This window comes from Nocardioides sp. Z30_9 (assembly GCF_058215735.1).
The window spans coordinates 787515-902857 of the sequence record NZ_JBZAJF010000002.1; the positions used below are offsets into that span (position 1 = coordinate 787515).

Here is a 115343-nt window from a genome sequence, read left to right on the forward strand (position 1 = left end):
GCTTCCGCCCCTTAAAGTACGCGCCATGAACGTTGCATTGTTGCTGGCTCTCGCTGCGCTGGTTTGGTTCGCTTTCCGGACATACTTCCGTTTTCTTGACGTTCGACACGACGCCGTCTTCCAGAGTTCGGCTGCACTGCCCCTGGCGGTCTCCCAAGGGCCGCTGGACTCCGTCGCTACGCCGCCCTCGGAGCGACTGACCTCGGTCTGAGTCCTGACCCTATTGGCGCAGGCACGAACCCGTTGGCTTCGACGATCCGGATCCGCGGTGGTCGAACCGGGATGATCCCGTGGATGGCCTCTTGCAGCTAGGTATTGGTTGGTCGGGCTCGATCGCCGAGTGGGGGTCTCGACTGATCGCTCGCTGCGCTCGCTGCTCGACCGCCAAGTGGCTCGGCTCGACCACCTAGGCGGGGACCTAGACTTTCACCCATGCCTTTCGAGATCCCCCAGAACATCCATCCCAACTGCGCCCGGCTGGCGTGGCTGCTCGGGACCTGGGCCGGGAACGGGCACGGGGAGTACCCCACGATCGAGCCGTTCCAGTTCGGGCAGGAGCTGCTCTTCCAGCAGGACGGCCGGCCGTTCATCCACTACATGAGCCGCTCGTGGATCGTCGACGAGCAGGGCAACCACGTCCGCGAGGCCGCCCAGGAGACCGGGTTCATCCGGCCCCAGGAGGACGGGACGCTGGAGTTCCTGCTCGCGCACAACACCGGCTTCGTGGAGACCTGGCACGGCGAGCTCCACCCCGAGCAGCCGCGGTTCGAGATGGCCACCGATGCCGTCGTACGCACCGCCACCGCCAAGGAGTACGTCGGCGGCAAGCGGCTCTACGGCTACGTCAACGGCGACCTGCTCTACGCCTTCGACATGGCCGCGATGGGCCAGGAGCTGCAGCCGCACACACACGCGCAGCTCAAGCGCCAGTAGCCATGGTCTCGACAGGCTCGACCACCGGTGGGGGCGGCTCGACCACCAACGGTGACAAGGGGTGGCAGGAGCTGCTCCGGGAGAAGGGGTATCGGCTCACGCCGCAGCGGGCCCTGGTGCTCGCGGCGGTGGAGACGCTGGGGCACGCCACTCCTGACGAGGTGTACGCCGAGGTGCGGACCCACTCGGAGTCGATCAACCTCTCCACGGTCTACCGGACGCTGGAGCTGCTCGACGAGGTCGGGCTGATCCGGCACGCGCACCTGACCGACCGGGCGCCGACGTACCACGCCGCCCGGGGCCACGAGCACGCCCACTTCGTGTGCCGCAGCTGCGACAACGTGATCAGCGTCGGGCTCGACGAGATCGAGGAGGCCCTCGGCGGGCTGGCCGGGCGGCACGGGTTCTCCCCGGACTACGGACACCTCACCGTGTTCGGCACCTGCTCGGACTGCGCCGACCCGAGCTGAGCCGACCCGGGCTGAGCCGACCCGGGCATGACGAAAGGGCCGGACGAGAACGTCCGGCCCTTCGCTTTGTGGTTCGAGACGTGGATCAGATGTGTGCGGACTCGCCCGTGGCAGCAGCGATGTTGTTGTGCTGGGTGCGCACGTCGTCGCGGGCCTCGTTCAGGGCCGCGCCGAGCTTGTCGAAGTGGGGCTTGAACTCTTCCCACGCCGAGCGGAACTTGTCGGCGTTGGCGCCCTTCCACACGGCCTGGTTGATGTGCCCGTCCAGGGTGGTCTTGAACTCCACTGCCTTCTGTCCGCCGTCGTCGAGCCCCTTGTGCAAGTTGCGCAGGGTCTCGAGATCTCCACCAACTTCTGCCATGTGTGCATCCCCCTCTGAGGTGTGTGTGTGATTCGGTCCGTCCCCGCCGAGCGGGCCCGTGACCACGTCACCGTAGCCATGCCCAGCGCCGACTTCCACCAAACCAGGAAAACGGGCATCGCGGTCAGGCCTATAGTTTCGCGACACCGCTCACCGGGCAGGTTCGCTCCGACATCGCGGCGACGAGGGCGCCTGAGCTGGCCAGGAAACATGGGGGAGACGTCTTGCCACCGAAGATGAAGGACAACCCGCGCAAGGAGGAGCTCCGGCTTGCCCTGGCCGCGGCCCGGACCAAGTCCGGCACCATCCCCGGCATCCTCGAGTCCGCCGCGACCGCGATGACCGCCAACGCCTGGACCGGCGGCACCTCGGGCGACTTCTCCGCCGAGCTCACCGGCCAGCAGACCACGGCGGTCAGCGGTGGCACCGCCTCGGTCGACGAGATCCAGCACGCCTACGACACCTGCCCGGCCGAGATCGTGGACCCCAACGCCGACGACGACCTCCCGGCAGGAGCCCGCTGATGGCGATGGCGGCGATCGACCTCGACGCGATGAAGGCCCTGGTCACGACCATGGGCACCGCTGCCAGCGACCTGCGCGGGGTGAAGACCGACCTCGCCGGGATCCTCGGCGGCGTCTCCCTGGACACCAGCCCGCCGCGACCCCTGGAGACCGCGGCCAGCTGGGTGGAGGGACAGGTCCCCGGGCTCCGGCGCCGGCTCTCGCTCGCCCAGGCGATCGCGGCGGCCACGCCGAACTTCAAGGCCGGCACCCCGGTGTCCATCGACGAGTCCAAGCTCTCCACCCTGAGCCCGACCGAGGCGATGAAGCTCGGCACCGAGGCGGCCAACCGGATCAAGGACGGCGGCGAGGACGGCCCCGACCCCGAGCTGGCGGGGTGGCTCTCGCAGTACGCCAACGACCCCTACTTCGCCGCGTCCCTGGCCAAGGGCACCGACCCCGGGCAGCTGGCCATCTACCTGCGCGACGTCGGCTACATGATGGGCAACACCCGCAGCAACGGCATGAGCGGCTCCGAGGAGGAGTTCCAGGCGCTGCTGGCCGACCACATGCTGATCGTGGACGGGCTGAGCACGGCGCTGAGCACGGCCACCCGCAACGAGTCACCCGACCTCGCCCTGCCCGTCGGCTACGCCCAGGAGTGGGTCGACGCGATCACCGACGAGAACAACATCAACGGTGAGGCCGCCATCCTGGGCGACCTGCTCAAGGGCGGCGCCTGGGGCACGACGTTCCTCGACACCGTCTCCACGAAGGTCTACGACTACGAGACCACGACGATGGCCGACAACAACCAGACCTGGGCGCAGCGCGTGCCCGACAGCTCCTGGTACGCCTACGACAAGAACGGCGAGTACATCGACGTACGGGACCCGCTCGCCGGGGTCCTCGCGGCTCTGGGGCGCAACGCGGAGGCGTCCCAGAAGTTCTTCAGCGAGGGCGGCAACAGGAACGTGGAGATCGACGGCAAGGACGTCTCGGTCAACGCCCGGATGCAGTACCTCCTCCAGGACCGCACCTGGTCGGGCTCCCGGCACAGCGACGAGGGGGACGGCCTGGGCCAGGCACTGCGCGCCGCCTCCACCAGCTTCCGCAACCGCGAGGAGAGCGGGCGGATCTCGGCGATGATCGCCTCCCAGACGATCGCCCTGATCGGGTCGAAGACCAACGACGGCTCCGACGGCGGCATCTTCGGCATCGGCCAGGACGACGGCTGGAAGATGTACAAGGGGATGCGCGACGAGATCGCCGACATCGTCGCCGACTACACGCCCGACCTCTACCGGCACTACAGCACCAACTCGACCGACGACGACCTCTCACAGTGGTTCAGCGACGAGAACTCCCTCGACATCCCCGGCGGCCCCTACGGGATGAGCTTCCTGACCCAGCACATGGACAAGGTCCTGAACACCCTGGGCGAGGACTCCGAGAACATGGACAAGATCTCCGTGTCCACGCTGGCGTTCAACCGGGTCCGGATGACCTACCAGCTCACGCAGGAGTTCGCGGACGACCCCGAGATGAAGTGGCGCATCCTCAGCGGTCAGGACGTGCCCGCCTTCACCAACGCCGCCGGCGCCGGTCCCTCCGTGCTGGCCGCGATCCTCCAGAAGGCCTACGAGGGCAAGAAGAACGAGGAGGAGCTCGAGCAGGCCAAGGCGGATGCGCTGAAGAGCTGGCTCGACCTCGCCGGCAGCATCCCCGCGCTGAAGATCCCCGGCGAGGGCCTGCGAGCGACGTACGCCGGGTGGGGGTTCGACACCCTCAAGGGCGCCGCGATCGACCGGCTCGGGGAGTCGCCGAGCACGGCCGACTCGCTGTACGCCGGCGCGGACACCAGCAACAAGGAGGCACTGCAGCGAGACACGCTCAACGTGCTCCTGCAGAACGGGTTCTTCGACGACGACACGATCGCCGCGGGCAACAGCCAGCTCGGTCCGGGGTCGGTCGCCGGGCCGCCGCGCGAGGCGCTGACCTTCGACGAGGACGGCAACGTGAAGGGCTTCAACTACGGCTCCGAGGCGTTCCAGAACTGGACCGAGGGACTGGGTGGCGAGGGTCGCCCCGGCTGGTACGGCAAGGCGCCCGGCATGAAGGTCCCCGACGAGCTGATCCAGAAGTACGACCAGCAGTTCCCCAACATCGGATGAGGCACGAGATGCGCGCACGGCAGATGGTCGGACTGGCACTGGCGGGCGTGCTCGCCGCGGTCACGGCCGGCTGTGGGGGCGACGACGACGGAGGAAGCATGAAGGTGTCCGGCAACTGCGGCCTGGGGGAGAACAAGCTCGCCGTCGAGAAGGTGCTGCCCACGGCTGTGACCGAGAAGCTCGTCGGCGACGGCGACTACAAGGCGATCGGCGGGCTGATCGTCCGGGACGGCAAGCTGCCTGCGGCCTATGACGGGGAGTGTGCGCTGCAGCAGTCGGACAGTGGCCAGGACGCCATCCGGCTGGGGCTGGTCAACAGCTCCGACCCCCGCTACACCGACGCGAAGGAGACGATCGCCTCCGGCGACCTCGACGGCTTCGTCAAGGTGGACGAGACGACCTACGTGCTCCCGGACGGCTCCGACGGAGCCCGCGGCGTCGCGATCCTGCCTGACCGGATCGTGGTCCTGCGGGTCCTGCGTCCCGCCGAGGGGATCGACGTGGTCAAGGAGACCGGGGCGGCCGTCGCCGAGGTCGCCGACCGCGTCGCCTCCCTCACGCCGCCTCCCGGCGAATAGGGCTCCAGGGCTTTCCCCGTCCGCGCACTGCAGCCGGGGAACCCCCGGTTTGGCCGGGATGGTTGGGTGAACGCGTGCCCAGGATCAAGGACGACCCGACCCTGTTCGGCCGGATCGCCACCGGCCTCGCGGCCTGCCTGCTGCTGACCGGCCTCGCCGGGTGCGGCGGTGACGACGAGGAGAAGAAGCCCCTGACGATCAGCGGTGACTGCGCGCTGGCCGACGCCGAGCTGCCGATCACCCGGCTGGTCCCCGAGTCGCTGCTCCGCAGCCTCGTCGGCCCGGGCAGCTACAGGACCGAGCCCGGCTTCGCCGTGATCGACGGCAACCTGCCGGCGGCGTACGACGGCAACTGCACGCTGGTGCGTGGCGGCGAGGACGCGCTCCGGCTCGCGACGTTCAACGCCACAACTCGCGACTACAAGGAGGCGCAGCAGATGCTGGCCTCCGGGAAGGTCCCCGGCTTCGAGAAGGTGGACGACACCACCTACGTGCTGCCCGACGGCGCGGGCGCGAGGGGAGTATCAATCCTTCCGGAGCGGATCGTCGTGCTGCGGCTCCTCGAGCCGGCCGAGGGGTTCGACGCCGGCAAGGAGGTCGGCGCGGCGATGCCCGAGGTCGTCACCCGCATCCAGGAGGTCAGCGGGCGCTGAGCGCTCTGGCTCTCTCGCGGCTCACTCCGGCCAGATCACCTGCACCCGCTCGGCCGAGCCGGTGCGCATCAGGAAGCCGCCGCCGGGCGGCATCGACTGGCCCAGCGCGGACCGCGCGATCCGGGCGCCGAACATGTCGGCGTCGCTGCTGGTCTGCGGGGAGAGCATCATCCCGGAGCCGGTGCGCTTCAACGCGACCACGGGGCCGCGGTAGATCCCGCCCATCTCGCTGGGCGTCCCGGCCGCGGCCAGCACCGAGCCGGTGTCGCGGAGCTTGTCGAGGTGCTTCTCCAGCAGGGCCGGCACCCAGCCGTCGGCGCCGAACAGCTCCACGTCGTCGACCAGGGTGAGCAGCGGCGCCGGGTCGTCGCGCAGCTTCTCCAGCAGGCTGGTCACTTCGCCCTCGTCGGAGCTGGTGTCGAAGGGACCGTGCACGTCCGCGTGGTCCGCGCACAGGTCGCGCAGCGGGCTCAGCCGCGGGGTGAACACCACGACCTTCCAGCCCTGCTGCAGCGCGAAGGTCGCCATCGTGCGCAGCGTGGTGGACCGGCCGGTGCGCCTGGCGCCGGTCACCAGCAGTGCCGGCCCGTGCTCGAGGGCGTCGAGGGTGCGCAGGCCCAGGGTGTCGCCGCCGACGGCGAGCACCAGCGTCGAGGGGGTCAGCGACTGGCTCTCGAGCTCGAGCGCCTCCTCGAGCCCGATCCGCACCGGGAGCACGTCGAGCCGGAACGGCCGCTGCGCACGAGGTACGTCGGCGTAGCGCTCGGTCGCCTCCCGGCTGATGCTCTGGATCGCGGCCACCTGGGCGGTGCCGAGCGAGTCGTCGGTGAGCAGCGCGACCTGGGTCTCCCGGATGCCCTCGGAGCGGAAGCCGCGCCCGTCGGCGATGGTGCTGGGGATCTGGCGCGAGTGCATCCCGATCGTGGTGAAGTCGCTGGAGTCGACCATCCGCATCAGCAGCTTGTCGTCGAACAGGGTCGACATCCGGCCCAGCAGCAGCGTGCGGTCCCCGGTCATCACGACCCGGATCCCGACAGCGGCACCCTCCTGCATGATCTGCTGCCACGCCTGCACGAGCCGGCCGCCGTCGAGCCCGTCGTACGCCGCGTAGAAGCCCTCCCAGCGGTCGAAGAGCACCACCACGTAGGACATCCGGTCGGGGCCGTGCACGTGCCGGCGCTGCTCGGTGACGTCGGCGAAGCCGGCCACCGCCAGCGCCTGCTGCCGCTCGGAGATCAGCTGGCGGAGCCGTGAGACCAGCCGGTCCATCCGGTCGGTCTGGTCCCGGGTCACCACCGCGCCCACGTGGGGGAGGCCGACCAGGGGGAGCAGGGCGTTGTTGCCGCAGTCGACGCCGTAGAGGTGCACGTCGGCGGGGCTGGTGAACCGGCCCACCGCCCCGGCCAGGGCGCGCAGCGCGGTCGACCGGCCGGCGCGCGGGGCCGCGACGATCCCGAGGTGACCGCCGCCCTCGAGGTCGAACGTGGCCACGTCGCGGCGCTGCTCGGCCGGTACGTCGACCAGCCCGAACGGCAGCACCAGGTTGTCCGCCGACGGTGTCGCGGCGGGGAACTCCCCGAGCACGTCGTCGAGCGTGAGCGACTCGGGCAGCGCCTCGAGCCAGGGCTTGCGCGGAGGCGGCAGCCCGAGGCCGTCGTTGGCCTCGGTGATCGCGGAGACCAGCGCGGCCAGGTCGGTCGGCACGCTGACGTCGTCGTCCTCCGAGCTCTCCTCGACCGGGCCGCGGCCGAGCACCGGCAGGTTGTCCCAGTCGAGGTCCTCGTAGCGGACCGTCCCGCCGCCGGCGCCCAGCGGCCGGCCACCCACTCGGGAGCTCTGGAACGGGATCAGCGAGGAGTGCCCCAGCCGGGCGTAGGCGCGTCCGGGGAAGCTCTTCGCGATCTGGGCCGCGGCGGGCGACTCGATCACGTCGTCGGAGTCGCCGGCGTCGGTGACCCGCAGCGCGATCCGCAGGTTGGTGTTGGACTTGATCTCCGCGCTCACCACGCCCGCGGGCCGCTGCGTCGCCAGGATCAGGTGTACGCCGAGCGACCGGCCCCGTCGCGCCACGTCGACCAGGCCGGTGACGAAGTCGGGCAGCTCGGCCACCAGCGCCGCGAACTCGTCGATCACGATCAGCACCCGCGGCATCGGCTCGTCGTCGGGGCCGCGGCCGGCGAGGTAGTCCTCGATGTCCTTGGCGTCGGCCCGGGCCAGCTGGTGCTCACGGCGACGCAGCTCCGCGCCCAGGGACTCCAGCGCCCGGCTGGTGAGGTGGCCGTCGAGGTCGGTGACCATGCCGACGGTGTGCGGCAGCCGGTTGCAGTCCTTGAACGCCGCCCCGCCCTTGTAGTCGACCAGCACGAAGTTGAACTCGTCGGGACGGTTGCCCACCGCCAGCGAGGCGATGATCGTCTGGAGGAGCTCGGACTTTCCGGAGCCCGTCGTACCCGCGACCAGGCCGTGCGGGCCGTCGGCACGGATGTCGATCGTGAACGGCCCGTCGGTGGACTCACCGATCACCGCCTTGGTGGTGCGCCCGCCGCGCGCCCAGCCCGCGAGCACCGCGCCGCCGTCGGGCTCGCCCATCCGCAGCACGTCGAGCAGCCGGCTCGCGCCGGGCAGGTTGCTGGCCAGGTCCTCGGTGGACACGTCCCGGATCGGCGCGAGCGCGCGCGCGATCCGGTCCAGCCAGAGGCCGTCGACCAGGTCGGGACGGATCGCGTCCACGGTGCGCTCGGTGCTGACCTCGAGGTTGAGCTTGTCGCCGTCCCAGACCGCCACGGTGCTGCACTCCTCGGGGAGCTCGCGCACCGTCTGCTCCAGGCACAGGAAGAACAGGCCGACCGAGGGGCCCTTCTTGAGCAGGGAGATCACCCCGGGGGACATCCGGATCCGGCGCGCGCCGTCGAGCACCACGATCCGGCACTGCAGTCCGGCGCGGGCCGGCTCCTTGAGGCCCTGACGTGCCTCGAGCTCGGCCAGCAGCTGGCTGATCTCCAGCGCCTGGGTCTCCTCGTCGTTGGCCAACCGCACCGGGCGGGGGTGGTCCTCGCTGTTGCGGGCGTGCGGAAGCCACTTCACCCAGTCCCAGTCCGGGGAGGCCTGCTCGCCGGTGAGCACGGTGATCGTCGCGTCCGAGGGGCTGTGCATCGCGGCGACCTGCGCCACGGCCCACATCGCCAGCGTGCGGGCGCGGTCCGGGGGCCCGGCGATGCCGACGACGCCGGTCATCGGCACCGTCACCGGCACGTCCGGCGCGGTCCACAGCAGCGGGCCCTCGTGGCTGGCCCGGGCCGGGTCCTGGATGGTCACCTCGGAGGGGAGGTCGGTGGTGCCGAGCCGCAGGTGCAGGAAGTCGCTGTCCCAGCGGCGGCGCTCCCAGAGCCGGGCCCGCGGGCCGGTCGCGAACAGCAGCACGGTCGCCGGGTCGGGGAAGTTGCGCCGCCGGGTGCCGCGCTCGGAGACCAGTGACTCCAGGGCCGCTTCCTCCACGCGGACACGGCGCTCCTGGTACTCCGCCATCTCGCGGGCGTAGCGCTTCCGGGACTCACGCCGGGAGCCGGTGGTGTTCGCCAGCAGCATCAGCGGGCTGGCCGCGATCATCATCAGGCTGTAGTAGGAACCGGTGATCAGGTAGAGCGTGATGCCCATGCCGACGGGGACCAGCATCATCAGGTAGGGGAACGCCACCTTGTCGGGCCGCCGGGGCTCGTTGGGGACGCTGAACTCCTTGACGCCCGGGGCGGGGTGCAACCGCGGCGGGCGGTTGTAGTCGAGCTCGGGCGTGGCCACGCTCGGGCTCAGCGAGGCGTCGGGCTGGGTGACCTCGACCCGGTCCAACAGCACCGGGCCGATGCCGAGCACCTGGCCGGTGCTCCACGGGGTCGGGCCGGTCAGCGGCCGGCGGTCGAGGTGCACGACGGGTACGGCGGTCGCCGGGTCGATCCGCTCGCCGAGCTGGAACTCCTGCACCGTCCTGCGCCGGCCGATGCCCCACCGGCGCTTCTTCTGCGCCTCGGAGATGGTGCTGGCCGCCAGCACGATCGGAGCGGTCACCGGCTCGCGCCGCAACGGGACCGGCATCGTCTGGTCCACGACGGCCGCGTCGGGGGTGAGCGTGATCGTGCCGTCGGTGGCGACCTCGAGCACGAGAGCCTCCTCGAGGGCCTCGGGCTGCGGCTGCCGGGCGAGCTCGGGGATCCGGATGGTGCAGTGGCGACCGTGCCCGATCGTGGCCCGGCCGATCCCGAGCCGGTGCACGTGCCCGGCGCCGGGGCCCGAGGAGATCCGGATCTCGACCAGGCCCTGCGGCTCCCGCAGCCGTTGGGAGGAGGGCTGCCCCAGGCCGAGGACCACGCCGTGCCGGATCGGGCTCTCGTCGACCCGCTGGTCACCGTCGAGCAGCTCGTCGCCGAGGTAGAGGTCGAGCGAACCGGTCAGCGTGGGCACGCTCGCAGCGCCCGGGAGCGCGATCACGTTGGCCGGCACCGCCGTCGGGGTGCGCGTCAGCGCCGCCGCGAGGTCGCGCACCCGGGTCTCGGGGCTGTAGCTGAGCACGACGTCGTGCGCCGTGGCCGGGTCGTTGCCCGACCCGGCCGCCTCGATCGTCACGAGCAAGCGCATGTGGTGGCTCTCTGCTGCGGGGGTGGTCCGATGTCCGAGGTTAAGGCCAACCGTGACCAACATGGGCAACTTGGTCGGTGAAGGGCCCTATGGCGATTAGAGTCGGTTTCGTCCGCTTGCCTTCAGGGAAGACAAGCGCCGGGGGGCGGAGCGCTGCCGTGCCCAGACGTTCCGATACCGACTGACCGGAGACAGAGCACATGTCCCAGACCACCGACCAGTCCCGAGGGCGCGGGAACGGTTCCGCACCGGGCAAGAAGACCTCGGGCGGGCTCCGCCGTCCCGGTTCCACCGGTGCCTCCTTCACCCCCGCCGCCCCCTCCCCGCCCCGACGCAAGCGTCCCGCGCTCACCGCGCTGGCCGTCCTGCTGATCGTCGGCGGCGCGGCCCTCGCCGGCCTGCTCGCCGTGCGGATGGACTCGCGCGAGTCCGTGCTCGTGGTGAACACCAAGGTCACGGCCGGCCAGCGGATCACCTCGGACATGCTCACCTCGACCAACGTCTCCAGCGAGAGCCTCAAGACGATCTCGGTCGACGCGACCGACGAGGTCGTCGACAAGCTCTTCGCCCGCCAGACCATCTACGAGGGCCAGCTCCTCCAGCCCGAGCTGCTGCGCAAGCAGCCGCCGCTCCAGGTGGACGAGGCCCAGGTCGGCGTACCGCTCATGGCGGGGAAGTTCCCGCCGGACCTGCGCGGCGGCGACGCCGTACGCCTCGTCCGGATCGGTGACGCCCAGGCTCCCTCCCAGGCGCTGGCCAAGGGGCTCGTGATCGAGGTCAGGGGGGCCAAGTCAAGCGGCTTCGGCGGTGAGTCGGGCGCCTCGGTGGCCACGGTGATCGTGCCGCAGAGCGTGGCCGACCAGGTCGTCGGCGCGGCCGGCACCGACCGGCTCGGCATCGCCCTGACCGGCCGCGGGATCGGAATCGACGACGCCGACATCGCCGACCTCTCCGGAGGCAGGAACTGATGTCCCTGATCGCGTTCGCCTCGGCCAAGGGATCACCGGGGGTGAGTGTCACCCTCGCCGGTCTCGCGCACCTGTGGCCGCGGCCCGTGGTGGTGGCCGACCTCGACCCGGCCGGTGGTGACACCGGACTGCGCTACCGCAACGAGAGCGGCGACCCGCTCAACCCGGCGGTCGGGCTGCTCTCCCTCGGCGCCGCGGTGCGGGCCGGGCAGAAGGCCGACCTCGAGGACCACCTGCAGACCACCGCCGGCGGGATGCGCACCCTCGTCGGCGTGAACACCCCGGGCCAGGTGCTCGGGCTCGGGCCGGCGTGGCAGCACATCGCGCTGACCCTGCGCCGCTCCCGGCAGTACGACGTGCTCGCCGACTGCGGCCGGCTCACCCCGGGATCCCCGACGATGGCGATCATCGACAACGCCGACGCCGTGGTGCTGGTCAGCCGTGGCGAGCTCGAGGACGTCGCCCACCTGCGGGAGCGGCTGCGCGGACTGCAGGAGTCGCTGCATCTCGGTGCCATCGACGCCACCCCGACCGGGATCGCGATGGTGACCTCGGCGTCCGACTCCCGCAGCCTGGCCGACGCCGAGCGGCTGATGGCCTCCGCGGGCCTGCCCGTGCGCGGGCTCGGCGTGATCGCCGAGGACTCCAAGGCCGCCACCGTGCTCCGCACCGAGTCCGGCCGCAACATCCGCCGCTCGGTACTGGTGCGCTCGCTGGTCGACCTGACCACACGTATCGACGAGATGACCAACCTGACCGGCCGCGTCCGTCAGAACGCTTCGTAGGGGGATCGATGGACCAGCAGCTGCTGCGCGACCTGCGCACCGAGGTGGCCGAGGCGCTCTCGGTCCAGCGTCGCGAGGACGCCGCCAACGGCCTGCCCACGATGAGCTCGGAGGACGAGCGGCAGTTCGCGCGTGCCGTGATCGCCCGCGTGCTCGAGGGCCACGCCGCCAAGGAGATCGCGGCCGGGCGGACCCCGCCCACGGTCACCGAGGAGCACGAGCTCGCCGAGGGGATCCACGCCGCGCTGTACGGCGTCGGCCGGCTCCAGCCGCTGCTGGACGACCCCGAGGTCGAGAACATCGACATCAACGGCTGCGACAACGTCTTCGTCGGCTACGCCAACGGCGAGGAGCGGCGCTTCCCGCCCGTCGCGGAGAGCGACGAGGAGCTGATCGAGCTGGTGCAGGTGCTCGGCGCCTACTCCTCGATCACCTCCCGCCCCTTCGACACCGCCAACCCGCAGCTCGACCTGCGGCTGCCCGACGGCAGCCGGCTCTCCGCGGTGATGGGGGTCTGCCAGCGGCCCTCGCTGTCGATCCGGCGCTCCCGGATCGGCCGGGCGAGCCTCGACATGCTGGTGGAGAACGGCTCGATGTCGCCGGACCTGGCCGGGTTCCTCTCGGCCGCGGTCAAGGCGCGCAAGAACATCATGATCGCCGGCGCCACGAATGCCGGTAAGACGACGCTGCTGCGCGCCCTGGCCAACGAGATCGACCCGGTGGAGCGACTGGTCACCGTCGAGCGCGCGCTGGAGCTCGGTCTCGGCGAGTTCGAGGACCTGCACCCCAACGTGGTCGCGTTCGAGGAGCGGCTGCCCAACTCCGAGGGCAAGGGCCAGATCCTGATGAGCGAGCTCGTGCGTCGCTCGCTGCGGATGAACCCCAGCCGGGTCATCGTCGGTGAGGTGCTCGGCGACGAGATCGTCACCATGCTCAACGCGATGAGCCAGGGCAACGACGGCTCGCTGTCGACGATCCATGCCAACTCCTCGCTCGAGGTGTTCAACCGGATCTGCACCTACGCGATCCAGTCCGTGGAGCGGCTGCCCGCCGAGGCGACGATGATGCTGATCGCCGGCGCGATCGACTTCGTGGTCTTCGTCGAGCGCCGCAACGAGTACGCCGCCGGCGGCGGCCTGCGCCGGCTGATCACCTCGGTGCGCGAGGTCAACGGCGTCGACGGACGGGTGCTCTCCAGCGAGGTCTTCGCGGAGGGCGAGAACGGCGTGGCCGTGCCGGCGGCGCCGATCCAGTGCATCGAGGAGCTGCTGGCCGTCGGCTACCAGCCGTACCACCACGCCGGAGCCGGTGGATGACCGGCAGTCAGCTCCTCATCGTCTTGTTCGGCGCCGTCGTCGGAGCCGGCATCGCGCTGCTCATCCACTCGCTCCAGCAGGTCGAGGAGGACCCCAATCGCCCGGTGCAGCCCTCCACGCTGGTCCCGCAGCTGAAGAAGCTCGGCGCCCGGCTGCCGCTCGCGATCCTCGCCGGCGTCGTGGTCCTGCTGCTGACCAGGTGGGTGGTGCTCGGCGCCGCCAGCGGGCTGCTGGTGTTCTTCGCCCCGCTGCTCTTCGGTGGCGCCCGCTCCGAGCGGGTGGCGATGGCCCGGCTCGAGGGCCTGGCCGCCTGGACCGAGTCCCTGCGCGACACGATCGCCGGGGCCGTCGGCCTCGAGCAGGCGATCCCGGCCACCGCCACCGCGGCCGCCCCCTCGATCCGCCCCCAGCTGGTGGACCTCTCCGACCGGCTCCGGATGCGTACGCCGCTGCCGACCGCGCTCCAGCACTTCGCCGACGATCTCGACGACTCCAGCGCCGACCTGATCGTGGCGGCCCTGATGCTCAACTCCCAGCTCCGCGGCCCCGGCCTGCGTGAGGTGCTCACCTCGCTGGCTGGCTCGGCGCGCGACGAGCTCGAGATGCGCCGCCGGGTCAACGCCGGCCGGGCCAGCACGCGTCGCAGCGTGCAGATCGTCATGGGCATCACGGTGTTCTTCGTGCTCGGCCTGGCCCTGTTCAACAAGAGCTACGTGGAGCCCTACTCCGGCGCGGTCGGGCAGATGGTGCTGCTGCTGATCCTCCTCCTGTTCGCGGCCGGGTTCCTCTGGATGCGCCGGCTCTCGGCGTTCGCGGTCCCCGAGCGGTTCCTGTTCTCCGCGACCAGCACCGGCAACGCCTCCAGGGCGGCCAAGCGATGACCGCGGTGATGGTGGTCGGCGCGGTCGTCGGTCTCGGCGCGCTGCTGCTCGTGCTCCAGTTCGACACCGGGCGTGCGAGCGGCGCCTCCGAGCTCGCCCGCCTTGACGCGGCCCGGGCCCGGACCCGGCGTACGGCCGTGCTGCACGCCGAGGAGGAGTCCAAGGAGCGCGAGTCGATGCGGGTGCGCAAGCTCGGCGCGCAGATCCGCTCGGTCTTCGAGGCCCGCGGCTGGAACCTGCCTGCCGGCCTGCGCGCCGACCTGGCCGTGATGGGCACCACCGTCGAGGGTCACCTCGGGATGAGCGTCCTCGCCGCGGTCGCCGGGCTGTTCGCGCCGACGGTGATGGTCGCGCCCGCGATCTACTTCTTCGGGGCGAGCATCTCCACGCCGCTGTGGCTGGCCCTGGTCGGCGGAGTCGTCGGCCTGGTGCTGCCCACGTTGCAGCTGCAGGGCAACGCCAAGGAGCGCCGGCGCGACTTCCGGCATGTGGTCAGCTCGTTCCTCGACCTCGTCTCGATGAACCTCGCCGGTGGCCGGGGCGTCCCCGAGGCGCTCCAGTCGGCGGTCAGCCTGAGCAACGGCTGGGGGATGGTGCGGATCCGCGAGACGCTGCAGACCGCGCGCCTCCAGGGCGTGACCCCGTGGTCGGCGCTCGGCGACCTCGGCGAGGAGATGGCGGTGGAGGAGCTGCGCGACCTCGCCGCCGCCCTGGCGCTGGTCGCCGAGGACGGCGCGAAGGTCCGCGAGTCCCTGGCCGCGCGCGCCGTCTCCATGCGCCAGCGCGAGCTCGCCGACGCCGAGGGGCAGGCAGCTCAACGCTCTCAGTCCATGCTGATCGCGCAACTGCTGCTGTGCCTCGGGTTCCTGCTGTTCCTGATCTATCCTCCTGTGTCGCAGATTCTGGGGTTCTGATGCGGTGTGCCCAGACTGCGAGATGGGTATCACCCGTCCGTCCCCTCAACTGGAGGTCCTCCACCCATGACGAACTTCGTTAGCCCGCTGACCCCGATCGGGTTCTGCCTGCTCATGCTCGAGGGCCGCGTGGCCCGCAACCGTCGCGAGGACGGGGCCTCGGCCGTGGAGTGGGTGATCATCGCCGCGATCGTGGTGGGCATCTGCATCGCCGTCGCCGGCATCCTGAGCAACGCGCTCACCGGCAAGGCCACCGACGTCGGCAGCAAGATCAACAGCCAGTGACGTCCCAGTGACTCGCTGCTGATGTCCTCGTGATCCGACGGTGAGCCGCCTCGTCGTACGCGCTCGTTCCTGTCGCCGTTCCCGGCGCCGGGACGAGAGCGGAGCCTCCGCTGTGGAGCTGGTGCTCTACATGCCCATCTTGATGTTCACGATCCTGTTCGCCGTGCAGTTCTCCCTGGTCTACCTCGGCGGGCAGGTCGCGTCCGGTGCTGCCCGCGAGGGGGCCCGCACCGCGCGCGTGACGAGCAACCCCGCGGCCGCCCAAGGGGTCGCCGAGCGGATGGTGGACCAGATCGGCGACGGCGTGCTCAACGAAGCCCAGATCGCGGTGCAGATCGGCGAGGACCAGGCCCGGGTCACCGTCAGCGGCCAGGCCAGCAAGATCATCCCCTTCCTGCCCATCCCGCGAGTCAGCGAGACCGTCCAGGGCCCGGTGGAGCGCTACGTCCAGGACGGTGCCCCGTGAGGCGGCCGTTGGGTGGTCGAGCAGCGAGCGCACGGTCGAGACCCCGCACCGAGCGCGGGTCCATGGCCGTCGAGGTCGTCGTCCTCATCCCGGTGATGTTCATGTTCACGCTCTTCGTGGTCGCGGGCGGCCGCTACGTGAGCGCCCGCGCCGATGCCGACGCCACCGCCCGTGACGCTGCCCGCGCCGCCTCGCAGAGCCACACCCGGGCCGAGGCCGGCGACGCCGTACGCAACGCGATCGCCCAGGGCCTGCGCTCCACGCGCAACTGCCAGCCCACCGGCCTGACCGGCAACTTCGAGTCCGGCGGCACCGCGATCGTGCAGCTGAACTGCCAGGTCAGCTACGCCGACCTGGGGCTCCTCGGCCTCCCCGGCTCCTTGGCCGTCACCGCCGAGGGCCACGCCCCCATCGACACCTACCGGAGCACCCGATGACGGCCCCATCCCGCCTCCGCGTCCCGGGGTTTCGACTGTCCACTCGCGGCGGCGTCCGCCTCACGGGGTCTCGACTGTCCACTCGCTTCGCTCGCTGCTCGACCGCCTATCGCCCTAGGTGGTCGAGCAGCGAACGGAGTGAGCGGTCAGTCGAGACCACTCCGGCGACCCGGAAGCCCCGGCGACCCAGGTCCGAGCGCGGGTCCGCCACCGTCTTCATGATCGGCTTCACGATGGTGATGTTCCTGTGCGCCGGCCTCGTCATCGACGGGGGCCTGGCGATCAACAAGCGGATGCGGATCGCCGACGACGCCGAGCAGGCCGCCCGGATCGGGGCGGACAGCATCGACGTGAACGAGTTCCGGCGTACCGAGAAGCTGGTGATCGACGAGCAGCTGGCGCAGCAGCGGATGGCCGGCTACATGGCCGACCTCGGCTACACCGGCGGCAAGTGGACCGGCAGCGTGCGTAACGGCGAGGTCACCGTGACCGTGAACGACACCAGCAAGACCTTCATCCTCCAGCTGTTCGGAATCCCGTTCCCGGTGCGAGCCGAGGCCGTGGCGGTTCCGGACACTGGCCAGCAGGCACCGGTGCCCTGATGGACTGCTCCAGCTCGGCGAGAGAACCAGGAAACCCATGAGCAACCAGATCACTCCGGACCAGCCGCGTTCGACCGACCCCGCACGGTTCCAGCAGCCCGGCACCGCCGAGGAGAGCTCCGGCGGCAGCCGGGCACTCTCCGCGCTGGCGCTGCTCGCGCTCGTCATCGGGATCCCGGTCGCGCTGTGGCTGCTCGCCGGCGCCGACCCGTTCCCCACCTCGATCCCCGACAAGGAGACGCTGACCGGGCAGCTGAGCTTCACCACGCTGCTCAACGTGCTGCTGTTCGTGGTCTGGGTGGCCTGGGTGTTCTTCGTGGTCTGCGTGGCCGTGGAGGTCGCAGCCGCCCGGCGCGGGGGACTGGCCCAGCCGGTACCGCTCGGCGGGCCGCTGCAGAAGCTCGCCCGAGCGCTGGTGGGTGCGCTCCTGCTGGCCGAGGTGATCTCCGGTGGCGCCGCCTCCGCGACGGTCACCCCCGAGCACTCCGGGCCCGAGGTGGTCGCGGCCGCCGTACAGCAGGAGGCCGCCGACCAGGCGGTCGACCGGGCCGAGCAGACCCGGGCCGAGCGTCGCGCCGCCCACGAGATCACCGACCAGGAGCACCTGCTGGGCCACAAGGTCTACACGGTCAAGGCGCCGAAGGACGGCTACCACGACAACCTCTGGGACATCGCGGAGCGACACCTCGGCGACGGCCGTCGCTACACGGAGATCTACGAGCTCAACAAGTCGCTGAACCAGCCCGACGGGCGCAAGCTCCAGCTGGCGCGGTTGATCCAGCCCGGCTGGAACATGGTGATGCCCGAGGACGCCGTCGGTGTGGACCGGATGGTCGAGGCGCCCCAGGCAGCCCTGCCGCCGGCCGCCCCGACGCAGACGGCTCCGGACCCCGGCGCCGACATGGTCGGCGAGCAGGGCGTCCAGGAGATGCCGGGGGGCCTGATCGGCATCGGCCTGCTGGCGGCGACCGCGCTGGGTGCCCTCGCGTTCGCGCGGCGCCGGCGGATCGGCGCTGCCTCGGGCGCGGAGGACGTCGAGGTCGCGCTGCGTGGCGCGGCCACCCCGACGCGGGCGGCGTTCCTGGACCGGGCGCTGCGCGACCTGATGGCCGCGTGCCGTGAGGGTGGCGCACCGCTGCCCTCGGCGTACGCCGTGACGCTCGACGACTCGACGGTGACGCTGAAGCTCGCCCCGCCCTCGCCGAGCCCGGTCGGGGAGTGGCACACCTCCGACGACGGCGTGACCTGGGTGCGCGACCACTTCGAGGCGGACGCCGAGCTGGACGGCGAGGCGTCGCCGTACCCCGCGCTGGTCAGCCTCGGTGTCGACGACGACGGCCGGGACGTCCTGGTCGACCTCGAGGCCGCCGGGGGACTGGTCGCCATCGACGGCGACCCGAACATCGCCAGCGAGGTCGCAGCCGCGATCGCGCTGCAGAGCGGTACCGCGACCTGGGCCACCGACATCCGCGTCACCGCCACCGGTCTCCCCGCTGGGCTCAGCGGCGTCGGCGACGAGCGGATCCGCGTCGTCACCGACCTCGCCCCCGAGATCGACACCCTGGAGCAGGGCCTGGAGACCCTCCGCGCCGACGTGCTCACCGGGCGGGTCGGCCGCCGCTCCGCGATGACCTCCCAGCTCGTCGTGGTCGGCCACCTCGACGACGACCAGCTCGCCGAGCGGCTGGTGGGCCTGACCGGTCCGGAGCGGCAGTCGCTTTCCGTCGTACTCGCGGGCGGGCACCGGGCCGCACGCTGGACCCTGCGGGTCGACAGCAGCGGTCACCTGCGTCTTGACGAGCTCGGCATCACCGTCACCGCCAACCGCATCGGCCACGAGCAGGTCGAGGGGATCGCAGAGCTGTTCGAGGCCGCCCGCCGGCCCGACAGCCCCGACGACGGAGGACTGGTCAGCATCCCCGCGCCGCTGCGCCAGGTCGACGACGCGGCCTGGACGACCGCTCCCCGCCGGGTCGGGGTGCTCGGCGCGATCGCCGTCACCGGCGTCGACCGGGCCGATTTGGCGCGCGCCGACCAGCTCGTCGAGCTGGTCACCTATCTCGCGCTGCACCCCGAGGGCGTGCACCCCAACGTCCTCGCCGGGGTGCTGTGGCCACGCGGGGTCACCCCCGACGTCAGGAACGCCGCCGTCGAGCGTGCGCGGGCCTGGCTCGGTGACGACGTCAACGGGCACCACTACCTGCGCGAGGACGCCGAGGGCCGCCTTTCGCTGAGCGAGGCCGTGGTGTGCGACTGGGACGCGGTGCGGTCGCTGTTCCTGCGGGCACGTTCGGCCAGCTCGCGTCGCGACGAGGTCGAGCTGCTGCGTCGCGGTCTGCAGCTGATCCGCGGCGAGTCGTTCGCCGGTGTCCCCGACGGCCGTTTCGGCTGGGTCGCCCACGACGACCTCGAGCGCAGCATCCGACGGGTCGTGGTGGCCTCGGCGCACCGGCTCGTCGAGCTGCTCGGCGGCGACGACGACCCGAGCGGCGCCGGTTCCGCGGCTGAGGCGGGTCTGCGGGCCGACCCGGCCAACCAGCTCCTGTGGCGCGACCTGCTGCGTGCCCGTTACGCGAGCGACGGGCAGGCCGGCGTACGCCGCACGCTGGACGCCATGGGCACCCCGCTCGCCGGCATCCCGCTCGAGGCGGAGACCGAGGCCCTGGTGCAGGAGTACCTGCCGGAGCAGAGCTCGACCGGCTGAGCCCCACCCTGTGGGGTGGATCGCACGCACCAGGTGGCTGCGATCAACCCCACAGCCGGCACATCGGGCCGCACCGGGCCGCAGAGCCGGTCCACCCCCGCTGGCGCAGGAGCAGTCCGACCTGTGCCGCCGTCCAGCAGGGGCGCTCGAAGACCTGCCCGTAGGAGATCCGCGCCGTGACCTCGCCGCCGGCCAGCGCCTCGAGGTCGCGGTCGAGGTCGCGGTCCCTCGCGCCGGTGGAGTCGTGGAACAGCCGCCCGTCGAGCTCGACGTGCATCGGCTGGGCGTAGGAGACGTCGCGGTAGATGCGGCCGGTCCGCCCCAGGCCCGCCGACTGCCGTCGACCGCGGGGCAGGCGGTGCGGCCGCTCGACCCGGTTGAGATAGCCGTGCTCGAGCACCGAGCAGGTGCCCTCGTCCACGTCGCGCAGCACCCCGGCCAGCCAGTCGCGACGGGGCACCCGCTGTCGAGTGGCGAGCGCGGCGAGCACGCGGGCGGCCGTCGTACGCCGCGACGAGACGACCTGGGCCAGCGCCGCGATCGCAGCCAGCTCGTCACCGGCCCCTGCAGCGACGTCGATGACGGCGTGCTCGCAGCGTACCGGTGGCGGGTTGAGGTTCCACTGCACCTGATGGCCGAACCCGCGCCGGCGATGGATCCGAACTCCCGCAGGTTCGACCAGGCGTCGACCGTGCTCCACCACGACGTGGATCGGCGAGTCGCTGTCGCGCACACCGTGTCTTCCCGGGCCGTCACCGGCTCGCAGCGAGGTGGAGCCGCTCAGCGCGGCCGGCCAGGAGAACGGCACCGCCGCCCAGGCCCGCTGCAACCAGGTCAGCTCGCCGGTGTGGTCGACGTAGACGCCCTCGAACACCGCCACCCACTCCCGCCGGCGCAGCATCCGCGCGATCTGGTGGTCGGCCCAGCCGCGGGCGACCAGCTGCCGGCGCGCGACCACGCCTGCCTGCAGGTCGAGCAGCTCGTCCACGGTGGGGCCCATCGCAGGATCGTGACCGCCCGGACTCCGCTCGGCCACCACCTCCACCGCGGCTGTGGAGAACCCTGTGGGGTGGTTCTCGCGTACCCAGCGGAGGCGATCCACCCCATTGCCGCCAAGCGGGGATTGGCCCGATGAGAGACACTGGGGCAGTGACTGACCCGACTGCCCCGACCCCCGGCCCGCTTCCCAGCCCCCTGCTCGACCTGCCCGGAGCGGTCAGCGGCGACGGGATCGATGCACCGGTGGCCGCGCACTACGGATCGTTCAACCGCGAGCAGCGCGCCCTGGTCAGCGGCGAGGGGTTCGTGGACCTCTCGCACCGCGGCGTGATCCGGGTCAGTGGCCCCGACCGGCTCACCTACCTGCACTCACTGACCACCCAGCACCTCGAGCACCTCCAGCCCGGCGTGCCGACCGCCGCGCTGGTGCTCTCGCCCAACGGGCACGTGGAGCACGCGATGTACGGCGTCGACGACGGCGAGGCGTTCACCGCCCACGTCGAGCCGGGCGAGGCCGGCCCGCTCGCGGCGTTCCTGGACCGGATGCGGTTCATGATGCGCGTCGAGGTCGCCGACGTCACCGAGGACCTCGCCGTCGCCTGGCGTCCCGTGGCATCGGCAGGCTCGACGGGCGCCGCGGAGCCCGCCGGACCCTCCGGCAAGTACGACGTCTTCGCGCGCTCGGAGCTCAAGGCGTACGCCGAGGCGGCCGGCCCCGCCGCAGGGATGTGGGCGTTCGAGGCACTGCGGATCGCCCGCGGCGAACCCCGCTTCGGCCAGGACACCGACCACCGCACCATCCCCAACGAGGTGGGCTGGATCCCGTCCGCCGTACACCTCGACAAGGGTTGCTACCGCGGGCAGGAGACCGTCGCCCGGGTGCACACCCTGGGACGCCCGCCCCGCCGGCTGACCCTGCTGCACCTCGACGGCTCCGACAACCGCCTCCCCAAGCGCGGTGCTCCCGTGCGGCTCTCGACCGGCTCGGCCGACGGCGTCGGCAAGGAGGTCGGCTTCGTCGGCAGCTCCGCCCGCCACCACGAGCTCGGCCCGATCGCCCTGGCAATGATCAAGCGCAACGTCCCCGTCGACGCCGAGCTCGACGCCGACGGCCTCCCGGCCATGCAGGAGGTCGTGGTCGACCCCGAGGTGGGCCTGCACGTCCGTCCGCTGCGCTAGGTGTACCTCGTGCTTGCCATGGGCCGACGCTTCAGCCATGAGCGGTCGGTCGCTGGTAGCTGGTCCGCCGGATCCACAGCAGGTCGGGCGTATCGACGCCACGATTTGGCGGGCATGACGTTCGTGAATGGGGCCCGCCTATTGGAACCTCGATGACGCGCAAGGTTCCCCACCGCCTAGAAGGAACACGTCGCACCTCATTATCTGATCAATCACAAGTATGCTCCTGGCGTGTCAGTGATTCTGGGAGTGCACCCCAACGTTGAGATGTATGGCAGCGACCGCATGTTCGTGCAGAGCATGCGTGTCTTGCAGGCAGCTGGTTCTGCCAAAGCCGTCTTGCCTGGCCAGGGACCAATTTGTGAGGCCCTTTCCGCAGAGGGTATCGAATTCGCGACTCTGCCCTTTCCTGTCCTCAGAAAGGTCGAACTCAGAGGAATTCGTAAGGTTACCTTTCTCCTCCGTTTGGTCAAGTACCTCCTTCTGTGTTCCCGTCTTCTTGTGCGAACGAGAGCGGACCTCGTCTACGTCAGCACGATTGTGTGTCCCGTCTGGATAGTGGCGGCGCGCCTGGTGCGCAAAAAGACGGTATGCCATGTTCATGAGAATGAGCCCGAACTAGGAATTGGAAAGCGTCGTATTCTCTTGTTCCAACTGTGCCTCGCTCATAGAATCCTGGTCAACTCCGAGGCAACCCGCGATTGGGTTGTGCAGGCATTTCCCGCAGTTTCTACGAAGACCTACGTTCTCCACAATGGCGTGCAGTCCCCCGATGGAGGGGATATCGATAGGCCGGATTGCCGCTACCACCTTGTGGTCGTTGGTAGGTTGGCTGAACGAAAAGGGCAAGACATCGCCCTACGCGCTGTTGCACCGTTGGTCCGTAACGGATTCGATATACACCTGACATTTGTGGGCGAGGTCTACCCTGGCTACGAGGATTTCTATCGCAAATTGCTTGACATAGCACAGGGAGAGGGCCTGAGCCAGCGAGTCCTATTTGCAGGTTTTCAAAACCCAGCTGGTTACTTGCGCTCAGCTGACTTGGTCCTCGTTCCGTCACGGATTGAGCCCTTCGGAAATGTCGCCGTCGAGGCGCAACTCTTGCAGCGAGCCGTGATAGCCAGCAGTGCTCAGGGCCTGCGAGAGATAATCCATGACGGCGTTACGGGTCTGCTTGTCGAGCCCGGGAACGCCCAAGCCCTTGGAAAGGCGATTCAGAGATGCCTAGCAGATGGGGAGTTCACGGCTGGACTTGCTGCCAAGGCGTATGAGTCAGCAAGCTCGCTGTTCTCGTTGAATTCCTACGAGCGCCGGCTAACTGCGCTCACTGTGGACCTGCTTTAGACCCGACCGTCTAATGGACAGTCGCGGTACGCGTCCTGATGATTGCACTGCAGAGTCAGACAGACCCAAGGCCATGCCAGTTAATAGCCGCTCGTAGTCATCGGTGACCTGATTCCAATTATAGGCATCGGATACGTGGTCCTTACCCCGAGTCCCCCGCTCGACTGCCTTGATTGGATCTAGCTCGTCGGCCTCAATCGCCGCAGCGACCGCTGAAGGACCGCTGAAGAACCGTGCATGTCCAGCAGTGACTTCACGGTTGAAGTCCACGTCGAAGGCCGTTACCGGGGCAGATGATCCCATGGCGCGGAGAAGGGAAGGGTTAGTTCCGCCAACCGAGTGGCCGTGAAGATAACTCAATGGATTGCCGTAAAGTTGATTTAGAAGATCTTGGTCCCAGACCGAACCGATGAAACGGACGTCTCTTGCCCCAGCGAGGGATTTGACCCGCTCGAAGTGAGCGCCGCCATATGGCGTAGATCCGACCACTACGAGCGGAAGCTTAGCGGCACTCCTGGCGTAACCCTCGACTATGACGTCTACGTGATTCTCCGGCTCTATTCTGGCCACGACCAAGTGATATCCCAAAGGCTCGACGCCAAGCTCGGTCAACCTGTCAGAGTTGGGCCTTATTAGCGGCGCGCCGTACGGAATGAAGACACTCTGCCGATCGTAGGTTCGGTACAGGTAATTTGCGATCCCCTGAGCGTCCGCGATGAGCGGGAGGCCCGACCGCACCGCAGAGCGTTCGGCCCTGCGATAGTACCGAGCTCCGGCGCCAGCCCACTTGGCCCGTTTCCATTCCAGGCCGTCCATGTGAACAGCAGTGGGCACACCAGCCATCTTGAGCACCCGAATCAACGGAGCATTCCCAGCATTGAACAAGACGGCTGCGTCCGGCCTGTCCTTGGCGGCGTGGGCAACGGACAGTGCAGTGTGCGAGAGGGTCTCCAGCGAACGCCGTCGCAATGCCGGAAGGTTGACCAAGCGCATTCCCAGATGCTCAGTCAACTCCTGGTCTAGGTTGCGACAGTACACAGTCACCCGGTGCCCGCGCTGCACCAACCGAGCCCCGACCTCTTCAATCGCGGTCTCGAAGCCCCCGTACTGAGCCGGCACACCTCTCGTTCCGATCATGGAAAAATGCACCGCGGTTCCCCAATCGCCATTGGCGGCTCAGTTAATCGCACGATGCTAACCAACGATGTCCAGTATCATGAACTGATACGACCAAGGGGTGAGAACAGGCTGAGTAATGAGACTGCCCACACCTATCCGTTCTCGATAAATGGACGTAGTAGCGTCCGTTACGAGAGGGTTGCCCGCTTCTGATTATTCCCCTTTGCCGTATCGCAACCCTCGCCCTTAAGTAAAATTCCCTACCACTCCGCGGAAAAGAAAATCTTTCAAATGTCCAGCAGAAGAGCTTCACGGCGAATCGCGCACCTTTCGGGGGCCGCTGCGGCGCAAGGGATAAGTTCAGCCGCGAACTTGTTCGTTTCCCTGATCGTGGCCTCTTCGCTCGGCGCCGGGTCGTTCGGACAGTTCTCGTTCGCTCTGACCGTCCTTTTCCTCCTGGTCGCCATGCAAACGGCATGGGTAGGAGACTCGCTCACGGTGCTGGACATGCAGGACAAGGACGTGCGCGCCGGCGTGCATGCCAGTCATTGGTTGCACTGCGTCCTGGGCCTGGCCGTGGCGCCAATTCTGGCGCTCCTCATGGGGCGCATGACCCTTTCATCAGCCCTCATGCTGGGCCTTCTGGTCGTTTGTTGGAATTGCGAAGAGTATGGGCGACGTGCCTTCATGGCCAGGCGACAGTTTGGTCGCCAAGGGGTCAATGATTTGCTCTTCTTGATCGCCAGTTGTAGTTTTCTCGTGGCGTGGAGGACTTTCGGAAGTCTGAGCCTGGACATTGTTTTTGGGGCCCTTTCGCTTGCGGCGATGCTGTCCTTTCTTTCTGCTCAACTCCAACTGGAGGTTGTGCTGCGACTAGGCTTCGGGAAGTCTCTCCTCAACCCTGCTGGTCTGCGTTGCGTAATGACGTTTGGTATTTGGCGATCTCTGCAGGCTGGGGCCGGATACGCTAGCCAGGTTGGGTTCCGATTCGTGGTAATCGCACTGGAGACGCTGTCGGCTCTGGGCTTCCTCGAGATGGCGAGGCTTGCCTCGGCCCCGATCTTTACGATCATCGCTGCCAGCTCGAACCTCCTTCTCCCTACCTTTGTGGCAAACAGGAGGGATGCTTATCCGGCCATCAGGTTGAGAGCGACAAGAGCCACACAGGCGCTTGTGGCTCTCTGGTTGATCTTTGCCGTCGCGACCGTTCTTGCTGCCCGGCCCATCTCGGATCGCGTGGGAGGCGCGCTTCACATTGATGAGAAATCCTTGTGTGCTTGGCTCGCTATCGCGTTGGTGATGGCGTTGACTGGGCCTTGGGGCGTGGCGGCGATCTTGGTCGTACCCAGTCGAACCATTTTTATGGTGAAGTTGTGGGGATCTCTGCTGGGCTTGGGGGTCGCTTCAGCTATCGTCTTCTTTGTGGGGTCCGAGTTGGCCCCAGTCGGGATCGCAGTGGGACTGGCAATTTCCGGTGCGGTGATTGCTCGGATGGCTCGTAAGGAGTCCCGATGGAAAGTGACACCCGACCAGGCGAGGGCCTCTTGAAACCGGTGTACACAACGGCACGTTGCCTGGTTACAGGGATTGCATGCGGGTGTCGAGCGGACCGCTTGCTTCCTGCTCGGAACAGGGAGTAGGGCCGTTCCATGCGCAAGAGATTTCGTTTGACCCCAAGGCGCGCCCCCTATGTGTGGCTCGTTGGTCCGGATGGCTGCGGTAAATCCGCAATCGCCGAGCACTTCCGCGACTCAGGCGACAGAGTCAATTATTGGCGCCCTTCGGTTCTACCGCTCCCTCGACAGCTGTTGGGGCGTGGCCGGCCGAAAGATGTGAACTCGGCACCTCACGATCGCATCGCGGACGCGAACTGGAAAGCGTTGGCACGACTGGCGTACTACGCGCTTGACTATCTGCTTGGGCATCTGCTGGTGATTATGCCTACGACTTTAGGAGGACGTCGCTACGTAATGGATCGATGTTGGGCGGACATGGCTGTCGATCCCACCAGATACGGGTTCCGAACCCCGGAGGCGGCTCTCAGGATGATGCGGATTGTGCCGCGACCTGACGTGTTGGTGGTTGTGGCGGTGAAGCCCGAAACTGCTCACGCACGAAAGCCCGAGTTGACCGTGGCAGAAATCTCTCGCCAGTATCGGGCTTGGGAGTCCCTGAATATTCCTAGAATAGAGAAGGTTTATGTGAGCAATGAGGGAAGTCTCGAGGAAACGTGCGATCAATTGGAACGAGTTCTGGCCCAGGTGGTCGCGAGATGACACCTCACGTCGTGATTTCGTGTTACGCCGCCGCACCGGGACAAGGTTCAGAGGAGGGGAGCGGATACAACTACTTGAGCTCCTTGGTGAGCCTGAAGCAATTCAAAATAACTGTCTTCACACGCCACAACAATATCCCCGACCTTCTCGACGACCCGCGTCTGGACGGGGTCGAGTTCGTTGGGTACGACGTGCCAAGGTGGATCTCTTTTTGGAAGCGCGGGTCCCGCGGCGTAATTCCGTACTACTACATGTGGCAGAGGGGAGTCGGAAAACGTATCGATCAGTATTGCGAGAAAAATAGGAACGTCGCGTCGGTCCATAACTACAACTTTCACACTGACTGGGCCCCGCATTTTATAAGAACAAAGCAGGCGCGGGTGCTCTGGGGTCCGATCTGCCATCAGCCGAGGTTGCCGGGCTTCTTTACCAGACCTTTCGGGTATCGCTCCACAGCCAAGGATCTGAGCAAATGGCTGGCCAAGCAGGTTTTCTGGAAGTTCGACCCGAATCTCAGGCGCGCGATTCGCGCTACCGACATCGTGTTTTACGCCAACGGGGATGTTGCTCCCCCCTTTCTGCGCTCAAGGCGCCTTGAGCAGCAAACGTTCGGTGGTGCAGGTTTCGCTGAGCCATCTGAGGGTCTCGCAGTGCGACGCTCTGGGCCGCTTCGCGCACTTCATCTCGGCCGCGTGGTGGAGATAAAGGGCGCTCATCTTGCGATCTCTGCATTTGAAGAATACTTGGCGGGCGGAGGCGACGGCGAACTCATCTTGGTAGGTGACGGTCCCTTGAGGGAGAACATGATGGCCTTTGCGGAAAGCGTGTGCGGCACAGAACGTATTAGCTTCGTGCGCCGGGTCGACTATACCGAGCTGAAGAACGTCTACGATGATGCGGACGTATTTCTTTACCCGAGTTTGGGAAATCAGGACACGGTCGTCGGTGAGGCGTTGGCCTCCGGCCTGCCGATCGCGTGCTTGGCAGGATCGGGCACCGCAACCATGGCCGGGGAGGCTGCACTAGCCGTCTCAAGTGGCTCGAGGGAGGAAGTCGTTCGTGGTCTCGCGCAGAAGCTCAGGCATGTGTCTTTGGCCCTGGACGGGGGCGGCTACGACGCCCTACGCAGTAGCGCGCTTGCCCGCTCCCAAGTCATCAGCTGGTCGAACACCGCGAGATCTATTGCAGGGTTCTATTCGGGTGAGCACCGGTGACCTTCCGCTGGGTTCGCTCGGCCAAGGGGGGAGCTAGGTACATTCATTGGGGTGATGCCCCCCCGTACGCTCTCTACACCTATCTTGACTACCTACCCGGAGCGCGCGGAACCGTCGAGCGTGCTTGGCTCCGCCGAGTTCCTAGGAGGCTTCTTAGGGCGCGTGGGCCGGGAGGTTCTAGTGAAGTGGGCGCTGTGGTCGCAAGTTTGCAAGAACTTGTGCGCGGCCCTTCGTCCGCCATGCTCCTTTGGACCGGTTACTACAAAAGCACCGTTCTGGTTGGCCCCGTCTTTAGTGCCGTATCTGGCCCGATGTTCGTCAAGTCATTCCGCTTGGAGGAACAGGCCGGAAGGGAGAGATCTAAAGCCGAGCGCGCGACGAAACTGCGAATCGAAGGTCGGCTGGACACGTTGGGCGCCACCGTGCTATCGAATCAAGTCGTTTGGTACCCCGTCGTCGCTGGCGGCAAGCCTCCCGGTCAGCGACTGGCGATGGACCTGGCGAGGCACATAGGCGTCAAGCAGCTAGACCAGCCGCATGACCTGGATGGGCATGAATGGGAGGTTCGAAGCGATGGCGCTGCCCCTGAGCTAGCTCGTCTGCGTGGTCAACCGGAGGGTTTTTGGCGTTCGCTGCTCTCCAGCGTGAGGCCCAGCGCCCTGCACCTCGCTCATGGTGATTTTACGTCGTATAACTTGCTTGCCGGGAATGCTGGTCGCCCACCGACCCTTATCGATTATGACGAGGTGGGCACTTACCCCCCATACTTCGACTTGGTCTACTGTGCGACCCACATTGCCAGCATGGCGGGCCGCCCCCCTAGTGTTGCAAAGTTGCGAGGTTTGCTGGCAGGCCCACTCGGTTCTTCTAAAGGTTTCGAGGAGATCACGGCCTCCGCAATTGCGTCAGCAGTGATTCGAGACACCGAAGCGCGCTTGCGCTACCCCGCGAACTCGTCCCGTTTGGAACGCACGATAGGCGCAAAGGCGAAAATACTGGAGGAACTGTGGGGAAGGTAGCGCGCACGTTCGCGAAAGCCCGGGAACTGACGGGCCGTGAGGCGATTTACGTCGACGAAGAGATACCGCCTTGGTGGTTTGTTGACAATGTGGCGCATCGGGCCATTCCACTTTTGCGCGGGGGGATCCGGACCCGCACAGCGCCCGTGTTCATTGGCCGCGGCACGAAGATTTCCGGGGCGTCACACATCTCTTGGGGCAAAGGCGTCAGCATCGGAAGGTGGAGCCGCATAGATGGCTACGCAAAGCAGTCGATCAGCTTCGGTGCCGGAAGTCGTCTGGGTGACTTCAGTAGCGTTATTGCGACCGGGCACGCCAGTCGCTTAGGTACGGGGTTCTGTTTGGGCGCGAACAGCGGCTTTGGAGATTACTGTCATGTTGGGGCCTCGGGGGGAGTCGTGGTCGGTGATGATGTCCTTGGTGGTAGCTATGTTTCATTCCACTCTCAGAACCATAATTTCGAAAATCCCGAAGTGCTCATCAGAGATCAAGGAGTGACAGAAAATGGAATCTCAGTTGGGGACAACTGCTGGATCGGTGCGAAAGTAACGTTCCTTGATGACACCGTAGTTGGTGCAGGATCCGTTGTGGCTGCGGGAGCTGTAGTCAAAGGCCATTTCCCGGCGGGAGTGGTCATAGGTGGGGTGCCAGCAAGGATCATCAAAGCGGTGCAGGCTTGACCGCTGCATCTCTGACTCGCACCCGACACTCAGCCAGGTAGAAGCGCGCCGTACTCACGGCGAAGCCTGTTGGCTGAGTACGCACGTGCTGGCGTAGAATCATTCTACGGAGAGTACGTTGGTGGCTTGCCGCGATTTCCAATGTGTCGAACAGGGGAATGCAGGCGCTGCTGAAGCTTTCCACGAGCACCCGGTGAAGTTCCTTGGCATCCTCTGACCGCGCCGTCTGCCAGACCAAGTCGTAACGCGGATTGTAGCTACCGTGAGCCAGTATGGGGTAGACGCAGCTAGCGGTGGCTTGGTGCGCCGGACATGTCTCAGGCAAGGGCCACCCCGTGTCAACAGAGAAGTCGGCCATTTGTTGGTAGTTCACCAGCGTGTTGCCTCGCCATTGCAGGTTTGGCAACAAGTCAATGGCTCCCCATCCATAGCGAAATGAAGTCACGTATGACCGCCGCGTGACGTGCGCAGGTCTGCCCATGTGCCGGACGAGCGATCTCTCTGCTGTCACCGGATCTGGGACTGCGAGGTCCCAGTCGCCGCCGCGCGCCAAATTGGCCCACAAGTCGGGGTTCTTGACCACGATGGCACCGAGGTTGCGCAGCTCCCCCAGGAGCGCCTGCAATCGGGAGTGATCATCCATTCGGATCGCAGGCCTCTTCATATAGGGTCCGGTACCGTGGCGCCAGTTCTCGGGCCGAGAAGCTTTGCGAAAAGGTCCTCAGGCGCTCTCCCATGGCAACCCGGTCGCATTCGTTCATGCTTAGGGCCGTAGTTAGGGCGCCGACTATGCCGGCAACGTCACTTCCAGCAGAAACTCCACCTGCACTTTCGTGTATTAGTGGAAGCAAGTTTGTTCCTCTAGTGGCAATGAGGGGCACACCCAATTGTGCAGCTTCTAACATGGCAAGCGGCAGTCCCTCGCGCCTAGACGTGTGGATAAACCAGGATGCGTCTGCCAAGAGGGCTCGCTTGCCCGCACCCCAAGCAGGTCCAGCGAGGTGAGTTCGATCACCGATCCCTAGGCTTTTCGCCATGCTCTCCAGTTCCCGATGTGAACCACCCTGATCCGGCCCAGCTAGGACAAGCGTTCGACTCGGGAAAATGTGACTTACCTCTGCCCACGCACGCAACAGCAGATCGAGCCCCTTGTGTGGGATATCGAGTCGCCCAAGGAAAACGATTGGGGCGTCGGGACGTCGCCCGATTTGGGGCGCGGCGTAAGCCAGGTCGGGCAATGGAACGGGCAGGACGCGTGTGCGCGCTGCTGGCTCAAGTCGGTTCACCTGTAGCGCCTCTTCCGAGGTGAGCGCTTGGACACTTGCGGCGGCCGCTAATAGATCCCGTTCATGAAATCGAATCCAGAGGTTCTTGAAGATCGCTCGGTTTCCTTGCAGGACGAGTTCGTGGTAGCCGCCATGAGGCGTACAGACAAAGGGGGTGTTCAGACGGGGGACCCATACGTGCTCCGGTTGGAACACCGAGTGAAGGTGTATGACGTCGACCTTGGAGGCAAGGTCAGTCAACAAACTCCAAGATGCCTTGGTGGGCCACCTGAGGTGCGACGAAAGCCTGCCGGGGACTGAGTGAACTGGGAGGCGAAATACGGGAGTGTCGTCAACGGCATACTCGGTTACTGCGGTGGCCGTAGCCGAGGTATGCCACACCTCGACGCTTGCTCCCCATGAGCGCGCAAGCGATGACATTCGCGTGACTGCTTGGTGCACGCCGTTCGGACTGTCAGCCCCAATATTGCCTACGTGTGCGATGCGCATAGCGTGTACGGGGATTAGGCCCCTCAGCCTCTCTCGAATCGCGGGCAAGATTTCCTCTGAGAAGTATGTCCTTGTTCGCGTCCTAGAGGAAATCCGCTCCTGGTCGCTGGACCAAGCCAAAGATCTGCCGTTCGCCCGATCACAAGCCGCCGTGCTCGAGGGGAGCCTCCGATGCCCTGTGCGTAGGTGCGACTTTTCCCCGACCTGCGACGGGCGGGGTGGTTCGCGACTCTGCGACATGGTCCGCTGGCACGGCTAGGCCTCAAAGACGCCTGAAATCGGGGTTTGTCCCCACAAGTGCCGCGTAACAGTCATAATGGACACGTAACCGCCCGATCCTGAGGACCTCCGCGATGGCAATCATCAGCCTTAAGAGACGTAAGCGCCGTAAGGCGCGCAAGCGGCGCCGGCGTTTCCTCGTCAGAAAGCGACGGGTTGTCCGGCGGAAGGCCGTGAAGGCAGCGAAGGCAGTGAAGGTGCGTCCCGCGCCGGTTGCCGCGCCCAAACCAAGAGTTCCGACTCCGAAGCCAACCGCGACGAAACCTCCGGCACCTGCCGGGGGCAAACCATCCCCGACCAGTGGGGGTGTCCCCCTGAGGGCCACGTCGAGGGAGTTGCTGTTCCTAAATAGGTTCGGGACTGGTTTTACCCAACCTGCTCTCGCTGAGATGCGCGCCCTTGGCTCTCCGGAGGCATGGTTTGAGAAGCAGTTGCGTCCCGACTCAGTCATGGAAACCTCCAAGATCGCCGCTGTCGACTCCTGGTTTGCGTCTCTGCGCGAAACGCCCGCCGAGAAATTCTCGAAGAACCGGGCAGGGATCAAATCGGGCGGGGCGTATGCGAATGACTTGGCAAACTGGAGCATCTTGAGGCGGGTCTATTCGAAGCGAAGCGTCTTGGAGACTATGGTTGACTTCTGGTCAACTAATCTCCACATCCTCGGTGGTCACGATAAGGCGTTTGTTTACCGGTTCGATTATGATGCCACGATTCGCCGGTTAGCCTTCGGGCGGTTCGAAGATATTCTCACGTCGTGCTCGCTCCACCCGGCGATGCGGGTCTACCTTGATAACTGGCTGTCAGCGGTGGGCAGGCCCAACCAGAATCAGGGGCGCGAGCTCCTTGAGGTTCACTCGGTTGGTGTGGGAGCAAATTTCACCGAAGACATGGTTAAGGCGTCCGCGATTGCCCTCTCTGGGTATACGGTCGATTGGGGCGCAAGTTTCGCTGCGAAATATGACCCCGGGAGGCACACGACGGGGCCCCTCCGGATCCTGGACTTCACCCATGCAAATTCGTCGCGAGACGGTCAAGAGGTTGCGCTAGCGTATTTGGGGTACCTAGCAAAGCATCCATCGACAGCGCGGAATTTGGCGACTAAGTTCGCTCAATACTTTGTTTCGGATAACCCCTCGGAGGCTCTTGTAGCCCGCTTGGCCGCGGTGTATCTCAAGTCTGGGACTGACGTAAGCGCCGTTCTGCGGGCAATAGCAGCGGATCCGGAGTTCCTGACGTCGTCTGGCCAAAAGGTGCGAACCCCAATCGACGACCTTGTGGCCACGGCCAGAGTGCTCAATGTTGATGTCGAGCCCCCAGGTTCGAAGCCAGCCGGCATGTATGCAGCCACGGCCAACTATGTCCACGGGGGTGTACCACTGTTCTCTTGGCCGCGCCCTGATGGCCCGCCCGTCACAGGAAGGCCATGGTCATCGGCTTCAAGGGTCTTCACGTCATACAAGATGCACTCGGATCAGGCGGGGGGGTGGTGGCCCAAGGGGGCGACTTACATGCCTCCGCAGGCTTGGTTCCCGGCAGCGACCGTGAGTTTTGGCGCGTTGGTTGACCACATGTCCCTGATGCTGCTCGGGCGTTCAAGTGACAGCCGTCTGCTCGCGAGCGCCTCTCAGTCCATCGGGATTGCTCCGGCCGCCGTGATCAATGCCCAGCATCAACTTGCATGGTCACCGTGGTTGATGGCGAAGCTGCTTGTGACGTTCCTGGACTCGCCGGAACACATGGTGACCTGAGGTCACGCCATGTCGCGAGCTGGCGTGACGAGTTACGAATGTGAAAAAACCTGGTTCCCCTAACCCATTGATTCTCGTCGGAGGTCGTTTCTGATGTACCCAAGGTCTTCCAGCGCCGCCCCTGAAGAGAATACGTGTTGTGAGGGGCCAGTTGGGACGAGGTTGTCCCGACGTTCTCTGTTGCAAGGTGCCGCGGGAATCGGGGGTGCCGCCGCTGTATCTCAGCTCTTTGGTGAGTCAGTAATGCAGGCATCATTTGCGGGCGAGGTTGGGGGGAACACGCTGGTGGTGGTCTCACTACGCGGAGGCATTGATGGGATGGGAGTGGTGGTGCCGCACGGGGATCCGGTGTACTACAAGGCGCGACCCACAACGGCTGTTCCGGCCGCATCGCTTGTTTGCTCGGATCCGACGTTCGGTCTCCACCCTGCCTTATCCCCGTTGGAAAAGTTATGGAAAGCTGGCGAATTGGCTGCCGTTCAGGCAACCGGCTTGCCTATGCCTAATCGTTCGCACTTCTCAGCGATGGAGGAAGTCGAGGACGCTAACCCGGGATCCTCGGTCCGCCAAGGCTGGATCAACCGAATGGTTGGGATGGGGACATCCCGAGGCATCTTAGAGGCGGTCCAGCTCGGCGTAAGCACCCCTAGCACGGCAATGATGGGGGACAAGCCGTTGCTGGCCACCACCGATCTATCCGGATTGCAAGTTGCTGGGCTCGATAGTTACGCGACCCATCGGTACGCGTCGCTCCAAAACTTGTGGCGGAATGCCACAGGGCCACTGTCCGATGGCGCGGCGGAGGCGCTCGCCATCTCACAGGGGCCAGGCACATATTTGAACACCCTGCCCGCAGCGAAGGGTTACCCAGACTCGTGGAACGCCGGGCCATTTGCCAAGCCGCTCCAAGCTGCCGCGCGCTTGATCAAGGGGGGCTTCGGCACAGACGTTGTGGCAATAGACGCTGGTTCATGGGATCTTCACGTTGGGTATGGCACGGTGAAATCGGGCCCGATGCAAAGCGGGCTTGACGGCATGGCCGCCGCCATCGCGGCGTTCATGGACGATTTAGGCGAGTTCAGGAATCGGGTTACTTTGGTCACCATCTCTGAGTTCGGGCGACAGGTCGCCGAGAATGGGAGTCAAGGCTTCGACCATGGGTGGGGGAACATGATGCTTGTGGCGGGTGCAGGGGTCAAGGGTGGAAAGTACTACGGATCATGGCCAGGACTGACACTTGATTCGGGAAACTCGGGCGAACTGGCGGTAACGACCGATTACAGGAATGTGCTCGGTGAGATAGTGAGCAGGCGATTTACTGATAGGCCGGTTTCGGAACTTTTCCCTGGCTTGCGATACCAGCCACTGGGGTTCATGCGGTAGGTGAAAGGTTAGTCGTGTACTCCTTGGTGCACGCCATCGCCATGCACGTCATAAGGGCGTACCACCCAATTCCAAAGCCGGACATGTTTCCCAGTGTGATCGAAAAGATTCCGATTGCGACGAAAAGGGAGACCGTGAGTGGCCTTCTGGGGCTGCTCAAATGAAGTGATGAACGGAGTAGGGCCGTCATTGCGACGAGCCAGAGGATGGCTCCTGGCCAGCCACTGTTGAGGAGTGCCTCAAAGAATGAGTTGTGCGCTTGACCAAGTTCAAGCATCGGTCCGAGGTGCCCGCGAAGGGACTCTGAGCCGAAGCGCATTGCCCCTGGGCCGTAGCCGAAGATCGGAGATCCGACGGCCGCTTCAACAATCCGGCCCCAAAGGTCGGTGCGCCCAGTCAGCGTCATCAAGTCAGTATTCCCAGTTTCGAACCAGGTTGAAGTTGCGGACGATTGCGATGCCACGATTGCTGTGGGGGCGAGCAGGCAAGCGAGAAGGAGTGTTCTCCGCAGCGGTGGAGCAGTGGTGTGATGGATCTTCCGTGCGTACGCCAGTGTTCCGGCCACGACGCCAGCGGGGACCGCTAAAGCCGCGGTCCTACCTACGGAAAGATACAGTGCGTAGGCTCCCAGAAGGACTAACGGGAGGACGGCCCAGCGCCCGAGTCGAGGAAGTGTCCCCCCCTGCCAAAGTCCTACCGCGAGCACAACCAGTAGGCCTGCGGACAATGCAAATGAATTGGCGATCAGCAGCCCTACGAGCCGTTGCTCTCCTTCGAAACCGACGTACGTTGGATTTCGAACTGCATACAACACGTGGGCCAGGCACGCCGCGACGAGGCCGCCGACCAACGCTATGGGATTCAGTCGTCGGCGAATACAAAGAACTGCTGCGAAAAAGGGAATCCCAGCTTGGATGACTCGCAGAACGGCCTGGATGGGGCTTTCGGAAACAAGCGTGCATACCAACTGCCAAGCGAGGTACGTGGCAAAGAGTCTGACCGGCAACTCCCAACCATCATCCACAACCGGGCGGGCAAGTGCGAACAGCATTCCCAGTAGCAGCACGCTCAGTGGCACTAATTTCATTGGCGAAAACGCACCGTCAGCACTGATCCCGGCTACGCGACCGGATTCTGCAGTGAATATGACCAGTGTCCAGCCGACTGCCATGACGGGGAGGCTCAGGCTGATATTTTGGTGCGCTGCGATAGCGCAGCCCAGTACCCCCCCAAGCAAAGCCATAGCAGCCACACCCGAGGATCCGAACCACTGGTTTGCCCAGAAGATTCCTGCCAGGGCAAGAAGGCCCGCGACTGCCATGTGCACCTGTCGCCCCATCGTGGCGACTTTACCTCAATCGGGTTGAGGGCTGGTCAGCCTTGTTCAAAGAGATTGGCGTGATTTCCGCGGACTGGAGGGATGATCACCGCCCTCATGCCACGAGGTTGGAAGCGGGACGCGAACCCTCAGAGGGCATTAGGGCTTACCTATCGACGTGTAGGTCGGTATGTCAAGCGGCGTCACGGAGCAGCGAACGCGAATGTTTTGTGCACGTGGATCAGGGGTTGAGGTGAGCCTTGTGGCTCCTCCGTTCAGTAGGCGCCGCGGGAGGTGAAGACGGCGCCGAAGGTGCGGGCGAGGATGAAGAGGTCTTGGAGCATGGACCAGTTGTCGACGTAGTAGAGGTCGAGGCGGATGGCTTCGGACCAGGAGAGCTCGGAGCGTCCGGAGACCTGCCACAGGCCGGTCATGCCGGGGCGCACTCGCAGGCGGCGGGCCATGTCGTCGTCGTACTGGGCGACTTCGTGGCGCAGCGGGGGTCGGGGTCCGACCAGGGACATGTCGCCGGTCAGGACGTTGATCAGCTGGGGGAGCTCGTCGAGGGAGAACCGGCGCAGCCATTTGCCCGGGGTGGTGATCCGGGGGTCGTGTTCCATCTTGAACAGTCCACCGGCGTAGCCCTGTTCTTGGTGGAGCTTGGCGAGGAGCTCTTCGGCGTTGGTGACCATGGTACGGAACTTCCAGCACTGGAACGCCGCGCCGTCGCGGCCCACGCGGGTCTGGCGGAACAGCACCGGGCCGTGGTCGTGGGCCCAGATCCGGTAGGCCGCGAACGCGAAGACCGGGGAGAACAGGGCGAGCAGGACCAAGGTGGCGGTGATGTCGAAGGTGCGCTTGGCGCGGCGGACCGCGGCCTGGGAGCGGGGCTTCTCCAGGTGGATCAACGGCAGGCCCCCGACCGGGCGCATGCTGATCCGCTCGGCCGAGACGTCGGTGACGCTGGGGGCCAGCACCACCGCGATGTCCTCGTGTTCGAGATCCCAGGCCAGGCGCCGCATCTGCGCGGAGGACCCGAACGCGCCACCGGCGAGGAAGACCACGTCGGCCTCGGCCTCGACCGCGACCTGCGCGATCGAGCGTGAGGTCCCCAGCAGCGGGATCCCCGAGTGGGTGCAGGCCCGCTCGCCGGGCTCGGGGGTCAGGGCGCCGATGACCTGGTAGCCCAGCCACTTCTCCCGGGCCAGGACCGCGGCGATCTCATCGACATGGCCCTCGGCGCCGGCGATCACCACCCGGTGCTGCAACGACCCCAGCACCCGGGCACGCTGCACGCTGCGGCGCAGCAGCAACCGGCCCGCCACCAGGACCGGGACCCCCAGGGCGAAGGCGAGCACGAAGAACCCGCGCGAGAGCTGGAACTGGACCAGGAAGCAGCCGATCCCGACCAGGGCCGCGGTGATCAGCGAGGCGTTGACCACCGCCTTGTACTCATCAAGACCCGCACCGAAGAACTGCGGGCGGTACCCGCCCAGGGCGAAGATCGCACCGACCCAGCCCACGATCATCAACGGACCCACCACCGCGAGGTCCTGGCCCATCACGACCTCATCGACCACGCTGGAGAACCGCAACGCCCCCCGGCCCACGATCGCGGCCAGCACACACAACGTGATCAGGACCAGGTCCATCCCGAACGCCAGCACCGGGATGTAGCGCAGCCCACCACGGACCCGCGACGCGACCCGCGTCGACTCAACGACAGAAATAACGGCCACTTCGAATCCCCCGATTTACACCGATAACTGGTGTGTTATCGGGAACAAACTTAAAGGGGATCGATCGTCTTGAAAGAATGCACTGTCCAGATCGGCCCAGCTGGGCTAGTCCACGGCGGCAGGGTCGATCGCCCGTGACGTGCCTCTGCTACGAGTCCGCACGACCCACGTTGGGGTGAGTCCGTCGTTGAGTCAGATCCCGGCCGTCTGTCGCTCGGCCTTCGGGTCGGCTGCGTAGCCATAGCCATAGCCGTAGCCGTAGCGCCCGGACCGCCCCGGCGGGATCATGTTGAAGATGACGCCGAGGGGGGCCGAACCCACCGAGGCGAGCCGGTCCACCGCACCGTTGAGCTGGTCCTTGGTGGTCTCGCCGTGACGGACGACGAGCACGGCTCCGTCGGTCTGGGAAGCGAGCACCGCGGCGTCGGTCACCGGCAGCAGCGGCGGGGCGTCGATGATGATCACCTCGTAGTGCTGCCGGGCCGATTCCAGCAGGTCCCGCATCGCGTTGGACTGCAGCATCTCGGCCGGGTTGGGTGGCAGCCGCCCGGCGGTGAGCACGTCGAGCCCCGTGGGAGCGTGCTTCTGGACGGTCTCCTCGAGGCTGCCCTTCCCGACGAGCGCCGTGGTCAGGCCCACGGTGGGCACCAGGCCGAGCATCGCGGCGACCTGCGGGCGCCTCAGGTCGCCGTCGACGAGCAGCACCCGCTGGCCACCGAGGGCCATCGCGATGGCCGCGTTGACCGCCGTCGTCGACTTGCCCTCGGCGGGCACCGAGCTGGTCACCACGAACGCCTTGCTGGGGTGGTCCACGTCGATGAAGGACAGGTTGGTGCGCAGCACCCGGAAGGCCTCGGCGCGCGGTGCGCTGGGGGGCAGGCTGCTGATCAGGGGGTGCTTCTGCACGTCGCTGTCGTAGGCGAGCGCCGAGAGCACCGGCGTCTGGCCGAGCGAGGGAACGTCCTCGATGCGCTTGACCGAGGTGTCGAGGATCTCGCGCAGGACGGCGAGGCCGAAGCCCAGCAGGAGCCCGAGGACCAGGCCCAGCCCCAGGTTGCGGACCGGGGAGGGGTAGACCGGCGAGTCGGGGAGCCGGGGGGTGTCCACCACGGTCGCCTTCAGCAGTGCGACCTTGCGGCCCGGCGGGGTCTCCAGCTCCTGGACGAACCCCTGGAGCTGCTCGACCACGCTGGCGTTGATGCTCTGCGCGCGCTCGGGGCTCGGGTCCTGCACGTCGATCTTGAGTACGACGGTCTCCGGCACCACCGAGGCGTTGATCTTGCCGGCGAGCGTCTCGGCGGACATCTTCAGGTCGAGGTCGTCGATCACCCTCTGGGAGAGCTCGAGACCGCTGACGAGGTCGGCGTACGAGCTCACCCGCTGCTCGGAGAACAGGCCGCCCTGGTAGGCGTCGTTCGAGTTGTTCGGCACCGTGGAGATGAACACCCGGGCCGTGGAGGAGTACTGGGGAGTGACCTGCGAGGTGACCAGTGCGGCCACCGCGACCGTTGCCACGAGGGAGCCGAGGATGAGCAGCCATCGGCGGCGCGCTACTCGGAGGTAGTCACGAAGTTCCATGGATGTGCTCCCGGTTGCAGGGGATGAGCATTACTCGTGGTCGGACAGCCGGATGAATCGCGCCAAGGCTAGAGCAAGCCCACCGGCCGCGGGCGAACTCGGATCAGTATGCCCCCGAGGAGCCGAACACTGCCTTGAACGTCCGCGCGAGGATGGTGAGGTCCTGGATCATCGACCAGTTGTCTACGTAGTAGAGGTCCAGCCTGATCGCCTCCTCCAGGGAGAGGTCAGACCTTCCGGAGACCTGCCACAAACCGGTCATGCCGGGACGGACGTGGAGGCGACGGGCCATCTTGTCGTCGTAGAGGTTGACCTCGTCCTGCACCTGGGGCCGGGGTCCGACCAGGCTCATGTCACCGCACAGCACGTTGACCAGCTGCGGCAGCTCGTCGATGGAGTAGCGGCGCAGCCAGCGCCCGGGGCCGGTGATCCGGGGATCGCCCTTGATCTTGGCGAACACGCCCTTCTCCGAGCCCTGTGCCGCGTGGATCTCGGCCAGCCGTGCCTCGGCGTCGATCACCATCGTGCGGAACTTCCAGCAGGGGAACGTGGTCTCGTCACGCCCGATCCGCGGCTGCTTGAACAGGATCGGCCCGCGGTCGTAGCGCCAGATCTCGAAGGCGGCGAACGCGATCACGGGGCAGAGCAGCACCAGTAGCGCCAGGGACCCGAGGACGTCGAAGGACCGCTTGGCCTTGCGGGCAGCAGCTTCGGCCCGCGGCTTCTCGAGGTGGAGCAGGGGCAGCCCGCCGACCGGGCGCACCTGCACCCGCTCCGGGGACACGTCGGTCAGGCTCGGGGCGACGACCACCTGGCAGTGCGAGTGCTCCAGGTCCCACGCCATCTGACGCAGCTCGGCTGCGGACTCGACGGCGCCTCCGGCGAAGAACACGACGTCGGCGTGCACCTCGTGGGCCAGGTCCGCGACTCCGGTGGGTGTTCCCAGGACGGGAACGCCGGCGGGGGTGTCGATGCTCGCGTTCGCCCCGGGGGTGAGGGCGCCGATCACGTCGTACCCGAGCCAGGTCTCCCGCCGCAGTACGGCAGCCACCTCGTCGACGTGGGCCTCGGACCCGACGATCAGCACACGGTGCAGCAGGCTGCCGCGGGTGCGGGCCCGCCTGATCAGGTTCCGCAGGAGGACACGACCGAGCAGTACCAGCGGGGGGCCGAGGAGTAGCGCCAGGACGTAGAAACCGCGCGAGAAGTCGATCCGCAGCACGAAGCAGATGATCGCGACCACCGCCCCGGTCAGGAAGCTCGCGTTCACGACTCGGCGGTACTCGTCGGTGCCCGCGCCGAGGACCTTGCTCTGGTAGCCACCCAGCAGCGCGATCATGCCGATCCACCCGATCGCGGCGAGCGGAGCACCCAGGCCGAGGTGATTGTGGAGCTGTACGGAGGAGGGGTCGGTCAGGGCGTCCAGGCTGCCCCTGCCGATTCCGGCGATGCCCAGGGTGACGGCGACGGCGACGAGGTCGATGCCGAAGGCCGCGTAGGGGAGCATCGCGACCGAGGAGGACGAGGACTGCTGCCCGAGCCGGCGCAGGTAGGTCTGCCGCGCGAACTCCTCGTCGGCGACGGTCATGCGCCGGCGGGGGAGGCGTAGTGCTGCGTTCACACCGGAACGTGCGGCAGACATGTCGAACAGCCCCCCTGGAGATGCACCGGTTGCCGGTAACCCTTGTTTGCTTCTCTTCGACTGGGACAACGCAGTGAACCTCCCGAGGTTATGGTGCATCCGCATGGTGGTCGTGGGCCGCTGTGAGGGTCGGTGGGTCCGAACTGCCCGATCCCGGTAGAGTCCCCGACGTGCATGGAAGTACCCATGCTCGGGACCTTCGCGAAGCCCACGACTCTATCGGCCGACAGTGCGGGTGTCACTGGTCGCGACCAAGGGTCCTCGCGACAAGCGTGTGATCTTCCTTACATGGCGAGCCCGTGGCGACGAGGAACGGGTAGGCCGCCGCCGCATGAGATGTCCGGTTCGGAGCCCGGAGCCCCGGGGCCCGGTGATACGTTCCTGCTCGCTGTGGGAGGGACCGCCATCCGCGCCGACGAGACGAGTGGAGCCGAACGATGACAGTCGAGTCCGAGGAGCGCCCGTGGGGCTCCTGGCACGTCATCGAGGTGGCCGACGGCTACAAGATCAAGCGCATCCACGTGAACCCGGGTTCCCGGCTGTCGCTGCAGAGCCACGAGCACCGTTCGGAGCACTGGGTGGTGATCCAGGGCGAGGCCACCTGCGAGGTCGACGGTGCCATCTCGAAGGTGCTCCACGACCAGTCGATCAGCATCCCGCTCGGCGCCCGCCACCGGCTGGGCAATGAGTCCGACGTCGAGCTCGTGATCGTTGAGGTGCAGCTCGGCAGCTACACCGGTGAGGACGACATCTGCCGCTACGAAGACGATTACGGCCGTAGCGACTGAGGGGAACCGCGTCCGGACCCTGTCGGTCACGGGCAGCTCGGTGGCCAGGGCGTCGCGAGCGGTGGTCCCCGGCGCCAGGCCGGGGCGTCCCAGGGTGGCGGCGACCGGGGTGGCCCGCGGCAAGGTCTCGGTGCGGTGGTCGGTGAGCGCCGCCGGGGGCCGGATCACCGCCTACCAGGTCAGGGCCGGCAAGAAGGTGGTCCGGGTCCCCGCTGGAAGGGGCCAGGCCGTCCTGGCGGGCCTGGGCAGGAAGAAGGTCCGCGTCGGGGTGCGGGCACTCAACCCGCTGGGATGGAGTCCCGAGGGCTACTCGGCGATGGTCACGCGAAGAAGCCCCCGAAGGGTCGCCGCTGAGGCAGGTCAGCTGCTGCTGTTGATCATCCCCGCGCCCACGGTCACACCGGTGGCCTCGTCGATGAGGATGAACGAGCCCGTGGTGCGGTTCTTCGCGTAGGGGTCGCACAGCAGCGGCACCGTGGTGCGCAGCTGCACCCGGCCGATCTCGTTGAGGCCCAGGTCCTTGGTCTCCTGGTCGCGGTGCAGGGAGTTGATGTCCAGGCGGTACTGGATGTCCTTGATCAGCGCGCGACCGGTGCGGGTCGTGTGCTTGATCGCGAGCTTCTGGCCCTTGCGCAGGGGCTCGTTGGTCATCCAGCAGATCATCGCGTCGATGTCCTGGCTGGGCTTCGGCGCGTTCTTGACCCGGGCGATCATGTCGCCGCGGCTGACGTCGACGTCGTCCTCGAGCCGCACGGTGACCGACATCGGGGGGAACGCCTCGGCGATCTCCTTGTCGAACAGGTCGATCCCCGCGATCTTGCTCGTCATGCCGCTGGGCAGCACGACGACCTCGTCGCCCGGCTTCAGGACACCGCCGGCGACCATGCCGGCGTACCCGCGGTAGTCGTGGAACTGGTCGGACTTGGGGCGTACGACGTACTGCACCGGCAGCCGCGTGTCGACCAGGTCGCGGTCGGAGGCGACGTGGATGTTCTCGAGGTGGTGCATCAGCGAGGAGCCGTTGTACCAGGGCATGTTCTCGGAGCGGTTGACGACGTTGTCGCCGTTCAGCGCCGAGATCGGGATGACCTCGAGGTCGGGGATGTTCAGCTTGGTGGCGAAGGAGGTGAACTCCTTCTGGATGCGGTTGTAGACCTCCTGGTCGTAGCCGACCAGGTCCATCTTGTTGACCGCGAGCACCAGGTGCGGGACCCGGAGCAGGGACAGGATCACCGCGTGCCGGCGGGACTGCTCGGTGAGGCCCTGGCGGGCGTCGACCAGCACCAGGCCGAGGTCGGCGGTGGAGGCGCCGGTGACCATGTTGCGGGTGTACTGCACGTGCCCGGGGGTGTCGGCGATGATGAACTTGCGCTTCGGGGTCGCGAAGTAGCGGTAGGCGACATCGATGGTGATGCCCTGCTCGCGCTCGGAACGCAGGCCGTCGGTGAGCAGCGCCAGGTCGGTGTAGTCGTAGCCCTTGGAGGCGCTGGTGGCCTCGACGGCCTCCAGCTGGTCCTCGAAGATGGCCTTGGAGTCCAGCAGCAGCCGCCCGATCAGGGTGGACTTGCCGTCGTCGACGGAGCCTGCGGTGGCGAAGCGGAGCAGGTCCATCTCCCCGATCGCGGCTGAGGCGGGGGTGCTCATCAGAAGTAGCCTTCCTTCTTGCGGTCCTCCATGGCGGCCTCGGAGAACCGGTCGTCACCACGGGTGGCGCCGCGCTCGGTGACCCGGGCGATGGCGACCTCGTCGATGATCTTCTCGTAGGTGTCGGCCTCCGACTCCACGCAGCCGGTGAGGGTGAGGTCGCCGACCGTGCGGAAGCGCACGGTCTTCTCCTCCACCGTCTCGCCGGGCTTGGTCGGGTTGAAGTCGCTCTCGGAGAGCCACATGCCGTCCCGCTTGAAGACGCGACGCTGGTGGGAGAAGTAGATCGAGGGGATCTCGACCTCCTCCTGGGCCAGGTAGTGCCAGATGTCGAGCTCGGTCCAGTTCGAGAGCGGGAAGATCCGCATGTGCTCGCCGCCGTGGATGCGGCCGTTGTAGAGGCTCCACAGCTCGGGGCGCTGCATCTTGGGGTCCCACTGTCCGAAGTCGTCGCGGTGGGAGTAGACGCGCTCCTTGGCGCGGGCCTTCTCCTCGTCGCGTCGGCCGCCACCGAAGGCGGCGGTGAAACCGTGCTCCTCGATGGCGTGCAGCAGGGTGCCGATCTGGTGGCGGTTGCGGCTGGTCTTGCCGTCGTCGACGACGATGCCGTTCGCGAGCGCCTCCTCGACGCTGGCGACGATCAGCTTCAGGCCGAGGCGGTTGACCCAGCTGTCACGGGTCTCGAGGACCTCGGGGAAGTCGTAGCCGGTGTCGACCTGGAGCACCGGGAACGGGATCTTCGCCGGGTAGAACGCCTTCTCGGCCAGCCGGAGCATGACAATGGAGTCCTTGCCGCCGGAGAACATCAGCACGGGCTTCTCGAACTCGGCCGCGACTTCGCGGAAGATGTGGATCGACTCGGCTTCCAGCTGGTCGAGCTGGCTGAGCCGGTAGTCGGAATGGGTCTGCGTCATCGCTTTGGGTTGGCCTCTCATCTGAAGACAGCGGCGCCATCGTATCGACAGGTGAGCACTCCGGCCGCCCGGAGCCTCAGGCCGAGACGGGGTGGCGGCCGGGCCCTACTCGTGCATCGGCTTGGCAGGCACGCCTGCGACCGTCTGCCCGGGCGTGATGTCGCGGGTGACCACCGCCCTGGCACCGACGACGCGTCTGTGCCGAGAGTCACTCCCGGCTTGATCCGGGCGCCAGTGCCCACGAAGACCCTGGCGCCGATCGAGACGTTGCCTGCGACCGTGGCCGCGACCGCAGCCTGGGGCGTCAGCGTGGTGTGGTCACCCAGCCCTGACGGCCACGAGCCGCTGAGTCACCCCACCCATCTATGGCAGGGACCCGCTAGGGGGAGCCAAGAGAACTCGCCGGAATCGGGGAAGGAAGGGGTGGGGAACCAGAGGTCGGTTGTCGGGTGCCGCAGCGTTCGAGCGTCATACACTCCGCCGGATGAGAATCTCTGTGATCGGTTGCGGCTACCTCGGCGCGGTTCATGCGGCCTGCATGGCTCACCTTGGACATGAGGTCGTCGGGGTCGATGTCAATGCCGAGGCGATCGGCATGCTCGCCAGCGGTCGGTCCCCGTTCTTCGAGCCCGGGCTGCCCGAGCTGCTCGCATCAGCGCTCGACTCCGGGCGGCTGAAGTTCACCGAGGACATCGCCGACGCCCGGGGCGCGACGGTCCACTTCGTGTGTGTCGGAACCCCGCAGCGGGTGGGGGAGTACGCCGCAGACCTCACCTACGTCGATGCAGCCATCGAGTCGCTGCTCCCTCACCTCGAGGCCGGGGACCTGGTCGTCGGGAAGTCCACCGTGCCGGTGGGGACCGCGGAGCGACTGGCGCTCCGGGTCCACGAGGCCGCGCCCGGGGCCGACCTGATCTGGAACCCCGAGTTCCTCCGCGAGGGCAAGGCAGTCCAGGACACCCTGACACCGGACCGTCTCGTCTACGGGGTCCCCGACGGCGATGCGGGCGCCCGGGCCGTCGACGTGCTCGACGAGGTCTACGCGACCGCGATCGAGAACGGCACCCCCCGACTGGTCGGAGACCTCGCCACCGCCCAGTTGGTCAAGGTGGCCGCGAACTCGTTCCTGGCCACCAAGATCTCCTTCATCAACGCCATGGCCGAGCTGTGCGAGGCCTCGGGCGGAGACGTCACCTTCCTGGCGGACGCGATCGGGCTCGACGACCGGATCGGACGTCAGTTCCTCAACGCCGGCCTCGGGTTCGGTGGGGGCTGTCTGCCCAAGGATATCCGGGCGTTCATGGCCCGGGCCGGTGAGCTCGGCGCCGACCAGACCCTCACCTTCCTCAAGGAGGTGGACGCCATCAACATGCGACGTCGCGTGCGCATGGTGGACCTCGCGCGAGAGGAGTGCGGAGGGTCGATCGGCGGCCGCCGGATCGTGGTGCTCGGGGCAGCGTTCAAGCCCGACAGCGACGACGTACGCGACTCCCCGGCGCTGAGCGTGGCCGCCCAGATGTCGCTCCAGGGCGCCGACGTCGTGGTCTCCGACCCCAAGGCGATCGCCAACGCGCAGCGCAAGTGGCCCGACCTCGTCTTCGAGCAGGACGTGGACGTGGCGCTGCGTGGCGCCGAGCTGGTCCTGGTGCTCACCGAGTGGCCGGAGTTCGTGGACCTCGACCCCGAGCGGGTCGGCAAGCTGGTGCGCGACCGGCGGGTCCTGGACGGCCGCAACTGCCTGGACCCCGACCAGTGGCGCGCTGCCGGCTGGACCTACCGCGCTCTCGGCCGCCGCTAGTCGTTCAGTAGGCGCCGCGGGAGGTGAAGACGGCGCCGAAGGTGCGGGCGAGGATGGAGAGGTCTTGGAGCATGGACCAGTTGTCGACGTAGTAGAGGTCGAGGCGGATGGCTTCGGACCAGGAGAGCTCGGAGCGTCCGGAGACCTGCCACAGGCCGGTCATGCCGGGGCGCACTCGCAGGCGGCGGGCCATGTCGTCGTCGTACTGGGCGACTTCGTGGCGCAGCGGGGGTCGGGGTCCGACCAGGGACATGTCGCCGGTCAGGACGTTGATCAGCTGGGGGAGCTCGTCGAGGGAGAACCGGCGCAGCCATTTGCCCGGGGTGGTGATCCGGGGGTCGTGTTCCATCTTGAACAGTCCACCGGCGTAGCCCTGTTCTTGGTGGAGCTTGGCGAGGAGCTCTTCGGCGTTGGTGACCATGGTACGGAACTTCCAGCACTGGAACGCCGCGCCGTCGCGGCCCACGCGGGTCTGGCGGAACAGCACCGGGCCGTGGTCGTGGGCCCAGATCCGGTAGGCCGCGAACGCGAAGACCGGGGAGAACAGGGCGAGCAGGACCAAGGTGGCGGTGATGTCGAAGGTGCGCTTGGCGCGGCGGACCGCGGCCTGGGAGCGGGGCTTCTCCAGGTGGATCAACGGCAGGCCCCCGACCGGGCGCATGCTGATCCGCTCGGCCGAGACGTCGGTGACGCTGGGGGCCAGCACCACCGCGATGTCCTCGTGTTCGAGATCCCAGGCCAGGCGCCGCATCTGCGCGGAGGACCCGAACGCGCCACCGGCGAGGAAGACCACGTCGGCCTCGGCCTCGACCGCGACCTGCGCGATCGAGCGTGAGGTCCCCAGCAGCGGGATCCCCGAGTGGGTGCAGGCCCGCTCGCCGGGCTCGGGGGTCAGGGCGCCGATGACCTGGTAGCCCAGCCACTTCTCCCGGGCCAGGACCGCGGCGATCTCATCGACATGGCCCTCGGCGCCGGCGATCACCACCCGGTGCTGCAACGACCCCAGCACCCGGGCACGCTGCACGCTGCGGCGCAGCAGCAACCGGCCCGCCACCAGGACCGGGACCCCCAGGGCGAAGGCGAGCACGAAGAACCCGCGCGAGAGCTGGAACTGGACCAGGAAGCAGCCGATCCCGACCAGGGCCGCGGTGATCAGCGAGGCGTTGACCACCGCCTTGTACTCATCAAGACCCGCACCGAAGAACTGCGGGCGGTACCCGCCCAGGGCGAAGATCGCACCGACCCAGCCCACGATCATCAACGGACCCACCACCGCGAGGTCCTGGCCCATCACGACCTCATCGACCACGCTGGAGAACCGCAACGCCCCCCGGCCCACGATCGCGGCCAGCACACACAACGTGATCAGGACCAGGTCCATCCCGAACGCCAGCACCGGGATGTAGCGCAGCCCACCACGGACCCGCGACGCGACCCGCGTCGACTCAACGACAGAAGTAGTACTCATGAAACCCCCCGATTTCGGTCGATATCCCTCAGCGGTCTATCGGGTGCCTACTTTAGGTACGAATAGGCCGATCGGGGGTTACGCGCTGTCTCGACAGGTGTCAGCGGTCTAGTCCGGAAGTCGCCACGCAGCGGAGTTGTTGTCGAAGGCCGGAAGGCCTCTCCGCTGCCGGAGATAGCCCCACGCCAGGGGCCCCAGGAGCAGCAGTCCGGCGCCGATGATCCCGACCCAGACCGGGGGCACGCCGAGCATCTTGAGCCCGGTCAGGGTGAGCACGATGACGATGCCGCGGCGGATCACCGACTGCGAGACCCAGGCGGCCATCCGGGCACCCAGGAAGGTGCCCGGCGTACCGCCGAGCACGAGCGGGATCAGCACCGACCAGGTCACCCCTTCCACGAACACGTGACCGATCGCGGCCGCCAGCACCAGCGGCACCGCCTGGACCAGGTCGGTCCCGACGAGCTTGACGGCCGACAGGGTCGGGTAGATCAGCAGCAGCGCCACCATGATCAGCGAGCCCGAGCCGACCGAGGTGATCCCGACGAGGAGGCCGCCGACGGCGCCGACCAGCACGGTCGGGACCACACGGACGTGCGGGTCGTCCTCGCTGATCACGTTGCCGGAGGTGACGTGCCGCAGCTGGAGGTACATCCGCAGCGCGTAGGTCAGTGCGGTGAACAACAGGGCGTAGCCGATGGCGGTGAGCAGGAACTCCTGCTGCTCCTCGGCGGCCCCCACGCTCTTGACGATGAAGCCGCCCGCGAGCGCGAACGGGATCGAGCCGGCCATCAGCAGGCCGGCCAGCCGCAGGTTGGGGGAGCCCCGCCGCCAGTGGACGCCCGCGCCCACCGACTTGTTGATGCTGGCGGCGACCAGGTCGTTGGCCACCGCTGCGGTGGGGTTGACCCCCAGGAAGATCAGCGCCGGCGTCATCAGGGCGCCGCCGCCCATGCCGGTCAGGCCGACCACGATGCCAACGCCGAAGCTGACGACCAGGACCGAGAGGGCGGAGAGGGTGAGCAGGTCGCTCACAGGGCCGCCTCTCGGGACTCGTCCTCGGAGACGTGGAAGGGCAGGTGGGGCATCAGGCCCGCGAGCGCGTCCTCGATGGTGCGCCCGGTGGTGTCGATGTGCACGGCTGCGTCCTCGGGGACCTCGTAGGGGCTGGAGATGCCCGTGAACTCGGGGATCTCCCCGGCCCTCGCCTTGGCGTAGAGGCCCTTGCGGTCACGCCGCTCGCACTCCTCCAGGGGGGTGGCCACGTGCACCAGCACGAACTCGCCGCCGGCGTCCTCGACCATCTGACGAACCTGCTTGCGGGTCTCGTCGTACGGCGCGATCGGGGAGCAGATCGCGATCCCGCGGTGCCGGGCGATCTCCGCCGCCACCCAGCCGATCCGCCGGATGTTGGTCTCACGGTCGGCCTTGGAGAAGGTGAGGCCCGCGCTGAGGTTCCGGCGTACGACGTCGCCGTCGAGGCTGGTGACCGTGCGCCGGCCGTCCTCGAGGACCAGGTCGCGCAGCGCCTGGGCGAGCGTGGACTTCCCGCTGCCGGAGAGGCCGGTGAAGAACACCACGAACCCGCGCTCGTCGGGGCCGGGCTGGTCCTGGTCGACGACGGCCGCGATCTCCTCGGGCCACTCGCCCTCGCCGGTGACCCCGAGCACGTCCGAGCTCGCGTAGTTCTCCACCACCCGGGCGCCGAGCCGGTGGTCGAGCTCCGGGTCGCCGTGGGCGGGGACGGGGACGACCACGACGTGCGCCGCGAGCCCACGTTCGTGCAGCAGGGTGGCGGCGGCCAGGGTGGCGCGCACCAGACCCACCGGGGAGACGCCCTGGGGCGTTCCGGTTCCGGCGAGGGCGAGCAGCACCACGTCGCGGTCCCGGGCGTTCGCCTCGACCAGCTCGAGGTCCTCGACCGTCAGCGGCGCAGCGACGGGAACGGTCAGCGACCCGGCGTACTGCTCCCGCGCCTGGGCGGGGGTCAGGTGCAGCCGGCGGAACGGGCCGTAGGAAGGGGTGTTCAGCGGGGTCAGCGCCGAGACGCTCGCTGACGCCTGCCCCTCGGCCACCGGGGGCCGGTAGCGGGCCAGCGGCAGCCCCTCGGGGTCGACCAGGTCGACCTCCGGGGCGTCCGCGAGCTCGGGTGGCAGCGCGAGGGTCACGCTGCCGGGAGCGCCGGTGGGGTCGAAGGTGGTCTGCGGTGCCAGGGCCCCGGAGACGAGGAGCTCGAGGTCGTCCAGCTCGCGTGGGCTCGGGCAGTACTGCGGTGCGGGCACCGCACGATCCTGCCAGACCGTGCCTGCGGATAGCGTCGCAGCATGGTCGCTCCCGTAGTCATCGCTGAGATCGTCCGTTCGGGGTTCGTGGAGGGGCAGCACCACGGGTCCTGGGTCGCGCTGGACCCCGACGGGTCCGTGCGGGCCTCGGCCGGCGAGGTCGCGGCCCCGATGCTGCCGCGGTCGTGCAACAAGCCGCTGCAGGCGCTGGCGATGGTCCGGGCCGGCCTCCCCCTCGAGGACGAGCTGCTCGCGCTGGCGTGCGCCTCGCACTCTGGGGAGGACTTCCACGTCGACGGCGTACGACGCATCCTGGCCTCCGCCGGCCTCGCCGAGGACGCCCTGCAGACCCCTGCGGACTACCCGCTCGACGACGAGGCCCGCGAGCAGCTGATCCGCTCCGGCGGCGTCAAGGAGCCGGTGCTGATGAACTGCTCCGGCAAGCACGCGGCGATGCTCGCCACCTGTGTGGTCAACGGCTGGCCGACCGGGAGCTACCTCGACCCCGAGCACCCGCTCCAGCAGCAGATCCTCGCCACCTTCCAGGAGATGACCGGGGAGCCGGCCCAGGTCGCCGTGGACGGGTGCGGTGCGCCGCTGCTCTCCACCTCGCTGACCGGCCTGGCGCGGGCGTTCTCGCGGCTCGCGACCGGGGCCTCGCCGGAGGCGACGCGGATCGCGGAGGCCATCCGGGCGCACCCGGAGTACGTCTCCGGGACCCGTCGCGACGAGCTCACCCTGCTGCGCGCGATCCCCGGTGCGATCGGCAAGGCGGGTGCCGAGTCCTGCTACGTGGTGGCGCTGCGGGACGGTCGCGCGTTCGCCACGAAGACCTCCGACGGGGCGGCTCGCGTCCGCCCGGTGGTGATGGCCTCGCTGCTCGACCAGGCCGGTGTCACCGAGGAGCCCGGCGTCGACGGGGAGGCCGTTCGGCGTACCGGGGAGTCGGTGCTGCTCGGTGGTGGCCGGCCGGTCGGTGAGGTCCGGCCGGTGGTCCGGATCTGAACCGGATCAGTTGTCGGACCCGCTGTGGTCTAGACGTTTGCTGTCTGGCGGCTAGCACCGCTCAACAGCGTCTTTCATCGTGAGACCAGGGGTTTTTCTGTCCACGGATGCCGTTCGTGGGTTGCTTTTGCTAGCAAGAGTTAGCACTATGTGGGGCATGGCAAAGATCCAGGTCGGCAAGACCGTCTCGTCGCTCGGGGAGTACCTCCACGAGCAACGAGTCGCTGCCGAGCTCTCGCTGAGGCAGCTGGCGGAGCAGACGGGTGTGTCCAACCCGTACCTGAGCCAGATCGAACGTGGTCTGCGCAAGCCATCCGCCGAAGTGCTGCAGCAGCTGGCCAAGGCACTCCGGATCTCTGCCGAGCAGCTCTACGTGCAGGCCGGGATCTTGAACCCCGACGACGGACAGGTTCGCTCGGTAGAGCTCGCCATTCTCGGGGATCCGATGCTCAGTGAGCGGCAGAAGCAGTCCCTGCTGGACGTCTACCAGTCCTTCAGGGCGGTCGCGCAGCACGCCCAACCCACAGATGTGCTCGAGTCCCTACCGGTCGACGAAGTCATCGGTCTCGAGACTGACAAGCAAGGAGAATGACATGGCCAAGACCCAGTTGAAGCCGCTGTACGCCGTTGCCGGCGCCACCGAGGTTGCCTACGAGTTCGCTCGTGGCTACACCACCGAGGCGCTGAACGACGTGCAGACCCGCGTCAGCAAGATCGAGCGTGAGCCCAAGGCCCTGCAGAACCAGGCCCTGGCTGCGGTGAACGCCCGCGTCACGGAGATCCAGAAGGACGCCAAGGACGCGCAGGCGAAGTTCGAGGCCCGCGTCGCCGAGCTCCAGAAGGACGCGCTCGCGCTGCCGAAGAAGGTGCAGAACGAGATCGACGACACCGTCACCGAGCTCGCCCGCACCTACGCCGACCTCGTCGACCGCGGCGAGAAGATCGTCGCCGCCATCCGCAAGGACGGCGTCAAGGCCGTGACCGCGGTGCGCACGTCCCCGAACAAGTCCTCGGTCGTACGCCGCGAGCGGGCCAAGGTCGCTGCTGACAAGCCCAAGAACAGCAGCCGTCCGGTCAAGAAGTCGGCCACCAAGAAGGCGGTCGCCAAGAAGACCCCGGCCAAGACCACCGCCAAGAAGGCCACGGCCACCAAGAAGGCCGCGACCAAGGGCGCGCAGTCCACGGCCAAGTCGGCCCAGACGACTGCCAAGAAGGCCACCAAGACGGCGTCGAACACGGCCGCCGCGGCCACGTCCTGACCCAGACACTCGGCGTCGACGGGCGCTGAGGAGCTCGTCCTCTGGTGATCCCTCCCTTCCCCAGAGACGAGCCGGCGGGCCCCTGGATCTGATCCGGGGGCCCGTTGCTCTGTCCGTAGCCGGAACTCGTGGGGTTGTGTCTGGGGCGTATCAGCCAGTTGCCCGATATCCTCGTGACGTGTCCCAACTGTTCGAGCTCCAGTACCTGATCACGAGCCTGGCCTTCCTCGCGCTGATCGCGGTGAAGATCTGGGCGCTGGTCGACGCCCTGATGCGCCCGGCGGAGGCGTACGTCGCCACCGGGAAGCTCACCAAGCAGGCCTGGACGCTGATCCTGGGACTGACGGTGGTCAGCTCGCTGCTGTGGCGCTCCCCACTCGGACTGTTCTCGATCATCGGAACCGTCGCTGCGTTCGTCTACATCCTCGACGTGAAGCCTGCACTCGCGTCGATCACCCGCCGCCGCTGAGGCCCGACCCCGGTTCGGTCCGCTGGGATCGGGGTAAGGGACGGGGACATATCTTCCCCATCAGCTAGGAGCAGTGAATGCAGGCAGTGACTTGGCACGGCCGCCGCGACATCCGCGTCGAGGAAGTCCCGGACCCCCGGATCGAGGCCCCGTCCGACGCGATCGTCCGGATCACCTCGAGCGGGCTGTGCGGCTCGGACCTCCACCTCTACGAGACGCTCGGGCCCTTCATGGGCGAGGGCGACATCCTCGGCCACGAGCCGATGGGCATCGTCGAGGAGGTGGGCCCCGAGGCCGGCGACCTCAAGGTCGGGGACCGGGTCGTGATGCCTTTCCAGATCTGCTGCGGGCACTGCTGGATGTGCAACCAGGGGCTGTACACGCAGTGCGAGACCACGCAGGTCCGCGACCAGGGCATGGGTGCCGCGTTGTTCGGGTTCAGCAAGCTCTACGGGGAGGTCCCCGGGGCCCAGGCTGAGTTCCTGCGGGTGCCGCAGGCGCAGTTCATGCCGATCAAGGTGCCCGAGGGACCTGTCGACGAGCGGTTCCTCTACCTCTCCGACGTGCTCCCCACCGCCTGGCAGTCGGTCGTCTACGCCGATGTCCCCGAGGGCGGCACCCTGCTCGTGCTCGGGCTGGGGCCGATCGGTGACATGGCCACCCGGATCGCCCTGTTCCAGGGCAAGCGCGTGATCGCCGTCGACCGCGTTCCGGAGCGGATGGCCCGGGCCGCGGCGCGAGGCGCCGAGGTGATCAACCTCGACGAGGTCGACGACATCGGCGAGGAGGTCCGTTCTCGGACCCAGGGCCGTGGCGCGGACGCCGTCGTCGATGCGGTCGGCATGGAGGCCCACGGGTCGCCTGTCGCGGAGATCGGCCAGCGCCTGTTCAGCGCGATGCCCAAGCGACTGAGCGCCAAGATCATGAACGTGGCCGGGCTCGACCGGATGTCGGCGATCTACACCGCCATCGACGCCGTACGCCGCGGCGGGACAGTGTCCCTGATCGGGGTGTACGGCGGGCAGAGCGACCCGATGCCGCTGATGACGATGTTCGACAAGCAGCTGCAGTTCCGGATGGGCCAGGCGAACATCAAGCGCTGGGTCGACGACATCATGCCGCTGCTGGTCGACGACGCGGACCCGCTCGGCACCGAGACCTTCGCGACGCACCAGCTTCCGCTGGCGCAGGCCCCCGAGGCCTACGAGAACTTCCAGAAGAAGTCCGACGACACCGTGAAGGTCGTCTTCAAGCCCGGCACCAAGGCCTGAAGCTCGACCCGGCCGTCCGACGTACCGCCCCCTTCACCAGAGACGGGGGGTGCGCCGGACGTCGCCGGGGTGAACAGGCGTGGGGCAGACTGCGAGCATGCCCATCGACCCAGAGATCGCCGGCCTGCTCAGCATCGTCGAGGCAGGCGTGCCCATGTCCCAGCTCTCCCCGGACGAGGCCCGGGAGTCGTTCCGCCGACTGGCCGTCGACTTCCGCAGGCCCGAGGACGTCGTCCCGATCCGTGCCACCGAGGACCTCATCGTGCGCGGCGCGCAGGGGCCGCTCGGGGCGCGGCTCTACCGCCCGGAGGGGCCGGGGCCGTTCCCCCTCGTCGCGCTGTTCCACGGCGGCGGGTTCGTCATCGGTGACCTCGAGACCCACGACAACCTGGCCCGCGCGATCTGCCGCGGTGCCGAGGCGATCGTGGTCTCGGTGGACTACCGCCTCGCGCCGGAGCACGCGTTCCCGGCTGCCGTCGACGACGCGATCGCGGCCACCCGCGACCTGATGGGGCGGGTCGGGGAGCTCGGCGGCGACGGCAGGGTCGCGGTGGCCGGGGACAGCGCCGGCGGCAACCTGTCCGCCGTGGTCACCCAGCACGTGCCGGGGCTGGCAGCGCAGTTCCTGATCTACCCGGCGGTCGACGGAGCGGGGGAGTACCCCTCGCGCACCGAGAACGCGACTGGCTACTTCCTCGACCTCGACACGATGGTCTGGTTCATGAAGCAGTACGCGCCCGACGACGCCGACGTCCGGTTCTCGCCGATCCGCGCCGACTCCTTCGCCGGGCTCCCGCCCGCCGTGGTCGTCACGGCCGAGTACGACCCGCTCCGCGACGAGGGCGAGGCCTACGCCGCCAAGCTCGAGGCCGCCGGCGTCCCCGTGGTCGTGCGCCGCTACGACGGCCTCATCCACGGCTTCACCGAGATGGGCGCGTTCTGCGCCGCGGCGAGGACCGCCCTCTCCGACTCCATCGACCTGTTCGCGCAATTGCTGGCAAAAGTACCTGTGGACGACGCCTGAGCGTCCCCTCCCGCCGGGGCATGCTGCTGGCTCGTGGAGATCGACGAGCTGCTGCTGCGCCTGGGAGGCGTGGCCTCGTGGCGCCAGCTCGTCGCGGAGTCCTCCCCGTCCCGGCTGAGAACGGCAGTCGCGAACGGTGACGTCGTCCGCATCGGACGTGGCATCTACGGCCTCCCCGGCCTCGAGGAGGCGACGCGGGCGGCCCGCCGGCTGAACGGGGTGCTGTCGCTGACGAGTGCCGCGCTCCACCACGGCTGGGCGGTGAAGGCTCCGCCTGCGCGCCCGCACGTCACCGTCCCGCGCAACCGCAAGGTCTCGGTGCCACGACGTCGTGGCGTGCTCCTGCACTACGGGGAGGTGGCCGCCGACGGCATCGCGACCACGCCCGTCCAGACGGTCGTCGACTGTGCCCGGGCGCTGCCGTTCGACGAGGCGCTTTGTGTCGCCGACTCAGCACTGAGGTCGAGGCTGGTCGGACACGGCGAGCTGATCGCCGCCGCCGAGACGTCACCGCGGACAGGTCGCGCCGCCGCGGTGCGGGTCGCGGAGGCAGCCGACGGCCGAGCGGACAACCCGTTCGAATCGGTGGTCCGCGCGATCTCCAAGGAGTTCGCCGAGCTGGCACTCGTGCCGCAGGTCGTCGTCCCGGGCGTCGGCCGACCCGACCTCGTCGACGAGAGCCTGGGCCTGATCGTCGAGTGCGACTCGTTCGCCTTCCACGCAGCCCGTCCCCAGCTGGTGCGCGACGTGGAGCGCTACAACGCGTGCGCTGTCGAGGGGCGCTGGTTGCTCCGGTTCGCCTGGGAGCACGCGATGCTGCGCCAGGACTACGTCCGCGACACCTTCCGCACGTGGCTCGAGGCCAGGGCAGCATCACAAGGACGTGCAGTTCGGCCGGGACGCGGCCAACGGCCCGCCTGAGCGGTGCCGGATGACCCCGAACTGCCCGTCCTTGTGGCGCTCACCCCCCTTGCTAGGCCGGGAGGGGTGGGGAAGGAGGGCGTGGTCGACCTCGACTCCGACGACCCCCGCGTGCCGCAGGTGCGGCAGCTGGTGCAGCGGATCGACTTCGCGCAGCTCGCGGACGAGGCGCCGCAACCGGACCGGTTCAGCTACTCGTTCCGCTACCGGACGACCGAGGCCCAGGTCCCCGAGCAGGGCCTGACCCCCGGACCTCCAACAGCTGGCCCGGATCGTCCTCGACGAGTGAGGACGATCCGGCCCGGCGTCAGCCCCTGCGGGCGCGCGAGGCGGTTCGACCGCGCTCGCCGGCGTCGAGGACGACCTTGCGGATCCGCACGTTGTCGGGGGTGACCTCGACGCACTCGTCCTCGCGGCAGAACTCCAGGGACTGCTCCAGGGAGAGGTTCTTCGGCGGGATCAGCTTCTCGAAGTTGTCCGAGGAGGAGGCGCGGACGTTGGTCTGCTTCTTCTCCTTGGTGATGTTCACGTCCATGTCGTCGGCGCGGGAGTTCTCGCCGACGATCATGCCCTCGTAGACCTCCGTGGTGGGCTCGACGAACATCACGCCGCGCTCCTGGAGGTTCGTCATGGCGTACGCCGTGGCCGCACCGGCGCGGTCGGCGACGAGCGAACCGTTCGAGCGGGAGCGGATCTCCCCGGCCCACGGCTCGTAGCCCTCGAAGACCTGGTGGGCGATGCCGGTGCCGCGGGTCTCGGTGAGGAACTCGGTGCGGAACCCGATCAGCCCACGCGCGGGGACCAGGAACTCCATCCGCACCCAGCCGGTGCCGTGGTTGGTCATCTGCTCCATCCGGCCCTTGCGGACCGCCAGCAGCTGGGTGATCGCGCCGAGGTACTCCTCGGGGGCGTCGATGGTCAGGCGCTCCATCGGCTCGTGCAGCTTGCCGTTGATCTCGCGGGTGACCACCTGCGGCTTGCCGACGGTGAGCTCGAAGCCCTCGCGCCGCATCTGCTCCACGAGGATCGCCAGCGCCAGCTCGCCACGGCCCTGGACCTCCCAAGCGTCGGGACGCTCGGTGGGGAGCACACGCAGCGACACGTTGCCGACGAGCTCGGCGTCGAGTCGGTCCTTGACCAGGCGGGCGGTCACCTTGGTGTTCTTGGTGGGTCCGCGCCCGGCCAGCGGCGAGGTGTTCGTGCCGATCGTCATCGAGATCGCCGGCTCGTCGACCTTGATCAGGGGCAGAGCGACCGGGTTCTCCGCGTCGGCCAGGGTCTCGCCGATCATGATGTCGGGGATGCCGGCGATCGCGACGATGTCGCCGGGGCCGGCTTCCTCGCCGGGCTTGCGCTCGAGGCCCTCGGTGATGAGCAGCTCGGTGATCTTGACGTTCTTCACCGTGCCGTCGGTGCGCATCCACGCGACGGTCTGGTTCTTCTTCAGGGTGCCCTCGTGCACGCGCACCAGGGCGAGCCGGCCCAGGAACGGGCTGGCGTCGAGGTTGGTGACGTGGGCCTGCAGCGGCGCGCCCTCGGTGTAGACGGGGGCGGGGATCGTCTCGAGGATCGTCTTGAACAGCGGCTCGAGGTCCGGGGAGTCCGGGACGTCGCCGTTCTCGGGAGCGACCAGGGAGGCCTTGCCCGCGCGGGCGCTCGCGTAGACGACCGGGAAGTCGAGGGCGTCCTGGCTGTGCGAGTCGTCGAGCAGGTCCATGAAGAGCTCGTAGGTCTCGTCGACGACCTCGGCGATCCGCGCGTCACCACGGTCGGTCTTGTTCACCACGAGCACGACGGGCATGTCGGCGTTGAGCGCCTTGCGGAGCACGAACCGGGTCTGGGGGAGGGGGCCCTCGCTGGCGTCGACGAGCAGCACGATGCCGTCGACCATGGACAGTCCGCGCTCGACCTCGCCACCGAAGTCGGCGTGGCCGGGGGTGTCGATGATGTTGATCGTCATCGGCTTGCCGTCCGCGGAAGGGCCGGCGTAGTGGATCGCGGTGTTCTTCGCGAGGATGGTGATGCCCTTCTCGCGCTCGAGGTCACCGGAGTCCATCGCCCGCTCGTCGACGTGCTGGTGCTCACCGAAGGCACCGCCCTGCCAGAGCATCTTGTCGACGAGAGTGGTCTTGCCGTGGTCGACGTGCGCGACGATCGCGACGTTGCGGAGATCGATACGGGACTGCTGAGTCATCTGTGCCTTCAGCCGGTCGCGGCCCGCTACCGCCCGGAGGAGGCAGATCGCGGGCGCGCGGAGCGGCAGGATCGGGGATCTGGGATGTGTGCGTCGAGGACGCGACCCCTGAGTCTATCGTGGTCCGGGTGACTTTCCGGACCAGGCAGCAGGCGGCAGCCTCGGACGCACGAGGTGTTCGATGACGTTCCGGATCCTGTTCGTGTGCATCGGCAACATCTGCCGCTCCCCGCTGGGAGCGCGCCTGCTGGCCACGAAGCTGCCCGAGGGGGAGTTCGAGGTCACCAGTGCCGGCGTCGGCGCGATGGTCGGCTCCCCGATGGCGCCGGAGTCAGCGGCGCTGCTCGAGACGTACGGCGGCTCCGGGGCCGGTTTCGCAGCCCGTCAGCTGACCCCGGCGATCGTGCGCGAGAGCGACCTGGTGCTCGCCGCCACGACGGCGATCCGCTCGCGGATCCTCGAGGACAACCCGTCTGCCCTGCGGCGTACGTTCACCGTGCTGGAGTTCGCCGCGCTCCTCGACGCCGTACCCGTCCGCGAGGACCCGTCCGTGGTGGTGCGCACCGCAGCCGAGCAGCGGTCGCGGGCGGTGCTGGACGACTACGACATCCCCGATCCCTACGGGCGCGGCGACGAGGCCCACCTGGTCGCTGCCCGTGCCATGGCCGCGGCCGTGGACCGGATCGCCAAGGGCCTGGCCGGGTGAGGAGCCCGGCGCCGTGACGCCGCCGCGCTGGGTGGTGGTCGTGCTCACGGTGATCTTCCTCGCGGCCGCCGGGGTGGTGCTGTGGACCCTCGTCGCCTCACCTGAGCCGAGCACGCCCCCGGCTGCGAAACGTCCGGTGCCCACGGCGCGCGCGACCCAGCCGTCACCCCTGGGATCGCCCCAGCCGTCCGCCCAGTCGTCCGCCCAGTCATCCGCCCGGCCGTCGGCTCCGGCCCCGTCGGTCCCGCCCTCGGCCGCGCCGGCCACCGCGCCCCCGGCGCCACTGCGATCGGTCACGATCGCGCTGGACCCGGGCCACCAGCTCGGCAACGCCGCCCACCCCGCCGAGACGAACGCGCTCGTGCCGGCCGGAGGCTCCTCGAAGCCGTGCAACACGACCGGGACCGCGACCGACGCCGGCGTGGCCGAGGCGACGGTCAACTTCCACCTCGCCCAGGCCGTCGCGCAGCGGCTGCGAGCACTCGGCGCTGTGGTGAAGATGACACGCACCGCCGACTCCCGGCACCAGTGGGGTCCGTGCATCGACGAGCGCGGCAGCTTCGGCCAGCGGGTCGGCGCGCAGCTGATGGTCTCGCTGCACGCCGACGGTGCCGGCCCCTCTGATCAGGGCTTTCACGTGATCGCGCCGGTGGCGCGGGCGCCGTGGACCGATGACATCGCGGACCCGTCCCTGCGCCTGGCCACCGCTCTGCGCGACTCGCTGACGGCCTCCGGCGTACCCCGCTCCAACTACACAGCCGGCGGCTCCGGGTTGAATCTGCGCAGCGATCTGGGCACTCTGAACCTGTCCGACGTCCCGGTCGCGATGATCGAGATCGGCAACATGCGCAACTCGGGGGATGCGCAGCGGATGACCTCCAGCAGCGGGCAGGCGACTCACGCCACCGCGATCGTGCGGGGCGTCCGGGCCTACCTCGGAAAGTGAACCTTGACTTGACCACGCACGTCAGGGGCTCCTCGAGCTCCCGAACGACCTCGCGCCCGGGGATCAGGGCCCCGCTTGGCCTCGCCCTCGCCCTGATTCTCTTCGTGCTCGCCGGCTGCAACAGCGCCGACATCGCCTCGGAGAAGGACGCGAAGCCGAAGGTCTCGCCCGAGCGGGAGCTGGCTCCGGGGACCTGCTGGGACGATCAGCAGCTGCTCGGCGTGCTCGGTGACAAGGAGTTCGGCGACTGGGTGGAGAAGTACGCCCGAGGCGAGTCGGCGCTGGCGGACTCGATGCGCGACGACGCCGCGTTCACCCAGCAGATCGACTGTGCGAAGCCGCACTCCCTGGAGCTGTACAACGTGGTTGAGCTGGCGCCGGAGACGGCGGCCCGGGTCGAGGAGTACGCCGACCTGCTCGACCAGGGGTCGCCGCTGTTCCAGCAGGTCAGCGACCAGGTCAACGAGCGCTGTCTGGCGGGCTCGCCGTACGCCGTGCCTGCGGGCGTCGCCGGCGGGCTCTCGGTGCAGCTGAGCCCCTTCCTGAACACCGAGGGCGGAGTGCACGTCGCCTGGGACCCCTTCCCCGCCGACCTGTGGGAGCGGGGCCAGCGCAAGTTCGTGTGCACGTTGGAGCAGGAGCAGCCGGGCGCGCTGCGGTTCGCCGACCTCACCACCGCCAAGGTCCCGCTCGCGGCGCGGGTCTGCCTGAACACCCCGGGGACCTACGTGCCCTGCCGCGGCAAGCACCAGGCCGAGAACATCGCGGAGCTGGTGGTCAACGACGCGGTGGCCAAGGGGCAGCTGCGCGGCCGGCAGGCGGTCCGGCAGGGGCCGAAGGGTCGCTACGTCGCGCTCAGCGAGGCGAGCTTCGCCCGTCTGGACAAGGTGTGCCAGAACTTCCTGTCCCGGGTCTCCCGGGTCAAGGGCGGCGTCGAGGGGCGGGCCTACCTGGGATCGGCGGAGCAGTGGCCGACCAAGGAGGGCAAGTACGTCGCGAGCTGCTTCGCGCTGAAGCCGTTCGAGCCGCCGCCGCCGATCACCGGGACGGTGTTCAACCGGGGGTAGCGGGGTGGGGCCGTGCGCCGTCCCGGTCAGCGCCGGCGTCCCCACAAATGTTGGGAAATGACGTCTGGATCGCGGGATCGGACGTCATTTCCCAGCATTTGTGGAGTTGCGGTCACGCCTCGGTGCGGTGCACCTTGTGCTGCGCCGCCTGAGCGCGCGGGCGTACGACGAGCTCGTCGATGTCCACGTGTGAGGGGAGCGAGGCGACCCAGCGCACCATCTCGGCGATGTCCTCGGCCACCAGGGGCTGGGCGACGCCCCGGTAGACCTGGTCGTAGCGCTCCTGGTCGCCCGCGACCCGGTTCAGCGTGAACTCCTCGGTCTTCACCATGCCCGGGGCGATCTCGGTGAACCGGAGCGGCTCGGCGACCAGCTCCAGCCGCAGGGTCTGGGTGATCACGCGGACCGCGTGCTTGGCGGCCGTGTAGCCGCCGCCGCCCTCGTAGGCCACCCGACCGGCGGTCGAGCCCATGTTGATCACGAGCCCGCCCTCGCCGGCCCGCAGCGCGGGCAGCAGTGCCTGGGTGACCCGGACGATGCTCAGGGCGTTCAGGTCGAACATCCGCGCCCACACCTCCGGATCGGCGTCCTCCACGGTGGCCTGGTCGAAGGCCCCACCGGCGTTGTTGACCAGCACCTCCACCCCGGCGTCCCCGACGAGCTCGCCGACCGACTGCGCGAGCGCGGCGACCGACTCCGGGTCGGTGACGTCGCAGACCACGGCGTGACCGCCGATCTCCTCGGCCAGTGCCTTGATCCGGTCCTCGCGGCGGGCCACGCAGATGACCTGGAACCCGTCGCCGGCCAGGGCGCGGGCGCTGGCGGCGCCGATGCCGCTGCTGGCGCCGGTGACGACTGCGGTACGGGTCATGGGGTCTCCTCGACAGGTCGCGGGCGGGTCCGCCGGAGCGGCGCAGGTCCGGTGTCGTCCCACCGTGGCCGCCCCGCAATGATAGGAGCGAGACTCGGCGGAATGGAGCGGGCCCGGTCGCGGTTACCGATGGGGAGGTTCATCAATTGCGGCACCACTCATCGGCGTACGACGCGAACACGGCACCGGCTCCCCGCCTGGGCCGGGTCGCGATGATCAGCCTGCACACCTCGCCCCTGGACCAGCCGGGCACGGGTGATGCGGGCGGGATGAACGTCTACGTGCTCGAGCTCGCGCGCCGGCTCGCCCAGCGCCAGGTCGAGGTCGACGTGTTCACCCGTGCGGTGGGCAGCGAGCTGCCCCCGGTGGTCGACGTCAGCGACGGCATCCGGGTGCACCACGTCTCCGCGGGGCCCTACGAGGGGCTGACCAAGCACGAGCTGCCCGCGCAGCTGTGCGTCTTCGCCCGTGAGGTGCTGCGCGCGGAGGCCTACAACGCGCCCGGCTACTACGACATCGTGCACAGCCACTACTGGCTCAGCGGCCAGGTGGGCGCGCTCGCCCGCGACCGCTGGGGCGTGCCGCTGGTGCACACGATGCACACGATGGCCAAGGTGAAGAACGCCGCGCTGGCGACCGGGGACAGCCCCGAGCCGATGGCCCGGCTGATCGGCGAGGAGCAGGTCGTCAGCGCCGCGGACATGCTCGTGGCCAACACCGACGACGAGGCCAAGCAGCTGATCGACCTCTACGACGCCGACCCCGGGCGGGTCGAGGTGGTCCACCCCGGCGTCGACCTCGCCACCTTCTGTCCCGCCGATCCCGCCGCGGCGCGTGCTCGGCTGGGCCTGCCCCCCTCGGGACCGGTGATCACCTTCGTGGGCCGGATCCAGCCGCTCAAGGCTCCCGACGTGATGCTGCGGGCCGTCGCGGTGCTCCTCGAGCGCCGTCCCGAGCTGCGCTCCTCGCTCACCGTCGCGGTCGTGGGCGGACCGTCGGGCTCCGGGCTGGCCCGGCCCGACTCCCTGGTCCGGCTGGCCGACGACCTCGGCATCACCGGCTCGGTGCGCTTCGTCCCGCCGGTGCGGCAGGACGGGCTCGTCGACTGGTACGCCGCCTCCACGCTGGTGTGCGTGCCGTCGTACAACGAGAGCTTCGGGCTCGTCGCCGTCGAGGCCCAGGCCGCCGGCACCCCCGTGGTCGCGGCAGCCGTCGGCGGCCTCACCACCGCGGTCCGCGACGGCCGCTCCGGCCTGCTCATCGAGGGCCACGAGCCCGCGTCGTACGCCTCCGCCTTCGAACGCGTCCTGCTCGAGCCCGGCCTCCGCGACACCCTCGCCGCCGGCGCCCGGACCCACGCCCAGCAGTTCGGCTGGGACCGCACCGCCGACACCATGCTCAAGGTCTACGCCGAGGCCCAGGCGAAGATGCGCGGGGACCTCAGCGGGATCGCGCTGTAGTTCCCGCTTCGACCGTCCCCCGCGGCGCAATTGCTGGGAAATGACAGTCGGATCGTCCTGGGACAGGGGAATTTCCCAGCATTTGCGGGGCGGGTGCCATCATCGGACACGTGACCGATGTCGATGAAGCCGTGACCGACGAGCCCATCTCCGCCGAGCGCCAGCAGGTGCTGGACGCGCTGAAGCAGATCTTCGCCGAGGGCGACCTGGAGTGGTCGCAGCTCTCGCCGACCTCGCTGAACGTGGTGCTGCCGGGGGAGAAGAAGCAGCAGACCCCGTGTCGCTTCGACGTGGGCCGGCACGCCCTGGAGGTGCACGCGTTCGTGTGCCGCAAGCCCGACGAGAACTTCGAGGGCGTCTACCGCTGGCTGCTGGAACGCAACATGAAGATGTACGCCGTGGCCTTCGCCCTCGACGGGGTCGGCGACATCTACCTCGACGCCCGGCTCTCGCTCCAGGGCGTGACGCCCGCCGAGATCGACCGACTGCTGGGCGCCGTCCTGGAGTACGCCGACGGCTCGTTCAACACCATCCTCGAGCTGGGCTTCGCCTCCTCGATCCGCAAGGAGTGGGACTGGCGCGTCTCGCGAGGGGAGTCGATCCGCAACCTGGAGGCGTTCCGCGGCCCGCTCGACCTGGACACCCGCGGGACCCCGGAGTCGGCTGGCTGACCGCGACGCTCAGCGGGCCGGGCTCGACTCGGGGTGGGCCGAGTCCACCGGGTCGACGGGCCGCGCGCGCGGCTTGCGCCGGGTGACCGCGACCCCGACCAGGGCGAGCACCCCGCCGATGTACGCCATCAGCGGCGGCGCCTCGCTGAGGAAGAGCACGCCGAGCACGATCGTGATCGGCGGGACCAGGTAGGTGGTCACCCCCAGGTTGCTCGCGCTCATGTGCTTGAGAGCGAACGCGTAGGTGGTGAACGCGATCGCGGTGGGGAAGACCCCGAGGTAGACCAGCCACCACGTCGAGGAGGCAGGCGCCTCCCGGACCTGGGTGAGCAGCTGGCCCGCGAACGGCAGGCAGCTGATCGCCCCCACGGTGCACGCCAGCCAGGTCACCTGCACGGCGGGCAGCCGCACCATCAGCGGCTTCTGCAGGATCAGGCTGATCGAGTACGCCACCGCGCTGACCAGGCACAGCAGCACGCCGAGCACGTAGTCGTGACCGTCCACCGACCCGGGCGGGCTGGTGGCGAACGCGATCAGCGCCACCCCGGCGAACGCGAGGGTGAGCCCGATCGCGAGCGGGGTGGTGAACCTCTCGCCGAGGAACAGCGCGGCGAGCAGCGCGATCAGCACCGGCGAGACCTGGATCAGCATCGCGGCCGTGCCGGCGTCGACCATCCGCTCGCCGGCGTTCAGCGCGACGTTGTAGAGCCCGAACCAGAGCAGGCCGATGGCGGCGATGGACGCGAGCTCGCGCCGGGTGGGCCGCGGGACGCCGCGCGAGAGCGCGACCACGGCGAGGCACAGTGAGCCGACGAGCAGCCGCCCCAGGGACAGCGCGCCGGGGCCGAAGTCGTGCCCGAGGTGCCGGATCGCGACGAAGGCGGAGGCCCAGAACACCAGCGTGCACCCGACCGCGGCCAGCGGGAGCCAGGCAGGCGTTCGCGTCGTCTCGGTCACTCCCGAGAGCCTAGGTGCGAGCACCGACAACCCGGCAGGTGAACCACGGCCGTCGTACGTCGAGATCCGGCCAGTTCGCGCCCCGAGCTCAGGAGTCCGCCGACTCCCGGGTGCGGTCCAGCACGTCCTGGACCACTGCCGGCAGGGACCCGCCACTCGCCTCGTAGCGGCGCCGCTGCCGGATCGCGCCGTTGCCGGTCGCCAGCAGTCGCTCGACGTGCGCGCGCACGGTCTCGAGGTCACCGGCGTCCTCCAGGGCCGGGCGCACGTGCTCGACGAACGACTCGATCACCTCCCGGGCCGGGGTGAGCTCGCGTCGGCGCGGGTCGACCAGCCGGTCCCCGATGCCGTAGCGCGAGGCCCGCCACGACGCCGCACGCAGCAGGTCGCTGCGCCACCGCCGGGGTTCCTGCGCGGCCGCGGTGGTCACGAGCGCGCGGGTCAGGGCCGCGACGAGGAGGGTGTCGTCGAGGTCGGTGCACACGTCGGCCACCCGCACCTCGACCGTCGGGTAGTTGCTCGCCAGCCGCGCGTCGAGGTAGACCATGCCGTCGTCGAGCGCGGCGCCCCACTCCACGAGATGGTGGGTGACCTCGTCGTACGTCCTCACGTCACCGAACGGCTCGCCGCTGCCCTGGGAGGGCCACCGGCCCCACACCCGGGCGCGCCAGCTCGCGTGACCGGTGTCGCGCCCGTGGAAGTACGGCGAGTTCGCACTGATCGCGAGCAGCACCGGCAGCCACGGGGCGATCCCGTCGAGGACCCGGACACCTTCGTCGGGGTCCTCGATGTCGACGTGCACGTGCATGGCGCAGGCCAGCGCCGAGCGCGCGACCTCCCCGAACTCCTCGTGGATGCGGCGGTACCGCGGGTCCGGGGTGACGTGCACGTCGCCGGGCAGCATCGGTACGGCGACCGCGGCCGCCGCAGCGCCGGCGTTCTCGGCCGCCTCCACCAGGACCCTGCGGCCGCGCCGCAGCTCCACCGCGAGGTCCTCGAGCTTCTCGCACGGCGGGGTCTGGGTCTCGAACTGCTCGAGGAACAGCTCCTTCTCCACCGGCGGATCGTCCTCGGACGTCTCCTGGTCGCGCCAGGTCTGGTCGCGTACGGCGCGACGGCCCACGGCGCTGAGGAGACCGGTCGCCGGGTCGAGGAGCAGCATCTCCTCCTCGACCCCGATCTTGCGTATGCCCACGTCGGGCCCAGTGCCCAGCGTCCCGCGGTCGAATCGATGCCGGGCGACTCCTCGTGTCAGAGGTCGAGCTTGTAGCCCAGCCCGCGCACGGTGGTGAGCATCTTCGGCTCCGCCGGGTTGGCCTCGAGCTTGGACCGGAGCCGCTTGACGTGCACGTCGAGGGTCTTGGTGTCGCCGACGTAGTCGGAGCCCCAGACCCGGTCGATCAGCTGGCCGCGGGTCAGCACCCGCCCGGGGTTGCGCAGGAACATCTCGAGGAGCTCGAACTCCTTGAGCGGCAGCCGCACCTCGGCCCCCGAGACCGTGACGACGTGGCGCTCGGTGTCCATCCGCACGGGCCCGACCTCCAGGGTGGCCGGTGCGGGGTCGGGCTCGGCGCCCCGGCGCAGTACGGCGCGCAGCCGCGCCACCAGCTCGCGCGAGGAGTACGGCTTGGTGACGTAGTCGTCGGCGCCGAGCTCGAGGCCGACCACCTTGTCGACCTCCTCGTCCTTGGCGCTGACCATGATGATCGGAACGTTGGAGGACTGCCGCAGCTGGCGGCACACCTCGGTGCCCGGCAGGCCGGGCAGCATCAGGTCGAGCAGGACGATGTCGGCGCCGGCCCGGTCGAACTCCGCGATCGCCTCGGGACCGGTGGCGGCGATGGCCACCTCGAACCCTTCCTTGCGGAGCATGTAGGCCAATGGGTCGCTGTAGCTCTCCTCGTCCTCCACGACGAGGACGCGGGTCACGCGGGCGTCCCGGCTGGTCGGGGGCCGGTCGATCGAGCTCGGTCTCGGGGCGTGCTCACGCGTTCTCCTTGGTGCGGTCGGTGCGATCGGTGTGCGGGGTCGTGCCTGTGGTGCTGGGGTCGGTCGCGGTGGGACTGGTCGTGGGGCCAGGTGCCGGGTCCGACAGCTGGCCGGGCTTGCGCGGCAGGGTGAGCGTGAAGGTCGACCCCTCGCCCTCGACCGACCAGACCCGCACCTCCCCGCCGTGGGAGGCGGCGACGTGCTTGACGACCGATAGGCCCAGGCCGGTACCGCCGGTGGAGCGGTGCCGTGCCGGGTCGACGCGGTAGAAGCGCTCGAAGATGCGGTCGAGCTCGTGGGAGGGGATCCCGATGCCGCGGTCGGTCACGCTGAGGTCGACCGCGCCCTCGTGGGCGGTGGCGGTGACCACGACGGAGGAGCCCTCGGGGGAGTACGCCACCGCGTTCGCGACCAGGTTGCTCAGTGCGACGGCGATCTGCTCGCGGTTGCCGAGGAGGACCAGGCCCTCGGTGCCGTCGCGGACCAGGTGGATGCGACGGGCTGCTGCGTCGGTGAGGTTCTCGTCCAGGGCCCGGGCGATGATGTGGTCGGCCTCGACGGGCACGGGCTGCTCCAGCGGGTCGTCGCCCTGGAGCCGGGAGAGCTCGATGATCTGCTGCACCAGTCGGGTCAGGCGCTCGCTCTCGGTGTGCATCCGGCCGGCGAAGCGCTGTACGGCGTCGGGGTCGTCGGCCGCGTCGAGGACTGCGTCGGCGAGCAGCTTGATCGCGCCCACGGGGGTCTTCAGCTCGTGGCTCACGTTGGCCACGAAGTCGCGCCGGATCGACTCGACCCGACGCTCGCGGGTGCGGTCCTCGATCAGCGCCAGCACCAGCTGGGAGCTCAGCGGGGCGACCCGGGCGGTGACGTGGCGCGGAGGCATCCCGGGCCGCTGCATGGTCAGCTCGGTCTCGCGGATCTGCCCGTCCCGGCGTACCTGGCGAACGAGGTCGGCGAGCTCGCGCTCGGTGATCTCCCCGTCACGCACGATGCCCATGGCGGTCGCGGGGGCCGACGCCTTCAGCACGGTGTCGCTGGCATCGACGACGAGGGCGCTGCTGCGGAGCACGGAGAGCACGGCGGCCACGCCGGGAGGCAGCTCGGGCTCGACCGGGACCGTCGGGCGGAGCTGGCGCTCGCTGACCCAGAACGCGAGCACGGCGCCGCCACCGAGCACTGCTCCGAGCAGCGCGAAGAGGAGGGCCTGCAGAGTCGGGCTCACGCGGTCGATGGTACGCAGCCACCCCGCGTGCTCGTGGCCTCTGGACCACACCTTCGGTCGCTGTTCACCTCCGGTTCACGCAACGACGCCAGTCCTTCACCTCGCGCCCCTAGGTTCCCTGTCATGCGTGATGCCTACAACGACCAGCTCGACTCCATCCGGGACGACCTCGTGACGATGGCCCGCCTCGTGCGCGAGGCCGTCTCCGAGGCGACCTCCGCGTTGCTCGAGGGCGACGCCCAGCAGGCCGAGCGGGTGATCAGCGGTGACGCCACGATCGACGCCTTGCGCAGCAAGCTGGAGGAGCACAGCTTCGAGTTGCTCTCCCTGCAGAACCCTGTCGCCGGGGACCTGCGGATGCTGGTCGCCTCGCTGCGGATGGTCAGCGAGCTCGAGCGGATGGGCGACCTCGCCGTACACATCGCCAAGATCGCCCGCCTCCGCGTGCCCGACGTCGCCGTGCCCGACCAGGTGGTGCCGATGGTGGCCCGGATGGCCGCGGTCGCCGAGGTGATGATCGGCAAGGTCGAGCACGTGATCGCCCACTCCGACGTCGCCGCGGCCGAGGAGCTCGAGGAGGCCGACCAGGAGATGGACAAGCTGCGCCGCAACTCCTTCCGCGAGCTCCTCGGCTCCGACTGGACCCACGGCGTGGAGCCCGCGGTCGACATCGCCCTCCTCGGCCGCTACTACGAGCGCATCGCCGACCACGCCGTCTCGGTCGCGCGCCGCGTCGTCTTCCTGGTCACGGGGGAGCACCCGCAGTACGTGTGAGTGGGGGCGGGGTTTGGGCTTTGGGCGGCCGGGGGACGCAATTGCTGGCAAAAGTCAGTCGTTCGCCCGATGCGGATGACATCTGCCAGCAATTGCGCGGAAAGGGTCGGCCGGGAGCGGCCTCAGCGATGCACCCGCTGAGAGCCCACCCGGTCACCGGATCGGGAAGTGAGCCGTCCACTCGTCGTCGAAGTGAGCCGGCACTCCGGGGTATCCCCGTTGGACCAGCGCCGTCCGCACGCGCTGCAGCGTGCGGAGCGGCGACTGGTAGATGCCCTTGCTCCTGACCACGAGCAACGACCATCCCTCGGCCGCGAGGTCGGCCAGCCGCTCGTTGTCGATCTCCCACTGCTCGGTGTCGAGGGCGTGGTGGCGGCCGTCGTACTCCACGATCAGCTTGATCCCCGGGTAGCTGAGGTCCAGGCGACGCCGTACGGCGCCGTCGGCCCACCGGAGCTTGTAGTTGATCTGCGGCTCGGGCAGGCCGGCGAGCACGAGCAGCAGCCGCAGCCGTGTCTCCATCGGCGAGTCCACGCCCGCGCGGACCAGGTCGGCGGCGCGGATGGCCTGGCGGCGGCAGTACCCCTTCCAGCGGGCGGCGTGGTCGCGCAGCTCCTCGACGGTGCACAGCCCTTTCGCCACCAACCGGTCGCCGAGCACGACGAGATCCACCAGGGTCAACGACCGCGCCAGCTCGCAGAACGTGCGATGGGGCGAGGAGACGCGAACCCCGTGCCAGTCGATGACGTCGACGTCGTCGTGCGCGAGGTGGGGTTTCAGCCCCGCTGAGAAGCGGCGGTCCCCGATGCGAACCACGCTGACGTCGACGTCGGCGTGCTTGGGGGCGGGTACGCCGTAGATCGCGGCTGCCCAGCGATGACTGATGAAGGCGCCCGGGGGATGGAGCAGGAGCGCGGCGCTGCCCCAGATCTCGGGGGTGAGCGGAACGTCGCGGGAGACGCGGACGCCGTGGAGCAGCGGGCGATAGCGCTTGCCCCTGAACGCGCGCGACGGGATGCCCAGCCTCGCCGCGTCACGCCGGAGGAACGGTCGTCTCGGCCCGGATCGGCCCTCGTCCATTGCCATGGCCCGAGGATGTGCCGCCGTACGACGGCACGCTCGCGGACGTCACGCTGCTGTGGAGAGCCGGCCGGCTCGTGGGTGCTGTGGACGCGGAGCGGTCATGGGGCGTCCACGGCCGCGCAATTGCTGGGAAAAGTCAGCCGTTCGCGCCAGGAGACTGCAATTCGCCAGCAATTGCTGGCAAACGGTCACCCGCTCAGCGGCCCTGGTTCGCGACAGCCTCAGCCGCAGCAGCGGCGGCCTCGGGGTCGAGGTAGCGGCCGCCCGGGACGGTGGGGCGGAGGTCGGCGTCGAGCTCGTAGACCAGGGGCATGCCGGTGGGGATGTTCAGGCCGGCGATGTCCTCGTCGCTGATCGCGTCGAGGTGCTTCACGATCGCGCGGAGGCTGTTGCCGTGGGCAGCGATCAGCACGGTGTTGCCGGCCCGGAGGTCCGGGACGATCGAGGCGTCCCAGTAGGGCAGCATCCGCTCGATCACGTCCTTGAGGCACTCCGTGCGGGGCATCTCCTCGCCGAGGTCGGCGTAGCGGACGTCGCCGGCCTGCGACCACTCGTCGGCGTCGTCGATGGGCGGCGGGGGGACGTCGAAGGAGCGGCGCCAGGTCATGAACTGCTCCTCGCCGTACTCCTCGAGGGTCTGCTTCTTGTCCTTGCCCTGGAGCGCGCCGTAGTGGCGTTCGTTGAGCCGCCACGAGCGGCGTACCGGGATCCAGTGCCGATCCGCGACGTCGAGGGACAGGTGCGCGGTGGTGATGGCGCGGCGCAGCAGCGAGGTGTGCACGACGTCGGGCAGCAGGCCCGCCTCGACGAGCTGCTCACCGCCCGCGATCGCCTCCGCACGACCCTGGTCGGTCAGCGCCACGTCGACCCACCCGGTGAACAGGTTCTTGGCGTTCCAGTCGCTCTGGCCGTGGCGCAGCAGGATCAGGGTGTGGGTCGACTCGCTCATCGCACGGTCCTCAGCTGGTGGGGGAGGCGCTCGGGGTGGCGGCGGGGGTGGCCGGGGTGATGTCCTCGAACTCCTCGGCGGCGGCCACGACCGGGGTGTTGACCGTCGTCTTCTGGCCGGTGCTGAAGACCATGGTCAGCCGGACGTACTTGCCGGGGGTGACGTCGTCACCGGTGATCCGGATGGTGCCGGTGTCGGCCATCGCGACCAGGCTCTCGGGCTTGATGCTCACCGGGGTGGCGATCTCGGCCTTGACCCCGTCGCCGGTCAGCTGGTCGAGCGTGGCGGTCTCGGTGCGGTCCTGGTTGACGAACGAGCCCACGAACGTGCCCTCGCCGTCGTCGGAGCTGACGATCGCGGCGTTGAGCACCTTGACCGTGCCGGAGGTCTCGTTGGCGCCGACCGAGGGCTGGTAGACCTGATCGGTCTGGTACTCGGACCCGGCGAAGCCCGGGATCCCGCACCCGCCCAGGACGGGCACGAGCGCGAGTGCGGCCAGCGGGGCCAGACGGCGGCGGACGGGCGTCAACATGGCGATGCGGTTCCTCTCGGAGCGCCGCCGGGCGCTCGGTCCGGGGCAGTGTCCAGGCTCGTTGATCATAGAACGTGTCACGAACGGGTTCGTCGTCCGGCGAGCCTATCGCTCAGTGAGCGATGGAGGAGTTCAGGGCTGTGGTCCACACGATCGCGACCAGGACCAGCGCCGTCGCGACCAGCGTCAGGAGCCGCAACCGGGGGGCTCCGGTGCGCAGCGCGACCCGCAGCGGCAGGTGCCGGACCTTGGCCACGTGGTCGAGCACCAGGTCGGGCAGGGCGGTGAGGAAGTGGACCGCGACACCGAGCAGTGCGCACAGCACCACGAAGCTGGTGAACGGTGCCGATCCCTCGGTCTCCCGGCCCCAGCCGCCGTAGGTCACGAAGCAGGCGAGCAGCGCGAAGGTGACCGCCCAGCCCAGCCAGGACAGTGCGGTGCCCTTGAGCCAGCGGTTGTGCACGAACCCCACGACCAGCGTGGAGAGCAGGAACAGCCCTGCGGTGGGGCCGTTCTGCAGCGACAGGGGCAGGACCAGCAGCAGGAGTACGGCGATGCCGAAGCTGGCGTTCCCCGGCGGGATCAGCCCCTCGGCGATCGGCTTGCCGGGAGCGCCGGAGTTGCGGTCCACGTCGTGGTCGATCAGGTCGTTGAGCAGGCCCAGGAGCAGCTGCGCGACCAGCACCGCCCCGGCAGCGGCCAGCACCTCGCGCGCGGGCCGGCCGATCAGTGCGGAGAGCAGCCCGACGACCGCGGCGAAGGCGACGGCCTGACGGGGGTGGGCGGCACGGGTGAAGGACCGCAGCTGTCCCGTCGTGCTCGAGGCTGTCTGTGTGCTCATGGGTCGCAGTATTGAGCATCACCACACGGTTGGCGACGTTTCGCAGGCCCTGACCGGCTTGTCACCCGAACCCAATCTGCCCATGTCCGACTGGTCGCACCACATGGATCCGGATCCTGTCAACCCCCAACAGGCCCTCTGACCTGCGAATACGTGTGATTGGGGCCACCTCCGGGCGTGTTAGACTAGACCCCTCGAAAGGGGTTCACTACATATGTCATTCACTGTCGGCGAAACGGTCGTATATCCCAATCACGGGGCCGCGGTCATCGAAAACATCGAGATGCGCACCATCAAGGGTGAAGAAAAGCAGTACCTGGTACTCCGAATCGTCGCGCAGCAGGACCTCGTGGTCCGAGTGCCGGCGTGCAACCTCGACCTCGTGGGTGTCCGCGACGTCGTCGACAAGGCCGGCCTCGATCGCGTCTTCGACGTGCTCCGGGCAGTGGTCCCCGATGAGCCGACCAACTGGTCGCGCCGTTACAAGGCCAACCTCGAGAAGCTGCACTCCGGTGACGTGATGAAGGTGTCCGAGGTCGTCCGCGACCTGTGGCGCCGCGAGCGTGACCGGGGCCTGTCCGCCGGTGAGAAGCGGATGCTGGCCAAGGCACGCCAGATCCTCGTCTCCGAGCTGGCCCTGGCCGAGCACACCAACGAGGACAAGGCCGAGTCGATCCTCGACGAGGTTCTCGCTTCCTGAACAACTGACTTATCGACAGTCTCCGTCGAGCCTCCGTGACCTTGAGTCCGGGGGCTCGATGTATGTCCGGGCGAGGTGCAGGGAAACTAATCAGCCATGGAGATCTACGAGGGGCTCGCCTCCCCGCTCGGCGTGGTGCCGCTGGAGGGCCGGGGGACGCTGCCGTTCCTGCTGGTCCACGGCGAGTCGCTGGTCGCCGCGGCCTCCTGGGCGCTGGGTGCCGCCGAGGTCGAGCTGTTCGACCAGGGGGTCCCGTTCGCGGCGGTGAGCGAGTCGGGGCGGATGCTGGTCGTCCACGACCCGCTGTGCCCGCTGACCCCTGCGTGGTTCATCGAGCAGGCGGTCGCGGAGGCGCGGCGCACCGGCGCGGTCGTGGCCGGCGTACGACCGGTCACCGACACGGTCAAGGAGTACGACGCCGCGGCTGCCTCGCTCGGCGCCACCGTCGACCGGGACGAACTCGTCTGCGTGGCCTCCCCGGTCGTGCTGCCCGCGGCCGTGCTGGCGGCGCTGGCCGCCGAGGTGGGGGACAGCGGCAGGGACCCCGTTGCGGAGCTGGCCCGCGGGGACCTCGCTGCGCTGGTGGACGCGCTCGCCCGGCGGTACCCGCTGCGGACCCTCGAGGCCCCGGCGCAGGGGCGACGGATCCAGGACGAGGCCGACCTCGAGGTCCTGGCCGCCCTCAGCGAGAGCCGGTGAGCAGCTCCTCGGCCAGGGCGACGTCCTCGGGGAAGGTGACCTTGAGGTTCCCGGCGGTGCTCGGCACGCCGCGCACCACGAGGTCGGCGTAGCGCTCCAGGCACGCCGCCGTGTCGGTGGCAACGAAGCCGTCCTGCGCCGCGCGGCGGTGCGCGGAGAGCAGGTCGCGCGCCCGGAACGCCTGCGGGGTCTGCACGCCGCCCAGGCCAGCGGGGGCCAGGGTGCCGTTGCGGTGGGAGAGCCGGGGCATCGCGACGACCGGGATCGCGGCCCCGTGCTCGGCAGCGGTGTCGATCACCTCGCGCCACAGCGCCGCCGGTGCGAGCGGACGAGCCGCGTCGTGGATCGCGACAACGTCGAGCTCGTCGTCCTCGATCTCGTCGGCCAGGGTGCGCAGCGCCTGCCACTCGGAGTCGTGGCGCTGGGTGCCGCCGTCGACGACCCACAGGTCGTGGGCGCCGAGGTGCGGGGCGACCGCGTCGCGCACCGCGGCTCGGTCTTCGGGACGTACGACGAGCACGACCCGGTGCACGCCGTCGACCTCGAGGACCGTGCGGACCGACCGCGCCAGGATCGGGATCCCGGCCAGCGGCAGCAGCACCTTGTTCACCGAGGACCCGACCCGGGTGCCGGACCCCGCGGCCAGCAGCACCGCAGCCGTGCGGATGCTCGCCGGTGCGCTCACAGGTGTGGCCGGATCAGCCGGATGAGCACGCCGGAGACGAGCTGGTCGCGCTCGAGCGGCAGCATGTGGCCGGCCTCCGGGACCACGGTGAGCACCGCCCCCTCGATGTTCTCGGCGAGCCGGCGCGCGTGGGCGGTGGGGGTGAGCACGTCGCGGCTGCCGACCAGGACCTGGGTGGGGATCCCCGAGAGCACCTTGAGGGCGTGCAGCCGGTCGTGGCGCATGCAGTCCTCGTAGAACCCGACGACGGTGTCGCTGGGGCAGTTGATCAGCCCGTCCACGGCCAGGGCCGCGTCCGCCAGCCGCAGCGGCCGCCCGAAGACGTAGCGGCGCATCACCAGCCGCTCCACCACCGGGGCGCGGCGCCGCGCCCGCCGCGAGAGGGTGCGGGAGCGGAACGCGAGCAGTCGGGGGATCTGGGCGCGCATCCGCTCGCCCATCTCCGGGAGCCCCAGGGTCACGGTGTCGAGCTCGCCCGCCGAGGTGGAGACGAACGCCATCCCCACCACCCGCTCGAAGAGGTCGGGCCGCAGATCGGCGAGCTGCATCAGGGTCATCCCGCCGATGGAGTGCCCGGCGAGGACGAGGGGACCGGTCGGCGCGAGCTCGTCGACCAGGTCGGCCCAGTCGCGGGCGAGGTTCTCGATGGTGGCCTGCGCCCGGGTCACGGGGTCGGAGTCGCCGTGCCCGCGATGGTCCCAGGTGACGATCCGGATGCCGTGGCCGAACTCCCGCTGCAGGTCGCGCACCTGGTAGTGCCAGTCCTGCTGGTTCAGCGTCCAGCAGTGCGCCAGGAAGACCGTGAGCGGGGCGTCCACCGGGCCGTAGGTGGTCACGGCCAGGTTCAGCCCGTCGTAGGTGCGCATCCGTGTCCTCCGACTCGGGGGAAACTCAAGGTCGCCCCGGATGTTACGACCCCGCCGCCGCGAGGCCGCGGCGCCGTCAGTTCAGGTTCGCGTCCTCGGGGAGCGTGGCCAGCATCGACAGCGGCGGCGGCTGGCGCCGGAGGACGTCGCGCCACAGCTGGTCGGGGGTGTGGCTGAACAGGTCGGAGGTCAGCGCAGGTACGACGTGCCAGCTGCCCTCCTCGATCTCGTCCTCGAGCTGGCCCGGCGACCAGCCGGTGTAGCCGGCGTACACACGCAGGCCGGTCAGGCGGCCCAGGAACTCCTCCGGCGGGGTGTCGAGGTCCACGATCCCGAGCGCACCGCCCAGCGACTGCCAGCCGTGGGGCTCGAGGTCGCCGTTCGCGGTCTCGGCGATCGAGCCCACGGCGAGCGCCGCGTTGAGCTCGACCGGCCCGCCGCGGAAGAACACCCCGGGCTCGGTGGTGACGTCCTGCCACGGGGTGAGTACCTCGCCGACGGGGATCTTCGAGGGTCGGTTGAGGATCACGGCCAGGCTGCCCTCGTCGTTGCAGTCCAGGATCAGGGCCACGCAGCGCGCGAAGTTCGGATCGACCAGGGTCGCCGAGGCGATCAGCAGGGATCCAGCGGCCGGCTGCATGATTCCATCGTGGCACCCGCCCCAAGGCGGGCTCGCGGTCGAGGGCCGCCGGCTCAGCCCTGCGGGCCCTGCGCCTGGAGCAGCGCGGTCGCGACGGCCGCCAGCCCCTCGCCCCGACCGGTCAGTCCGAGGCCGTCGGTGGTGGTGGCGCTGATCGAGACGCTGATGCCGTGCCGGTGGGCGATCCCGCGCTCGGCCTCCTCGCGCCGGGCCGAGAATCGCGGCCGGTTGCCGATCAGCTGGCACGCGACGTTGGTGACCTCCCACCCGGCGGCGCGCACACGGTTCAGCGTCTCGGCGAGGAGGTCGTCGCTGGCGGCGCCGGCCCACTGCGGCTCCGCCGTACCGAAGTTGCTGCCGAGGTCGCCGAGGGCGGCGGCCGAGAGCAGCGCGTCGCAGACCGCGTGCAGCACGACGTCGCCGTCGGAGTGGCCCTCGAGGCCCAGCTCCTCCTCGGGCCAATCCAGGCCGGCCACCCGCATCGAACGACCTCGAGCGAGGCGGTGGACGTCGGTTCCGATGCCGATGCGCAGGTTCACGGGAGTGATCATGCCTCGGATCGGCTGCACGCGCGGTGAGGGGACTACGCGGCGGCCACCACGATGGGCGACGATGGGAAGGTGAGCATGTCCCCCGGTTTTCCCAGCCCCACCGGACACGCCCCTCCCGACGCACCGGCTCCCGACCGGGGCGAGGCCAGGGGCGAGGTGTCGCGACGGATGTTCGCGCTCGCCGGGGTGGTCGCGGGTGCCGCCGGGCTCGTGCTGAGCGAGGCGGCGGCGACCGCGCTGCGTTCCGGGTCCAGCCCGGTCGAGGCCGTGGCCGGGGCCGTTCGCGACCTGACCCCGGGACCGGTCGCCCTGTTCCTGATCCACCTCGTCGGCGCGGCCGACAAGCCCCTGCTGCTGGCCGGCACGGTGCTGGCGGTCCTGGGCATCTGCGCGTACGCCGCCTCCTGGGTCCGGCGCTACCCGCTGGTGCCCGACGTCGTGTTCTTCGTGCTCGCGGGCATCGGCCTGGTGGCCGTGCTGCGCGAGCCGCAGGCCGGGATCGGGTCCTCCCTGGCGCTGATGATCGGGTTCGTCACCTGGATCGTCACGCTGCGCCTGCTCACCGCACCCCTGCTCGGCGAGACGCCGGTCCCGGCGGGCGCGGGCCAGGAGAGCGACCCCGGGGCCGGCTCACCGCGTCGCGACTTCCTCAAGCGGACGGCCTGGGTCGTCGCCGGGGTCGCGGTGCTGGGCGCCGCGGGCCGGTTCGCCGGCAGCGGGCGCCGCAACGTGGAGCGCGCACGCCGGCTGCTGCGGCTGCCGGTCCACGGTGGCGAGGTGCCGGCCGGGGCCTCGCTCGGGGTCCCGGGGATCGAGCCGTGGCGCACGGCCAACGAGGACTTTTACATCATCCACACGGCGCTCGCGCCGCCGTCGATCTCGCCGCGGGACTGGGAGCTGCGCATCCACGGCATGGTCGACCGCGAGCTGACCTTCAGCTACCAGGACCTGGTGGACCGCGAGCTGACCGAGGCGTGGGTGACGCTGTGCTGCGTGTCGAACGAGGTCGGGGGAGACCTCGTCGGCAACGCGTGGTGGTCCGGCGTGCTGGTCAGGGACCTGCTCGCCGAGGCGGGCGTGCAGCCCGGCGCCGACGCGGTGCTGCAGACCTCGCGCGACGGCTGGAACTGCGGCACCCCGCTGGCGGCCCTCACCGACCCCGAGCGCAGCTCGATGCTCGCGCTGGCGATGAACGGCCAGCCGCTGGCGGTCGAGCACGGGTTCCCGGTCCGGATGGTGGTGCCCGGGCTCTACGGCTACGTCTCGGCGACCAAGTGGCTGGTGGACCTCGAGGTGACCACCTTCGACCGGTTCTCGGCGTTCTGGACCGAACGGGGCTGGGGCGAGAAGGGCCCGGTGAAGACCCAGTCGCGGATCGACGTACCGGCCGGTGGCGCCTCGGTGGAGGCAGGAGTGCTCCGCATCGGTGGCAGCGCGTGGGCGCAGCACACCGGGGTCGAGAAGGTGGAGTACCAGCTCGACGGCGCCGACTGGGCGAAGGCCGAGCTCGGCCGGGTCCCCGGCGCCGACACCTGGGTGCAGTGGGCGGCCACGGTGCGGGTCGATCCCGGGGAGCACCGGGTGGTGGTGCGCGCGACCGACTCCAGCGGCTACACCCAGACCTCGGTGCGCACCGACGTCGTCCCGGACGGTGCCACCGGATGGCACTCGGTCGCGTTCAAGGCGCTCTGAGTCGCTCGATTCGCCCCGGCCGCGTGGACCGGGTGCCTAGCCTTGACCCATGGACGACTTCGCCGAGGCCGCCGGTGCGGCCCTCGTGGTGGGGGGCAGTGGGGGAATCGGTCGCGCCGTCGTACGGCTGCTGGCGCAGCGGTCCAGCGACGTCGCGCTGACCTGGCGCTCCGGTGAAGAGGCGGCGCAGCGCCTGGCCGAGGAGCTGGCGTCGTACGGCGTCCGGGTCACCCTCCACCAGCTCGACGCCACCGACGCCTCAGCCTGCGCGCGGGTCGTCGAGGAGGCGGTGGAGCACCACGGCGCCCTGCACACCCTGGTGCACGCCGCGGGCCCGCACGTCCCGATGGTCCACCTGAGCAAGGTGGAGCCCGGTGACCTGGCCGAGCAGCTCCGGCTCGACGCCGGCTCGTTCTTCAACGTCGTCTCCGCGGCCCTGCCGCACCTGCGCGAGAGCCAGGGGAGCATCGTCGCCGTGACCACTGCGGCCACGACGCGGTTCCCCGTGCGCGACGGGCTCTCCTCGGCGCCCAAGGCCGCGGTCGAGGCACTGGTGCGGGCCCTCGCGGTGGAGGAGGGGCGCTTCGGCGTACGCGCGAACTGCGTCGGCCCGGGCATGCTCACCGACGGGATGGCCGAGCGGCTGATCGCCGACGGCGACCTCGACGAACGTGCCCTGGACGCGGCACGCGCCAACATCCCGCTGCGCCGGTTCGGGCTCGCGCACGACGTCGCCGAGGTGGTGTGCTTCCTGGCCTCCTACCGGGCCGCGTTCATCAGCGGCCAGAAGGTGGACGTGGACGGGGGATACGGGGCCTGAGCGGCACCCGAGCCCCTGCGGTCACCAGTTGCGGTTGGCGGCCCGGGCCGGCAGCGGGTGGGCGGCGTCGCGGACGACGTAGACGGTGCCGTTCGACTTGCGCAGCCAGGCCTTCTCGAACTGGCCGCGGTTGTAGACCCTGCGGACGCTGGCGTTCGTCGGGGCCGCGGGGTCGTTGACCACCACGTCCCCGTTGCTGGTGAAGCCGGCGATCACGACGAGGTGACCGGCCGTGGCGCTGATCGGGGCGCCGCTGAGCTGGCCGCGGGAGAACGTGATCGAGGCTGCCAGCGGGATCCCGGCGGCGATGAACCGCTCGGCCTCGCGCAGGTCGCCGAGCCTGGTGACGAAGGCGTCCCCGGTGAGGTTGGCGGCGTAGGCGGTGTTGAACGCCCAGTTGCCCGCGCCGCGGTAGCCGTAGTCGTAGACGACCCGGGCGACGTGGTCGACCCACGGGTCGGCGTACTTCTTGTTCACCCAGGAGTAGTTCGCCGCGGACGGCAGCCGGCGGTAGTAGCCCAGCAGCATCGACACAGAGGTCGGCGAGCACCAGGCCTGGCCGCCGCCGCCGTACTTCGGGTACTGGCCGCGGTGGGTCATCTGGGAGTAGCGCGGCACGTTGAGGGTCTTGGGGGGCAGTAGCCGCCGGCTCGTCGCCGGGAGGGCGGCGGCGGGCCGGCTGGCTACTGCCTGGAGGGATCGCACCGACGGGGTCGCGGTGCTGGCGGGTCGCTTGAGGAGGGCGACCCGAAGCTGGTAGGCGGTGAGGTTCCCCGCGCTGGAGAGCAGGGTGTCGGTGCTGACGCGGGCCACCGGGTCCTTCTGGGCGCCCGCGCTGGTGCGGCGCAGGCCTGCGTCGCGGGTGCTCCAGTAGGCCATCGTCTTCCACGTGCTGAACCGGCCGGCGGAGTTGCGGGCGCGGGCCTGGACGAGGACGAGGGTCTTGGCCGGGGTGACGATGTTCCAGGTCGGCACCACCTCGGTGAACGGGTGGCCCGGGTTGATCAGCGGGGAGGTCCACCGCGACCACGCCCAGCGCTTGCCGGCGTATCTCACCTTGCCGCGGGGCTTGCCCATGCTGACCGCGCCGTTCGCGACCCGGACGCCCTCGTTGGTGCCGGACCGGAACTGGGCGTCGGTGGTGAACATGCTGAACCGGTGCTGGGCAGCGGTCCCGCTCGCGACCAGGCGAGCCTGGTCGAGGGCCCCGGCCTCGCTCGCCGGCTCGCCCAGCAGGGTGCCCGCGAGCGCCAGGCTCACGGCGGCGACCGCTGCGGATCGGAGCCGCAGGGAGGCGGGGATCTTGGAAGTCACGACAGCCACGATAATGCTCTCCAGTCACATCGGTAAGGTTTTGTCACATTTTGTGGAAGCCCGGCGTCGGGTATCGCCCTGTTCACCGCCGTCCGTGGGCAGCCCGTGCGGCCTCTAGGATTGCCCGGTGCCCCTCCGTATCTACGACACCGCCGCCCGCGCAGTCCGCGACTTCGTCCCGCTCGAGGACGGCTCGGTCGGGATCTACGTCTGCGGGCTGACGGTGCAGTCCGAACCCCACGTCGGGCACGTCCGGTCGGCGGTCAACTTCGACGTGCTCCGCCGGTGGCTGAGCGCGAGCGGGTACGCCGTCACGTTCATCCGCAACATCACCGACATCGACGACAAGATCCTGGTCAAGGCGGCCGAGCAGGACCGCCCCTGGTACAACCTCGCCTACGACATGAAGCGCGAGCTCGACCGGGCCTACGACGCGCTGCACGTGCTGCCGCCGACCTACGAGCCGGCCGCGACCGGCCACGTCCCGGAGATGCTGGAGCTGATCGCGAGGCTGATCGAGCGGGGTCACGCCTACGCCGCCGAGGACGGCTCGGGGGACGTCTACTTCGACGTGCAGTCGTGGCCGGCGTACGGCGAGCTGACCCGGCAGAACGTCGAGGAGATGGAGGCGGCGCCCGACGCCGACCCCCGCGGCAAGCGGGACCCGCGCGACTTCGCCCTGTGGAAGGGGCACAAGGCCTCCGAGCCCGAGACCGCCTCCTGGGCCTCCCCGTGGGGACGCGGCCGCCCCGGCTGGCACATCGAGTGCTCCGCGATGGCCGGCAAGTACCTCGGCCCGGCCTTCGACATCCACGGCGGCGGCGTAGACCTGCGCTTCCCCCACCACGAGAACGAGCAGGCCCAGTCCCGCGCGGCCGGCCACCGGTTCGCGTCGTACTGGATGCACAACGCGTGGATCACCACCAGCGGCGAGAAGATGAGCAAGTCGCTGGGCAACTCTCTGCTGGTGCCGCACGTGCTCGAGCGCGTCCGCGGCATCGAGCTGCGCTACTACATGGTCGCCGCGCACTACCGCTCGACCGTGGAGTTCAGCTTCGAGGCCCTCGACGAGGCCGCCGCGGGGTTCCAGCGGATCGAGGGATTCCTGGAGCGGGTCGACAGCTCCTCGGGGGCCGCCGCCACGCAATTGCTGGCAAATGACAGTGCGATCAACGATCAGACTGACTTTTCCCAGCAATTGCAGGGAGATGGCCCCTCCGCGAGGCGGGACCTGCCCGAATCCTTCGTCACGGCGATGGACGACGACCTCGGCACTCCGGCCGCGGTCGGGGTGATCCACGACGTGGTCCGAGCGGGGAACAGGTCGCTCGGCGAGGGGGACCAGGCCGCCGCGGAGGAGTACGCCGCCCAGGTGCGTGCCATGCTGGATGTGCTCGGGCTCGACCCGGGGCACCAGCACTGGGCCGGCGGGGGCTCCGACGACCTCACGGCGGTGGTCGACGCCCTGGTGATGGGAATGCTCGAGCAACGAGCACAGGCCCGGGCCGACAAGGACTTCGCCACCGCGGACGCGATCCGGGACCGGATCAAGGCGGCCGGCGTGACCATCGAGGACACCCCCACGGGGCCGAAGTGGAGCCTGTGATGTCGGGGGTCTCGACTGTCCACTCGCTTCGCTCGCTGCTCGACCACCGAAAAGGACACTGACGTGCCAGGGGTCTCGACTGACCACTCGTCTCGACTGACCGCTCGCTGGCGCTCCCTGCTCGACGCAAGGCTTCGCTCGCTGCTCGACCACCGAAAAGGACACTGACGTGCCTGGTAATTCAAAGCGCAAGGGCGCCATCAAGAAGACTGGCAAGGGGAACCCCACTGCCGGGTCCGGAGGGCGGGTGCGGCGCGGGCTGGAGGGCAAGGGACCGACGCCGAAGGCCAAGGACCGGCCGTACCACAAGACCTACGTCAAGCCGGCCAAGGACGACAAGGCACCCACCGGGCGCCCGCGTCGGGCCGGTGTCAAGACCGGCAAGGGCTCCGGGGACCACGAGTGGATCGCCGGGCGCAACTCGGTCGTGGAGGCGCTGCGCGCCGGGCTGCCCGTGATCTCGGTGTACGTCGCCGAGGGGGCCGAGCGCGACAGCCGCCTGCGCGAGGTGTTCTCGATCGCCGCCGAGAAGGGCATCTCCCTGCTCGAGGTGCCCAAGGCCGAGCTCGACAAGATGACGGCCGGCGCGGTGCACCAGGGCCTGGCCGCCCGCATCCCCACCTACGAGTACGCCGACCCGGCCGAGCTGCTCGACCGGGCCGCCGCCAACCACGAGCCGCCGCTGATCGTCGCGCTCGACTCGGTGACCGACCCGCGCAACCTCGGCGCCGTCGTACGCTCCGCCGCCGGCTTCGGCGCGCACGGTGTGGTGATCCCGGAGCGTCGGGCAGCAGGGATGACCGCGAGCGCCTGGAAGACCTCGGCCGGAGCAGCGGCACGGGTCCCGGTGGCGCAGGTGGTCAACCTGACCCGGCAGCTGAAGGCCTACCAGCAGGCCGGCTGCATGGTGATCGGGCTCGCGGCCGACGGTGACGTCTCCCTGACCGACCTCGACCTCGCGACCGGCCCCCTGGTGATCGTGGTCGGCTCCGAGGGCAAGGGGCTCTCCCGGCTCGTGGCCGAGACCTGCGACCAGCTCGTCTCGATCCCGATGGCCAGCTCGCTGGAGTCGCTCAACGCGGGCGTCGCCGCGAGCGTGGCCCTCTACGCCGTGGCCCAGGAACGGGCCGCCGCTCACCAGAAGTAGTGGCCCCGCGACGACGCGTGGTCCGGCTCGTCGGCTACCTGTTGGCCTGGGTGGTGGTGGCCGTCCCCGCTTGGGCACTGATCTTCGCCAGCTCCAGCACCGAGCTCGTGCTGGGCAGCCACGACGCGGTGGTGCGGCCGACCTTCGACGGGGAGGTCCACCTCGACATGGGTCCCTACCTGCCCGACCTGCGCACCTCGGCGGGTCAGCGGATCGGGGTCCAGGTGAAGATGGGGAAGACCACCGCGACCACCACCCCCGAGCTCGCGCAGCGGTATGCCGCGATCGCGGCTCGCCCCAGCGCGGAGATCGACCGGGTGCAGGAAGCCGTCCTCGACCTCGCCGGGGACGCGGCCCTGCGGGCGGCGGTGATCGCCGTGGTGCCGATCGCCGTGTGGCTCCTGGTCGGCGCCCGTCGCAGGGGTGAGCTGTGGCACCGGCTGCGCGGCCTGAGCTGGTCCCGCGACTGGCGGACCGGGTCCGCCGTGGTGGTGCTCGGCGCGCTCGTCGTGGTCCTGGTCGCCCAGCCGTGGCGCGAGGATCCCGAGCGGGTCCAGGCCACCGTGTGGATGCCGGTGCAGCAGGCGGTCCCCGAGGTGACCGTGCCCTCCGAGCTGGCTAGCTGGCAGGTCCAGGGTGGGCTGCTCACCCAGGGCACCCGGCGGCTGCTGAGCAGCCTGTTCGACACCTACGAGAAGAGCACGGTGTTCTACGAGGCCGTCGCCGACCGCGTCGACCAGATCGCCACCGAGCTGCGCCAGCCGAGCGAGGACGAGACCGTCGCCGTGCTGGTCAGCGACCGTCACGACAACATCGGGATGGACGAGGTGGTCCGCCGGGCCGCGGACGCGGCAGGTGCCACGGTCGTGCTGGACGCCGGCGACGACACGTCGACGGGCCAGCCCTGGGAGGAGTTCAGCCTGGGCTCCCTCGACAAGGCGTTCGAGGGGTACTCCGCGAAGGTCGCCATCGCGGGCAACCACGACAACGGCACCTTCGTGAACCGACACCTGAAGTCGCTCGGGTGGACCCACCTGGACGGGGAGGCCGTCGAGCCGTTCGCCGGGGTCCGGATCACCGGTGTCGACGACCCGCGCTCGAGCGGCCTGGGCAACTGGCGCGACGAGAACGGGCTCAGCTTCGCCGAGGTCAGGGAGCGCATCGCCGACGACGTGTGCGAGCTCGACGAGAAGGACGAGCGGATCGCGACCCTGCTGGTCCACGACGCGAAGCTCGGCGCCACCGCGCTCGAACGCGGGTGCACCGACCTGGTCCTCGGCGGCCACCTGCACGTGCAGGTGGGCCCGGACCGCGTCGTCGGCAGCAACGGCAAGGCGGGCTACAGCTACACCAACGGGACGACCGGCGGGGCGGCGTACGCCATCGCGATCGGGAGCAAGCTGCGCCGCGACGCCCAGTTCACCTTCGTGACCTACAGCGACGGCAGGCCGGTCGGGATCCAGCCGGTCACCGTGCGTACGACGGGCGACCTGGTCGTGGCCGACTACGTGGAGCTGGACCTCCAGGGAGCTACTTGATCCCGGTCTGAGCGACGCCCTGCACGATCTGGCGCTGGAGGACCAGGAACACCGCGAACAGCGGCAGGATGCCGAGCACCGAGGAGGCCATCGTCTCGGCGTACTGGATCGTGGATCCGCCGATCAGGCTGCTCAGGCCCACCGGGATGGTCTGGGACTTGGTCTGGGTGAGCGCCAGGAGCGGCCACAAGAAGGCGTTCCAGCTGGTGATGAAGGTGAGGATGGCCACCGCCGAGATCGCGGGACGGCACAGCGGCATGCAGATCTGGCGGTAGATGCGCCACCAGCCCGCACCGTCGAGCCGGGCCGCCTCGATCAGTGACGTCGGGACCTGGCGCAGGAAGGCGTGGAAGATGAACACAGCCACCGGAGCGGCCACCGCGGGCAGGATCAGCGCCCAGTAGGTGCCGAGCAGGCCGAGGGCGCGGAACTCCATGAACTGCGGCAGCACCAGCGCCTCCATCGGCAGCATGATCCCGGCGAGGATCACGGCCATCAGGACGTACTTGCCCCGGAACTGCAGGTGCGCCATCGCGAACCCGATCATCGAGCACACCAGCACCGTGAAGATCGCGGCGAGCGTGGAGATCAGGAAGCTGTTGACGTACCACCAGCCGATCGGGTTGTTGCTCCACGCGTTGCTGTAGGCGTCGAAGGTCCAGCTGCTTCCCCAGAAGTTCACCGGTTCGGCGGTGATCTCGTCGTTGGGACGCAGGGAGGTGATCACCGCCCACGCGAACGGCACCAGCCAGATCAGCGCGAACAGCACCACACAGGTCGCCGCGAGCCGGTTGAAGGCCCGGCTGCTCGACTCGGCCGAGCTGCCCCGCAGGGTGTGCGCTCCGTCGCTCATGCGCGGGCCTCCCGTCGCCGGCGCAGCAACGCCCACGTCGCGGCCACGATCACCAGCGTCAGGAAGTAGACCATCGTGGCGGCCGCGGCGTACCCGCCCCGGTAGGAGGTGAACCCGGTGTCGAAGATGTACTGGATCGCCGGCCGGGTGGCCTGGTCGGGGCCACCCCGGAGCAGCAGGTAGATCTGGTCGAACACCTTCAACGAGGCCAGCACCTGGAGGATCAGCACCAGGCTGATCGTGGGACGCAGCAGCGGCACGACGATGTGCCAGATCTGCTGCAGGGGAGAGGCGCCGTCCAGCGTGGCCGCCTCGTAGACCTCCTCGGGGATGTCTTGGAGGGCAGCGGTGTAGAGGATGAAGTTGAAGCCGAACGTCCACCACACGGTCAGCAGCACGACCGCGAACCAGCCGCCGGACTCGGTGCCCAGGAAGTCCGGCGCGGTGAGGCCGAACCAGCCGAACGCGTTGCTGATCAGGCCGGTCTCGGGGGTGTACATGAAAGCGAAGATCAGGCAGACGATCGCCGACGGCACGACGTACGGCGCGAAGAACGCCAGTCGGAAGAACCACTGCTGGCTGGCCATCCGGGACGCCAGGATCGCGAACACCAGCGGCAGCAGCACCAGGATCGGCGTGGTCAGCAGCGTGAACAGTGCGGAGTGCCACATCGAGGCCCAGAAGTCGCTACTGGTGAGCACATCGGCGTAGTTCTGGGTCCCCACCCAGTCCCCGAGCCCGGGGGCCACCGTCGCGGTGTTGAAGAAGCTGACCACCAGCCCGATCACGACCGGGCCGATCAGGAAGAGCGCGTAGAGCACGAGGAACGGCGCGGCGAACAGCCAACCTGCGCGGTTGTCGGCACTGCGCGACTCGCGGGCCGGTGTGGTCTCGGTGTCCTCGGACACGGGGATCGCGCGACCGATGGCGGTGGTGGTCATGACGCTCCTTCGCTCATCGGACCGTGCTCATCGGACCGGGGGGATGGCTGTGGAGAAGGTGCGCAGGCCATCGCGCATGTTCCGCACCGCTGCCCGGGGACTGGTGCGCCCGGCGAGGACGCCGGAGATCACCCCGCCCATCACGGTCTGGAAGTCCGATCCGGCGCCGGTGTACCAGCCTGCGGGGTCGTAGACCGCCTCGAAGGCGGCCTGCACGTAGTTGCTCTGCGGCTCCATCTCGCGGAACGCGGCGCTCTCCTGGCTCGGGAGCCAGGCCGGCACGTGACCACCACCGGCCCAGGTGTCGCCACTCTCGAGCAGCGCCTTGACGAACTCGGCGGCGTCCTGAGAGCGCCGCGCCGAGCGCTCGGGGTTCTGGGGGATGACCAGCGCGTGCGAGTCGGCGTACGAGACGGCCTCGTCGCCGAGGATCGCCGGGAACGGCACCACGTTGAACGCGAGCGGCTCCCCCGACTCGAGCTTGACCCCGGAGTACGTAGGGATCTGCCAGACACCGTCGAAGAGGAAACCGGCCTGGCCCTGCCCGAACAGGGTGGAGGTGGTGGTGATCGTGGCGCTCCCCGGCATCAGCTCCCGCTCACCGGTCAGGGTCTGCATGAACCCGAACGCCTCCTGCGCTGCGTCCTCGTCCAGGGTGATCCGGGTGCCGGCGTCGGAGACGATCGGATCCCGGTTGAGGCCGGAGTACAGCATCAGGAAGAACCGCCAGGTCGTCGACGGGTCGCCGGTGTTGGAGCTGATCGCGCCGTACCGAGCACCCGCCTCCTTCATCGCGGTGAGCGCGTCCACGAACTCCTTGCTGCCCGAGATCGCCTTCAGCTTGTCGCCCTCGCCGAGCAGCCCGGCCTTGCGGGCGAGGTCGACGTTGTAGAACATCACGAACGGGTGCGTGTCGAGCGGGACGGCGTACGTCGCCCCGGACACCGTGGCCTTCTTCCAGGCCGCGGGAGTGAACTTGTCCTCGGTGATGCCGACGTCGGTCAGCCCCGCGTCGTCGACGGTCTCCAGCAGGCCGGCCTGGGCCAGCAGGGGGAGCCGGGACAGGTGCGCGATCGCGACGTCGGGCGGTCGTCCGCTCGAGGCGGCGAGCGCGAGCTTGGTGTAGTAGGGGTTGCCCCAGGAGAGCAGCGTCGACTCCACCGAGGTGCCGCTCGACTTCTCGAAGTCCCCGACCATCGTGACCATGTTCTCGCCGTCGCCGCCCCCGAACAGGTGCCAGTAGATGACGTCGGCGGTCGCCGGCTGGGTCCCGAAGAGGCTGGTGGCGATCGGGGAGGAGCACCCGGACGCGAGCCCGGCCACGGCCAGCCCGCCCCCGGCTCTGAGCAGTTGTCGACGTGACAGACCTCTGGACACGTTGACTCCGTCCCGACATGGTGTGACGTGCGTTACATCGGACTGTGGCACACACCCTGCCGAGCGGCAAGGATCGGCAAGCCGCGGACGCAGCCGTCACGACGAAGGGACATCGCGTGAGAGCGACGACGCAGGATGGGAGCTATCCCCGCCCCTTGATGTGCCGCGAGCAGTGGCTGAGCCTCGACGGCACCTGGGACTTCGCGTACGACGACGAGGATGCCGGTCTCGGCGCCCACTGGTTCGACCCGGACGGCGATGCACCCTTCACCGGGACCATCGAGGTGCCGTTCCCGCCGGAGTCGCCCGCCTCGGGGATCGGTCGCCGGGAGTTCCACCCCGTGGTCTGGTACCGGCGCTCGGTGCGGCTCGAGGAGCTCGCCCCCGATGGCCTGGCGGGCAATCGCGTGCTGCTCCACCTCGGAGCCGTGGACCACCTGGCCCGCGTGTGGTGCGACGGGCAGCTCGTCGCCGTGCACGAGGGCGGGCAGACCCCGTTCACCGCGGACCTCACCGATGCGCTGGTCCCCGGGTGCGAGGAGCACGTGCTCGTCGTACGCGCCGAGGACGACCCGACCGACCCCGACCAGCCCCGGGGCAAGCAGGACTGGCGCGAACGTACCCGCGGCATCTGGTACGAGCGGACGACCGGCATCTGGCAGCCGGTCTGGGCCGAGTGCGTCCCGGACCAGCACGTCGTCGAGGTGGCCTGGACCCCTGAGATCACCTCCGGCCTGCGCGGGGAGGTGCGGCTCGCGCGGCGACCCGAGGCCGACACCGTGGTCGAGGTGACGGTCCGGCTCGACGAGGAGGTGCTGGCCGCGCAGTCGACCCTGGCGCGGGACCGGGTCGTCGGCATGGACGTGCTGATCGACGCCCTGCGCAACGGGCAGGACCGGGCGCGGCTGCTGTGGGCGCCGGAGCACCCGACCCTCCTCGACGTGGAGGTCGTGGTCCGCGACCAGGCCTCGGGACGGGTGCTGGACACCGTGGCCGGCTACACCGGCCTGCGCTCGGTCTCGGTGGCCGACGGCGCCTTCCGGCTCAACGACCAGCCCTACCACCTGCGCTCGGTCCTCAACCAGGGCTACCGGCCGCAGACCCACCTGGCCTCGCGCGGCAGCGAGGAGCTGCGCGCCGAGGTCGAGACCATCAAGGAGATGGGCTTCAACGGCGCCCGGCTCCACCAGAAGGCCGAGGACCCCCGGTGGCTGTACTGGGCAGACCGGCTCGGGCTGCTGGTGTGGGGGGAGGCGGCAGCGGCGTACGGGTTCTCGCCCGCCGCGGTGGCGTCGTACGTCCCGACCTGGATGGACCTGGTGAGACGGGACCGCTCGCATCCCTCGGTGGTGGTGTGGGTGCCGGTGAACGAGAGCTGGGGCGTCCAGGACATCGCCTCCGACCCGGCGCAGCAGAGCTATGCCCGCGCGCTGGCCGAGGTCACGCGGGCCCTTGACCCGAGCCGGCCGGTGCTGTCCAACGAGGGCTGGGAGCACGTGGCCAGCGACATCCTCGGCCTGCACGACTACAGCGACCCCGAGGAGCTGCGGCAGCGCTACGCGAGCAGGGAGGCGGTCGCCGAGGTCGTCCTCGAGGCGCGCACCCCGCACGGGCGCCGGCCCCTGGCGAGCGGGGCGCAGGAACGCGCGTTCCTGGCAGGGGAGACCCCGCTGATGATCACCGAGTTCGGCGGGATCTCGCTGGTCGCCGACCACCTGCGCGAGCAGCAGGCGGACGCCTGGGGCTACAGCAACGCGGCCTCGGAGGAGGAGTACGACGAGATGCTGTTCGCCCAGTTCGAGGCGCTGCGATCCTGCCGCGAAGTGCAGGGGTTCTGCTACACGCAGTACCTGGACACCGGGCAGGAGACCAACGGCCTGCTGTACGCCGACGGCACCCCGAAGCTCCCGCTGGAGCGGATCCGGGAGATCGTCACCGGCCAGGAGGTCGGCGGATCGCCCGCGACCTCGACGGTGGGGTGGATCGAGGACTGACCGCCCGGGGCCGTCGCCTACGATGGCGGCTCGGTCGCCCACAGCGTGGGAGGCCGTAGGCCGGTGTAGCTCAGTTGGTAGAGCGCCTCACTTGTAATGAGGATGTCGCGGGTTCGACTCCTGTCACCGGCCCTCAGGCAACCGCAGGTCACCGTTCCCAGACAGCTCGGGCTCCGGCGTCCCCAGTCAGCACGACTACTGCGACGACCGCCAGCGCGGAGACAACGACGAGCACCGGAAGCAGCCTGTCAGCCCAAGGCACCGCGGAGGCCCTGATCCCGCGACCGCTCGGGAGCGGCGAGGTGCTGCCCAACATCAAGACCGCGGCGGCCACGATCACAAAGAACCCGATCGCGAACCAGGCCAACAGGTCGCCTCGCTCCTCGTGAACCTTCACCAGCGGCGCGAGCTCCGGACGCTGCTCCAGAAGGCTCCTCCCGGAGAACTTGGCCCCCAGCACCGCCCCGAGCGCAGCCAGCGCCGCGAGCCCGGCGGGCCATCGGGTCAGCCACCGCCACCGTGGCACCACGGCGAAAACAACCGCCAGGGTCGCCGCCAGCGGCGTGAACACGACGGCGGCGTGCACGACGAGGGGGTGTAGGGGCAGTCCACCTAGCTCCATGAGAGCACCACCCACGAGCCAATCACTGACCACGGCACCCACCGACCGGCCAACCGACCGGACGGCGCTTCCCTGGACGGCGCTGCGTTGACTGCCATCACTAGCCTCCTACATACGGGTTACATCGCCTATCTGACGCCGACTTCCTACCGAGCGAATCTGAGGTAACTGTTAGAGCGATGCTCAGGCCGGTTGGTCGAACCACTCACCGGGAGTGGCGGAGGACGAGGCGGTCTCAGCGCGGACGATCTCGCGGTACTCCTCGACGACCTCCATCGTCTGCCGCGGCCGGAAGGTCGACCCGAAGCAGCGCGCCACCGCGTGCGGAGCCGGCGACGGTGGCCCGGCCGCCGTGGGCGTCGACGACCCGTTGCACGATCGAGAGCCCCAGACCGGATCCCGGCAACGCCCGGGCGCTGTCGGCACGGTAGAACCGGTCGAACACCCGCGGTACGTCGTCGGCGTCGATGCCCGGCCCGGCGTCGTCGACCTCGAGCACCGCCGACGCGCCCTCGGCACGGAGCCGGACCTGGACCGGCTGGTCCGCGGGGGACCACTTGCCGGCGTTGTCGATGAGGTTGAGCACCGCCCGCTGGAGCGCAGCGGGACGCCCGCTCACCCACACGGAGGTCACGTCGAGCGTGATCTCGATGTCGGGCACGCGGGAACGCGCCCGGGTCGCGGCGGCCACCACCACGTCGGCGAGGTCGAGCAGCTCGGCGCTCTCGTCGCTGACGTCACCCCGCGCCAGGTCGGTCAGCTCGGCGGCAAGGGTGCTCAGCTCGGCCACCTGGGCGCCGAGATCGTTGAGCAGCCGGGTCCGGCTCTCCGCCGGCAGTGCGCTGTCCAGGGTGCCGCGCCGATCGAGCCGGATCAGCAGCTCGACGTTGAGGCGCAGGCTGGTGAGCGGGGTCTTGAGCTCGTGGGCGGCGTCCTCGGCGAGCAGCCGCTGGGCCCGACGGGAGTCCCGGAGCGCGGCGAGCATGTCGTTGATCGACTGGATCAGCCGCCGGATCTCCCCACCGCCCTCATCCGGGATGTCGGCGTCGAGATCCTGGGTGTGCGCGACACGTACCGCGGCGGCGGTCAACCGGTCGATCGGTGCCAGCCCGGTCCGGGCCACGGTCCGCCCGACAAGGGCGCCGCCGACCACGCAGAGCAGACCGATCAGCAGCATGCCGAACCCGAACTGGTTGACCGGGCTGTCGTCGGCGGCGCGGGCCACCTGGACCGCGCCGCCGCCTGCCCGCAGCGTGTAGATGAAGTAGCCCTCTTCGCTGTCCTTCGACTCCATCAGGTCGGCCGACGCGCCCTGAGCCACGCGCGCGGCGCGCTCGCTGACCCCGGGCAGCGCGGGTTGGCCGGCCGGCGTCCGGGTCGAGCCGTCGGGCAGGAGGACCCGCACCAGCGGACCGGATCCGGGATACGGCGGTAGCTGCACCTGCCTCAGACCGGCGCGCTCCGCGTTCGTCGCCAGGACGCGGGAGTCGGCGCGTAGCTGATCCTCGGCGGCGTCCTGTAGCTCCCAGTCCAGCAGCTCGCTGGCCAGCTGGAAGGCCACGAACACGCTGACCGCGATGGCCGTCGCCGCGATCACCGTCAGCCTGGTTCGCAGGGACTGCCGGCGCCACCCACGGGTCAGCCGGTGCGGTTCCCGGGGGGTGGGCCTGCTCACGGAGGAGTCTCCCGCAAGGTGTACCCCAGGCCGCGCAGCGTGTAGATCAATCGCGGCTCACCCTCGGCCTCCATCTTGCGGCGCAGGTAGCTCACGTACACCTGGAGGTTGTTGGCGGTGGCGCTCATGTCGAAGCCCCAGATCGCCTCGAACAGCACGTCGCGGGTCAAGACCCGGGTCGCGTTGCCCATGAGGACCTCCAGGAGGGAGAACTCGGTCCGGGTGAGGCGCAGCGGTCGCCCGCCCCGCCACGCCTCGAACCTGTCGGGATCGAGCCGGAGGTCGGCGAACGACAGGATCTGCGACTCCTCGTCCGTCGGCGTACGCCGACGCAGCAGGGCCCGCACTCGGGCCAGCAGCTCCTCGGTGGCGAACGGCTTGGGCAGGTAGTCGTCGGCGCCCGCGTCGAGTCCCGCGACCCGGTCGGAGACCTGGTCACGGGCGGTCAGCATCAGCACCGGCAGATCCCGATCCGCGGCGCGCAACCGCCGGCAGGTCTCCAACCCGCCGAGGCGGGGCATCATCACGTCGAGGATCAGCAGGTCCAGCGTGTCACCGCCGGCCCCACCGACCTCGTCGAGCACGGCGAGGCCGTTGGCGACGGTGCTGGTGTCGTAGCCCTCGACCTGGAGCACCCGCTCCAGCGACTCACGGATGGCCGCGTCATCGTCCGCGATCATGATTCGCACGCCGGCCCGCCCCCTTCCAGTCGATGCTTTGCCGCTCAGCGTCCCCGGTCAACCTGAGGCCAGCATTAGCGTCGCTGAGGACCGCGATCATCCGGAGACCTACGACCGTCGGCTGATGAGCAGGGGGAGGACCAGGCGACCAGCATCGCACCCGGCGGCCAGACAGTAGATCCTCCGCGCCGGTCACGGCGCTCGCCGACGGATGTGCACCGACGTGACCGCCCAGGGGCACCTACTGGCCGCTCGAGATCGTCGCTCTAACAGGTGTCTAAGTTTCGCTCGGTAGGACGAAGGCCTCAGACAAGCGATGTAACCCGCATAGGAGGCTCGTAATGGCAGTCAACGCAGCGCCGTCCGGTTCTTTATGGAAGCTCGGGGCGGCCACGATGGCGATGGCGATGGCGTTCGCTGTCGCCGCCTGTGGTTCGGACGCCGACAACAGTGCGGAGCCCTCCGCGGCCGGCTCGCACAGCGCACACGCGGGGGCGTCGTCGGCTCCACCGCAGCCGCTGCGCGCCGGCGAGCGGTTCGTCGACCTGAGGATGGCCGAGGCCTACACGCCCGCGCCGCCGGAGGGCGCCGTGGACGAGTACCGGTGCCAGGTGCTCGATCCGGGCCTGACCAAGGAGGCGTTCCTGACCGGGACCCAGGTGATGCCGGAGAACGTCGACATCGCGCACCACGGCATCGTGTACGCGGTGCCGCCGGGCGACGCTGCCGCGGTGCGCGAGCAGGACGCGAAGACTCCGGGCCTCGGCTGGCAGTGTTTCGGCGGGACCGGCGTGGAGGGCGCCGACGTGGAGGACGACGACGAGGGCGCCGACCCGGGCGCGGCGTGGGTGGACACCTGGGCGCCGGGCGCCACGGAGACGTTGCTCGACCAGGACGCCGGCTTCAAGCTGGAGCCGGGCAGCCTGATCGTCTTCCAGATGCACTACAACCTGCTCGCGACCGACGGCAAGCCGGGCGGGTCGGACCGCTCGGCGGTGCGGCTGCGGCTGAAGGACGGCACGCCGCAGACCCGGGAGCTCGAGACGTGGTCGCTCGACGCGCCGACCGACCTGCCCTGTGCCGCCGACGAGTCGGGTCCGCTCTGTGACCGGGCGGCCTCGATCGCGGACGTGACGAAGCGGTTCGGGCCGGAGGTCGGCGAGTTCGCGGACGAGCAGGTGGAGGAGTGCAGCGAGGGCGGCGTGCCGAAGCCCGGTGACACCCAGTCCTGCGACCACGAGGTGGAGGAGCCGGTGACGGTGTTCGCCGGTTTTGGTCACATGCACATGCTCGGGCGGTCCTTGAAGGTCGAACTGAACCCGGGCACGCCGAAGGCCAAGGTCCTGCTGGACGTGCCGCAGTTCGACTTCGACAACCAGCGGATGGTGAAGCTGCCGTCGCCGGTGGAGGTCGATCCGGGGGACACGCTGCGGGTGACGTGTACGCACGACGTGGGGCTGCGCAAACGGGTGCCGCAGCTGAGCAAGGCGCCGCCGCGCTACGTGGTGTGGGGCGATGGCACCGGCGACGAGATGTGCATCGGCATCATGACGGTCGCCCCGCGCAAGCCCTGAGGAAGCGTCGAACGTGTGGGGGCTCACTGAGGTCAACAGGCCCGAAAATCAGCTCTGAGCTCACACACGTCCGCACTGAACGCACACCCGTGCGGCGTCGCGGGGGCATCCGCACGCGCACCCTCTCCCAACCTTGAACCAGAAGGACACCCATGAGGACACGCACTGCTGCACGCCTGCTCGCCGCTCCCGCGGCCGCCGGACTGTTGACCCTCTCGCTGGCAGCCCCGGCCAGCGCCCACATCACCGTCACACCCGAGGGGACGGCGGCCGGCTCGTACACCGTGCTCACACTCAGCGTCCCGCACGGCTGCGACGGGTCGCCCACCACCAAGGTGGCGATCCAGATCCCCGAAGACATCCTCGCGATCACCCCGACCCGCAACGCCTACTACGACGTCGCCAAGAGGATCGAGAAGCTCGCCACCCCGGTGAAGGACTCCCACGGCAACGAGGTGACCGAGCGGGTGGCCAGCGTCGAGTACACCGCCAAGACGCCGCTGCCCGACGGTCAGCGAGATGCCTTCGAGCTCTCCCTGCAGCTGCCCGAGAAGGCCGGTGAGACGATCAGCTTCCCGGCGATCCAGACCTGCGTGAAGGGTGAGACCGCCTGGACCGAGGTGCCCGCCCAGGGGCAGGACGGCGAGGAGCTCGAGCACCCGGCGCCGGCGTTCGAGATCACCGAAGCCGAGGGCGACGGGCACGACAGTGCCGCCAGTGACACCCAGGCGCAGCGGTCCGAGGACGAGGCTGCCGCGGCCGAGACCCAGAACGCCTCGGCCGAGACCGGCGGCGGTGAGGACGGCGGTGCGGTCACCACGCTGGGCGCCATCGGGCTGGTGCTGGGCGCACTCGGCCTGGCGGCCAGCGGCACCGCGCTGGTGCAGGTACGGCGATGCGCCTGATCCGGCAGCGGTAGGGGAGAGGAACACGTGACCGGCACGGCGTCCCGGGGACGCTGGCGAGGACGGGCCCACCCGGCGGCTCTCCTCACCAGCGTGCTGGTGGGCGTCATGCTGGTGCTCCTGCCGGCGTCACCGGCCACCGCACATGCCAGTCTGCTCGAAACCGACCCGACCGAGGCCACGGTCCTTCCGGCATCCCCGGGCGAGGCGCGACTCACTTTTGATGAGACGGTCTCGGTCGCGGCCGACGGGGTGCAGGTGTTCCACGCGCGCGGCGAGTCGGTGAGCTCGGAGGCGGCTGCCCGTGACGCGGTGCTGACCGTGGACCTGCCGGACACGCTGGACCAGGGCACCTACGTCGTCTCGTGGCGCGTGGTGTCGGCCGATGGTCACCCGGTCGCCGGCGCCCTCACGTTCTCGGTCGGAGAGCCCAGCGCCGTCGTGAAGAGCCCACCGACCACCCAGGCGAGTGCGGACGGAACGGTCCGTGGCGTGCTCAGTGCCGTCCAGGGCGTCGGCTACCTCGGACTGTTCGTGGCCGCCGGCCTGGCGCTGTTCCTCGGATGGTTGCTGCCGGGGGTCGCGCGTCTGGAGGCGCTGCGCGGGCGGGTGCGTCGGGTCGCCCGGGTGGCGGCAGCCGTGGCGGCACTTGCCGGGCTGCTGCAGGTGCCACTGAGCGGCGCCAACCGGCAAGGGCTCGGGCTCCTCGGCGTCGCGGGAGGGGGTGGGTGGTCGTCTGAGGGCGGACGGGAACTGCTGGCGTTGCTGCTCCTGGTCGGTGGGCTGGGGGCCGCGGTCGGGGCGCTCCCTGCCGGTCCTCTGGGGCGCGCGCGGCGTGCGACGGCCACGGCTGGGGCGGCACTGGCCATCGTGTCGCCGGCCGTCGTCGGGCACTCCCGGGCGTTCCCGCCGCAGTGGTTGCTGCTCGCCACGGACGTGCTGCACGTCGCCGCGGGCACGGTGTGGCTCGGTGGCCTGGTGGGTCTCGTGCTCTGCCTGGCCGTGCTCGCAGGCCGGCCCAGTGCGGCGGCGGCGACCCTGGCTCGGTTCTCGTCCGTCGCGGCGGGACTGCTGGTCGCGCTGATGGCCAGCGGGTCGCTGCTGGCCTGGCGCATGATCGGCTCCTGGGAGGACCTGTTCGGCACCACCTACGGCCGGTTGCTGATCATCAAGGTGATGGTCGCCGCCCTCGCGGTGGGCATCGCGGGGTTCAACTGGTTCGCGCTGCTGCCCCGCGTGCACCGGGCAGGGAACAACGCGGAGCGAGGTGACGCCGCGGCCGCGATTCGCCGGACCGTGGCCGCAGAGGCCGTGGTCCTGGTCGCGGTCCTGCTGGTCACCGGGTTCCTGGTCAACCAGTCACCCCGTCAGGCGCCGCCGGTCATCGCGCCGAACCGGACCGGTGTCTCCACCGGGCAGCTCGGCGAGGACGTGAAGGTGCTGGGCACTCTCTCGCCCGGCGCACGGGGGACCAACACGGTCACGATCCAGCTGCAGGACCCGACCGGTGCGCCCTACGAGCCCGCGCGACCACCGACGGTGCGAGTGCGCTCGGAGAGCCTCGACCTCGGTGAACTCGAGCTGAGGCCAAGCGACGCCGGCACGTTCCGCGCCGAGGTGGTCATCCCCACCGACGGCACCTACCGGGTGCAGGTGAGCCTACGGCTGGGCGAGTTCGAGAACCCGGTGGCCTCGCTCAGGTTCCGGGTGCCCGCTCCCGGACGGTGACCGGATTCTGTGGAGGCGCGTGGTGCCGGACGGGATCACTTGTCACGGACCTGGTCTTGCCGAGGTTTTGCCCACGCCTCGAGCGTCGCCCGTGACCCCACGGAGTGCAGCGACTCCAGCGCCGCGAGGTAGTGCTCGGTGAAGGCGGGCTGGTCGTGCAGGTCGGCGAACAGGTCCCGGTCCTCGAGGAACGCCAGCGGCTCCCCGGCCTGTCGGCTCGCCCGCTCGGTCACCTGTTCGCGGCGCCGGTCCACGACCTCGATCGGGTCGCCGGACTCATCGACGCCCTCGGCATAGCGAGCCCAGGCGGCCACGATCAGGGCCGAGCGGCGTACCTCACCGCCCTCGGCGAGCTGCTGCCTGATCACGGGGACCAGCCACTTGGGGATCCGGTCGGAGCTGAACGCGCACAACCGGGCCAGGGTGTCCCTGATCTCGGGGCTGGAGAACCGCTCGAGCAGGCTGTCCTTGTAGTCGTCGAGGTCGACGCCGGGAACCGGTTGCAGCGTGGGCGTCGCCTCCTCGTCCATGTAGCCGCGCAGGAACCCCTTGAGCAGGGGGTCGCCGGCCGCCTCGTGGACGTAGCGGTGGCCGGCCAGGTAGCCGAGATAGCCGAGGGCCTGGTGGCCGGCGTTGAGCAGCCGCAGCTTCATCAGCTCGTAGGGCGCCACGTCGTCGACCACCTGCACCCCGACACGTTCGAGCTCAGGACGACCGAGCGGGAAGCGGTCCTCCAGCGCCCACTGCGCGAACGACTCGCACACGACCGGCCACCGGTCGTCGATCTGGTACTCCGCGGCGACGAACGCCCGGTCGGCGTCGGTGGTGGCTGGGGTGATCCGGTCGACCATCGAGTTGGGGAAGGCGACGTGCTCGCCGATCCAGGCTCCGAGCTCCGCGTCGCGACTGGTCGCGAACGCGGTGACCATGGCCCTGGTCAGGTCGCCGTTGCCCTGGAGGTTGTCGCACGACATCACCGTGAACGGCTCGGTGCCCGCCGCGCGGCGGCGGGCGAGCGCCTCGGTGAGGAACCCGAACGCCGTGGTCGGTGGACCCTCCTGGCGGAGGTCGGCCTGGATCGCGGGGTCGCTGTCGTCGAAGGCCCCATCGGTCTCGCTGACGTGGTAGCCGCCCTCGGTGACCGTCAGGGAGACGATGCGGGTGGTCGGGTCGCTCATCCGGTCCAGCACCGCCTCGGGCTGCTCGGGGGCGAACAGGTAGTCGACCATCGAGCCGATGACGCGGGGTTCCGTGGTCCCGTCGGTGTTCTTGACGACCAGGGTGTAGAGGCAGTCCTGGGCCAGCATCGCCTCGCGCATCGCCGCGTCGGGCCCGAGCAGCCCGACCCCGGTGATCCCCCAGTCGTGGGCCAGTCCCTGGTTCATCAGGGCGTCGAGGTACATCGCCTGGTGCGCGCGGTGGAACCCGCCGACGCTGAGGTGGACGATGCCGCCGGTCACGGCCGAGCGGTCGTACGCCGGGCCGGCGACTCGCGGGCCGAGCTGTCCCAGGGTCTGCGCGTTCAGGTCGGTCATCGCCTCACCGTAGCCGCGAACACCCGGCAAGAACGCGGTCAGGCCGGGTTCTACGACTCGGTCTTCCCGGGACGGACGTGGTGGCTGGGCCAACCCCACAAGTGTTGGGTTGTGACAGCCGGATCGTCGATTCAGACGTCACAATCCAACATTTGCGCGGCCCGGCCGCCCGCAGCAGTGGCCCGGCCGCCGGCAGCAGCGGGCCACCACCACCCCAGCTCACCGCAGCCGGGTGGGCTGGAACCTTTCGGGTGGAGTCGCGATCACGTCCTGGGAGGCGACCAGCTGGATCTCGCGGGTGCCGGCCTCGATGGTCTTCTCCAGGATGCCGAAGACCGTGGAGGTGACCCGCTGCAGCGCTGTCTCGGCGGAGCCGGTGCGCAGGAGGTGGGCGAGGAAGACCGCGGCGGTCACGTCGCCGCACCCGTTGGGGGTGATCGGCAGCAGGGGGGTGCGGCACGACCAGGCGCCCTCGTCGGAGACCGCGACGACGTCGACCGAGTTCTCGGGGGTCTCGTCGGTGAGCACACTGGTGACCAGGACGGTGGAGGGGCCGGTGGCCCGGACCGCGTCGACGGCCTCGAGCACGTCGTCGACCGTCCGCGTCTGCTTGCCGGAGAGGAAGTCGAGCTCGAAGTGGTTCGGCGTGATCACGTCCGCGGTGGGGACGACGCGGTCGCGCAGGAACTCCGGGATCCCGGGCCGCACGAACATGCCCCGGCCCACGTCGCCCATGACCGGGTCGCAGCAGTAGACGGCTGCGGGATTGAGCTCCCTGACCCGTGCCACCGTGTCGAGGATGACGCCGCCGACCTCCTCGGCACCCTGGTAGCCGCTGAGGACCGCGGCCACCCGGGCCAGCGCGCCCCGCTCCTCGACCCCGAGGATCACGGCCCGCAGATCGTCGGCGGAGAGCAGCGGCCCGCGCCACTCGCCGTACCCGGTGTGGTTGGAGAAGTGCACGGTGTTCACCGCCCAGGCCTCGATCCCGAGGCGCTGCAGCGGGAAGACCGCAGCGCTGTTGCCGACGTGGCCGAACGCCACCGATGACTGGATCGAGAGGAGCTCCATGAGGCACATCTTGACGGGTCGACGGCCTAGGCGCACAAACTAGAACAGGTTATAGTTGTGGCCTGTGTGCTCCAGGGCACATTCCCGCGGTATGTCAACGAGTTCGAAGAGGTTGAGCATGGCGAAGCAGGCGCCCTACAAGAACGAGGCCGACTACGTGGTGGTCGGGTCCGGGAGTGCAGGGGCGGCCGTCGCGGGCCGGCTCGCCCAGTCCGGGGCAAGCGTGATCGTGCTGGAGGCGGGCAAGAGTGACAAGCAGTTCCTGACCAGCAAGCCCGGGATGATCGGGCCGATGCACGCCGAGCCCAAGATCAAGCGGATCAACGACTGGGGCTACTACTCCACGCCGCAGGAGCACATCCTCAACCGGCGGATGCCGGTGCCGCGCGGCAAGGTCGTGGGCGGATCCAGCTCGATCAACGGGATGGTCTACGTGCGCGGCAACCGCGCCAACTACGATTCCTGGGCCGCCGAGGGCAACACCGGGTGGGACGCCGACTCCGTCAACGCGGCGTACAAGCGGATGGAGGACTTCGAGGACGGCGCGAACGAGTACCGCGGCGCCGGCGGGCCGATCAAGATCACCCGCAACAAGATCCCCCAGGAGGGCACCCTCCAGTTCATCCAGGCGACCTCCGACGAGCTCGGCGTCAAGGTGCTCGACGACTACAACGCCGACGCCCAGGAGGGCATCGCGCGGATGCAGCAGAACGCCGCCAACGGCACGCGCTACAGCGCCGCGCGCGGCTACCTCCACGACCTCGACGTCCCCACCCTGCAGGTGCAGACCCAGGTCGTGGTCACCAAGATCATCATCGAGAACGGCCGGGCCGTCGGAGTCGCGGTAGTCGACCACAGCGGGGCCGCCCGGATCATCCGCGCGGGCAAGGAGGTCATCCTCTCGGCCGGCGTCGTGGGCTCACCGCAGCTGCTGATGCTCTCGGGCGTCGGGCACGCCGACCACCTGCGCGAGCACGGGATCACCCCGATCGCCGACCTGCCGGTGGGTGACAACCTGCACGACCACATGTTCCACGCACTGACCTTCCACGTGACGACCTCGACGCTGAAGGGCACGCCGTTCTTCTTCGCCAAGGGCGTGGCCAAGGAGGTGCTGCGTCCCGGTACGACGTTCCTGGCCAACTCGGTCTTCGAGTCGGTGGGCTTCGTGCGTACGTCGCAGGCGACCGACGTACCGGACCTGCAGCTGCACCTGCTGCCCTGGGCCTACGTCTCGCCCAACCAGGACGCACCCGTGCGGCACAACGTCGACCTGCGCCCGGCCCTGACCGTGCTGGCGACGCTGATCTACCCCAAGAGCCGCGGCACCCTGCGGCTGGCGTCCGGCGACCCGATGCAGGCGCCGCTCATCGACCCGCGCTACCTCTCCGACCCGGCCGACCTCGAGTTGCTGGCCGAGGGGTCGGAGATGACCCGCGCGATCATGGCCGGCGCCGCCTTCGGCGGGACGGTCAAGGACGAGATCCACCCCGGCGCCCAGCTCACGGGCAAGGACCTGCGCCGGGAGATCCTCAACCGGGCCACGTCGGTCTACCACGGTGTCGGCACCTGCCGGATGGGCGTGGACGAGCGCGCCGTGGTCGGGCCGGACCTCAAGGTCCACGGCATCGAGGGCCTGCGGGTGGCCGACGCCTCGATCATGCCGTCCATCACCGGTGGCAACACCAACGCGCCCGCGATCATGATCGGCGAGAAGGCCGCCGAGCTGATCCTGGGCTCCTGACGGCCCGCCGTCACGCGCCCGCCGTACCCCTGCTCCAGGAACTGCCGAGGAAGTGGACATGACCAGCGACACCCTGACCAGTCAGCCCCTGACCAGGCCGGCCACGATCACCGACGCCCTGCTCGACCGGATCACCTCCCGGGTCGCCTCCAGCGGCGGCGCCACCTGGAAGCTCACCGAGGTCTACACGGGCGAGGTGATCACCGCGCTGCCGCAGTCGACGCCGGAGGACATCGAGGCGGCGTACGCCCGGTCGCGGCAGGCGCAGCGCGCCTGGTCGCAGTGGCCGGTCCGCAAGCGGCTCGCGGTCTTCAAGCGGTTCCACAAGCTGCTGATCGAGAACAACACCACGATCGTGGACCTGATCCAGGCCGAGTCGGGCAAGGCCCGGCGGATGGCGTTCGACGAGACCTGCGACCCCGCGATGGTCACCTCGCACTACCTCAAGCGCGCCGCGAAGCTGCTCACCCCGGTCAAGCGCGGGGGGCCGGTGCCGGTGATGAGCACCTCCACTGAGATCCGCCAGCCCAAGGGCGTCGTCGCGATCATCGCCCCGTGGAACTTCCCGTTCGCCACCGGCCTCTCCGACGCGATCCCCGCCCTGATGGCCGGCAACGGCGTCGTCCTGAAGCCGGACAACAAGACGGCGCTCTCGCCTCTCTTCGGTGTCTCCCTGCTCTACGAGGCCGGCCTGCCGGAGGGGCTGTTCCAGGTGGTGTGCGGCGAGGGCCCCGACGTCGGCCCGACCCTGATCGACAACGCCAACTACGTGATGTTCACCGGGTCCACCCAGACCGGTCGCTACATCGGCCAGCGGGCGGGGCAGAACCTCATCGGCGCCTGCCTCGAGCTCGGTGGCAAGAACCCGATGATCGTGCTCCCCGACGCAAACCTCGACGAGACCGTCGAGGGCGCCCTGTTCGGCGTCTTCGGCAACACCGGGCAGATCTGCATGCACATCGAGCGGATGTACATCCACGACTCGATCTACGACGCCTTCAAGCAGCGCTTCGTCCAGGCGACCAAGGCGCTCAAGATCGGCGCGGCCTACGACTACACCCCCGAGCTGGGGTCGCTCATCTCCGTCGACCACAAGGACAGGGTCGCCGAGCACGTCGCCGACGCGGTGGCCAAGGGCGCGACCGTCCTCACCGGCGGGCGTGAGCGTCCCGACCTCGGCCCGGCGTTCTACGAGCCCACGGTCCTCGAGGGCGTCACCACCGAGATGCTCACCGGGTCCTGCGAGACCTTCGGTCCGGTGGTGGCCCTGCACCGCTACTCCTCGGTGGACGAGGCGGTGGAACTGGCGAACGACACCGACTACGGCCTGAACGCCAGCGTCTGGGGCACCGACCTCGAGGCCGCCGAGGCAGTCGCGCGACGCATCCACGCCGGCAACGTGAACGTCAACGACGCCCTGGCAGCGGCGTACGCCTCCAAGGGCACGCCTTCGGGCGGCGTCAAGCAGTCCGGCGTCGGCGCCCGCCACGGCGACCAGGGGCTGCTGAAGTACACCGACGCGATCAACCTCGCCGTGCTGAAGAAGCAGGTCCTCTCCGCCCCGCGGGACGAGCCGTTCGAGAAGCACGTGGACCAGACCCTCAAGGGGCTCACGATGATGCGGCGGCTCGGGATCCGGTAGACCTCTTGTGGGGCTCCGCTCCGGGGCCGTCCGCGGTGCGCCGTCCGGTCACGTGACGAGTCGCTTGGCGGCCCGCGTCGCTCGGACTTCCCTGCCGCGCACGGCCTGGTCTTCTCGCGCCGCGCGTCGCTCTCACGCGACCTCGTCCCGCGCCCACCCGTCGCACCGCGGCCGGGTGCAGACGCCGGCTCAGGCCACGAGCAGGGAGCGCTTGGAGAGGCCCATCCAGTAGCCGTCGATGACCTGCTTGCCAGGTGCCTCGGCGTCCGTGGCCGCGCCGAGTGTCACGAACAGCGGGGTGAAGTGCTCCACGGTGGGGTGGGCGTAGGGCATCCCCGGGGCCTGCGAGCGGTACGCCGCCAGCTCGGCCACGTCGCCGCGGGAGAGGGCGTCGGCGGCCCAGGAGTCGAAGTCGACCGACCAGCCCGGGGCCTGCGCCTCGATGCGGAACTCCTTGAGGAACGGCAGCCCGTGGGTCAGGAAGCCCGACCCGATCACGAGCACGCCCTCGTGGCGCAGCTCGCGCAGCCGGCTGCCGAGGACGAGCAGCCTGTGGGGGTCGTGGGTCGGCAGCGACATCTGCAGCACCGGGATGTCCCCGTCGGGGTACATGATCTTCAGCGGCACCCAGGCGCCGTGGTCGAGGCCGCGGCTGGCGTGCTGGTGCACCGGCTCGGTGTCGGGCATCATCGCGGCCACCCGCGCGGCGAGTGCCGTGGCGTCGGGGGTCCGGTAGGTCATCTCGTAGTAGCGCTGCGGGAAGCCGCCGAAGTCGTAGACCAGGTCGACGCCCGGGCCCGAGGCCGACAGCGACAGCGGCGCCGACTCCCAGTGGGCGCTGACGATCAGGATCGCCTTGGGGTGGGGGAGGTCGGCGGCCAGGGAGCGCAGCTCACCCGACCACACCGGGTCGTCGAGCAGCGGGGGAGCGCCGTGGCCGATGTAGAGCGCAGGCATTGCGGGGGAGGTGTCCATGACTTCCCTAACTAGTTTATGCGACAACTATATTCCTGGGGTCAGGGAAGGCGCCAGTCCACCGGCGTACCGCCCTGCTCCTCCAGCATCCGGTTGACCCGGCTGAACGGGCGCGACCCGAAGAACCCCCGGTGGGCCGAGAGCGGGCTGGGGTGCGTGGACTCCACCCACGGCATCGGGGAGAGCTCGGGCTTGAGGGACTGCGCGTCGCGGCCCCACAGCACCGCGGCGAGCGGGTCCCCGCCCGCGGCCCGGCGTGCCAGGGTCCGGATCGCCTGGTCGGTCACGGCCTCCCAGCCACGGCCGCGGTGGGAGGCCGGCTCACCCGCCCGCACCGTCAGGCACCGGTTCAGCAGCATCACGCCGTGGTCGGCCCACGGGGTCAGGTCACCACTGGTGGGCGCAGGCACCCCGAGGTCGTCGACGAGCTCCTTGAAGATGTTCACCAGGCTCCGGGGAGGTGCGACGCCGGGGGCCACGGAGAAGCTCAGCCCGACGGGGTGGCCCGGCGTGGGGTAGGGGTCCTGGCCGACGATGAGCACCTTGACCTCGGCGAGCGGCCGGCTGAACGCGCGCAGGACGTGCTCGCCCGCAGGCAGGTAGCCCCGACCCGCGGCGATCTCCTCCCGCAGGAAGCGGCCCATGGCCGCGATCCGGTCCTCGACCGGGGCCAGGGCCTCGGCCCAGTCGGGGGCGACGAGGCCCTTGTCCACGAGTCCGGCCAGCGCGCTCACGCCCGCAGCGTAGGCGCGCCCGGGTCATCGTTGCCACCGGGACGCCACTAGGTTTGGCGCGAGGACCCGAGCTGAAGGGACGTGGGATGGACACCGTGCGGGAACGCCGGCCGTGGAGTCTCGAGCGGCGCGCGTGGATGGTGGCCTTCCTGATCTCCGCGTTCAGCTCCCTGCTGATGCACGTCTCGCCGACGGATGGCAGCTACTGGCCGAAGGCGATCGGTGACCTGTTCGTCGGGCTGGCGCTGGTGATGGTGTTCGCCGGCGGCCGGGAGAGCGGGTACGGCGAGCGCGGCACCCTCCCGGTGGCCGTCGCCGTCGGGCTGCTCGCGCCGGTGATCGGCTACGCCTTCGACCCGGGCGGTCCGCTCGGCCGCGTCTTCGCGGCGCTGGAGTTCTTCGTCGTGGGGATGGCGCTCGCCGGCTCCCTGCTCGCGCTGAACCGCCGGGCTCCCCGCCGGGACCTCGACCCGGAGACCGCGCCGCTCGACTGAGCGCCCGCGTCACAAGCGACGAACAACCGACTCAGGCGGGGTGGGCGGGGCGCAGCAGCCGGTCCAGGAACGCGGTGAGCAGGGCCTCGCGCAGGGCGGGGGCGGCGAGGTCGAGGAGGGCGTTGATCTCGGCCATCGAGTCGGGCAGGCCCACGGCACCGTCGTCGGATCCGCCGGCCATCCCGACCGCGGCCAGCAGGCCGTCGAAGTCCTCGTCACTGAGCCCGGCGGGGTCCAGGGACTTCACGAACTCCACGACGCCGGGGTCGACGGCGATCGGGCCGGCCGCGACCGCGTCCGAGACGGCCGCCGCGAGCGCGGTGAGGAACTCCTCGGTGTGCTCGGCGGTCGCCGCGCTCAGCGACAGGTGGATCGTCGGCTCCTGGCCCTCGAAGGACATCTGGGGCTGGACGTACCAACCGGCTCGCGTCATCGCGTCGGTGATCGTGAAGACGTCGCAGCTGGCGTCGGTCGCGAAGGCCACCAGCGTCGACTCCGGGGGTACGACGACCCGCAGGCCCTCGATCCGGGCGATCCCCTCGACCAGCCGGTCCACGCCGTCGAGCACCTTCCGGGTGAGCGCGAGGTAGCCCTCGTCGCCGATGGTGTTCACCACCGCCCACGCGCCTGCGAGCGGCCCGCCGGACTTCGTGGACTGCATCGTGGGGTTGAGCATCGTGTAGCCGGGCCACTTCGCGCTGGCGAAGAACTGCGGCCGCCGCAGCGCGGCGCTGCGGTGCAGCAGGATCGAGGTGCCCTTGGGGGCGTAGGCGTACTTGTGCAGGTCCACCGAGATGCTGGTGACGCCCTCCACGGCGAAGGTCCACGGCCGGACGGGACGGCCCAGCCGGGCGGCGTACGGCAGCACCCAGCCGCCGATGCAGGCGTCGACGTGGCAGCGGACCCCGCGCGCGGCGGCCGCGGCGGCGATCTCGGTGACCGGGTCCACCACCCCGTGGGCGTACGACGGGGCGCTGGCCACCACGAGCACTGTGCGGTCGTCGATCGCGGCCTCCATCGCACCGGGACGGGCCCGGAACTCCTCGTCCACGTCGACCATCACCGCCTCGACGCCGAAGTAGTGGGCCGCCTTGTGGAACGCCGCGTGCGCGGTCACCGGCAGCACCATCCGGGGACGCTCGATGTCGGGGCGGGAGTCGCGCGCGCCCTGCACCGCCAGCAGCACCGACTCCGTGCCACCGGAGGTCACCGTGCCGACCGCACCGTCGGGGCCGTCGAGCAGCCGTGCGGCGAAGCCGACCAGCTCGTTCTCCATCGCCAGCAGGCTCGGGAACGCCGTCGGGTCGAGCCCGTTGGACCCGGCGTACGCCGCCACCGCCGACCGGCCGACCTCGTCGGCCTCGACCAGGCCGGAGTCGTAGACGTAGGCCAGCGTGCGGCCGCCCGTCACCGGGACGTCGGCGGACTGCATCTCGCGCAGCCGGGCCAGGATGTCGTTCACTGCTGGTCTCCTCGGTCGGCCGGGTCGGGGGCGCCCTCGTCGACCGCGGTGTGGTCCAGCGAGTAGCGCGAGAGCGTCCACAGGCTGAGCAGGATGAGCAGGGCCGGGATGAGCGAGAAGCCCAGGACGATGGCGGTCAGCGCCGAGTCGGGCTGGGTCTGGTTGGTCCAGTCGGCGTTGAGGTCCGAGGAGCGATAGCTGCCCAGGGCCAGCACCACGGCGTACAGCGAGGGGCCGAACGCGAGTCCGAGGGTCTCCCCGGCGGTCCACACCCCGGTGTAGACGCCGATGCGGTTCTCGCCGGTCCGGCGGGCGTCCACCGCGGCGGCGTCGGGGAGCATCGCCATCGGGAAGACCTGCGCGCCGGCGTACCCGACGCCGACCAGGGCCGTGGCCGCGTAGACCCACCACGACGGCGCCGAGCGTGACCAGAAGAGCAGCAGCGCCGCGAGGGCGAGCACCAGCGAGGAGGCGAGGTAGCCCCGCTTCTTGCCGATCCGCTGTCCCAGGGCGCTCCAGGCCGGGGTCAGCAGCAGGGCCGGCCCCACGAAGCAGACGAACAGGATCGTCGCGGCGCCCTTGTCGACCAGGACCCAGCGGGCCACGTAGGCGACACCGGCGAGCATGGCGCCGGTCGCGAGGGCCTGGATGACGAACGTGGTCAGCAGCAGCCGGAAGTCGCGCGCCCGGGCCACCACCCGCAGCTGGTCACGCAGGCTTCCCGGGCTCGAGGCCACCTGGCCGATCGGCGCCGAGCGGGTGCCCACGTAGGCCCCGACCACGCCGATCACCAGCAGCCCGGCGATCACCAGTCCCATCACCCGGTAGCCGGTGCGGCCGTCGAACGCGTCCCGGATGGCGGGGGCCGTGGCACCGCTGAGCATGATCGCGAGCGCGAGGATCGCGACCCGCCAGGTCATCAGCCGGGTGCGCTCGTCGTAGGAGTCGGTGATCTCGGCCGGCATCGCGACGTAGGGCACCTGGAAGAAGGCGTACGCCGTGGCGCAGGCGACGAACATGACCAGCACCCACGCCGCGTCGAACACCTTCGAGTCCAGGTCAGGGGCCGCGAACAGGAGTGCGAAGAAGAACGCGAGCAGGAGCCCGGCCTTGAGCAGGAACGGCCGACGAGGTCCCCGCGGGTCCGTGGACCGGTCGCTGATCCGCCCGGCGATCGGGTTCAGCACCACGTCCCACGCCTTGGGGAGGAACACGATCAGCCCCGCGAGAACGGCGGCGATCCCGACGGTGTCGGTCAGGTAGGGCAGCAGCATCAGTCCGGGAACCGTCCCGAACGTCCCGGTGGCCACCGAGCCGAAGCCGTAGCCGGCACGGACCTTGCGCGGGAGCGCGTCAGCAGTCGGGGGTCGGGACCGGTCATCGAGGTGGGTCACGCGGGTCAACCTAGTGGCTGGAGGCCGCTGTGTCCGCGACTCGAGGCCGTGCCGATCCTGGCTCGCCGCCCGGTGGTCACTGCCTCCTTGATCGCGTCGAGCGCGTCCGCAGACTAGGCGGGGGGCTGGGGCCGCGAGGCGACCTGAGAGACCATCCAGGTTGCAACCGACGCGGTGATGGCACCCACGGTGCCGATCCCGATGACCATCAGACCGACTGCGATCAGTCGCCCCTGGAGCGTGACTGGAAAGTGGTCGCCGTAGCCCACAGTCGTCACCGTGGTTGCTGCCCACCACAGCGCGTCGCCAAAGGTAGTGATGTTGGCGTCTTGCGCCTTCTGTTCTGCGTCGAGGACGGCCAGTGATCCGAGGCCCACAGCCATGACGGCGGTTCCCACGACATAAGTGGATACCTGTCCGGCGAGCGACCCGGCGGCGGAGCGATTGAGCACGCGGGCAAGCGCCAGCAGTCGAAGCAGCCGTAGGGGCCGCAGCATCGGCAGGCCAACCAGGGCGACGTCGTACCAGTGGCGGACAAGATAGGTCTTGCGGTCCTCCGCCAGCACGACCCGGGCGGCAAAGTCGACTGCGAAGGCACCCCAGACTGCCCACGAGATCGCTGCCAAGGTGACTTGCAGCCGGGAGTCGATCCCCGGGTGTACGACGGGCCAGGCGTAGGCAACGAGGAATGCGGCTGCAAGCAGTAGGAGCGGGACCTCGCTGCGCCGTTCCCAGCGTTGCACTCGGGTCATGGCCGCAGGCTAGCCGTGCCAGCTGCTCCAAACTGGAAGTCTCAGGTCTTCACCGTCGAGAAGGGCGATCGGCTGATCGTGCTCGCCGAGGACTGAGCCCCTACCCAGCGGGCGCGGGCTGCCGCAGCGTCCGCTCGACCAGCCGGGCCAACGCGGCCTGGCCGGCCGGCAGCGGGTGCAGGGCGGCGCCGAGCCGGACGTTGGTCACCCGCCCCTGGACCCACGGCTGCCGTGAGCAGACGTGGTGGCGCAGGGACGCGGCGTAGAAGTCCACGAACTCGACCCCGGCGTCAGCGGCGGCCGCACGCATCTGGTTGCGCAGCCCCAGGTTGACCTCGCGGAACGTCTCCCGGTCCTTCTCGCGCATCCTGGGGATGAGGCTGCAGCTCCCCGATGGCGGGTAGAGCCGCGGGTAGCCGATCAGCAGCACCCGGGCGTTCGGCGCGCGCTCGCGCACCTGCCCGAGGGTGGCGACCAGCGCGGGGCGCAGGCGCGCCACGATCGAGCCCAGCTCGGCGCGCTGGTCGAAGAGCGGGCATCCGTGGGTGGAGCGGCGGCACACGGTCGCGATCCGGCCGTAGAGGCGGTAGTCGTTGGCGCCGATGCCGACGGTGACGAGGTCGGTCTCCTGCGACAGTGCGTCGAACTGCGGCGGCACCCGCTCCCCGAGGCCGGTCAGCTGCCTGCCGGGGAGGTCCCGGGTCTGGGCCCCGATGCAGGACCGGTCCTGGAGGTCGTCCACGTGCAGCGCGGTGGCCACCAGCCGCGGGTAGTTGTTGCTCGAGCGGAAGCACCCCCGGGCGGGATCGGTGAGCGGCACGTACGGCGCGGCGGTGTAGGAGTCACCCAGGGCCACGTAGTGCTGGTACGCCGGGCGCGCCGGCCCTGGGCCACTGGTGGTGCCGAGCGCCAGGACGAGCAGGACGAGCAGCAGGGCCGCGACGAGGCGCAGCGCCTGTCGCGAAACGTGCCTCGCCGGCAGGTTCAAGAGCCTCGGGCGAGGTTCCGGGAGCTGGTCGAGGCGAACCTGCGGGCGGGGTTGGAGCCGATGGCCGAACGGTCAGGCGCGACCTCGGCAACGGCCGGCCGGGCCTGCTTCCTCGCGGTCTTGGTGGCCGTCTTCTTCGTCGTGGTCTTCTCGGCCGCGGTCTTCTTGGTGGCGCTCTTCTTCGCGGCGGTCTTCGTGGCGGCGGTCTTCGTGGCGGCGGCCTTCTTGGTGGTCGCCTTCTTGTTCGCCGTGGTCTTCTTGGCCGGGGTCTTCCGGGTCGCCGTCTTCTTCGCCGCGGTCTTCTTGGTGGTCTTCTTCGCGGCCCGTCGGCGGGCGGGCTTGCCGGTGGACTCCTCCGGGGCGGAGTGCTGCTCCATCCACTCGTCCAGCACCACCCAGGTCGTGTTCCGGGCGGCACGACCGGTGAGCATGCCCAGGTGTCCGCCCGGCACGATCTCCAGGCGCACCTCGGGGGAGCCCGTGAACAGCGGGACCGCGGCCTGCACCGCCTTGATCGGCGCGATCCCGTCGGTGTTGCCCGCGAAGACCAGCACCGGGACCGTGACGTCGGCGAGGTCGATCACCTTGTCGGTGAGGTCCACCTTGCCCTTGAGCAGCTGGTTGCCCTTGAGCATCCGGTGGTAGAGCTGGCCGAAGGAGCGGCCGGGGTAGGCGTGCATGTTCGCGGTGAACCGGTCCACCGCCTCGATCTGCGCCAGCCACTCGCTGTCGTCGAGGTGCTGCAGCATCGCGAGGGGCTTGGTGAGCAGCTTGGTGCCCGCGGTGAGCTTGAACGCCCGGCGCACCAGCGGGGCCGGTGCCCCGCCGAGCATCCGGTAGAGCTGGGTGACCAGCCCGCCGTCGGTGAGTCGCAGGATGGGCCGGATCGGGGCGACCATCGGCACCTGCTTGACGTCGAACGGGGTGCCCAGCAGGGTCAGCGACGCGATCGGGAGGCTGGCGTCGTCGGCGGCGGCGAGGGCGGCGAAGATGCCGCCCAGGCTCCAGCCGACGAGGTGCACCGGGCGCCCGCCGGCGTGCTCGCTCACGGTCTTGACCGCCTCGGGGACGACTCCCTCGACCCAGTGCTCGAGGCCCATGGTGCGGTTCTTGAAGGAGACCTCGCCGTACTCCACGAGGTAGGTGGGCCGGCCCTGGGTGACGAAGTGCTCGACGAGGGAGCAGCCGCGCCGCAGGTCATAGCAGATCGCGGGGGCGGCCAACGGCGTGATCAGCAGCACCGGGTCACCGCTCTCGCGGGTCCGCTTCTGCGGCCGGTAGTGGTAGACCTCGCGCAGCGGCCCGTCGTCGATGAGCGTGCGCGGCATGGGGCGAAGGTCCGCCAGCCCCCCGTAGAGCACCTTGTGCGCGACGTTGCTGGCGGCGGACGCGACCTGGTCCGGCTTGGGGATCAAGTCCATGGGCGAGAGGTTACCGACTCGCGCGTACCCGGGCCGCGCCCACGGGCGGCCCATCCACGACATGGACATCGTCGTGGGTGCGAGGTAGGACTGGGCCATGAAGATCTCTCGGGTGCTGGGTGGTGTGGGCGTTGCCCTCGGGGCGGTCGCAGCGCGGGACCTCACCCAGAAGCGGCACGCACTGATGCGCAACTTCCCGGTGATCGCGCACGCCCGCTACTGGCTGGAGACCATCGGCCCGGAGCTGCGTCAGTACATCGTGACCAGCAACGACGAGGAGCGCCCGTTCAGCCGCGACCAGCGCACCTGGATCTACGCCTCCTCCAAGCAGCAGAACAACTACTCCGGATTCGGCACCGACAACGACACCGAGCACCTGCCGGGCTACGCGATCATCAAGCACCGCACCTTCGCCAGCTCGCTGCCCCACGACCACGCCAGGACGACCGGCCTCCCGAGCGCCAAGGTCCTGGGTGGCCCTCGTGGGCGGGCGAAGGCGTTCCGCCCCGACTCACTGGTCAACATCTCCGGGATGAGCTTCGGGTCGATGTCGGGCAACGCCATCCAGGCGCTGAACTCCGGTGCGCGGCAGGCGGGCTGCATGCACAACACGGGTGAGGGTGGGCTCTCCTCGCACCACCTCCAGGGCGGGGACCTGGTGCTGCAGCTCGGTACGGCGTACTTCGCCTGCCGCGACGAGCACGGCAACTTCTCCCTCGACAAGCTCAAGGAGGTCGTCGAGTCGGCCCCGGTGCGTGCGATCGAGATCAAGCTGTCCCAAGGGGCCAAGCCCGGTCTCGGCGGACTGCTGCCCGCCGCGAAGGTGAGCCGCGAGATCTCGGAGGTCCGGGGCATCCCGATGGGCCGCGACTGCGCCAGCCCGGCCCGGCACACCGCGTTCAGCGACGAGGACAGCCTGCTCGACTTCGTGGAGCTGATCGCCACCGAGACCGGACTGCCGGTCGGCATCAAGAGCGCCGTCGGGGAGATGGGGTTCTGGCACCAGCTGACCCGCCTGATGGCCGGCGGTGACCGGGGGGTCGACTTCGTCACCCTCGACGGGGGCGAGGGCGGCACCGGTGCCTCGCCGCCGATCTTTGCCGACTCGATCGCGCTGCCGTTCCGGATCGGGTTCTCCCGGGTCTACGCCACGTTCGCCGAGGCCGGGCTCACCGACGACGTCACCTTCATCGGCTCCGCGAAGCTGGGGCTTCCGGACAACGCCGTGGTCGCCTTCGCCCTCGGCGCGGACATGGTCAACGTCGCCCGTGAGGCGATGCTCGCGATCGGGTGCATCCAGTCCCAGAAGTGCCACACCGACCGCTGCCCTACGGGGGTCGCCACGCAGGATCCCTGGCTGGCGCACGGCCTGGAGCCGGTCTCCAAGGCCGAGCGGTGCGCGCAGTACATCCGCACCTTGCGCAACGAGCTGGTCAAGGTCTCGGAGTCGGTCGGCGTCGCTCACCCGGGCCTGATCACCGCCGACGACGTCGACATCCTCAGCGGCGACTACCAGGCGCAGTCACTGCGGGAGATCTACGGCTACAGGCACGGCTGGGGAGAGCTGGGCCCGAAGCTCGCCGAGGAGATCCGCCACGTGATGCAACCCGGCGGGATGCGCTCCGAGGGCGAGTCCATCGAGGCCGGTGAGGGCGAGAAGGACGACCCGGTCGGCACCGACACGGGTGACTGAGCGAGCCTGATCCGGGCCCGGTCGAGGTGGCTCAGCCGCGGCTGGCCGGGTGCAGCTCCCGGGTGTGGGTCTGGGAGCCCGCGAGGTGGTCGAGGAAGGTGGTGGCCCAGCGGGCCACGTCGTTCTCGGCCACGGTCTTGCGCATCGCCCGCATCCGCCGGGTCAGGTCCTTCTCCTCGGCCTGGTAGGCCTGGAGCATCGTCGCCTTCATCCCGTTGATGTCGTAGGGGTTGACCAGGTAGGCCTGCCGGAGCTCGTTGGCGGCGCCGGCGAACTCCGAGAGCACCAGCGCCCCGTTGTTGTTGAACCGGCTGGCGACGTACTCCTTGGCGACGAGGTTCATCCCGTCCCGGAACGGGGTCACCACCATGATGTCCGCGGCGCCGTACAGCGCGACCAGCTCCTCACGGGGGAAGGAGGAGTGCAGGTAGGAGATCGCGGGCCGGCCGATGCGGCCGAGGTCGCCGTTGATCCGGCCCACGAGCCGGTCGATGTCATCTCGCAGCCGGCGGTACTGGTCGACCCGCTCCCGCGACGGGGTGGCGACCTGGACGAAGACCGCGTCCTCGACGGTGAAGTGGCCGTCGGCGATCAGCTCGCTGTAGGCGCGGAGCCGGGCGTAGATGCCCTTGGTGTAGTCGAGGCGGTCGATCCCGAGGAAGACCTTGCGGGGGTTGCCGAGCTCCTCGCGGATCTCGGCGGAGCGTGCGGTCACCGGCTCGGAGCGGGCGAGCTCCTCGAATCCGGCGGTGTCGATCGAGATCGGGAACGCCTTGGCGATCACCACCCGGCCGTCGGGCAGGTAGACGGAGTCGCGGTGGGTCTTGTGCCCGACCCGCTGCCGGACCAGGCGCACGAAGTTCTGGGCCGCGCCGGCGAGCTGGAAGCCGACGAGGTCGGCACCGAGGAGCCCCTCGAGGATCTGGCGGCGCCAGGGCAGCTGGGAGAAGAGCTCCGGCGGGGGGAAGGGGATGTGCAGGTAGAACCCGATGCGCAGGTCCGGACGGAGCTCGCGCAGCATCGCCGGGACGAGCTGGAGCTGGTAGTCCTGCACCCAGACGGTGGCGTCCTTGGCCGCGAACTTGGCGGCCGCCTCGGCGAAGCGGTGGTTGATCGCCACGTAGGAGTCCCACCACTCACGGTGGAAGGACGGCTTGGCCACCAGGTCGTGGTAGAGCGGCCACAGGGTGTCGTTGGAGAACCCCTCGTAGAACTCGTTGACCTCCTCCGCCGAGAGCGGCACCGGCACCAGGGTCATCCCCTCGTCCTCGAACGACTCGGGGACCTCGCCGGAGTCCCCGGGCCAGCCGATCCAGGCGCCCCGGTTGCGGCTCATCACCGGCTGGAGGGCCGAGACCAGGCCGCCCGGAGAGGGACGCCAGGAGGTCTCGCCGTCGGCGTCGACGACCCGGTCGACGGGCAGCCTGTTGGCCACGACGACCAGGTCGGCGCTGGTACGGCGCTGCGAGCTCGAAGTCACGAGCCGACCCTATCCACGGGGTAGGTGACACCGATCTGGGCCCGGAGCTCGTCCATCTGCTCCATCAGCGCGATCGTCTGCGCGGGCGGCACCAGGGTGCTGGTGCGCGCCCCGGCGCGCAGACAGCGGTGCACCTCGAGGATCTCGTTGCCGTAGCCCCGGCCGACCACCGGCTCGTCGGGGAGGATCCACTCGCTCTCACCCTGCTGGGTCCAGTACGACGTCCAGCGGATCCGCTCGGGGTGGTGGAAGCCCCACGGCAGGTCGAAGCGGCCGATCTCGGTGGCGACCGAGGCCGAGCGCGGGGACTGGGAGGTCATCGACGCGGTCAGTGCGGCGGTCGCACCACCGGCGTAGCGGCCCGCGATCGCGATGTCGAGGTCGATCCCGCTCTCGGAGAGGTGGGCCACCGACCTGAGCTGCTCGGGGGCGCCGAGGACCAGGTGGGCGAACGTCAGGGGGTAGATGCCCATGTCGAGCAGGGCTCCCGCTCCGAGCGCGGGGTCGAAGAGCCGGTCGTGCGGGTCGTTCGGGACCACGAAGCCGAGGTCGGCGTGCACCTGGCGCGCCGTGCCGTGCTCGCCGTCGGCCAGCAGCCTCAGCATCGTGCGGATCATGGGGTGGCAGGCCATCCACATGGCCTCCATCAGGAACAGCCCGCGGGCCTGCGCCTCCTCGAAGAGCGCCTGGGTCGAGCCGGCGTCGAGGGTCATCGGCTTCTCGCAGAGCACGTGCTTGCCCGCCTCGAGGGCGAGCCGCACGTGCTCGTCGTGGAACGCGTGCGGGGACGCGACGTACACCACGTCGACGTCCGGGTCGCTGACCAGCTCCTCGTAGGAGCCGTGGGCGGTGCCCCCGAACTCGGCCGCGAACTCCTCGGCCCGTTGCCGGCTGCGTGAGCCGCTGGCCACCAGGGTCGCGTCGGGCACCAGTGCCAGGTCGGTGGCGAAGGTCCGTGCGATCCGGCCCGGCGCCAGCACGCCCCAGCGAATGGTCTCCATGGCGCTCACCGTACCCAGCCCGAGCCAGCCGACCCCGCGAGCGCGCGCGAGCCGCACGCGCCACGCCGCGAACCGAATGACACTGATGTATTTCCTCGCCTATGATGAGCCCGCAGCCACACCGTTACCCGTCCGAGGAGTCGTCCTGATGGTCGCCAGCCACGCGCTCAACCACTCCCAGTCGGAGGGACCCGCGGAGCTGTCCGCCCGGGACGCCGAGATGCTCGACTTCGAGCGCCAGTGGTGGAAGTACGCCGGCGCCAAGGAGCAGGCCGTCCGCGAGAAGTTCGACAT

Annotated in this window: 102 protein-coding genes and 1 tRNA gene (1 of these 103 only partly in view); 57 read left to right on the forward strand and 46 right to left on the reverse strand. The window is 69.3% G+C overall.

All coding sequences use genetic code 11. From position 1 onward, the window contains the following. Positions 1-432 precede the first annotated feature (432 nt). Together AC4BGB_RS14475 and AC4BGB_RS14480 are read left to right on the forward strand one after the other, a co-directional pair. Positions 433-933 (forward strand): heme-binding beta-barrel domain-containing protein, encoded by a 501-nt coding sequence (locus AC4BGB_RS14475; protein WP_490547580.1) that lies wholly within the window; start codon positions 433-435, stop codon positions 931-933. Between the two features lie 2 nt (positions 934-935). After that, positions 936-1403: a Fur family transcriptional regulator gene (locus AC4BGB_RS14480; protein ID WP_490547581.1), complete on the forward strand. Its 468-nt coding sequence runs from the start codon at positions 936-938 to the stop codon at positions 1401-1403. Between the two features lie 85 nt (positions 1404-1488). Here the strand turns inward: AC4BGB_RS14480 and AC4BGB_RS14485 are convergent, their stop codons facing one another. Next, entirely contained in the window at positions 1489-1764 is a 276-nt protein-coding gene (locus AC4BGB_RS14485) for a WXG100 family type VII secretion target (protein ID WP_490547582.1), read from the reverse strand. Positions 1765-1988: 224 nt separating this feature from the next. On the opposite strand from AC4BGB_RS14485, the gene AC4BGB_RS14490 reads away from it, so the two are divergent. The 4 genes from AC4BGB_RS14490 (at position 1989) to AC4BGB_RS14505 (ending at position 5672) form a co-directional block, all read left to right on the forward strand. Beyond that, positions 1989-2288, forward strand: a complete 300-nt coding sequence (locus tag AC4BGB_RS14490; protein WP_490547583.1) for a hypothetical protein — start codon at positions 1989-1991, stop codon at positions 2286-2288. Continuing rightward, the gene (locus AC4BGB_RS14495; RefSeq protein WP_490547584.1) at positions 2288-4441 is read left to right on the forward strand and encodes a DUF6571 family protein; all 2154 of its coding nucleotides are present in this window, start codon (positions 2288-2290) and stop codon (positions 4439-4441) included. The genes AC4BGB_RS14490 and AC4BGB_RS14495 overlap by 1 nt, the downstream gene beginning before the upstream one ends. Positions 4442-4449: 8 nt before the next feature. Then, positions 4450-5019, forward strand: a complete 570-nt coding sequence (locus AC4BGB_RS14500; protein WP_490547585.1) for a hypothetical protein — start codon at positions 4450-4452, stop codon at positions 5017-5019. A 74-nt stretch (positions 5020-5093) separates the two neighbouring features. Then, entirely contained in the window at positions 5094-5672 is a 579-nt protein-coding gene (locus tag AC4BGB_RS14505; protein WP_490547586.1) for a hypothetical protein, read from the forward strand. A gap of 21 nt (positions 5673-5693) precedes the next feature. Here AC4BGB_RS14505 and AC4BGB_RS14510 read toward each other — a convergent pair whose 3' ends face one another. Then, positions 5694-10298 (reverse strand): FtsK/SpoIIIE domain-containing protein, encoded by a 4605-nt coding sequence (locus AC4BGB_RS14510; protein WP_490547587.1) that lies wholly within the window; start codon positions 10296-10298, stop codon positions 5694-5696. 200 nt (positions 10299-10498) lie between these two features. On the opposite strand from AC4BGB_RS14510, the gene AC4BGB_RS14515 reads away from it, so the two are divergent. The 10 genes from AC4BGB_RS14515 (at position 10499) to AC4BGB_RS14560 (ending at position 19656) form a co-directional block, all read left to right on the forward strand. Further along, a complete protein-coding gene (locus AC4BGB_RS14515) occupies positions 10499-11266 on the forward strand; it encodes a hypothetical protein (protein WP_490547588.1) in 768 nt (255 codons plus the stop codon). After that, on the forward strand, positions 11266-12051 hold the full coding sequence (locus tag AC4BGB_RS14520; protein ID WP_490547589.1) for a CpaE/TadZ family protein: 786 nt from the start codon (positions 11266-11268) through the stop codon (positions 12049-12051). The genes AC4BGB_RS14515 and AC4BGB_RS14520 overlap by 1 nt, the downstream gene beginning before the upstream one ends. An 8-nt stretch (positions 12052-12059) precedes the next feature. Beyond that, positions 12060-13367, forward strand: coding sequence for a TadA family conjugal transfer-associated ATPase (locus AC4BGB_RS14525; RefSeq protein ID WP_490547590.1), 1308 nt, complete (start codon positions 12060-12062; stop codon positions 13365-13367). After that, positions 13364-14248 carry a type II secretion system F family protein gene (locus AC4BGB_RS14530; RefSeq protein ID WP_490547591.1) on the forward strand — a complete coding sequence of 295 codons (885 nt, stop codon included), beginning with the start codon at positions 13364-13366 and terminating at the stop codon, positions 14246-14248. Before AC4BGB_RS14525 ends, AC4BGB_RS14530 begins: the two co-directional genes overlap by 4 nt. Then, positions 14245-15162 carry a type II secretion system F family protein gene (locus AC4BGB_RS14535; RefSeq protein WP_490547592.1) on the forward strand — a complete coding sequence of 306 codons (918 nt, stop codon included), beginning with the start codon at positions 14245-14247 and terminating at the stop codon, positions 15160-15162. The genes AC4BGB_RS14530 and AC4BGB_RS14535 overlap by 4 nt, the downstream gene beginning before the upstream one ends. A gap of 66 nt (positions 15163-15228) precedes the next feature. Continuing rightward, the gene (locus tag AC4BGB_RS14540; protein WP_490547593.1) at positions 15229-15447 is read left to right on the forward strand and encodes a Flp family type IVb pilin; all 219 of its coding nucleotides are present in this window, start codon (positions 15229-15231) and stop codon (positions 15445-15447) included. A 40-nt stretch (positions 15448-15487) separates the two neighbouring features. Next, positions 15488-15913 carry a TadE/TadG family type IV pilus assembly protein gene (locus AC4BGB_RS14545; protein WP_490547594.1) on the forward strand — a complete coding sequence of 142 codons (426 nt, stop codon included), beginning with the start codon at positions 15488-15490 and terminating at the stop codon, positions 15911-15913. A 62-nt stretch (positions 15914-15975) separates the two neighbouring features. Beyond that, entirely contained in the window at positions 15976-16350 is a 375-nt protein-coding gene (locus AC4BGB_RS14550) for a TadE/TadG family type IV pilus assembly protein (RefSeq protein ID WP_490547595.1), read from the forward strand. Next, entirely contained in the window at positions 16347-16952 is a 606-nt protein-coding gene (locus tag AC4BGB_RS14555) for a Tad domain-containing protein (RefSeq protein ID WP_490547596.1), read from the forward strand. The genes AC4BGB_RS14550 and AC4BGB_RS14555 overlap by 4 nt, the downstream gene beginning before the upstream one ends. Positions 16953-16989: 37 nt before the next feature. Next, positions 16990-19656, forward strand: coding sequence for an AfsR/SARP family transcriptional regulator (locus AC4BGB_RS14560; RefSeq protein ID WP_490547597.1), 2667 nt, complete (start codon positions 16990-16992; stop codon positions 19654-19656). 43 nt (positions 19657-19699) lie between these two features. On the opposite strand, the gene AC4BGB_RS14565 is transcribed toward AC4BGB_RS14560, so the two are convergent. Then, positions 19700-20656, reverse strand: a complete 957-nt coding sequence (locus tag AC4BGB_RS14565) for a hypothetical protein (protein ID WP_490547598.1) — start codon at positions 20654-20656, stop codon at positions 19700-19702. A 149-nt stretch (positions 20657-20805) separates the two neighbouring features. Between AC4BGB_RS14565 and ygfZ the strand changes: the two genes are divergently transcribed. Beyond that, a complete protein-coding gene (gene ygfZ / locus AC4BGB_RS14570; protein ID WP_490547599.1) occupies positions 20806-21834 on the forward strand; it encodes a CAF17-like 4Fe-4S cluster assembly/insertion protein YgfZ in 1029 nt (342 codons plus the stop codon). A gap of 231 nt (positions 21835-22065) precedes the next feature. Continuing rightward, positions 22066-23181, forward strand: a complete 1116-nt coding sequence (locus tag AC4BGB_RS14575) for a glycosyltransferase family 4 protein (RefSeq protein ID WP_490547600.1) — start codon at positions 22066-22068, stop codon at positions 23179-23181. Here the strand turns inward: AC4BGB_RS14575 and AC4BGB_RS14580 are convergent. Continuing rightward, complete coding sequence (locus AC4BGB_RS14580; RefSeq protein ID WP_490547601.1) at positions 23152-24318, reverse strand: DUF1972 domain-containing protein; 1167 nt, start codon at positions 24316-24318, stop codon at positions 23152-23154. The two genes, AC4BGB_RS14575 and AC4BGB_RS14580, sit on opposite strands and share 30 nt — an antisense overlap. Positions 24319-24798: 480 nt before the next feature. Here AC4BGB_RS14580 and AC4BGB_RS14585 point away from each other — a divergent pair, with 480 nt between their 5' ends. From AC4BGB_RS14585 to AC4BGB_RS14600, 4 genes are all read left to right on the forward strand, one after another. After that, the gene (locus AC4BGB_RS14585; RefSeq protein ID WP_490547602.1) at positions 24799-25848 is read left to right on the forward strand and encodes a hypothetical protein; all 1050 of its coding nucleotides are present in this window, start codon (positions 24799-24801) and stop codon (positions 25846-25848) included. 814 nt (positions 25849-26662) lie between these two features. Continuing rightward, positions 26663-27790, forward strand: a complete 1128-nt coding sequence (locus tag AC4BGB_RS14590) for a glycosyltransferase family 4 protein (RefSeq protein ID WP_490547603.1) — start codon at positions 26663-26665, stop codon at positions 27788-27790. Between the two features lie 491 nt (positions 27791-28281). Further along, the gene (locus tag AC4BGB_RS14595; RefSeq protein ID WP_490548446.1) at positions 28282-28809 is read left to right on the forward strand and encodes a phosphotransferase; all 528 of its coding nucleotides are present in this window, start codon (positions 28282-28284) and stop codon (positions 28807-28809) included. Beyond that, complete coding sequence (locus AC4BGB_RS14600) at positions 28797-29489, forward strand: acyltransferase (protein ID WP_490547604.1); 693 nt, start codon at positions 28797-28799, stop codon at positions 29487-29489. The genes AC4BGB_RS14595 and AC4BGB_RS14600 overlap by 13 nt, the downstream gene beginning before the upstream one ends. Positions 29490-30124: 635 nt before the next feature. On the opposite strand, the gene AC4BGB_RS14605 is transcribed toward AC4BGB_RS14600, so the two are convergent. Next, entirely contained in the window at positions 30125-31504 is a 1380-nt protein-coding gene (locus tag AC4BGB_RS14605) for a glycosyltransferase (RefSeq protein ID WP_490547605.1), read from the reverse strand. A gap of 113 nt (positions 31505-31617) precedes the next feature. On the opposite strand from AC4BGB_RS14605, the gene AC4BGB_RS14610 reads away from it, so the two are divergent. Both AC4BGB_RS14610 and AC4BGB_RS14615 read left to right on the forward strand, forming a co-directional pair. Next, positions 31618-33291 (forward strand): DUF1800 domain-containing protein, encoded by a 1674-nt coding sequence (locus tag AC4BGB_RS14610; protein WP_490547606.1) that lies wholly within the window; start codon positions 31618-31620, stop codon positions 33289-33291. Between the two features lie 498 nt (positions 33292-33789). Continuing rightward, positions 33790-34674 carry a DUF1501 domain-containing protein gene (locus tag AC4BGB_RS14615; RefSeq protein WP_490548447.1) on the forward strand — a complete coding sequence of 295 codons (885 nt, stop codon included), beginning with the start codon at positions 33790-33792 and terminating at the stop codon, positions 34672-34674. Here AC4BGB_RS14615 and AC4BGB_RS14620 read toward each other — a convergent pair. The 4 genes from AC4BGB_RS14620 to AC4BGB_RS14635 all read right to left on the reverse strand — a co-directional run bounded on the left by AC4BGB_RS14620 (position 34664) and on the right by AC4BGB_RS14635 (position 40951). After that, complete coding sequence (locus AC4BGB_RS14620) at positions 34664-36013, reverse strand: O-antigen ligase family protein (RefSeq protein ID WP_490547607.1); 1350 nt, start codon at positions 36011-36013, stop codon at positions 34664-34666. The two genes, AC4BGB_RS14615 and AC4BGB_RS14620, sit on opposite strands and share 11 nt — an antisense overlap. Before the next feature lie 254 nt (positions 36014-36267). Then, positions 36268-37731 carry a sugar transferase gene (locus AC4BGB_RS14625; RefSeq protein WP_490547608.1) on the reverse strand — a complete coding sequence of 488 codons (1464 nt, stop codon included), beginning with the start codon at positions 37729-37731 and terminating at the stop codon, positions 36268-36270. A gap of 192 nt (positions 37732-37923) precedes the next feature. Continuing rightward, positions 37924-39309 carry a tyrosine-protein kinase domain-containing protein gene (locus AC4BGB_RS14630; protein ID WP_490547609.1) on the reverse strand — a complete coding sequence of 462 codons (1386 nt, stop codon included), beginning with the start codon at positions 39307-39309 and terminating at the stop codon, positions 37924-37926. A gap of 103 nt (positions 39310-39412) precedes the next feature. Continuing rightward, positions 39413-40951, reverse strand: a complete 1539-nt coding sequence (locus AC4BGB_RS14635) for a sugar transferase (RefSeq protein WP_490547610.1) — start codon at positions 40949-40951, stop codon at positions 39413-39415. A gap of 437 nt (positions 40952-41388) precedes the next feature. Here AC4BGB_RS14635 and AC4BGB_RS14640 point away from each other — a divergent pair, with 437 nt between their 5' ends. Next, positions 41389-41739, forward strand: a complete 351-nt coding sequence (locus tag AC4BGB_RS14640) for a phosphomannose isomerase type II C-terminal cupin domain (protein ID WP_490547611.1) — start codon at positions 41389-41391, stop codon at positions 41737-41739. A gap of 94 nt (positions 41740-41833) precedes the next feature. Then, positions 41834-42193, forward strand: a complete 360-nt coding sequence (locus AC4BGB_RS14645; RefSeq protein WP_490547612.1) for a hypothetical protein — start codon at positions 41834-41836, stop codon at positions 42191-42193. On the opposite strand, the gene AC4BGB_RS14650 is transcribed toward AC4BGB_RS14645, so the two are convergent. Next, positions 42100-43383: a sulfate adenylyltransferase subunit 1 gene (locus AC4BGB_RS14650; protein WP_490547613.1), complete on the reverse strand. Its 1284-nt coding sequence runs from the start codon at positions 43381-43383 to the stop codon at positions 42100-42102. The two genes, AC4BGB_RS14645 and AC4BGB_RS14650, sit on opposite strands and share 94 nt — an antisense overlap. Next, positions 43383-44297, reverse strand: a complete 915-nt coding sequence (cysD, locus tag AC4BGB_RS14655; RefSeq protein ID WP_490547614.1) for a sulfate adenylyltransferase subunit CysD — start codon at positions 44295-44297, stop codon at positions 43383-43385. The genes AC4BGB_RS14650 and cysD overlap by 1 nt, the downstream gene beginning before the upstream one ends. A gap of 484 nt (positions 44298-44781) precedes the next feature. On the opposite strand from cysD, the gene AC4BGB_RS14660 reads away from it, so the two are divergent. Continuing rightward, positions 44782-46095: a UDP-glucose dehydrogenase family protein gene (locus tag AC4BGB_RS14660; RefSeq protein WP_490547615.1), complete on the forward strand. Its 1314-nt coding sequence runs from the start codon at positions 44782-44784 to the stop codon at positions 46093-46095. A gap of 4 nt (positions 46096-46099) precedes the next feature. On the opposite strand, the gene AC4BGB_RS14665 is transcribed toward AC4BGB_RS14660, so the two are convergent. The 3 genes from AC4BGB_RS14665 to cysC all read right to left on the reverse strand — a co-directional run bounded on the left by AC4BGB_RS14665 (position 46100) and on the right by cysC (position 49845). Continuing rightward, positions 46100-47563, reverse strand: a complete 1464-nt coding sequence (locus AC4BGB_RS14665; protein WP_490547616.1) for a sugar transferase — start codon at positions 47561-47563, stop codon at positions 46100-46102. A gap of 108 nt (positions 47564-47671) precedes the next feature. Further along, positions 47672-48598 carry a sulfite exporter TauE/SafE family protein gene (locus tag AC4BGB_RS14670; RefSeq protein WP_490547617.1) on the reverse strand — a complete coding sequence of 309 codons (927 nt, stop codon included), beginning with the start codon at positions 48596-48598 and terminating at the stop codon, positions 47672-47674. Beyond that, positions 48595-49845 (reverse strand): adenylyl-sulfate kinase, encoded by a 1251-nt coding sequence (gene cysC / locus AC4BGB_RS14675; protein ID WP_490547618.1) that lies wholly within the window; start codon positions 49843-49845, stop codon positions 48595-48597. Before cysC ends, AC4BGB_RS14670 begins: the two co-directional genes overlap by 4 nt. A gap of 42 nt (positions 49846-49887) precedes the next feature. Between cysC and AC4BGB_RS14680 the strand changes: the two genes are divergently transcribed. From AC4BGB_RS14680 to AC4BGB_RS14710, 7 genes are all read left to right on the forward strand, one after another. Beyond that, complete coding sequence (locus AC4BGB_RS14680) at positions 49888-50850, forward strand: asparaginase (protein WP_490547619.1); 963 nt, start codon at positions 49888-49890, stop codon at positions 50848-50850. 157 nt (positions 50851-51007) lie between these two features. Continuing rightward, positions 51008-51442, forward strand: a complete 435-nt coding sequence (locus AC4BGB_RS14685) for a helix-turn-helix domain-containing protein (protein WP_490547620.1) — start codon at positions 51008-51010, stop codon at positions 51440-51442. Between the two features lies 1 nt (position 51443). Next, the gene (locus AC4BGB_RS14690) at positions 51444-52109 is read left to right on the forward strand and encodes a hypothetical protein (RefSeq protein ID WP_490547621.1); all 666 of its coding nucleotides are present in this window, start codon (positions 51444-51446) and stop codon (positions 52107-52109) included. 178 nt (positions 52110-52287) lie between these two features. Next, positions 52288-52578 (forward strand): DUF2516 family protein, encoded by a 291-nt coding sequence (locus AC4BGB_RS14695; protein ID WP_490547622.1) that lies wholly within the window; start codon positions 52288-52290, stop codon positions 52576-52578. Positions 52579-52655: 77 nt separating this feature from the next. Then, on the forward strand, positions 52656-53849 hold the full coding sequence (locus AC4BGB_RS14700) for an alcohol dehydrogenase catalytic domain-containing protein (RefSeq protein WP_490547623.1): 1194 nt from the start codon (positions 52656-52658) through the stop codon (positions 53847-53849). A 97-nt stretch (positions 53850-53946) separates the two neighbouring features. Further along, positions 53947-54873, forward strand: a complete 927-nt coding sequence (locus tag AC4BGB_RS14705) for an alpha/beta hydrolase (RefSeq protein WP_490547624.1) — start codon at positions 53947-53949, stop codon at positions 54871-54873. 33 nt (positions 54874-54906) lie between these two features. After that, the gene (locus AC4BGB_RS14710; RefSeq protein WP_490547625.1) at positions 54907-55794 is read left to right on the forward strand and encodes a type IV toxin-antitoxin system AbiEi family antitoxin domain-containing protein; all 888 of its coding nucleotides are present in this window, start codon (positions 54907-54909) and stop codon (positions 55792-55794) included. A 307-nt stretch (positions 55795-56101) separates the two neighbouring features. Here AC4BGB_RS14710 and typA read toward each other — a convergent pair whose 3' ends face one another. Beyond that, positions 56102-57988, reverse strand: coding sequence for a translational GTPase TypA (gene typA, locus AC4BGB_RS14715; RefSeq protein ID WP_490547626.1), 1887 nt, complete (start codon positions 57986-57988; stop codon positions 56102-56104). Between the two features lie 181 nt (positions 57989-58169). Between typA and AC4BGB_RS14720 the strand changes: the two genes are divergently transcribed. The 3 genes from AC4BGB_RS14720 to AC4BGB_RS14730 are packed head-to-tail and all read left to right on the forward strand — an operon-like array spanning position 58170 to position 60707. Beyond that, a complete protein-coding gene (locus AC4BGB_RS14720; protein WP_490547627.1) occupies positions 58170-58694 on the forward strand; it encodes an arsenate reductase/protein-tyrosine-phosphatase family protein in 525 nt (174 codons plus the stop codon). Positions 58695-58707: 13 nt separating this feature from the next. Further along, entirely contained in the window at positions 58708-59640 is a 933-nt protein-coding gene (locus tag AC4BGB_RS14725; protein WP_490547628.1) for an N-acetylmuramoyl-L-alanine amidase, read from the forward strand. Continuing rightward, complete coding sequence (locus tag AC4BGB_RS14730) at positions 59637-60707, forward strand: hypothetical protein (protein WP_490547629.1); 1071 nt, start codon at positions 59637-59639, stop codon at positions 60705-60707. The genes AC4BGB_RS14725 and AC4BGB_RS14730 overlap by 4 nt, the downstream gene beginning before the upstream one ends. Positions 60708-60819: 112 nt before the next feature. Here AC4BGB_RS14730 and AC4BGB_RS14735 read toward each other — a convergent pair whose 3' ends face one another. Then, positions 60820-61578 (reverse strand): SDR family oxidoreductase, encoded by a 759-nt coding sequence (locus tag AC4BGB_RS14735; RefSeq protein ID WP_490547630.1) that lies wholly within the window; start codon positions 61576-61578, stop codon positions 60820-60822. A gap of 146 nt (positions 61579-61724) precedes the next feature. On the opposite strand from AC4BGB_RS14735, the gene mshA reads away from it, so the two are divergent. Together mshA and AC4BGB_RS14745 are read left to right on the forward strand one after the other, a co-directional pair. Next, complete coding sequence (mshA, locus tag AC4BGB_RS14740) at positions 61725-63038, forward strand: D-inositol-3-phosphate glycosyltransferase (protein WP_490547631.1); 1314 nt, start codon at positions 61725-61727, stop codon at positions 63036-63038. Positions 63039-63148: 110 nt separating this feature from the next. Next, on the forward strand, positions 63149-63709 hold the full coding sequence (locus AC4BGB_RS14745; RefSeq protein WP_490547632.1) for a type III secretion system chaperone family protein: 561 nt from the start codon (positions 63149-63151) through the stop codon (positions 63707-63709). Between the two features lie 9 nt (positions 63710-63718). On the opposite strand, the gene AC4BGB_RS14750 is transcribed toward AC4BGB_RS14745, so the two are convergent. From AC4BGB_RS14750 to AC4BGB_RS14765, 4 genes are all read right to left on the reverse strand, one after another. Continuing rightward, positions 63719-64666 carry a DMT family transporter gene (locus AC4BGB_RS14750; protein WP_490547633.1) on the reverse strand — a complete coding sequence of 316 codons (948 nt, stop codon included), beginning with the start codon at positions 64664-64666 and terminating at the stop codon, positions 63719-63721. 88 nt (positions 64667-64754) lie between these two features. Continuing rightward, positions 64755-65861, reverse strand: coding sequence for a carboxylate-amine ligase (locus AC4BGB_RS14755; protein WP_490547634.1), 1107 nt, complete (start codon positions 65859-65861; stop codon positions 64755-64757). Between the two features lie 56 nt (positions 65862-65917). Continuing rightward, complete coding sequence (locus AC4BGB_RS14760; protein ID WP_490547635.1) at positions 65918-66595, reverse strand: winged helix-turn-helix domain-containing protein; 678 nt, start codon at positions 66593-66595, stop codon at positions 65918-65920. Positions 66596-66650: 55 nt separating this feature from the next. Continuing rightward, entirely contained in the window at positions 66651-67877 is a 1227-nt protein-coding gene (locus AC4BGB_RS14765) for a sensor histidine kinase (RefSeq protein ID WP_490547636.1), read from the reverse strand. 123 nt (positions 67878-68000) lie between these two features. On the opposite strand from AC4BGB_RS14765, the gene phoU reads away from it, so the two are divergent. Further along, complete coding sequence (gene phoU, locus AC4BGB_RS14770; protein WP_490547637.1) at positions 68001-68651, forward strand: phosphate signaling complex protein PhoU; 651 nt, start codon at positions 68001-68003, stop codon at positions 68649-68651. Positions 68652-68804: 153 nt separating this feature from the next. Here the strand turns inward: phoU and AC4BGB_RS14775 are convergent, their stop codons facing one another. From AC4BGB_RS14775 to AC4BGB_RS14790, 4 genes are all read right to left on the reverse strand, one after another. Continuing rightward, positions 68805-69737 (reverse strand): hypothetical protein, encoded by a 933-nt coding sequence (locus AC4BGB_RS14775; RefSeq protein ID WP_490547638.1) that lies wholly within the window; start codon positions 69735-69737, stop codon positions 68805-68807. Positions 69738-69930: 193 nt separating this feature from the next. Further along, positions 69931-70683 carry a phosphoglyceromutase gene (locus tag AC4BGB_RS14780; protein WP_490547639.1) on the reverse strand — a complete coding sequence of 251 codons (753 nt, stop codon included), beginning with the start codon at positions 70681-70683 and terminating at the stop codon, positions 69931-69933. 10 nt (positions 70684-70693) lie between these two features. Continuing rightward, positions 70694-71215 carry a hypothetical protein gene (locus AC4BGB_RS14785; RefSeq protein WP_490547640.1) on the reverse strand — a complete coding sequence of 174 codons (522 nt, stop codon included), beginning with the start codon at positions 71213-71215 and terminating at the stop codon, positions 70694-70696. 112 nt (positions 71216-71327) lie between these two features. Then, a complete protein-coding gene (locus AC4BGB_RS14790; protein ID WP_490547641.1) occupies positions 71328-72056 on the reverse strand; it encodes a UbiA family prenyltransferase in 729 nt (242 codons plus the stop codon). Between the two features lie 214 nt (positions 72057-72270). Between AC4BGB_RS14790 and AC4BGB_RS14795 the strand changes: the two genes are divergently transcribed. Both AC4BGB_RS14795 and AC4BGB_RS14800 read left to right on the forward strand, forming a co-directional pair. Continuing rightward, entirely contained in the window at positions 72271-72756 is a 486-nt protein-coding gene (locus AC4BGB_RS14795) for a CarD family transcriptional regulator (RefSeq protein WP_490547642.1), read from the forward strand. Between the two features lie 96 nt (positions 72757-72852). After that, entirely contained in the window at positions 72853-73455 is a 603-nt protein-coding gene (locus AC4BGB_RS14800; protein WP_490547643.1) for a 2-C-methyl-D-erythritol 4-phosphate cytidylyltransferase, read from the forward strand. Here AC4BGB_RS14800 and AC4BGB_RS14805 read toward each other — a convergent pair. The 4 genes from AC4BGB_RS14805 to ispF form a co-directional block, all read right to left on the reverse strand. Continuing rightward, a complete protein-coding gene (locus AC4BGB_RS14805) occupies positions 73439-74140 on the reverse strand; it encodes an IspD/TarI family cytidylyltransferase (protein ID WP_490547644.1) in 702 nt (233 codons plus the stop codon). The genes AC4BGB_RS14800 and AC4BGB_RS14805 overlap by 17 nt on opposite strands. After that, entirely contained in the window at positions 74137-75006 is an 870-nt protein-coding gene (locus AC4BGB_RS14810; RefSeq protein WP_490547645.1) for an alpha/beta fold hydrolase, read from the reverse strand. Before AC4BGB_RS14810 ends, AC4BGB_RS14805 begins: the two co-directional genes overlap by 4 nt. Positions 75007-75082: 76 nt before the next feature. Further along, on the reverse strand, positions 75083-75646 hold the full coding sequence (locus tag AC4BGB_RS14815) for a YqgE/AlgH family protein (protein WP_490547646.1): 564 nt from the start codon (positions 75644-75646) through the stop codon (positions 75083-75085). A 53-nt stretch (positions 75647-75699) separates the two neighbouring features. After that, complete coding sequence (gene ispF, locus AC4BGB_RS14820; RefSeq protein ID WP_490548448.1) at positions 75700-76185, reverse strand: 2-C-methyl-D-erythritol 2,4-cyclodiphosphate synthase; 486 nt, start codon at positions 76183-76185, stop codon at positions 75700-75702. 87 nt (positions 76186-76272) lie between these two features. Here ispF and AC4BGB_RS14825 point away from each other — a divergent pair, with 87 nt between their 5' ends. Together AC4BGB_RS14825 and AC4BGB_RS14830 are read left to right on the forward strand one after the other, a co-directional pair. After that, on the forward strand, positions 76273-77889 hold the full coding sequence (locus AC4BGB_RS14825) for a molybdopterin-dependent oxidoreductase (RefSeq protein ID WP_490547647.1): 1617 nt from the start codon (positions 76273-76275) through the stop codon (positions 77887-77889). A 49-nt stretch (positions 77890-77938) separates the two neighbouring features. Next, positions 77939-78709, forward strand: a complete 771-nt coding sequence (locus AC4BGB_RS14830) for an SDR family NAD(P)-dependent oxidoreductase (protein ID WP_490547648.1) — start codon at positions 77939-77941, stop codon at positions 78707-78709. 21 nt (positions 78710-78730) lie between these two features. Here the strand turns inward: AC4BGB_RS14830 and AC4BGB_RS14835 are convergent, their stop codons facing one another. Further along, the gene (locus tag AC4BGB_RS14835) at positions 78731-80023 is read right to left on the reverse strand and encodes a C39 family peptidase (RefSeq protein ID WP_490547649.1); all 1293 of its coding nucleotides are present in this window, start codon (positions 80021-80023) and stop codon (positions 78731-78733) included. A gap of 127 nt (positions 80024-80150) precedes the next feature. Between AC4BGB_RS14835 and cysS the strand changes: the two genes are divergently transcribed. From cysS to AC4BGB_RS14850, 3 genes are all read left to right on the forward strand, one after another. Then, entirely contained in the window at positions 80151-81629 is a 1479-nt protein-coding gene (gene cysS / locus AC4BGB_RS14840; RefSeq protein ID WP_490547650.1) for a cysteine--tRNA ligase, read from the forward strand. 169 nt (positions 81630-81798) lie between these two features. After that, the gene (gene rlmB, locus AC4BGB_RS14845) at positions 81799-82776 is read left to right on the forward strand and encodes a 23S rRNA (guanosine(2251)-2'-O)-methyltransferase RlmB (protein WP_490547651.1); all 978 of its coding nucleotides are present in this window, start codon (positions 81799-81801) and stop codon (positions 82774-82776) included. After that, positions 82776-84314: a metallophosphoesterase family protein gene (locus tag AC4BGB_RS14850; RefSeq protein WP_490547652.1), complete on the forward strand. Its 1539-nt coding sequence runs from the start codon at positions 82776-82778 to the stop codon at positions 84312-84314. Before rlmB ends, AC4BGB_RS14850 begins: the two co-directional genes overlap by 1 nt. Here the strand turns inward: AC4BGB_RS14850 and AC4BGB_RS14855 are convergent. Genes AC4BGB_RS14855 through AC4BGB_RS14865 form a run of 3 tightly spaced genes read right to left on the reverse strand, consistent with a single transcriptional unit; the run spans position 84307 to position 87485 of the window. Further along, positions 84307-85167, reverse strand: coding sequence for a carbohydrate ABC transporter permease (locus AC4BGB_RS14855; protein ID WP_490547653.1), 861 nt, complete (start codon positions 85165-85167; stop codon positions 84307-84309). The two genes, AC4BGB_RS14850 and AC4BGB_RS14855, sit on opposite strands and share 8 nt — an antisense overlap. Then, complete coding sequence (locus tag AC4BGB_RS14860) at positions 85164-86108, reverse strand: carbohydrate ABC transporter permease (RefSeq protein WP_490547654.1); 945 nt, start codon at positions 86106-86108, stop codon at positions 85164-85166. Before AC4BGB_RS14860 ends, AC4BGB_RS14855 begins: the two co-directional genes overlap by 4 nt. Before the next feature lie 27 nt (positions 86109-86135). Then, entirely contained in the window at positions 86136-87485 is a 1350-nt protein-coding gene (locus AC4BGB_RS14865) for an extracellular solute-binding protein (protein ID WP_490547655.1), read from the reverse strand. A 116-nt stretch (positions 87486-87601) separates the two neighbouring features. Here AC4BGB_RS14865 and AC4BGB_RS14870 point away from each other — a divergent pair, with 116 nt between their 5' ends. Further along, positions 87602-89479 (forward strand): glycoside hydrolase family 2 protein, encoded by a 1878-nt coding sequence (locus AC4BGB_RS14870; protein ID WP_490547656.1) that lies wholly within the window; start codon positions 87602-87604, stop codon positions 89477-89479. A gap of 59 nt (positions 89480-89538) precedes the next feature. Beyond that, positions 89539-89611 (forward strand) — tRNA-Thr (locus tag AC4BGB_RS14875). A gap of 16 nt (positions 89612-89627) precedes the next feature. Here AC4BGB_RS14875 and AC4BGB_RS14880 read toward each other — a convergent pair. From AC4BGB_RS14880 to AC4BGB_RS14890, 3 genes are all read right to left on the reverse strand, one after another. Then, entirely contained in the window at positions 89628-90101 is a 474-nt protein-coding gene (locus AC4BGB_RS14880; RefSeq protein WP_490548449.1) for a DUF2231 domain-containing protein, read from the reverse strand. A 235-nt stretch (positions 90102-90336) separates the two neighbouring features. Next, positions 90337-91776 (reverse strand): HAMP domain-containing sensor histidine kinase, encoded by a 1440-nt coding sequence (locus AC4BGB_RS14885; RefSeq protein WP_490547657.1) that lies wholly within the window; start codon positions 91774-91776, stop codon positions 90337-90339. After that, positions 91773-92456 carry a response regulator transcription factor gene (locus AC4BGB_RS14890; protein WP_490547658.1) on the reverse strand — a complete coding sequence of 228 codons (684 nt, stop codon included), beginning with the start codon at positions 92454-92456 and terminating at the stop codon, positions 91773-91775. The genes AC4BGB_RS14885 and AC4BGB_RS14890 overlap by 4 nt, the downstream gene beginning before the upstream one ends. A 341-nt stretch (positions 92457-92797) precedes the next feature. Here AC4BGB_RS14890 and AC4BGB_RS14895 point away from each other — a divergent pair, with 341 nt between their 5' ends. The 3 genes from AC4BGB_RS14895 to AC4BGB_RS14905 all read left to right on the forward strand — a co-directional run bounded on the left by AC4BGB_RS14895 (position 92798) and on the right by AC4BGB_RS14905 (position 96663). Continuing rightward, positions 92798-94030, forward strand: a complete 1233-nt coding sequence (locus tag AC4BGB_RS14895) for a monooxygenase (RefSeq protein WP_490547659.1) — start codon at positions 92798-92800, stop codon at positions 94028-94030. A 152-nt stretch (positions 94031-94182) separates the two neighbouring features. Next, positions 94183-94935, forward strand: coding sequence for a YcnI family copper-binding membrane protein (locus AC4BGB_RS14900; protein WP_490547660.1), 753 nt, complete (start codon positions 94183-94185; stop codon positions 94933-94935). Positions 94936-94962: 27 nt separating this feature from the next. After that, positions 94963-96663 carry a copper resistance CopC/CopD family protein gene (locus AC4BGB_RS14905; protein WP_490547661.1) on the forward strand — a complete coding sequence of 567 codons (1701 nt, stop codon included), beginning with the start codon at positions 94963-94965 and terminating at the stop codon, positions 96661-96663. 35 nt (positions 96664-96698) lie between these two features. On the opposite strand, the gene AC4BGB_RS14910 is transcribed toward AC4BGB_RS14905, so the two are convergent. Then, a complete protein-coding gene (locus tag AC4BGB_RS14910; RefSeq protein WP_490547662.1) occupies positions 96699-98198 on the reverse strand; it encodes a mannitol dehydrogenase family protein in 1500 nt (499 codons plus the stop codon). Between the two features lie 219 nt (positions 98199-98417). Next, a complete protein-coding gene (gene pdxY / locus AC4BGB_RS14915) occupies positions 98418-99269 on the reverse strand; it encodes a pyridoxal kinase PdxY (protein ID WP_490547663.1) in 852 nt (283 codons plus the stop codon). Positions 99270-99387: 118 nt separating this feature from the next. Between pdxY and AC4BGB_RS14920 the strand changes: the two genes are divergently transcribed. After that, positions 99388-101013, forward strand: coding sequence for a GMC family oxidoreductase (locus tag AC4BGB_RS14920; protein ID WP_490547664.1), 1626 nt, complete (start codon positions 99388-99390; stop codon positions 101011-101013). Positions 101014-101071: 58 nt separating this feature from the next. After that, positions 101072-102655 carry a succinic semialdehyde dehydrogenase gene (locus tag AC4BGB_RS14925; RefSeq protein ID WP_490547665.1) on the forward strand — a complete coding sequence of 528 codons (1584 nt, stop codon included), beginning with the start codon at positions 101072-101074 and terminating at the stop codon, positions 102653-102655. A gap of 189 nt (positions 102656-102844) precedes the next feature. Here the strand turns inward: AC4BGB_RS14925 and AC4BGB_RS14930 are convergent, their stop codons facing one another. Both AC4BGB_RS14930 and AC4BGB_RS14935 read right to left on the reverse strand, forming a co-directional pair. Next, positions 102845-103630, reverse strand: a complete 786-nt coding sequence (locus AC4BGB_RS14930) for a dioxygenase family protein (protein WP_490547666.1) — start codon at positions 103628-103630, stop codon at positions 102845-102847. 41 nt (positions 103631-103671) lie between these two features. Beyond that, positions 103672-104364 carry a uracil-DNA glycosylase gene (locus AC4BGB_RS14935; RefSeq protein ID WP_490547667.1) on the reverse strand — a complete coding sequence of 231 codons (693 nt, stop codon included), beginning with the start codon at positions 104362-104364 and terminating at the stop codon, positions 103672-103674. An 86-nt stretch (positions 104365-104450) separates the two neighbouring features. On the opposite strand from AC4BGB_RS14935, the gene AC4BGB_RS14940 reads away from it, so the two are divergent. Then, on the forward strand, positions 104451-104858 hold the full coding sequence (locus AC4BGB_RS14940) for a hypothetical protein (RefSeq protein WP_490547668.1): 408 nt from the start codon (positions 104451-104453) through the stop codon (positions 104856-104858). A gap of 31 nt (positions 104859-104889) precedes the next feature. Here the strand turns inward: AC4BGB_RS14940 and AC4BGB_RS14945 are convergent, their stop codons facing one another. From AC4BGB_RS14945 to AC4BGB_RS14965, 5 genes are all read right to left on the reverse strand, one after another. Further along, complete coding sequence (locus tag AC4BGB_RS14945; RefSeq protein WP_490547669.1) at positions 104890-106320, reverse strand: pyridoxal phosphate-dependent decarboxylase family protein; 1431 nt, start codon at positions 106318-106320, stop codon at positions 104890-104892. After that, on the reverse strand, positions 106317-107714 hold the full coding sequence (locus AC4BGB_RS14950; protein WP_490547670.1) for an MFS transporter: 1398 nt from the start codon (positions 107712-107714) through the stop codon (positions 106317-106319). The genes AC4BGB_RS14945 and AC4BGB_RS14950 overlap by 4 nt, the downstream gene beginning before the upstream one ends. A 113-nt stretch (positions 107715-107827) precedes the next feature. After that, positions 107828-108466, reverse strand: coding sequence for a potassium channel family protein (locus AC4BGB_RS14955; protein WP_490547671.1), 639 nt, complete (start codon positions 108464-108466; stop codon positions 107828-107830). A 100-nt stretch (positions 108467-108566) separates the two neighbouring features. Next, positions 108567-109454 carry an SGNH/GDSL hydrolase family protein gene (locus tag AC4BGB_RS14960; RefSeq protein ID WP_490547672.1) on the reverse strand — a complete coding sequence of 296 codons (888 nt, stop codon included), beginning with the start codon at positions 109452-109454 and terminating at the stop codon, positions 108567-108569. Further along, positions 109451-110875, reverse strand: a complete 1425-nt coding sequence (locus AC4BGB_RS14965; protein ID WP_490547673.1) for an alpha/beta fold hydrolase — start codon at positions 110873-110875, stop codon at positions 109451-109453. Before AC4BGB_RS14965 ends, AC4BGB_RS14960 begins: the two co-directional genes overlap by 4 nt. A 97-nt stretch (positions 110876-110972) precedes the next feature. Here AC4BGB_RS14965 and AC4BGB_RS14970 point away from each other — a divergent pair, with 97 nt between their 5' ends. Further along, positions 110973-112568, forward strand: coding sequence for a glutamate synthase-related protein (locus AC4BGB_RS14970; RefSeq protein ID WP_490547674.1), 1596 nt, complete (start codon positions 110973-110975; stop codon positions 112566-112568). A gap of 31 nt (positions 112569-112599) precedes the next feature. Here AC4BGB_RS14970 and AC4BGB_RS14975 read toward each other — a convergent pair whose 3' ends face one another. Together AC4BGB_RS14975 and AC4BGB_RS14980 are read right to left on the reverse strand one after the other, a co-directional pair. After that, positions 112600-114048, reverse strand: a complete 1449-nt coding sequence (locus AC4BGB_RS14975; protein WP_490547675.1) for an alpha,alpha-trehalose-phosphate synthase (UDP-forming) — start codon at positions 114046-114048, stop codon at positions 112600-112602. Next, on the reverse strand, positions 114045-115049 hold the full coding sequence (locus AC4BGB_RS14980; RefSeq protein ID WP_490547676.1) for a Gfo/Idh/MocA family protein: 1005 nt from the start codon (positions 115047-115049) through the stop codon (positions 114045-114047). Before AC4BGB_RS14980 ends, AC4BGB_RS14975 begins: the two co-directional genes overlap by 4 nt. Positions 115050-115197: 148 nt before the next feature. Here AC4BGB_RS14980 and AC4BGB_RS14985 point away from each other — a divergent pair, with 148 nt between their 5' ends. Further along, positions 115198-115343: the start of a DUF3263 domain-containing protein gene (locus AC4BGB_RS14985; RefSeq protein WP_490547677.1), read on the forward strand. 157 nt of this gene lie beyond the right edge of the window; only the first 146 of its 303 coding nucleotides appear in the window; it begins with the start codon at positions 115198-115200; the stop codon falls past the right edge of the window.

Coding starts and splice junctions, on each gene's coding strand:
- AC4BGB_RS14830 (WP_490547648.1), top strand. CDS start 77,939: ATGGACGACTTCGCCGAGGCCGCCGGTGCGGCCCTCGTGGTGGGGGGC.
- AC4BGB_RS14580 (WP_490547601.1), bottom strand. CDS start 24,318: ATGATCGGAACGAGAGGTGTGCCGGCTCAGTACGGGGGCTTCGAGACC.
- AC4BGB_RS14520 (WP_490547589.1), top strand. CDS start 11,266: ATGTCCCTGATCGCGTTCGCCTCGGCCAAGGGATCACCGGGGGTGAGT.
- AC4BGB_RS14890 (WP_490547658.1), bottom strand. CDS start 92,456: ATGATCGCGGACGATGACGCGGCCATCCGTGAGTCGCTGGAGCGGGTG.
- AC4BGB_RS14855 (WP_490547653.1), bottom strand. CDS start 85,167: ATGAGCGACGGAGCGCACACCCTGCGGGGCAGCTCGGCCGAGTCGAGC.
- AC4BGB_RS14775 (WP_490547638.1), bottom strand. CDS start 69,737: ATGGCAATGGACGAGGGCCGATCCGGGCCGAGACGACCGTTCCTCCGG.
- cysD (WP_490547614.1), bottom strand. CDS start 44,297: ATGACGCAGACCCATTCCGACTACCGGCTCAGCCAGCTCGACCAGCTG.
- AC4BGB_RS14700 (WP_490547623.1), top strand. CDS start 52,656: ATGCAGGCAGTGACTTGGCACGGCCGCCGCGACATCCGCGTCGAGGAA.
- AC4BGB_RS14485 (WP_490547582.1), bottom strand. CDS start 1,764: ATGGCAGAAGTTGGTGGAGATCTCGAGACCCTGCGCAACTTGCACAAG.
- AC4BGB_RS14940 (WP_490547668.1), top strand. CDS start 104,451: ATGGACACCGTGCGGGAACGCCGGCCGTGGAGTCTCGAGCGGCGCGCG.
- AC4BGB_RS14535 (WP_490547592.1), top strand. CDS start 14,245: ATGACCGCGGTGATGGTGGTCGGCGCGGTCGTCGGTCTCGGCGCGCTG.
- pdxY (WP_490547663.1), bottom strand. CDS start 99,269: ATGGAGCTCCTCTCGATCCAGTCATCGGTGGCGTTCGGCCACGTCGGC.
- AC4BGB_RS14980 (WP_490547676.1), bottom strand. CDS start 115,049: ATGGAGACCATTCGCTGGGGCGTGCTGGCGCCGGGCCGGATCGCACGG.
- AC4BGB_RS14895 (WP_490547659.1), top strand. CDS start 92,798: ATGGCAGTCAACGCAGCGCCGTCCGGTTCTTTATGGAAGCTCGGGGCG.
- AC4BGB_RS14610 (WP_490547606.1), top strand. CDS start 31,618: ATGGCAATCATCAGCCTTAAGAGACGTAAGCGCCGTAAGGCGCGCAAG.
- AC4BGB_RS14540 (WP_490547593.1), top strand. CDS start 15,229: ATGACGAACTTCGTTAGCCCGCTGACCCCGATCGGGTTCTGCCTGCTC.
- AC4BGB_RS14930 (WP_490547666.1), bottom strand. CDS start 103,630: ATGGACACCTCCCCCGCAATGCCTGCGCTCTACATCGGCCACGGCGCT.
- AC4BGB_RS14920 (WP_490547664.1), top strand. CDS start 99,388: ATGGCGAAGCAGGCGCCCTACAAGAACGAGGCCGACTACGTGGTGGTC.
- AC4BGB_RS14965 (WP_490547673.1), bottom strand. CDS start 110,875: ATGGACTTGATCCCCAAGCCGGACCAGGTCGCGTCCGCCGCCAGCAAC.
- AC4BGB_RS14800 (WP_490547643.1), top strand. CDS start 72,853: ATGGAGATCTACGAGGGGCTCGCCTCCCCGCTCGGCGTGGTGCCGCTG.
- AC4BGB_RS14860 (WP_490547654.1), bottom strand. CDS start 86,108: ATGACCACCACCGCCATCGGTCGCGCGATCCCCGTGTCCGAGGACACC.
- AC4BGB_RS14630 (WP_490547609.1), bottom strand. CDS start 39,309: ATGGAACTTCGTGACTACCTCCGAGTAGCGCGCCGCCGATGGCTGCTC.
- AC4BGB_RS14780 (WP_490547639.1), bottom strand. CDS start 70,683: ATGAGCGAGTCGACCCACACCCTGATCCTGCTGCGCCACGGCCAGAGC.
- AC4BGB_RS14810 (WP_490547645.1), bottom strand. CDS start 75,006: ATGCGCACCTACGACGGGCTGAACCTGGCCGTGACCACCTACGGCCCG.
- AC4BGB_RS14970 (WP_490547674.1), top strand. CDS start 110,973: ATGAAGATCTCTCGGGTGCTGGGTGGTGTGGGCGTTGCCCTCGGGGCG.
- AC4BGB_RS14660 (WP_490547615.1), top strand. CDS start 44,782: ATGAGAATCTCTGTGATCGGTTGCGGCTACCTCGGCGCGGTTCATGCG.
- AC4BGB_RS14690 (WP_490547621.1), top strand. CDS start 51,444: ATGGCCAAGACCCAGTTGAAGCCGCTGTACGCCGTTGCCGGCGCCACC.
- AC4BGB_RS14735 (WP_490547630.1), bottom strand. CDS start 61,578: ATGACCCGTACCGCAGTCGTCACCGGCGCCAGCAGCGGCATCGGCGCC.
- AC4BGB_RS14530 (WP_490547591.1), top strand. CDS start 13,364: ATGACCGGCAGTCAGCTCCTCATCGTCTTGTTCGGCGCCGTCGTCGGA.
- AC4BGB_RS14480 (WP_490547581.1), top strand. CDS start 936: ATGGTCTCGACAGGCTCGACCACCGGTGGGGGCGGCTCGACCACCAAC.
- AC4BGB_RS14560 (WP_490547597.1), top strand. CDS start 16,990: ATGAGCAACCAGATCACTCCGGACCAGCCGCGTTCGACCGACCCCGCA.
- AC4BGB_RS14815 (WP_490547646.1), bottom strand. CDS start 75,646: ATGCAGCCGGCCGCTGGATCCCTGCTGATCGCCTCGGCGACCCTGGTC.
- AC4BGB_RS14605 (WP_490547605.1), bottom strand. CDS start 31,504: ATGTCGCAGAGTCGCGAACCACCCCGCCCGTCGCAGGTCGGGGAAAAG.
- AC4BGB_RS14705 (WP_490547624.1), top strand. CDS start 53,947: ATGCCCATCGACCCAGAGATCGCCGGCCTGCTCAGCATCGTCGAGGCA.
- AC4BGB_RS14680 (WP_490547619.1), top strand. CDS start 49,888: ATGGTCGCTCCCGTAGTCATCGCTGAGATCGTCCGTTCGGGGTTCGTG.
- AC4BGB_RS14900 (WP_490547660.1), top strand. CDS start 94,183: ATGAGGACACGCACTGCTGCACGCCTGCTCGCCGCTCCCGCGGCCGCC.
- AC4BGB_RS14790 (WP_490547641.1), bottom strand. CDS start 72,056: ATGAGCACACAGACAGCCTCGAGCACGACGGGACAGCTGCGGTCCTTC.
- AC4BGB_RS14650 (WP_490547613.1), bottom strand. CDS start 43,383: ATGAGCACCCCCGCCTCAGCCGCGATCGGGGAGATGGACCTGCTCCGC.
- AC4BGB_RS14640 (WP_490547611.1), top strand. CDS start 41,389: ATGACAGTCGAGTCCGAGGAGCGCCCGTGGGGCTCCTGGCACGTCATC.
- AC4BGB_RS14565 (WP_490547598.1), bottom strand. CDS start 20,656: ATGGGCCCCACCGTGGACGAGCTGCTCGACCTGCAGGCAGGCGTGGTC.
- AC4BGB_RS14515 (WP_490547588.1), top strand. CDS start 10,499: ATGTCCCAGACCACCGACCAGTCCCGAGGGCGCGGGAACGGTTCCGCA.
- AC4BGB_RS14475 (WP_490547580.1), top strand. CDS start 433: ATGCCTTTCGAGATCCCCCAGAACATCCATCCCAACTGCGCCCGGCTG.
- AC4BGB_RS14495 (WP_490547584.1), top strand. CDS start 2,288: ATGGCGATGGCGGCGATCGACCTCGACGCGATGAAGGCCCTGGTCACG.
- AC4BGB_RS14785 (WP_490547640.1), bottom strand. CDS start 71,215: ATGTTGACGCCCGTCCGCCGCCGTCTGGCCCCGCTGGCCGCACTCGCG.
- AC4BGB_RS14620 (WP_490547607.1), bottom strand. CDS start 36,013: ATGGGGCGACAGGTGCACATGGCAGTCGCGGGCCTTCTTGCCCTGGCA.
- AC4BGB_RS14510 (WP_490547587.1), bottom strand. CDS start 10,298: ATGCGCTTGCTCGTGACGATCGAGGCGGCCGGGTCGGGCAACGACCCG.
- AC4BGB_RS14795 (WP_490547642.1), top strand. CDS start 72,271: ATGTCATTCACTGTCGGCGAAACGGTCGTATATCCCAATCACGGGGCC.
- AC4BGB_RS14720 (WP_490547627.1), top strand. CDS start 58,170: ATGACGTTCCGGATCCTGTTCGTGTGCATCGGCAACATCTGCCGCTCC.
- AC4BGB_RS14555 (WP_490547596.1), top strand. CDS start 16,347: ATGACGGCCCCATCCCGCCTCCGCGTCCCGGGGTTTCGACTGTCCACT.
- phoU (WP_490547637.1), top strand. CDS start 68,001: ATGCGTGATGCCTACAACGACCAGCTCGACTCCATCCGGGACGACCTC.
- AC4BGB_RS14550 (WP_490547595.1), top strand. CDS start 15,976: ATGGCCGTCGAGGTCGTCGTCCTCATCCCGGTGATGTTCATGTTCACG.
- AC4BGB_RS14615 (WP_490548447.1), top strand. CDS start 33,790: ATGCCTAATCGTTCGCACTTCTCAGCGATGGAGGAAGTCGAGGACGCT.
- AC4BGB_RS14635 (WP_490547610.1), bottom strand. CDS start 40,951: ATGTCTGCCGCACGTTCCGGTGTGAACGCAGCACTACGCCTCCCCCGC.
- AC4BGB_RS14500 (WP_490547585.1), top strand. CDS start 4,450: ATGCGCGCACGGCAGATGGTCGGACTGGCACTGGCGGGCGTGCTCGCC.
- AC4BGB_RS14665 (WP_490547616.1), bottom strand. CDS start 47,563: ATGAGTACTACTTCTGTCGTTGAGTCGACGCGGGTCGCGTCGCGGGTC.
- AC4BGB_RS14685 (WP_490547620.1), top strand. CDS start 51,008: ATGGCAAAGATCCAGGTCGGCAAGACCGTCTCGTCGCTCGGGGAGTAC.
- AC4BGB_RS14595 (WP_490548446.1), top strand. CDS start 28,282: ATGGACCTGGCGAGGCACATAGGCGTCAAGCAGCTAGACCAGCCGCAT.
- AC4BGB_RS14925 (WP_490547665.1), top strand. CDS start 101,072: ATGACCAGCGACACCCTGACCAGTCAGCCCCTGACCAGGCCGGCCACG.
- AC4BGB_RS14880 (WP_490548449.1), bottom strand. CDS start 90,101: ATGGAGCTAGGTGGACTGCCCCTACACCCCCTCGTCGTGCACGCCGCC.
- typA (WP_490547626.1), bottom strand. CDS start 57,988: ATGACTCAGCAGTCCCGTATCGATCTCCGCAACGTCGCGATCGTCGCG.
- AC4BGB_RS14955 (WP_490547671.1), bottom strand. CDS start 108,466: ATGACCCGAGTGCAACGCTGGGAACGGCGCAGCGAGGTCCCGCTCCTA.
- AC4BGB_RS14910 (WP_490547662.1), bottom strand. CDS start 98,198: ATGACCGACCTGAACGCGCAGACCCTGGGACAGCTCGGCCCGCGAGTC.
- AC4BGB_RS14525 (WP_490547590.1), top strand. CDS start 12,060: ATGGACCAGCAGCTGCTGCGCGACCTGCGCACCGAGGTGGCCGAGGCG.
- AC4BGB_RS14825 (WP_490547647.1), top strand. CDS start 76,273: ATGTCCCCCGGTTTTCCCAGCCCCACCGGACACGCCCCTCCCGACGCA.